At 60.9% G+C, this 111,743-nt stretch carries 87 protein-coding genes, 3 tRNA genes, 1 other RNA gene and 5 pseudogenes; 64 read left to right on the top strand and 32 right to left on the bottom strand.

What is annotated here, in order from left to right; translation table 11 throughout:
* The first annotated feature begins 228 nt into the window (after window positions 1-228).
* Genes recC through recD form a run of 3 tightly spaced genes read left to right on the top strand, consistent with a single transcriptional unit; the run spans window position 229 to window position 9,466 of the window.
* The gene (recC, locus tag UB23_RS14990; protein WP_045060094.1) at window positions 229-3,681 is read left to right on the top strand and encodes an exodeoxyribonuclease V subunit gamma; all 3,453 of its coding nucleotides are present in this window, start codon (window positions 229-231) and stop codon (window positions 3,679-3,681) included.
* A complete protein-coding gene (gene recB, locus UB23_RS14985; RefSeq protein WP_045060093.1) occupies window positions 3,678-7,367 on the top strand; it encodes an exodeoxyribonuclease V subunit beta in 3,690 nt (1,229 codons plus the stop codon). The genes recC and recB overlap by 4 nt, the downstream gene beginning before the upstream one ends.
* Entirely contained in the window at window positions 7,364-9,466 is a 2,103-nt protein-coding gene (recD, locus tag UB23_RS14980; protein ID WP_045060092.1) for an exodeoxyribonuclease V subunit alpha, read from the top strand. The genes recB and recD overlap by 4 nt, the downstream gene beginning before the upstream one ends.
* 63 nt (window positions 9,467-9,529) lie before the next feature.
* Here recD and UB23_RS14975 read toward each other — a convergent pair whose 3' ends face one another.
* Window positions 9,530-10,477 carry a LysR family transcriptional regulator gene (locus UB23_RS14975; protein WP_045060091.1) on the bottom strand — a complete coding sequence of 316 codons (948 nt, stop codon included), beginning with the start codon at window positions 10,475-10,477 and terminating at the stop codon, window positions 9,530-9,532.
* Window positions 10,478-10,626: 149 nt separating this feature from the next.
* Here UB23_RS14975 and UB23_RS14970 point away from each other — a divergent pair, with 149 nt between their 5' ends.
* Together UB23_RS14970 and mmsB are read left to right on the top strand one after the other, a co-directional pair.
* Window positions 10,627-12,153 (top strand): CoA-acylating methylmalonate-semialdehyde dehydrogenase, encoded by a 1,527-nt coding sequence (locus tag UB23_RS14970; RefSeq protein ID WP_045060090.1) that lies wholly within the window; start codon window positions 10,627-10,629, stop codon window positions 12,151-12,153.
* A gap of 10 nt (window positions 12,154-12,163) precedes the next feature.
* Window positions 12,164-13,051, top strand: coding sequence for a 3-hydroxyisobutyrate dehydrogenase (mmsB, locus tag UB23_RS14965; RefSeq protein ID WP_045060089.1), 888 nt, complete (start codon window positions 12,164-12,166; stop codon window positions 13,049-13,051).
* A gap of 85 nt (window positions 13,052-13,136) precedes the next feature.
* Here mmsB and UB23_RS14960 read toward each other — a convergent pair whose 3' ends face one another.
* From UB23_RS14960 to UB23_RS14945, 4 genes are all read right to left on the bottom strand, one after another.
* Window positions 13,137-13,481 carry a cupin domain-containing protein gene (locus tag UB23_RS14960; RefSeq protein WP_028624747.1) on the bottom strand — a complete coding sequence of 115 codons (345 nt, stop codon included), beginning with the start codon at window positions 13,479-13,481 and terminating at the stop codon, window positions 13,137-13,139.
* A 106-nt stretch (window positions 13,482-13,587) separates the two neighbouring features.
* Window positions 13,588-13,959: a MerR family transcriptional regulator gene (locus UB23_RS14955; protein WP_045060088.1), complete on the bottom strand. Its 372-nt coding sequence runs from the start codon at window positions 13,957-13,959 to the stop codon at window positions 13,588-13,590.
* A gap of 41 nt (window positions 13,960-14,000) precedes the next feature.
* Entirely contained in the window at window positions 14,001-14,576 is a 576-nt protein-coding gene (locus tag UB23_RS14950) for an NAD(P)H-dependent oxidoreductase (RefSeq protein ID WP_045060087.1), read from the bottom strand.
* 45 nt (window positions 14,577-14,621) lie between these two features.
* Window positions 14,622-15,506: a LysR family transcriptional regulator gene (locus UB23_RS14945; protein WP_045060086.1), complete on the bottom strand. Its 885-nt coding sequence runs from the start codon at window positions 15,504-15,506 to the stop codon at window positions 14,622-14,624.
* Between the two features lie 231 nt (window positions 15,507-15,737).
* Between UB23_RS14945 and UB23_RS14940 the strand changes: the two genes are divergently transcribed.
* From UB23_RS14940 to UB23_RS14920, 5 genes are all read left to right on the top strand, one after another.
* Entirely contained in the window at window positions 15,738-16,502 is a 765-nt protein-coding gene (locus UB23_RS14940) for a sulfite exporter TauE/SafE family protein (RefSeq protein WP_045060085.1), read from the top strand.
* Between the two features lie 158 nt (window positions 16,503-16,660).
* The gene (locus UB23_RS14935; RefSeq protein WP_045060084.1) at window positions 16,661-17,251 is read left to right on the top strand and encodes an NAD(P)H-dependent oxidoreductase; all 591 of its coding nucleotides are present in this window, start codon (window positions 16,661-16,663) and stop codon (window positions 17,249-17,251) included.
* Window positions 17,252-17,382: 131 nt separating this feature from the next.
* Entirely contained in the window at window positions 17,383-18,294 is a 912-nt protein-coding gene (locus UB23_RS14930; protein WP_045060083.1) for a LysR family transcriptional regulator, read from the top strand.
* A gap of 103 nt (window positions 18,295-18,397) precedes the next feature.
* Window positions 18,398-19,291, top strand: a complete 894-nt coding sequence (locus UB23_RS14925) for an NAD-dependent epimerase/dehydratase family protein (RefSeq protein ID WP_045060082.1) — start codon at window positions 18,398-18,400, stop codon at window positions 19,289-19,291.
* A 149-nt stretch (window positions 19,292-19,440) separates the two neighbouring features.
* Entirely contained in the window at window positions 19,441-20,886 is a 1,446-nt protein-coding gene (locus UB23_RS14920; protein WP_045060081.1) for a SulP family inorganic anion transporter, read from the top strand.
* 128 nt (window positions 20,887-21,014) lie between these two features.
* Here the strand turns inward: UB23_RS14920 and gliR are convergent, their stop codons facing one another.
* On the bottom strand, window positions 21,015-22,043 hold the full coding sequence (gene gliR / locus UB23_RS14915; RefSeq protein ID WP_045060080.1) for an AraC family transcriptional regulator GliR: 1,029 nt from the start codon (window positions 22,041-22,043) through the stop codon (window positions 21,015-21,017).
* Window positions 22,044-22,253: 210 nt separating this feature from the next.
* On the opposite strand from gliR, the gene UB23_RS14910 reads away from it, so the two are divergent.
* From UB23_RS14910 to UB23_RS14875, 8 genes are all read left to right on the top strand, one after another.
* Entirely contained in the window at window positions 22,254-23,849 is a 1,596-nt protein-coding gene (locus UB23_RS14910) for an FAD-binding oxidoreductase (RefSeq protein WP_045060079.1), read from the top strand.
* 5 nt (window positions 23,850-23,854) lie between these two features.
* Window positions 23,855-25,438: a glycerol-3-phosphate dehydrogenase/oxidase gene (locus UB23_RS14905; protein WP_045060078.1), complete on the top strand. Its 1,584-nt coding sequence runs from the start codon at window positions 23,855-23,857 to the stop codon at window positions 25,436-25,438.
* A 66-nt stretch (window positions 25,439-25,504) separates the two neighbouring features.
* Window positions 25,505-27,070, top strand: coding sequence for an FGGY-family carbohydrate kinase (locus UB23_RS14900; protein WP_045060098.1), 1,566 nt, complete (start codon window positions 25,505-25,507; stop codon window positions 27,068-27,070).
* A gap of 117 nt (window positions 27,071-27,187) precedes the next feature.
* Complete coding sequence (locus UB23_RS14895) at window positions 27,188-28,477, top strand: phospholipase (RefSeq protein ID WP_045060077.1); 1,290 nt, start codon at window positions 27,188-27,190, stop codon at window positions 28,475-28,477.
* Window positions 28,478-28,537: 60 nt separating this feature from the next.
* Entirely contained in the window at window positions 28,538-30,493 is a 1,956-nt protein-coding gene (locus UB23_RS14890; protein WP_045060076.1) for a DUF1302 domain-containing protein, read from the top strand.
* A 149-nt stretch (window positions 30,494-30,642) separates the two neighbouring features.
* Window positions 30,643-32,016 (top strand): DUF1329 domain-containing protein, encoded by a 1,374-nt coding sequence (locus UB23_RS14885; protein WP_045060075.1) that lies wholly within the window; start codon window positions 30,643-30,645, stop codon window positions 32,014-32,016.
* A 103-nt stretch (window positions 32,017-32,119) separates the two neighbouring features.
* A complete protein-coding gene (locus UB23_RS14880; RefSeq protein WP_045060074.1) occupies window positions 32,120-32,365 on the top strand; it encodes a FitA-like ribbon-helix-helix domain-containing protein in 246 nt (81 codons plus the stop codon).
* A complete protein-coding gene (locus tag UB23_RS14875; protein WP_045060073.1) occupies window positions 32,362-32,781 on the top strand; it encodes a type II toxin-antitoxin system VapC family toxin in 420 nt (139 codons plus the stop codon). The genes UB23_RS14880 and UB23_RS14875 overlap by 4 nt, the downstream gene beginning before the upstream one ends.
* A 156-nt stretch (window positions 32,782-32,937) precedes the next feature.
* Here UB23_RS14875 and UB23_RS30770 read toward each other — a convergent pair whose 3' ends face one another.
* Together UB23_RS30770 and UB23_RS30765 are read right to left on the bottom strand one after the other, a co-directional pair.
* Window positions 32,938-33,801: a methyl-accepting chemotaxis protein gene (locus UB23_RS30770; RefSeq protein WP_442963629.1), complete on the bottom strand. Its 864-nt coding sequence runs from the start codon at window positions 33,799-33,801 to the stop codon at window positions 32,938-32,940.
* Window positions 33,796-34,722: pseudogene (locus UB23_RS30765) on the bottom strand (methyl-accepting chemotaxis protein); the annotation flags it as partial. The gene UB23_RS30770 and the pseudogene UB23_RS30765, both read right to left, overlap by 6 nt.
* Before the next feature lie 458 nt (window positions 34,723-35,180).
* Here UB23_RS30765 and UB23_RS14865 point away from each other — a divergent pair.
* The 5 genes from UB23_RS14865 (at window position 35,181) to UB23_RS28020 (ending at window position 40,236) form a co-directional block, all read left to right on the top strand.
* Window positions 35,181-35,852 carry a histidine phosphatase family protein gene (locus UB23_RS14865; protein ID WP_045060097.1) on the top strand — a complete coding sequence of 224 codons (672 nt, stop codon included), beginning with the start codon at window positions 35,181-35,183 and terminating at the stop codon, window positions 35,850-35,852.
* Window positions 35,849-36,676, top strand: coding sequence for a phosphatase PAP2 family protein (locus UB23_RS14860; RefSeq protein WP_045060071.1), 828 nt, complete (start codon window positions 35,849-35,851; stop codon window positions 36,674-36,676). The genes UB23_RS14865 and UB23_RS14860 overlap by 4 nt, the downstream gene beginning before the upstream one ends.
* A gap of 385 nt (window positions 36,677-37,061) precedes the next feature.
* On the top strand, window positions 37,062-37,916 hold the full coding sequence (locus UB23_RS14855) for a hypothetical protein (protein ID WP_045060070.1): 855 nt from the start codon (window positions 37,062-37,064) through the stop codon (window positions 37,914-37,916).
* Window positions 37,913-39,562, top strand: coding sequence for a hypothetical protein (locus tag UB23_RS14850; protein WP_045060069.1), 1,650 nt, complete (start codon window positions 37,913-37,915; stop codon window positions 39,560-39,562). Before UB23_RS14855 ends, UB23_RS14850 begins: the two co-directional genes overlap by 4 nt.
* A gap of 32 nt (window positions 39,563-39,594) precedes the next feature.
* On the top strand, window positions 39,595-40,236 hold the full coding sequence (locus UB23_RS28020; protein WP_052672996.1) for a glycine zipper domain-containing protein: 642 nt from the start codon (window positions 39,595-39,597) through the stop codon (window positions 40,234-40,236).
* A 36-nt stretch (window positions 40,237-40,272) separates the two neighbouring features.
* Here the strand turns inward: UB23_RS28020 and UB23_RS29400 are convergent.
* Both UB23_RS29400 and UB23_RS30275 read right to left on the bottom strand, forming a co-directional pair.
* Window positions 40,273-40,509 (bottom strand): annotated as a pseudogene (locus tag UB23_RS29400) (hypothetical protein); the annotation flags it as partial.
* A 144-nt stretch (window positions 40,510-40,653) separates the two neighbouring features.
* A pseudogene (locus tag UB23_RS30275) lies at window positions 40,654-40,788 on the bottom strand (integrase); the annotation flags it as partial.
* A gap of 664 nt (window positions 40,789-41,452) precedes the next feature.
* Between UB23_RS30275 and UB23_RS14840 the strand changes: the two are divergent.
* Window positions 41,453-41,734, top strand: coding sequence for a DUF3077 domain-containing protein (locus tag UB23_RS14840; protein ID WP_045060068.1), 282 nt, complete (start codon window positions 41,453-41,455; stop codon window positions 41,732-41,734).
* A gap of 328 nt (window positions 41,735-42,062) precedes the next feature.
* Here UB23_RS14840 and ssrA read toward each other — a convergent pair.
* The 7 genes from ssrA to UB23_RS14810 all read right to left on the bottom strand — a co-directional run bounded on the left by ssrA (window position 42,063) and on the right by UB23_RS14810 (window position 50,564).
* Window positions 42,063-42,459, bottom strand: a transfer-messenger RNA (tmRNA) gene (gene ssrA / locus UB23_RS28580).
* A 98-nt stretch (window positions 42,460-42,557) separates the two neighbouring features.
* A complete protein-coding gene (locus UB23_RS14835; RefSeq protein ID WP_045060067.1) occupies window positions 42,558-42,839 on the bottom strand; it encodes a hypothetical protein in 282 nt (93 codons plus the stop codon).
* 125 nt (window positions 42,840-42,964) lie between these two features.
* Entirely contained in the window at window positions 42,965-45,775 is a 2,811-nt protein-coding gene (locus tag UB23_RS14830) for an FAD-binding and (Fe-S)-binding domain-containing protein (RefSeq protein WP_045060066.1), read from the bottom strand.
* Window positions 45,772-46,443 carry a LutC/YkgG family protein gene (locus UB23_RS14825; protein WP_045060065.1) on the bottom strand — a complete coding sequence of 224 codons (672 nt, stop codon included), beginning with the start codon at window positions 46,441-46,443 and terminating at the stop codon, window positions 45,772-45,774. Before UB23_RS14825 ends, UB23_RS14830 begins: the two co-directional genes overlap by 4 nt.
* Window positions 46,443-47,897, bottom strand: a complete 1,455-nt coding sequence (locus UB23_RS14820; protein ID WP_045060064.1) for a LutB/LldF family L-lactate oxidation iron-sulfur protein — start codon at window positions 47,895-47,897, stop codon at window positions 46,443-46,445. Before UB23_RS14820 ends, UB23_RS14825 begins: the two co-directional genes overlap by 1 nt.
* The gene (locus UB23_RS14815; protein WP_045060063.1) at window positions 47,894-48,718 is read right to left on the bottom strand and encodes a (Fe-S)-binding protein; all 825 of its coding nucleotides are present in this window, start codon (window positions 48,716-48,718) and stop codon (window positions 47,894-47,896) included. The genes UB23_RS14820 and UB23_RS14815 overlap by 4 nt, the downstream gene beginning before the upstream one ends.
* A 151-nt stretch (window positions 48,719-48,869) precedes the next feature.
* Complete coding sequence (locus UB23_RS14810; RefSeq protein WP_045060062.1) at window positions 48,870-50,564, bottom strand: lactate permease LctP family transporter; 1,695 nt, start codon at window positions 50,562-50,564, stop codon at window positions 48,870-48,872.
* 260 nt (window positions 50,565-50,824) lie between these two features.
* Here UB23_RS14810 and UB23_RS14805 point away from each other — a divergent pair, with 260 nt between their 5' ends.
* The gene (locus tag UB23_RS14805; protein ID WP_045060061.1) at window positions 50,825-51,592 is read left to right on the top strand and encodes a GntR family transcriptional regulator; all 768 of its coding nucleotides are present in this window, start codon (window positions 50,825-50,827) and stop codon (window positions 51,590-51,592) included.
* A gap of 143 nt (window positions 51,593-51,735) precedes the next feature.
* Here the strand turns inward: UB23_RS14805 and smpB are convergent, their stop codons facing one another.
* Window positions 51,736-52,218 carry an SsrA-binding protein SmpB gene (smpB, locus tag UB23_RS14800; protein WP_028623113.1) on the bottom strand — a complete coding sequence of 161 codons (483 nt, stop codon included), beginning with the start codon at window positions 52,216-52,218 and terminating at the stop codon, window positions 51,736-51,738.
* Between the two features lie 118 nt (window positions 52,219-52,336).
* Between smpB and UB23_RS14795 the strand changes: the two genes are divergently transcribed.
* The 3 genes from UB23_RS14795 to UB23_RS14785 are packed head-to-tail and all read left to right on the top strand — an operon-like array spanning window position 52,337 to window position 54,489.
* Window positions 52,337-53,740, top strand: coding sequence for a sodium-dependent transporter (locus tag UB23_RS14795; protein WP_045060060.1), 1,404 nt, complete (start codon window positions 52,337-52,339; stop codon window positions 53,738-53,740).
* A 7-nt stretch (window positions 53,741-53,747) separates the two neighbouring features.
* Entirely contained in the window at window positions 53,748-54,182 is a 435-nt protein-coding gene (locus UB23_RS14790; protein ID WP_045060059.1) for a type II toxin-antitoxin system RatA family toxin, read from the top strand.
* A complete protein-coding gene (locus tag UB23_RS14785) occupies window positions 54,175-54,489 on the top strand; it encodes an RnfH family protein (protein WP_045060058.1) in 315 nt (104 codons plus the stop codon). The genes UB23_RS14790 and UB23_RS14785 overlap by 8 nt, the downstream gene beginning before the upstream one ends.
* 58 nt (window positions 54,490-54,547) lie before the next feature.
* Here UB23_RS14785 and UB23_RS14780 read toward each other — a convergent pair whose 3' ends face one another.
* Window positions 54,548-55,075 carry an outer membrane protein assembly factor BamE gene (locus UB23_RS14780; RefSeq protein WP_045060057.1) on the bottom strand — a complete coding sequence of 176 codons (528 nt, stop codon included), beginning with the start codon at window positions 55,073-55,075 and terminating at the stop codon, window positions 54,548-54,550.
* 97 nt (window positions 55,076-55,172) lie between these two features.
* Between UB23_RS14780 and fur the strand changes: the two genes are divergently transcribed.
* Window positions 55,173-55,577 (top strand): ferric iron uptake transcriptional regulator, encoded by a 405-nt coding sequence (gene fur / locus UB23_RS14775; protein ID WP_045060056.1) that lies wholly within the window; start codon window positions 55,173-55,175, stop codon window positions 55,575-55,577.
* 215 nt (window positions 55,578-55,792) lie between these two features.
* Here the strand turns inward: fur and recN are convergent, their stop codons facing one another.
* Window positions 55,793-57,466, bottom strand: a complete 1,674-nt coding sequence (recN, locus tag UB23_RS14770; protein ID WP_045060055.1) for a DNA repair protein RecN — start codon at window positions 57,464-57,466, stop codon at window positions 55,793-55,795.
* A 240-nt stretch (window positions 57,467-57,706) separates the two neighbouring features.
* Between recN and grpE the strand changes: the two genes are divergently transcribed.
* The 8 genes from grpE to UB23_RS14730 all read left to right on the top strand — a co-directional run bounded on the left by grpE (window position 57,707) and on the right by UB23_RS14730 (window position 68,171).
* Window positions 57,707-58,273, top strand: a complete 567-nt coding sequence (gene grpE / locus UB23_RS14765; protein ID WP_045060054.1) for a nucleotide exchange factor GrpE — start codon at window positions 57,707-57,709, stop codon at window positions 58,271-58,273.
* Window positions 58,274-58,375: 102 nt separating this feature from the next.
* On the top strand, window positions 58,376-60,292 hold the full coding sequence (dnaK, locus tag UB23_RS14760) for a molecular chaperone DnaK (protein ID WP_045060053.1): 1,917 nt from the start codon (window positions 58,376-58,378) through the stop codon (window positions 60,290-60,292).
* Between the two features lie 298 nt (window positions 60,293-60,590).
* Window positions 60,591-61,715 carry a molecular chaperone DnaJ gene (dnaJ, locus tag UB23_RS14755; protein WP_045060052.1) on the top strand — a complete coding sequence of 375 codons (1,125 nt, stop codon included), beginning with the start codon at window positions 60,591-60,593 and terminating at the stop codon, window positions 61,713-61,715.
* A 10-nt stretch (window positions 61,716-61,725) separates the two neighbouring features.
* Window positions 61,726-62,529 carry a 4-hydroxy-tetrahydrodipicolinate reductase gene (dapB, locus tag UB23_RS14750; RefSeq protein WP_045060051.1) on the top strand — a complete coding sequence of 268 codons (804 nt, stop codon included), beginning with the start codon at window positions 61,726-61,728 and terminating at the stop codon, window positions 62,527-62,529.
* A gap of 258 nt (window positions 62,530-62,787) precedes the next feature.
* Entirely contained in the window at window positions 62,788-63,924 is a 1,137-nt protein-coding gene (gene carA, locus UB23_RS14745; RefSeq protein ID WP_045060050.1) for a glutamine-hydrolyzing carbamoyl-phosphate synthase small subunit, read from the top strand.
* Window positions 63,925-64,040: 116 nt separating this feature from the next.
* On the top strand, window positions 64,041-67,262 hold the full coding sequence (gene carB, locus UB23_RS14740; protein WP_045060049.1) for a carbamoyl-phosphate synthase large subunit: 3,222 nt from the start codon (window positions 64,041-64,043) through the stop codon (window positions 67,260-67,262).
* Window positions 67,259-67,735, top strand: a complete 477-nt coding sequence (greA, locus tag UB23_RS14735; protein ID WP_008029775.1) for a transcription elongation factor GreA — start codon at window positions 67,259-67,261, stop codon at window positions 67,733-67,735. Before carB ends, greA begins: the two co-directional genes overlap by 4 nt.
* 31 nt (window positions 67,736-67,766) lie before the next feature.
* The gene (locus tag UB23_RS14730; protein WP_045060048.1) at window positions 67,767-68,171 is read left to right on the top strand and encodes a hypothetical protein; all 405 of its coding nucleotides are present in this window, start codon (window positions 67,767-67,769) and stop codon (window positions 68,169-68,171) included.
* Window positions 68,172-68,180: 9 nt separating this feature from the next.
* Here UB23_RS14730 and UB23_RS14725 read toward each other — a convergent pair whose 3' ends face one another.
* Window positions 68,181-68,489 carry a YhbY family RNA-binding protein gene (locus UB23_RS14725; RefSeq protein ID WP_045060047.1) on the bottom strand — a complete coding sequence of 103 codons (309 nt, stop codon included), beginning with the start codon at window positions 68,487-68,489 and terminating at the stop codon, window positions 68,181-68,183.
* Window positions 68,490-68,590: 101 nt separating this feature from the next.
* Between UB23_RS14725 and rlmE the strand changes: the two genes are divergently transcribed.
* The 17 genes from rlmE (at window position 68,591) to UB23_RS14645 (ending at window position 84,615) form a co-directional block, all read left to right on the top strand.
* Window positions 68,591-69,220 carry a 23S rRNA (uridine(2552)-2'-O)-methyltransferase RlmE gene (gene rlmE / locus UB23_RS14720; RefSeq protein ID WP_045060046.1) on the top strand — a complete coding sequence of 210 codons (630 nt, stop codon included), beginning with the start codon at window positions 68,591-68,593 and terminating at the stop codon, window positions 69,218-69,220.
* Window positions 69,221-69,417: 197 nt separating this feature from the next.
* Window positions 69,418-71,328, top strand: a complete 1,911-nt coding sequence (gene ftsH, locus UB23_RS14715) for an ATP-dependent zinc metalloprotease FtsH (protein WP_045060045.1) — start codon at window positions 69,418-69,420, stop codon at window positions 71,326-71,328.
* Between the two features lie 8 nt (window positions 71,329-71,336).
* Window positions 71,337-72,188 carry a dihydropteroate synthase gene (gene folP, locus UB23_RS14710; protein WP_045060044.1) on the top strand — a complete coding sequence of 284 codons (852 nt, stop codon included), beginning with the start codon at window positions 71,337-71,339 and terminating at the stop codon, window positions 72,186-72,188.
* Window positions 72,189-72,205: 17 nt separating this feature from the next.
* Window positions 72,206-73,543, top strand: coding sequence for a phosphoglucosamine mutase (glmM, locus tag UB23_RS14705; RefSeq protein ID WP_045060043.1), 1,338 nt, complete (start codon window positions 72,206-72,208; stop codon window positions 73,541-73,543).
* Window positions 73,544-73,609: 66 nt separating this feature from the next.
* Window positions 73,610-74,365 (top strand): triose-phosphate isomerase, encoded by a 756-nt coding sequence (tpiA, locus tag UB23_RS14700; RefSeq protein ID WP_045060042.1) that lies wholly within the window; start codon window positions 73,610-73,612, stop codon window positions 74,363-74,365.
* A gap of 4 nt (window positions 74,366-74,369) precedes the next feature.
* Window positions 74,370-74,753: a preprotein translocase subunit SecG gene (secG, locus tag UB23_RS28575; RefSeq protein WP_082069189.1), complete on the top strand. Its 384-nt coding sequence runs from the start codon at window positions 74,370-74,372 to the stop codon at window positions 74,751-74,753.
* Window positions 74,754-74,775: 22 nt separating this feature from the next.
* Window positions 74,776-74,861 (top strand) — tRNA-Leu (locus UB23_RS14695).
* Between the two features lie 96 nt (window positions 74,862-74,957).
* Window positions 74,958-75,034, top strand: a tRNA-Met gene (locus tag UB23_RS14690).
* A 138-nt stretch (window positions 75,035-75,172) separates the two neighbouring features.
* Window positions 75,173-75,631, top strand: coding sequence for a ribosome maturation factor RimP (gene rimP, locus UB23_RS14685; protein WP_010463487.1), 459 nt, complete (start codon window positions 75,173-75,175; stop codon window positions 75,629-75,631).
* Window positions 75,632-75,678: 47 nt separating this feature from the next.
* Window positions 75,679-77,160 carry a transcription termination factor NusA gene (nusA, locus tag UB23_RS14680; RefSeq protein ID WP_045060041.1) on the top strand — a complete coding sequence of 494 codons (1,482 nt, stop codon included), beginning with the start codon at window positions 75,679-75,681 and terminating at the stop codon, window positions 77,158-77,160.
* Window positions 77,161-77,187: 27 nt separating this feature from the next.
* Window positions 77,188-79,713, top strand: coding sequence for a translation initiation factor IF-2 (gene infB, locus UB23_RS14675; RefSeq protein WP_045060040.1), 2,526 nt, complete (start codon window positions 77,188-77,190; stop codon window positions 79,711-79,713).
* A 159-nt stretch (window positions 79,714-79,872) separates the two neighbouring features.
* On the top strand, window positions 79,873-80,274 hold the full coding sequence (gene rbfA, locus UB23_RS14670) for a 30S ribosome-binding factor RbfA (protein WP_045060039.1): 402 nt from the start codon (window positions 79,873-79,875) through the stop codon (window positions 80,272-80,274).
* Between the two features lie 3 nt (window positions 80,275-80,277).
* On the top strand, window positions 80,278-81,195 hold the full coding sequence (gene truB, locus UB23_RS14665) for a tRNA pseudouridine(55) synthase TruB (RefSeq protein ID WP_045060038.1): 918 nt from the start codon (window positions 80,278-80,280) through the stop codon (window positions 81,193-81,195).
* Between the two features lie 117 nt (window positions 81,196-81,312).
* Complete coding sequence (rpsO, locus tag UB23_RS14660) at window positions 81,313-81,582, top strand: 30S ribosomal protein S15 (protein ID WP_028623136.1); 270 nt, start codon at window positions 81,313-81,315, stop codon at window positions 81,580-81,582.
* Window positions 81,583-81,777: 195 nt separating this feature from the next.
* Entirely contained in the window at window positions 81,778-83,883 is a 2,106-nt protein-coding gene (pnp, locus tag UB23_RS14655) for a polyribonucleotide nucleotidyltransferase (protein ID WP_045060037.1), read from the top strand.
* Between the two features lie 215 nt (window positions 83,884-84,098).
* A tRNA-Thr gene (locus UB23_RS14650) sits at window positions 84,099-84,174 on the top strand.
* A 135-nt stretch (window positions 84,175-84,309) separates the two neighbouring features.
* Window positions 84,310-84,615: a DUF6388 family protein gene (locus UB23_RS14645; RefSeq protein ID WP_045060036.1), complete on the top strand. Its 306-nt coding sequence runs from the start codon at window positions 84,310-84,312 to the stop codon at window positions 84,613-84,615.
* 113 nt (window positions 84,616-84,728) lie between these two features.
* Here UB23_RS14645 and nadC read toward each other — a convergent pair whose 3' ends face one another.
* Complete coding sequence (gene nadC, locus UB23_RS14640; RefSeq protein ID WP_045060035.1) at window positions 84,729-85,577, bottom strand: carboxylating nicotinate-nucleotide diphosphorylase; 849 nt, start codon at window positions 85,575-85,577, stop codon at window positions 84,729-84,731.
* Between the two features lie 195 nt (window positions 85,578-85,772).
* Between nadC and ampD the strand changes: the two genes are divergently transcribed.
* From ampD to UB23_RS30755, 4 genes and pseudogenes are all read left to right on the top strand, one after another.
* Entirely contained in the window at window positions 85,773-86,333 is a 561-nt protein-coding gene (gene ampD, locus UB23_RS14635) for a 1,6-anhydro-N-acetylmuramyl-L-alanine amidase AmpD (protein WP_045060034.1), read from the top strand.
* Window positions 86,330-87,166 (top strand): regulatory signaling modulator protein AmpE, encoded by an 837-nt coding sequence (gene ampE, locus UB23_RS14630; RefSeq protein WP_045060033.1) that lies wholly within the window; start codon window positions 86,330-86,332, stop codon window positions 87,164-87,166. Before ampD ends, ampE begins: the two co-directional genes overlap by 4 nt.
* A gap of 200 nt (window positions 87,167-87,366) precedes the next feature.
* Window positions 87,367-88,458: pseudogene (locus UB23_RS30760) on the top strand (methyl-accepting chemotaxis protein); the annotation flags it as partial.
* Window positions 88,435-89,364 carry a methyl-accepting chemotaxis protein gene (locus tag UB23_RS30755; RefSeq protein ID WP_442963628.1) on the top strand — a complete coding sequence of 310 codons (930 nt, stop codon included), beginning with the start codon at window positions 88,435-88,437 and terminating at the stop codon, window positions 89,362-89,364. The pseudogene UB23_RS30760 and the gene UB23_RS30755, both read left to right, overlap by 24 nt.
* A gap of 165 nt (window positions 89,365-89,529) precedes the next feature.
* Here the strand turns inward: UB23_RS30755 and UB23_RS14620 are convergent, their stop codons facing one another.
* Both UB23_RS14620 and cra read right to left on the bottom strand, forming a co-directional pair.
* On the bottom strand, window positions 89,530-90,330 hold the full coding sequence (locus UB23_RS14620; protein WP_045060031.1) for a TatD family hydrolase: 801 nt from the start codon (window positions 90,328-90,330) through the stop codon (window positions 89,530-89,532).
* Between the two features lie 3 nt (window positions 90,331-90,333).
* On the bottom strand, window positions 90,334-91,329 hold the full coding sequence (gene cra, locus UB23_RS14615; RefSeq protein ID WP_045060030.1) for a catabolite repressor/activator: 996 nt from the start codon (window positions 91,327-91,329) through the stop codon (window positions 90,334-90,336).
* Between the two features lie 289 nt (window positions 91,330-91,618).
* Between cra and ptsP the strand changes: the two genes are divergently transcribed.
* From ptsP to UB23_RS14600, 3 genes are read left to right on the top strand one after another with little or no spacing between them, the layout of a single operon-like run.
* A complete protein-coding gene (gene ptsP, locus UB23_RS14610) occupies window positions 91,619-94,480 on the top strand; it encodes a phosphoenolpyruvate--protein phosphotransferase (RefSeq protein WP_045060029.1) in 2,862 nt (953 codons plus the stop codon).
* A complete protein-coding gene (pfkB, locus tag UB23_RS14605; RefSeq protein WP_045060028.1) occupies window positions 94,480-95,421 on the top strand; it encodes a 1-phosphofructokinase in 942 nt (313 codons plus the stop codon). The genes ptsP and pfkB overlap by 1 nt, the downstream gene beginning before the upstream one ends.
* Window positions 95,422-95,432: 11 nt before the next feature.
* On the top strand, window positions 95,433-97,172 hold the full coding sequence (locus UB23_RS14600) for a PTS fructose-like transporter subunit IIB (protein ID WP_045060027.1): 1,740 nt from the start codon (window positions 95,433-95,435) through the stop codon (window positions 97,170-97,172).
* 253 nt (window positions 97,173-97,425) lie between these two features.
* Here UB23_RS14600 and UB23_RS14595 read toward each other — a convergent pair whose 3' ends face one another.
* Both UB23_RS14595 and UB23_RS14585 read right to left on the bottom strand, forming a co-directional pair.
* The gene (locus UB23_RS14595; RefSeq protein WP_045060026.1) at window positions 97,426-99,954 is read right to left on the bottom strand and encodes a sulfite reductase flavoprotein subunit alpha; all 2,529 of its coding nucleotides are present in this window, start codon (window positions 99,952-99,954) and stop codon (window positions 97,426-97,428) included.
* 258 nt (window positions 99,955-100,212) lie between these two features.
* Window positions 100,213-102,549: a TonB-dependent receptor gene (locus UB23_RS14585; RefSeq protein ID WP_045060024.1), complete on the bottom strand. Its 2,337-nt coding sequence runs from the start codon at window positions 102,547-102,549 to the stop codon at window positions 100,213-100,215.
* A 207-nt stretch (window positions 102,550-102,756) separates the two neighbouring features.
* Here UB23_RS14585 and UB23_RS14580 point away from each other — a divergent pair, with 207 nt between their 5' ends.
* Complete coding sequence (locus UB23_RS14580; protein WP_045060023.1) at window positions 102,757-103,437, top strand: Fe2+-dependent dioxygenase; 681 nt, start codon at window positions 102,757-102,759, stop codon at window positions 103,435-103,437.
* Window positions 103,434-104,195: a tetratricopeptide repeat protein gene (locus UB23_RS14575; RefSeq protein ID WP_045060022.1), complete on the top strand. Its 762-nt coding sequence runs from the start codon at window positions 103,434-103,436 to the stop codon at window positions 104,193-104,195. Before UB23_RS14580 ends, UB23_RS14575 begins: the two co-directional genes overlap by 4 nt.
* A gap of 194 nt (window positions 104,196-104,389) precedes the next feature.
* On the opposite strand, the gene UB23_RS14570 is transcribed toward UB23_RS14575, so the two are convergent.
* From UB23_RS14570 to UB23_RS14550, 5 genes are all read right to left on the bottom strand, one after another.
* Complete coding sequence (locus UB23_RS14570; protein WP_045060021.1) at window positions 104,390-105,553, bottom strand: type III PLP-dependent enzyme; 1,164 nt, start codon at window positions 105,551-105,553, stop codon at window positions 104,390-104,392.
* A 452-nt stretch (window positions 105,554-106,005) separates the two neighbouring features.
* Complete coding sequence (locus tag UB23_RS14565; protein WP_045060020.1) at window positions 106,006-107,163, bottom strand: osmoprotectant ABC transporter ATP-binding protein OsmV; 1,158 nt, start codon at window positions 107,161-107,163, stop codon at window positions 106,006-106,008.
* The gene (locus tag UB23_RS14560) at window positions 107,160-107,813 is read right to left on the bottom strand and encodes an ABC transporter permease (RefSeq protein ID WP_045060019.1); all 654 of its coding nucleotides are present in this window, start codon (window positions 107,811-107,813) and stop codon (window positions 107,160-107,162) included. Before UB23_RS14560 ends, UB23_RS14565 begins: the two co-directional genes overlap by 4 nt.
* Window positions 107,814-107,825: 12 nt before the next feature.
* Entirely contained in the window at window positions 107,826-108,734 is a 909-nt protein-coding gene (locus UB23_RS14555) for a glycine betaine ABC transporter substrate-binding protein (protein WP_414704656.1), read from the bottom strand.
* A gap of 20 nt (window positions 108,735-108,754) precedes the next feature.
* Window positions 108,755-109,471 (bottom strand): ABC transporter permease, encoded by a 717-nt coding sequence (locus UB23_RS14550; protein WP_045060018.1) that lies wholly within the window; start codon window positions 109,469-109,471, stop codon window positions 108,755-108,757.
* 467 nt (window positions 109,472-109,938) lie between these two features.
* Here UB23_RS14550 and UB23_RS14545 point away from each other — a divergent pair, with 467 nt between their 5' ends.
* Window positions 109,939-111,522, top strand: coding sequence for a peptide chain release factor 3 (locus tag UB23_RS14545; RefSeq protein ID WP_045060017.1), 1,584 nt, complete (start codon window positions 109,939-109,941; stop codon window positions 111,520-111,522).
* Window positions 111,523-111,635: 113 nt separating this feature from the next.
* Here the strand turns inward: UB23_RS14545 and UB23_RS30270 are convergent.
* Window positions 111,636-111,743, bottom strand: a pseudogene (locus UB23_RS30270) (IS110 family transposase); the annotation flags it as partial.

The following is a 111,743-nucleotide window of genomic DNA, read 5'->3' as shown; positions in this document are numbered from 1 at the left end:
CTCAGCAGTGAAACGATGCATCGCCGATGGTAGTGTGGGGTTTCCCCATGTGAGAGTAGGTCATCGTCAAGATTAAATTCCGAAACCCCTATCTGCGTATGCAGGTAGGGGTTTTGTTTTTGTCCGCGAGAAAATTCCCGCATCAACACCGGGCCGCTCCCGGCTGCCACAGTCTGCCGACAATGCTAAGGTTCGCCCTGGCGTTTGTATTTTTCCAAGGAAGCCTTTATGCCGGACGCGACGTCCCTCAGTGCTGGTTTTATGGTGGTTCACGGCAACCGCCTGGACGAGTTGCGCAGCCTGGTAGTGAGCTGGATGCGGCGGTACCCGCTGGCCCCCCTGGAAAACGAAATCGCCCTGGTCCAGAGCAACGGCATTGCCCAATGGCTCAAGCTGGCACTGGCAGAAGACCCTGAAGACGACGATACGGGCGGCTGCGGAATTGCCGCTGCCATAGACGTGCAGCTGCCCGGCAGTTTCATGTGGCAGCTGTATCGCATGGTCCTTGGTCGCGAGGAAATTCCGGTCAAATCCTTGCTCGATAAAGCGCCCTTGACCTGGCGCCTGATGCGCCTGCTGCCGCAGGTGATCGATCAGCCTCACTTCGAGCCCCTGCAACGCTTCCTCACCAACGACACCGACTTGCGCAAGCGTTATCAGCTGTCCGAACGCCTGGCCGACCTGTTTGACCAATACCAGGTCTACCGCGCCGACTGGCTTGAAGACTGGGCGGAAGGTCGACACCAGTTACGCAATGGACGCGGCGAAGCCACGCCGCTGACGCCGGCCAACGCCTGGCAAGCGGAGTTGTGGCGCGCACTGTTGCTGGATGTGGGTGAGCAGGGCATGGCGCAAAGCCGTGCGGGCGTGCACCAACGGTTTATCGAGCGCATCAATAGCCTGGACGAAGCGCCTGCGGGGCTGCCTTCGCGGGTGATCGTATTCGGGATTTCCTCGCTGCCTGCCCAGGCCCTGGAAGCGCTGGCCGGGTTGGCCCGTTTCAGCCAGGTCCTGCTGTGCGTGCACAACCCATGTCGTCACCATTGGGCAGACATCGTCGCCGATAAAGACCTGTTACGGCACCAATACAAGCGTCAGGCGCGCAAGAACGGAATGCCCGTTGTACTCGACCCGCAAACGCTCCATCAGCATGCGCATCCATTGCTGGCGGCATGGGGTAAGCAAGGTCGTGACTACATCAACCTGCTCGACAGCTACGACGATCCCAACAGCTATCGCTCGGCGTTTCGCGACGGTCGCATCGACCTGTTCAGCGACAGCACGCCGCTGAACATGCTCAATCAACTGCAGGACGACATCCTCGAACTGCGCCCCCTGGGTGAAACCCGCGAGCTCTGGCCGGCTGTTGATCTTGAGCATGATCAGTCGATCCGTTTTCACATCGCCCACAGCGCCCAGCGGGAAGTGGAAATTCTCCACGACCAGTTGCTCGCGCGCTTCAGTGCTAATCCTGATCTGAGACCCCGTGACGTCATCGTCATGGTGCCGGACATCGACAGCTATGCCCCGCATATTCGCGCAGTATTCGGCCAGCTGGAGCACAGGGACCAGCGCTTCATACCGTTCACACTCGCCGATCAGGGCCAACGCGGTCGCGATCCATTGCTGATCGCCGTCGAGCATTTGCTGAAACTGCCTGACAGTCGTTTCCCCGTCAGCGAGATCCTCGATCTGCTGGACGTTCCTGCATTGCGGTCGCGATTCGGAGTTGAGGAGCGGGACCTGCCGACCCTGCATCGCTGGATCGAAGGTGCGGGCATCCGCTGGGGCATGGATGCCGAGCAGCGCGCCAGTCTCGGCTTGCCCGCCGAGCTTGAGCAAAACAGCTGGCGTTTCGGCCTGCGCAGGATGTTGCTCGGTTACGCGGTAGGCAGCTCTGGTGCCTACGGCGGCATCGAGCCCTATGACGAGATCGGCGGCCTGGATGCCGCGCTGATCGGGCCGCTGGTAGCGCTGCTCGATGCGCTGGACATTGCTCACCATGAACTGGCCTCTCCTGCAGCTCCCGGGCAATGGGGCATGCGCCTGCAAGCGTTGATCCAGTTGTTTTTCCAGGCCAGCAACGAACACGACGACTACTTGCTCGCCCAGCTGGAAGAGTTGCGCGAAACCTGGCTGGAGACCTGTGAGTCGGTTGGGCTGCATGACCAGTTGCCCCTGACCGTGGTTCGCGAAGCCTGGCTCGCGGGCCTCGATCAGGGGCGTTTATCCCAGCGGTTCCTGGCCGGGGCAGTCAACTTCTGCACCTTGATGCCCATGCGGGCCATCCCGTTCAAACTGGTGTGCCTGCTGGGCATGAACGACGGCGACTACCCTCGCGCGCAACCGCCGCTGGACTTCGACCTGATGGGCAGCGACTACCGCCCCGGCGATCGATCCCGGCGCGAAGACGACCGTTATCTCCTGCTCGAAGCCCTGCTCTCTGCCCGTGATCAGCTTTATATCAGCTGGGTAGGCCGTAGCATTCGCGACAACAGCGAACGTCCGGCCTCGGTACTGATCGGCCAGCTTCGCGATCACCTGGCCAGCGGTTGGCACTCGGCCGATGAGTCCCAGGACCTGCTTGAAGCCATGACCCAGGAACACCCGCTACAGCCTTTCAGCGCCCGCTATTTCCATGAGGGCGATGGGCTGTTCAGCTATGCCAGCGAATGGCAGACCCTCCATCAAGCCAGTGCCGTGGATGCCGCGTTCGAGACCCTTGAACCCTACGTCCAGGAAGAGCCATTGAGCCTGGGGCAACTTCAGGATTTCCTGCGCAATCCGGTGCGCCACTTCTTCAGCCAACGCTTGAAGATATTCTTTGAAGCGGCCGAAGCCCCCCTGGCCAATGAAGAGCCTTTTGTCCTCGATGCCCTGCAACGCTACAGCCTCAGCGACAGTTTGCTGGAGGCGGCACTGGGGCAACCCGATTTCGTGGATCAGACACTGGCTGCACACGCCATCCGCCTGCAGAACAGTGGCCTGCTGCCCATGGCCGGCTTTGGCGAATACCTGCAACGGGAACTGATCGAACCGCTGCCGGACCTGCTGCAGCGTTATCAACAACTGCTGACGTTGTGGCCGACCCCGCTCGCCAGCGCGTTGCCGTTGAACCTGGAGTCCCAAGGCCTGCGCCTGGAGGGCTGGCTAAGCGGCCTGCATCAGCGTGCCGATGGCGGCTTGTTGTCGGTGACAACTATCCCCAACAGCATTGGTGCGATCAAGGCGCGTAAATGGCATCGGCTCACGCGCCCCTGGGTCAACCATCTGGTGGCTTGCGCCAGCGGTTGGCCAATGACCACCGCGCTGGTGGCCAGTGACGACAGTCTGCTGCTGGCCCCAATGGAGCAGGCACAGGCTTTGGGCATTCTGGGCGATCTGCTGCTGGCCTGGAAAACCGGCATGTGCCAGCCGCTGCCGATTGCCGTGAAAACGGCCTTTGCCTGGCTGGGTCAGACCGACCCGCTGAAGGCCGAAGCCGCCGCTCGCAAAGCCTATGAAGGCGATGGCCTGACCACTGACGGCGAACGGCGTGAAAGTGCTGCGCTGGCCCGGCAGTTCAAGGACTACGACGCGCTCACGGCGGATGAATCATTCCCCGGGTGGTGCGATGCATTGTATCGACCGCTGCTGCAAGCTCCCTGGCGTTCGTTGAACAGCGAGGACTCGCGCGCATGACCGACAAGACGCCACTGGCCCTGGCTTTTCCGCTTCGCGGCAGCCAGCTGATCGAAGCCAGCGCCGGCACCGGCAAGACTTTTACCATCTCCGCATTGTATGTGCGCCTGGTCCTGGGCCACGGTGGCGAGTCCACCGGTTTCGGCCGTGAACTGCTGCCGCCGCAGATCCTCGTCGTGACCTTCACCGACGCGGCGACCAAGGAGCTGCGCGAACGCATCCGCACGCGCCTGGCTGAAGCGGCGCGCTTTTTCCGCGATGAAATAACTGCACCAGACGCCCTGATCGCCGACCTGCGTGATCAATACCCGGGGGAACAGTGGGCCGGATGTGCCAACCGCCTGGACATCGCGGCGCAGTGGATGGACGAAGCCGCTGTCTCGACCATCCACAGCTGGTGCCAGCGCATGTTGCGCGAGCACGCGTTCGACAGTGGCAGCCTGTTTACCCAGAGCCTGGAAACTGACCACAGCGACTTGCTGGGTGAAGTCCTGCGCGATTACTGGCGGTTGTTCTGCTACCCCATGCAAGGCGATGCACTGAGCTGGGTGCGTGGAAACTGGGGGGGGCCGGCGGCGTTGTTGCCGCGTGTGCGTGGGCTGTTCGCCAGTGAGCGTGGCACCACTGCCGGCAAAGATCCTGCGCAACTGATTACCGAATGCCTGCAGGAACGCCGGGCGGCATTGCTTGAGCTGAAGATGCCCTGGACTCAATGGGCACAGGAGCTGCTCGCCATCTGCCACCAGGGCGTCGCAAGCAAGAGCGTCGACGGGCGCAAGATGCAGGCGCGTTATTTCGAACCCTGGTTTGAAAAGATCCAGGCCTGGGCCGCGGACGAATCGCTGGAGCAACTGGACATCGGCACCGGCTTCACCCGCCTGACCCCGGACGGCATGGCCGAAGCCTGGAAGGGCGAAGTGCCAAGTCACCCGGGGCTGGATGCGATGCCGGGGCTGAAGGCCAGTCTGGATAACCTGCCGACTCCCGATGCGGCCGTGCTGCAACACGCGGCCCAATGGGTGGGTACCCGGTTCGAAGAAGAGAAGCGGCGCCGTGCCGAGATGGGCTTCGATGACATGCTGCTGCGCCTCGATGCCGCCCTGCAAGCCGAAGGTGGCGAGCGCCTCGCCACGCTGATTCGCGAACAGTTTCCGGTGGCCTTGATCGACGAGTTCCAGGACACCGACCCGGTGCAGTACCGGATTTTCGAAACCATCTATCGCATCGAAGACAACAACCCCGACTGCGGCCTGTTCCTGATCGGCGACCCCAAGCAGGCGATCTACGCCTTCCGTGGCGCCGATATTCATACTTATCTGCGGGCGCGCCAGGCCACCACTGGCCGGCTGCATACCCTGGGGACCAACTTCCGCTCCAGCCATGGCATGGTCGAGGCGGTCAATCATGTGTTCGAACGTGCCGAGAGGCGTGAACTGGGGCGCGGCGCGTTCCTGTTCCGTGAACGCAACGGCGAAAATCCCGTGCCATTTCTGCCGGTCCAATCCCAGGGCCGCAAGGAAGTGCTGCAGATACAGGGCAGCCCGGTGCCGGCCCTGAACATCTGGCACCTGCCTGGCGAGCAACCGCTGTCGGGCGCGGTCTACCGCAAACAATTGGCCGCCGCCTGCGCCAGTGAAATCACCGCGCTGCTCAACAGCGGGCAACAGCGCCAGTCAGGATTCCATCAGGACGGCAAGGATTTCAGAGGCCTGCTGCCGGCGGATATCGCCATCCTGGTGCGCGACGGCAAGGAAGCCCAGGCCGTACGCGCCGAGCTGTCGGCCCGTGGCGTTCGCAGTGTCTACCTGTCAGACAAGGACTCAGTGTTCGCCGCGCAGGAGGCCCATGACCTGCTGTCCTGGCTCAAGGCCTGCGCCGAGCCGGATGTCGAGCGGCCGTTGCGCGCTGCATTGGCCTGCATCACGTTGAACCTGTCTCTGGTCGAACTTGAACGGCTCAATCAGGATGAGCTGGCATGGGAAGCGCGGGTCATGCAGTTCCGCAGCTACCGTGAGCTCTGGCGCAAGCAGGGCGTCTTGCCGATGCTGCGACGCCTGCTGCACGACTTCAAGTTGCCGCAGACATTGATCGCCCGCAGCGATGGCGAACGAATTCTCACCAATCTTTTGCACCTGTCCGAACTGCTGCAGCAGGCTGCCGCTGAACTCGATGGCGAGCAGGCGCTGATTCGGCACCTGTCCGAGCACCTGGCGCTATCCGGCCAGGCGGGGGAAGAGCAGATACTGCGTCTGGAGAGCGACGAGCAACTGGTCAAGGTCGTGACCATTCACAAGTCCAAGGGCCTGGAATATCCCCTGGTGTTCCTGCCGTTCATTTGCTCGGCCAAGCCGGTGGACGGCAGTCGGCTGCCGTTGCACTACCACGATGCCAACGGCAAGGCGCAGATGAGCCTGAAGCCGACGGCCGAATTGATCGCACTGGCTGATCACGAGCGCCTGGCCGAGGACTTGCGCTTGCTGTATGTCGCCCTGACCCGGGCGCAGCACGCCTGCTGGCTTGGTGTCACGGATCTCAAGCGAGGCAATCACAACAGCTCGGTGCTGCATCTGTCGGCACTGGGTTATCTATTGGGTGGCGGTGCCATGCTGGCGGAATCTGCCGGTTTAAAACGCTGGCTGGAAGACCTTCAGCAAGATTGCCCGGCCCTGCGTTATTGCGAAGTCCCGCTTGCTAACGCCGAGCACTACCAGCCACCGCAGAACGACGCGCGCCTGCTCGCGCCGCTGATGCCCAAACGCCGTGCCAGTGAAAACTGGTGGATCGCCTCCTACAGCGCCTTGCGTATCGGCGACAGCTTGAGTATCGGCAGCGACGAAGCACCGGAAAACCCTCAGGCACAGAAACTGTTCGACGACGAACGCCTCGACCCCAATGCTCCGCGTGAAGTGGCGGCCGGCGGCGCGGACATCCATCGATTCCCTCGCGGCCCAGGCCCCGGCACCTTTCTCCATGGGCTGCTGGAATGGGCCGGTGGTGAAGGCTTTTGCGCCAACCCACAAGCGGTTGAAGACGCCATTGCGCGTCGCTGTAATCGGCGCGGCTGGGAAGGCTGGATTACCACCTTGAGCGACTGGCTGCAGCACTTGCTCAAATCGCCCCTGCACCTGGGGGCAGGGCAGGCCCCGGTCGTGTTCGAGCACCTGACCCAGTACCGGGTCGAGATGGAATTCTGGTTCGCCAGCCACAAGGTGGACGTGCTGAAACTCGATGAGCTGGTGCGCCAATACACCCACAACGGTGTCGCGCGGGTTGCGGCAGAACCGGTATTGCTTAACGGCATGTTCAAGGGTTTCATCGACCTGACGTTCGAACACGAAGGTCGGTATTACGTGGCTGATTACAAATCCAACTGGCTGGGTGTCGATGACTCGGCGTATACCGGGCAAGCGATGGAGCAATCGATCCTCGACAACCGCTATGACCTGCAGTACGTGCTGTACCTGCTGGCCCTGCATCGCCAGCTAAAAGCGCGTTTGGCCGATTACGACTATGACCGTCACGTGGGCGGTGCGTTGTACCTGTTCCTGCGCGGCACCCGTGCAGCCAGCCAGGGGGTTTATTTCGCCCGTCCGCCAAGGGAGTTGATCGAACACCTTGATCGCCTGTTCCAGGGCAAGCCGCAGCCCAAGGCCGAACCCGCCTGGGAACAGGGAGAACTGCTATGAGTCGCACCTTCGCCGATTTGCTGCCCACCTCACTGGCGGCTGAAAGCCTGGCCGACCTCGCACCCTTGAGCCGCGCCGAAGACTTGCTGCTGTTGCTCACGCGCTGGGTCGAGCGCGGCTGGTTGCGTGCATTGGACAAGGCGTTCGTGGCCTTCCTGCATGAGCTGGCGCCCGATGACGATCCCCTGGTATTGCTGGCGGCCGCGCTGACCAGCCACCAGCTGGGTCACGGGCATGTGTGCCTGGATCTGTACGAGACTCTCAAGGAACCGGATTTTGCCCTGTCCCTGCCACCCGAAGGCGATGTGCAAGGCGGCTCGATGGTGTTGCCTTCGCAATTGCTCGAGGCGCTGGATGGCGCTCACTGGTGCAAGGCGCTCGCGGTCAGCCCCTTGGTCGCATTGGCGGCCGACGGACGCGAGAATGCTCAGCAAAGGCCTTTGGTGCTGTCGGGTAAACGCCTGTATCTGCGGCGCTACTGGGCGTACGAACGACGCATCGACCTGTCATTGCGCCAGCGCCTGGCTGAGCACGAAGTGACCCCTGCGGATTTGAGCCAGCGCCTCACCGGCCTGTTCGGTCCCGCCAGGCCGGGTGAAGTGATCGACTGGCAAAAACTCGCCTGCGCCCTGGCGACCCGCAGTGCATTCAGTATCGTCACCGGAGGTCCCGGGACCGGTAAGACCACCACCGTCGTGCGTTTGCTGGCGTTGCTCCAGGCGCCCGCAGTGGAGGCTGGCCAGCCGCTGCGCATCCGTCTTGCGGCACCCACGGGCAAGGCGGCGGCGCGCTTGACCGAGTCCATCAGCCAGCAGGTCAGGACGCTGGAAGTCAGCGAAGCGGTCCGGGCGAAAATTCCTTCGGACGTCACCACGGTTCACCGCCTGCTCGGCAGCCGGCCCGGGACGCGGCACTTCCGGCATCACGCGGGCAATCGCCTGCCACTTGATGTGCTGGTGGTGGATGAAGCGTCGATGATCGACCTGGAGATGATGGCCAATCTGCTCGATGCCCTGCCAGCCCATGCGCGACTGGTGCTGCTGGGTGACAAGGATCAGCTGGCGTCGGTTGAAGCGGGCGCCGTGCTGGGCGATCTGTGCCGTGACGCGGAAGCCGGCTGGTACAGCCCGCAGACTCGCCAGTGGCTGGAGCAGGTCAGTGGCGAAAGCCTGGCAAACAGCGACCTGCACGAGGATACCCAAGGCGTTCACCCGCTGGCGCAACAAGTGGTGATGCTGCGCCATTCTCGCCGCTTCGGGGAGGGCAGCGGCATTGGTCAGCTGGCTCGCCGGGTCAATCAGCAGCAGCCTGAAGAGGCGCGCAAACTGCTGGCCACCCGCAGCCACGACGACGTGTTCAGCCTGTCGCTCAAGGGCGAACAGGACCGGGCGCTGGAGCGTTTGCTGCTTGAAGGTCACGGCGATGGGCCGCAGGGTTATCGGCATTACCTCGGCCTGCTGCGCCAGCAGCGCCCGGCGCCTGGCCGAGCCCTTGAAGATCCTTGCTGGGCCGACTGGGCTCGCCAGGTGCTGCAGGCGTTCGACGCCTTCCAGTTGCTCTGCGCCGTACGCAAGGGCCCCTGGGGCGTGGAAGGCCTGAATCAGCGAGTGACCGCCGCGCTGCTCAAGGCCCGATTGATCGATAACGATCAGCAGTGGTACGAAGGACGCCCGGTATTGATGACGCGTAACGACTACGGTCTGGGGCTGATGAACGGTGACATCGGCATCGCGCTCAAGCTACCGGAACGCGAGGGGCCTGAAGCCGGAAAGCAGGTGTTGCGCGTGGCATTCCCGCGCAACGATGGTCAAGGTGGTGTGCGTTTTGTACTGCCGAGCCGGCTCAATGACGTCGAAACCGTGTACGCGATGACGGTGCACAAATCCCAGGGCTCAGAGTTTGCCCACACCGCACTGATCCTCCCGGACGCCCTCAACCCGGTCCTCACCAAGGAGCTGATCTACACCGGAATCACCCGGGCAAAAAACTGGTTCACCCTGATAGAACCCCGGGCCGGCGTCTTCGAAGAGGCCGTGCGGCGCAAGGTCAAGCGCCTGAGTGGGCTGATGCTTGAACTGGATGAGGCCCCCGGCCAGTAACGCAAACTGGCCGACTTGCCGGCCGCACCGAGAACCGCCGTGTGTCGATGTGGTATCCGCCGGCTAATCGGCGAACAGCATCTCGCGGCTTTCACCCATCAACAGGCCCTGATTCTGCTCGGTCACCCCGCGGATGTAGTCCCATAGCAGGGTGATCCGCTTGAGCTTGCGCAGGTCCTCGCGGCAGTACATCCAGAACTGTCGCGTGATGTTGATCTCTGCCGGCAACACCGGCAGCAGCCTTGGATCCTGCGCCGCCAGGAAGCATGGCAAAATCGCTAGCGAGCGCCCTTGCTGCGCCGCCACGAACTGCGCGATGACGCTGGTGCTGCGCAGGTTGGCGCTGGCGCTGGGCAGTACGTTGGCCAGGTACAGCAGCTCCGAGCTGAACGCCAGGTCATCCACATAACTGATGAACGCATGCTTGGCCAGGTCGCTGGGACGGCGGATGGGCGGGTGCTGGTCGAGGTAGTCCTGGGTCGCGTACAGCTGCAAGCGGTAGTCGCACAATTTGCAGCACACGTACGGGCCATGCTCCGGGCGCTCCAGGGCGATGACGATGTCGGCCTCGCGCTTGGACAGGCTGATGAAGTGCGGCAGCGGCAGGATATCCACCGAGATCGCCGGGTAGGCGTCGACGAAATGGCTCAGCTGCGGGGTGATGAAAAAGCTGCCGAACCCTTCGGTGCAGCCCATGCGCACATGCCCGGATAACGCCACCCCGGAGCCAGACACCTGCTCGCAGGCCATGTGCAGGGTGCTCTCGATCGATTCGGCATAACCCAGCAGTCGTTGGCCTTCGGCCGTCAGCACAAAACCGCTGGTGCGGGATTTTTCGAACAACAGTGTGCCCAGCGCCGTTTCCAGCGAACTGATGCGCCGCGACACCGTGGTGTAGTCCACTGCCAGGCGCTTGGCGGCGGTGCTGGCCTTGCGGGTGCGGGCGACTTCGAGGAAAAACTTGAGGTCATCCCAATTCAGCGAGCCTAGAGACGTGATGTTTTTTTGCATGATGGACCGGCTTTTATGTGCGTTCTTATTAGAAGTTTGCACATCTATACTCCAAAAACCGTCCGACAACCAATTCGCGACACACGCCTCATCTCAAGGCGACTTTCTCGCCTTGGCTCCCTGATAACAACAAGTCCAGGAGACCCAACATGAACGCATCGCTCACGCCCAACGAAACCACCGTGCAGAAGGTCAAGCTGTTGATCGACGGCGAGTGGGTCGAGTCGCAATCCACCGAGTGGCACGACATCGTCAACCCGGCGACTCAGCAAGTGCTCGCCAAGGTTCCGTTTGCCACCGCCTCGGAAGTCGACGCAGCCATTGCCGCTGCCCATCGCGCCTTCCAGACCTGGAAGCTGACGCCGATCGGCGCGCGCATGCGCATCATGCTCAAGCTCCAGGCATTGATTCGCGAGCACTCCAAGCGCATTGCCGTGGTGCTGAGCAACGAGCAGGGCAAAACCATTGCCGATGCTGAAGGCGATATTTTCCGTGGCCTGGAAGTGGTCGAGCATGCCTGTTCCATCGGCACCCTGCAGATGGGCGAGTTTGCCGAGAACGTCGCCAGCGGCGTCGACACCTACACCCTGCGCCAGCCGATCGGCGTGTGCGCCGGTATCACTCCGTTCAACTTCCCGGCGATGATTCCGCTGTGGATGTTCCCGATGGCCATTGCCTGCGGCAATACCTTCGTGTTGAAACCTTCCGAACAGGATCCGCTGTCGACCCTGCTGCTGGTGGAGCTGGCGATCGAAGCGGGCGTTCCGGCGGGCGTGCTCAACGTGGTGCACGGCGGCAAGGATGTGGTGGATGCGCTCTGCACCCACAAGGACATCAAGGCGGTGTCCTTCGTCGGGTCGACTGCGGTCGGCACTCACGTGTACGACCTGGCGGGCAAACATGGCAAGCGCGTGCAGTCGATGATGGGCGCGAAGAACCATGCCGTGGTGCTGCCGGACGCCAACCGCGAACAGGCGTTGAATGCGCTGGTCGGTGCCGGTTTCGGCGCAGCGGGTCAACGCTGCATGGCCACGTCTGTGGTGGTGCTGGTGGGCGCGGCCAAGCAATGGCTGCCTGATTTGAAAGCACTGGCGCAGAAACTCAAGGTCAATGCCGGCAGTGAGCCGGGTACCGACGTTGGGCCGGTGATTTCGAAACGCGCCAAGGCGCGCATCCTCGACCTGATCGAAAGCGGCATCAAGGAAGGTGCGAAGCTGGAGCTGGACGGGCGCGACATCAGTGTGGCCGGCTACGAGCAGGGCAACTTCGTCGGCCCAACCCTGTTTTCCGGGGTGACCACCGACATGCAGATCTACACCCAGGAAATCTTCGGCCCGGTGCTGGTGGTGCTGGAGGTCAATACGCTGGACGAGGCCATCGCCCTGGTCAACGCCAACCCCTTTGGCAACGGCACTGGCCTGTTCACCCAGAGCGGTGCGGCGGCACGTAAATTCCAGAATGAAATCGACGTCGGCCAGGTTGGCATCAACATCCCGATCCCGGTGCCGGTCCCGTTCTTCAGCTTTACCGGCTCGCGCGGTTCCAAGCTTGGCGATCTCGGCCCGTATGGCAAGCAAGTGGTGCAGTTCTACACTCAGACCAAGACGGTCACCAGTCGCTGGTTTGATGACAACAGCGTCAACGACGGTGTGAACACCACCATCAACTTGCGCTAAGGAGTGGTCCATGAAAATCGCATTTATCGGTCTGGGCAACATGGGCGCGCCGATGGCACGCAACCTGATCAAGGCCGGTCATGACCTCAAGCTGGTCGACCTGAACACCATCGTGCTGGCGGAGCTGGAGCAACTGGGCGGCAGCATCAGCGCCTCCGCCCGTGAGGCGGCCCAAGGTGCGGAGCTGGTGATTACCATGCTGCCGGCCGCCGTGCATGTGCGCAGTGTGTGGCTGGGTGAAAACGGCGTGCTCGCGGGGATTGGCGAAGGCGTTCCGGCAGTGGATTGCAGCACCATTGACCCACAGACGGCGCGTGAAGTAGCAAGCGCTGCTGCCAAACAAGGCGTGGCCATGGCCGATGCGCCGGTGTCTGGCGGTACGGGCGGCGCAGCTGCCGGCACCCTGACATTCATGGTCGGTGCCACGCCCGAGCTGTTTGCCACGCTGCAACCGGTACTGGCGCAGATGGGCCGCAATATCGTGCATTGCGGCGAAGTCGGCACCGGGCAGATCGCCAAGATCTGCAACAACCTGCTGCTGGGAATTTCCATGGTCGGCGTCAGCGAAGCCATGGCCCTGGGTGATGCCCTGGGCATCGACACCGGCGTGCTGGCCGGGATCATCAACAGCTCCACCGGGCGCTGCTGGAGTTCGGAGATGTACAACCCGTGGCCGGGCATCGTCGAGACCGCTCCGGCGTCGCGCGGCTATACCGGCGGCTTCGGTGCCGAACTGATGCTCAAGGACTTGGGGCTGGCGACTGAGGCGGCCCGTCAGGCGCACCAGCCTGTGGTGCTGGGCGCCGTGGCGCAGCAGTTGTATCAGGCAATGAGCCTGCGCGGGGAGGGTGGCCAAGACTTCTCGGCGATCATCAACAGCTATCGCAAACCCCAGTAAAAGCGGGTAATTCGCAAAAGCAAAAGATCGCAGCCTGCGGCAGCTCCTACACGGGAATGCCGCAGGCTGCGATCTTTTCTATGCATCAGGCAAACACAAAGTACTTGCGCACAGTCTCGACCACTTCCCACGTGCCTTTCATCCCTGGCTCAACGACAAAGATATCCCCTGCCCGCAGATGGATCGGCGCCATGCCTTCCGGCGTGATCACGCAGTAGCCTTCCTGGAAATGGCAGTACTCCCACTTCACGTATTCCACATACCATTTGCCCGGCGTGCAGATCCAGGTGCCCATGATCTTGCTGCCGTCTTCGCTGGTGTAGGCGTTGAGATTGACGGTGTGCGGATCGCCTTCGAGTTTTTCCCATTTGCAGGCGTCGAGTACCGGCAGGGGATGGGTGTCGCGAAGAACGGTAATAGGTGCGGTCATGTGGACTCCGGGCAGTGGATGCAAGAACGAAGTCGCACCCTATAGCGCCCGCCCGCTGGCGAGTTGTCTGTGCTCGACATCGGGGTGTCCAGAAACGCGCAGGCGCCTAAAGCGTCTCCAGCGGACAAGCGGCCCGGGCCTGTTCGAGACCCAGTTCAAACTCCACCAGTTGGGCGTGTTGCCGCGCCAGGGCAGCCATCCGCTCGCTGATCTCCTGCTTCTTCGCCGCGATGGCCTGATGGGCCAATGCCCAGGGCACCTGGGTTCCCTGATGGCCGGCGAAAATCGCCTGCAGCTCTTTGAGGCGGAACCCCAGTTGCTGAGCACATTTGATGAAGCCCAGCAGTTCGACGCTCTGCTGGTCGTACACGCGATATTTACCCTGACGCTGGGCCACCGGCAGCAGCCCGATCGCCTCGTAATGGCGGATGCTTTTGATCGTGGTTCCGGAGCGCTGCGCAGCCTGGCCGATGTACATCAATAATTCCCTTTAATGAGTCCCGGGCATTATCGGCGCACTCAGCGACTGGCGATAGCTTCGGCTTGCTGCAACCACCGCTCGCGCTGCGCGTGACTGGAGTCGAGAATCGGGCCGAAGGTCAGCGTCCGGGTGGGCTTGATGCCGCAAAACTCCAGCGTGGTCCTGCGCATTTGATGCAAGCCGGGCATGCGGTAGAACCAGCGGTAGTACCAGGGCGGCGTATCCATGGTCACCAGCAGGTGTGCGCTGCGACCGTGCAGGAGTTTGTCGGGGAAGGCTTTGCCTTTGCGGTATTTGAAGGCGAAACCGGGGAGGAACACCCGGTCGAAAAAGCCCTTGAGCAAGGCTGGGATGCCGCCCCACCAGATCGGAAACACCAGCGTCAGTTGCTCGGCCCACAAGACATCCGCCTGGGCTTGCAGCAGGTCGGCCTCCAGGGGTTGTACCTGCTGGTAGCCTTCACGCAATACGGGGTCGAACGCCAGCTGGCCGAGAAACAATTGGCGCACTTCATGCCCGGCACGCAGGGCTGACTGGGTGTAGCGCTCGGCCACGGCGGCGCAAAAACTGCTGCTCGAAGGGTGACCGAGAATCACCAGAATCCGTTTGCCCATTGTGGCTGTCCTTGAAGAGGAAAACCCAAGGGTAAAGTCTGCCCCTCAGGGGAGAGTCAAGGCATGCAGCAAGGCCTTGGCGTAACCGGGCAGTTGCGCGAAGTCGCGGGCACACAACAGCAGTTGGCGCTGCGCCCAGGCTTCGGCCAGCGCGATGCTGTGCAACGCTGGCGCGCCGGGCCAGCGTGCCACTGCCTCCTGCGGCACGATGGCCAGCCCGGCCCCCCGGGCGACCATGCGCATGGCGCCATCGAAGCCGTCGGCCCTGATGCGAATCTGCAGGCGGGAACCGATATGCAGCGCCTGTTCTTCCAGGTAAATCGCCAGGGCGCTGTTGCTGTTCAGGCCAACGTAGTCGTGCGCCAGGGTGTCGCTGAAGCTCAGGGCGCCGAGCCTGGCCAGGGGGTGGTCGGGCGGCATGATCAATACCAGCGGGTCGTCGCGAAACGGGCGGGTTTGCAGGTCGCTGCTGTCCACGGCATCCGAGACAATGCCCAGATCCGCCGCGCCCTGGCGTAGCGCATGGGTGATGCGCGCACTGGGCAATTCCTGCAGGTCGATGTCCAGGTTGGGATGGCTGAGCAGAAAGTCGGCGAGCAGTTCGGGCAGGTATTCACTCATCGCCGTGGTGTTGCACAGCAACCGGACTTGTCCTTTGACGCCCTGGGCATATTCGGCCAGGTCCTGTTGCAGGCGGTCGGCCTGTTGCAGCAGCAACCGGGCGTGTTGCGCCAAGGCTTTGCCGGCAGCGGTGGGGGTGACTCCGCGTCTGCCGCGCACCAGGAAATCCACTCCCAGGGACGATTCCATCGCCCGGATGCGTGCGCTCGCTGCCGCCAGGGATAAATGACTGCGGATTGCGCCGGCGGTGATGTTGCCGCTGTCGAGGATGTTCAGGTAGAGGCGCAGGTCGGTGAGGTCGAAGTGCATGGTGAGTCCGTAGAGGTTTGTCGTTTGGGCTGCCGCCTTCGCGGGCAAGCCCGCTCCCACAGTGATTGAGGCGCTGCGCAATCTTGAGCACGATACCCGCACCCTGTGGGAGCGGGCTTGCCCGCGAAAGCGCCGGCTGCCACAACCAGGAACCTAGCCTCAGCCACAGCAAGAGGCACCCTCAGTATAAGCCAGCTTTTCAAACCCGCTGCCCAGCACCACGATAGACCCATGGATACTCTGACTGCGTTCTATCAAAACCTCGGCCTCGGCCTGTCAATCCTGGTGGTCGCCACCTTCCTGCTGGCCGGCATGATCAAGGGCGTGATCGGCCTCGGCCTGCCGACTATCGCCATGGGTCTGCTTGGCCTGGCTATGGCGCCAGCGCAGGCTGCCGCGCTGTTGATCATTCCCGCGACCTTGACCAACCTCTGGCAGCTGGCATTCGGCGGGCATTTGCGGCAGTTGGTCAGACGTTTGTGGCCGATGCTCCTGGCCATTTTCCTCGGCACAGGAGCGGGCACGCTGTGGATTGGCATGGCCGGCGGCCACTGGATCGTGCGGGGGTTGGGCGCGGCATTGCTGCTTTACGCCTTGAGCGGGTTGTTCCTGCCCACCCTGCGGGTCGGCAGCCGTGCTGAACGCTGGCTCGCCCCATTGTGCGGCATGCTGACCGGCGTCATCACCTCGGCCACGGGCGTGTTCGTGATTCCGGCAGTGCCCTATCTGCAGGCGCTGGGCTTGAACAGGGACCAGCTGGTGCAGGCACTGGGCCTGTCATTCACCGTCTCGACCCTGGCCCTGGCCGCCGGCCTGTTCTGGCGTGGCGCTCTGGGCGGGGGCGAGCTGGGCGCATCGTTGCTGGCGCTGATCCCGGCGGTGGCGGGCATGTTGCTGGGGCAATGGCTGCGCCAGCGCATCAGCGCCACCTTGTTCAAACGGGTATTTTTCATTGGCCTTGGCGTGCTGGGCGGCCACTTGCTGATCAGCGGCTAGCGGAGGAGGGCCTGAGCATATCGGATCGCAGTCTAAGGCAACAATAGGTGCTGGATTCGTGCTTGTGGGTCAAATGAGTTTTGTCACATCAGGGCTTATTCCGCGCGAGGCGGGCCGATACCCTGCCGCCATCGAATTCAGACCTTCCGAGACCTTTCATGAAAAAAGTCCTGTTGCTCAATGGCGGTAAAAAGTTTGCCCACTCCGAGGGTCGCTACAACACCACTCTGCACGAAACTGCACTGAGCGTTCTCGACCGAGGCGGCATGGACGTGAAAACCACGTTCATCGACGAGGGTTATGACGTCGCTGAAGAAGTGGCCAAATTTCTCTGGGCCGATGTGATCATTTACCAAATGCCCGGCTGGTGGATGGGCGCCCCCTGGACCGTCAAGAAGTACATCGACGAAGTGTTCACTGAAGGCCACGGCAGCCTCTACGCCAGCGACGGCCGCACCCGCTCCGATGCCTCGCAGAAGTACGGCAGCGGCGGCCTGGTGCAGGGCAAGGAATACATGTTGTCGCTGACCTGGAATGCTCCGCAGCAGGCATTCGATGATCCGACGGACTTCTTTGAAGCCAAGGGCGTAGACGCGGTGTACTTCCCGTTCCACAAGGCCAACGAGTTCCTCGGCATGACCAGCCTGCCCACCTTCCTGTGCGTTGACGTCATGAAGCGCCCGAACATTGAAGCCGACATTGCCCGTTATGAGCAGCATCTGAGCGAGGTGTTTGGCCTGTCTGCATAAGGTTTCAGGCTACTATCGGATGCGACGGCCTGAAAGATCGCAGCCTGCGCCAGCTCCTACAGTGGACTGCGAGCGTCGCAGGCTGTGTTCCTGGCGACAGATGCCACGGCGATTGTGAAAAGAGGACACCCTTGAAAGCCAGATCCGATGAACTGCAGATTTTCGTCTGCGTGATTGAATGCGGATCGATCTCCGCTGCGGCCGAGCAGGTGGGGCAAACGCCTTCGGCGGTCAGTCGCACGTTGTCGCGGCTGGAGGCCAAGCTCGAGACCACGTTGATCAACCGCACCACCCGGCGCATGGACCTGACAGAAGAGGGCAAGTATTTCTTCGAGCAGGCCAAGCTGATCCTCGACCAGATGGATCAACTCGAAGAGCGCCTGAGCTCCCGCCAGCAGACGCCGTCCGGGCGCCTGCGGATCAACGCGGCAGCGCCTTTCATGCTGCACGCCATCGTGCCGTATATCGACGAGTTCCGCCGGCTCTACCCGGACATCCAGCTGGAGCTCAACAGCAACGACCTGCTCATCGACCTGCTCGAACAAAGCACTGACATCGCCATCCGCATTGGTACCCTCGCCGACTCGACCCTGCACGCGCGTTCCCTGGGGTGCAGCCCGTTGCACATCGTCGCCAGCCCGGCGTATCTGGAGCGGCACGGGACGCCCACGGCCGTGGCGGACCTGAGCGCCCACAGCTTGCTCGGTTTCACCCAGAACGAGGGCCTCAACCAGTGGCCTTTGCGCTATGAACACGGCGACCGCTGGCCGATCCAGGCCAGCATCAGCGCCTCCAGTGGCGAGACGATTCGCCATCTGGCGCTGGAGGGGCAGGGCATCGCCTGCCTGTCGCACTTCATGACCATCGAGGACATCCGCGCCGGTCGCCTGCAGGTGCTGCTGGAGGATTCAAACAGCGGTTATCGCCAGCCGATCAATGCGGTGTACTACCGCAACTCGCAGCTTGCCCTGCGCATTCAATGCTTCCTCGACTTCATCCAGGGCAAACTGGCAGCGTATGCCAACGCGCAGTTCAACGGCTGATTCGTGACTCCAGCGCAAAAGTGATTTGGGCGCTGCGGCCTGTTTCCCGAGGGCGGGGTGCTCAATACTGGACCCATCACTTATTCACGCAGGGAGTTTCTCCATGAACGTATTCGTCACCGGCGCTGCAGGTTTCATCGGCGGTTCGATCGCCACGGGTCTGGTCCGGGCTGGCCACCAGGTCACCGGCCTGGTTCGCAGCGCAGAGCAGGCCAACGAGCTGAGCGCCCTGGGCATCTCCCCGGTCATCGGTACGCTGGACGACAGCGCCATGCTTGCCGCCCAGGCCCGGGCTGCCGACGCCGTGATCAACGCCGCCAGCAGCGACCACCGCGGCGCGGTGGAGGCCTTGCTTGACGCACTGCGCGGTTCCAACAAGGTGTTTTTGCACACCAGCGGGTCGAGCATCGTCGGCGATGCGTCCGGCGGCAAGGCCAGCGACGTGATCTACTTCGAAGACAACCTGCCGGAGCCGACGGTGGACAAGGCCGCCCGGGTTGCCATCGATGACCTGATCCTGGCAGCGGCGCAGGACGGCGTGAACTCGGCCGTGATCTGCAACACACTGATTTACGGCCACAGCCTGGGCGTCAAGCGCGACAGCGTGCAATTGCCACGCTTGCTCAAACAGGCCCGCAAGAGCGGGGTGGTGCGCCATGTTGGCAGCGGCCGGAACATCTGGTCCAACGTGCATATCGAGGATGTGGTTGCCCTGTACCTGCTGGCGCTGACCCGCAACGTGCCCGGTACTTTCTACTTCGTCGAAAGTGGCGAGGCCTCGTTCATCGACATGACCACGGCCATGGCGGCAGCCTTGAAGCTGGGTGAGCCGCAGGACTGGCCGCTGAAGGATGCCGAAGCCGAGTGGGGCTATGAGATGGCCAACTATGGCCTGGGCTCCAACAGCCGGGTGCGCGGCCAGCATGCGCGGCAACTGCTGGGCTGGGCACCGCAGCGGACTTCGGTGGTTGACTGGATTCGTGACGAGATGGTGTGAGTTTGCGCTAGACCGAGTCATCGTTCATCGCGGGCTTGCCCGCGATGGCGTTTCCGAGTTCCCCAAAGTAGCCTGATCTCCCCCGATTCCGTAACATCCTCACCCTCTTTCCCGGCCACGCCCCAGCGGCCCGTAATTTTGGGTACCCCATGAAAACACAACGTCTGCGCGCCGATGTCCTGGCCGGACTCACCACCTCGTTCGCCCTGCTCCCTGAATGCATCGCCTTTGCCCTGGTCGCCCATCTCAACCCGCTGATGGGGCTCTACGGTGCGTTCATCATCTGCACCCTCACCGCGCTGTTTGGCGGTCGCCCAGGCATGGTCTCGGGAGCTGCGGGCTCGATGGCGGTGGTGATCGTCGCACTGGTGGTGCAGCACGGCGTGCAGTACCTGCTGGCCACCGTGCTATTGGGCGGGCTGATCATGCTGGCGTTCGGGCTGCTCAAGCTGGGCAAGCTTGTACGCATGGTGCCGCACCCGGTGATGCTCGGTTTCGTCAACGGCCTGGCGATCATCATCGCCCTGGCACAACTCGAACACTTCAAGACCGGTGACGCCTGGCTCAGTGGTGCGCCGCTGTACATCATGCTCGGTCTGGTGGCCGTCACCATGGCCATCGTCTACCTGCTGCCACGCCTGACCCGTACCGTGCCGCCAGCGCTGGTCGCGATTCTCGGCGTGGGCCTGGCGGTGTTCCTGCTGGGCCTGCCGACCCGCACCCTCGGCGACATGGCGCACATCGCCGGTGGCCTGCCGACTTTTGCCCTGCCCGACATCCCGTGGAACCTGGAGACCCTGCGCATCGTCGCCCCCTACGCGATCCTGATGGCGCTGGTCGGCCTGCTGGAAACCCTGCTGACCCTCAACCTCACCGACGAAATCACCGAGAGCCGTGGCTATCCGGATCGCGAGTGTGTGGCACTGGGTGCGGCCAACATGGTCTCCGGGGCGTTCGGCGGCATGGGTGGCTGCGCGATGATCGGTCAGACCTTGATCAACCTCAGCTCCGGCGGCCATGGTCGACTGTCCGGCGTGGTGGCCGGGGTGCTGATCCTGCTGTTCGTGCTGTTCCTGTCGCCGCTGATCGAGCGCATCCCGCTGGCGGCGCTGGTTGGGGTGATGTTCGTGGTGTCACAGCAGACCTTCGCCTGGGCGTCGCTGCGAGTGCTCAACAAGGTGCCGCTTAACGACGTGCTGGTCATTGTCGCGGTCACCGTGATCACGGTGTTCACCGACCTGGCAACGGCCGTGCTCTGCGGGATCGTCATTGCGGCGCTCAACTTCGCCTGGCAACAGGCGCGCGAGCTGTATGCCGATACGCATATCGAGCCCGATGGCAGCAAGCTGTATCACCTGCACGGCACGCTGTTCTTCGCCTCGTCCACGCCGTTTCTCAACCAGTTCGATCCCGCCAGCGACCCCGACCTGGTGACCATCGACTGCCGCCACCTGAGCTTCGTCGACTACTCGGCCATTGCCGCGCTCATGACCCTGCGCGAGCGCTACGCCAAGGCCGGTAAACACCTGCGGGTGCTGCACCTGTCCGAACGCTGCAAAAAACTGCTCAAGCGCGCCCGGGTGACTCACGACTGACTGGGTCACTTGCGCCAGTCGCCAATCCCGCAGACACCCGATCCCCTGTGGGAGCCTGGCTTGCCAGCGATGACGGCCTGACATTCACCAGCGCCATCGCCGGCAAGCCGGGCTCCCACAGGTTCGCGTCAGCTTGGCTCCGCACTTCGATGAACCTGGCGAAACTCCCCTGGCGGCATTCCCCGCCGGCTCTTGAACGAGCGATGAAACGACCGGGACTCGGTAAACCCCAGGTACTGCGCGATATCCTGAATCGGCAGGGTGCTGTTGAGCAGGTAATGCTCCGCCAGCTCCTGGCGCAGGTCATCGAGGATCTGTTGATACGAAGTACCCGCCTGATGCAGCTGGCGTTGCAGGGTGCGCACCGACATGGCGAACTGTTCGGCTACTTGTTCCTTGCGCGGCAACCCCTCCTTGAGCAGCTGGCGCAGAATGCCCTTGACCCGCTCCTGCAGCGACGCATCCTCCAGGGTCGCCATCAACCCCAGCGCATGCTCTTCCAGGGTGCGCAGCAGTTGCGCATCGGCCTGGCGCAAGGGCAGCTGCAGGTAGGGCAGCGGCACGATCAGCGCCGAGTAGGACTGCTCAAACAGCACCGGGCAGTCGAAAAACGCCTCGTAGTGCGCCAGCGTGGTTTCGTCCGGCTGCACGTGCTCAAACCACACTGCGGCCGGCGCCAGCTTGGTGTCGGCAATCCAGCGCGCGTACTGCAGCCAGGAGCCGAGGACATTTTCCACCAGGTGCCGGCGAATGCGCGGGCGTTGGTGACGGCAGGTCCAGATCAGGTGCACCTGCGCGTCCTGCACCTCGGCGCGGCTGACGCCCATATCACCGACCAGTTTTTCGAACGGCATGATGCGGCTCATGGCATCGCCCAGGGTCGCGCAGTTCATGGTGATGTAACCCAACACACTCCAGGAATTGGGCAGCACGAAACGCGCCGAGTTGAGGCCGAACAGCGGGTCTGCCGAGTGGTCGCAGAAGTAGTCGAGCAACCGCTCATGGACCTCGCCCGGCAACCGCAGGCTGTTGTCGCTCAACTGTTGCGCCTGTAATCCGGCCGCCGCCAGCGCCGGCTCGGTGGCGATACCCAGTTGTTCGGCATAACGCAGGTATTTGAGCAGTGGCGGAACAGAAGTGAAGCCCAGCGATTGCATGATCGTGTTCCTTTGATCAAGGCCCGCATGTGCGGATGAATACCCTGAAAGGTAGTGTGAAACTACCGCTAAAGTAAATGGCCAGTCCTGGCGCGGTGTTTGACTCAATTGGCTACTCGAAGTGGCCGGATGCGACCGTGACACTTTCGGTGGGCTGGCTAGTATGGGTGTCTGAAACATCACTTATAAGAACCGCAAAAGGACACACGCATGCGACGCTGGAACGGCTGGGGAGAGGCAACCACGGTGGTCGAATTACCGGCCCAGGGCGCGGGATTTCTCGCCGAGCGGCTGGGTGTCGGTCGTGTATTGCCCGATGCAACGCTCGAAGAGGCGCTGGCCAGGGTACCGGCTTCGCGGCTGGCGGCGCATGGTCTGTACAGTATCGAGCCGCATGATCGCCTGCTGCATGCCCGGGGCCAGAGCCTGCCAGACTGGCTGGCGCTGCGCGAAGGGGCACCCGGCCTCTACCCCGACGCCGTGGCCTTTCCCGACAGCGCCGGGCAGATCCGCCAGTTGCTGGCGCTTGCCCAGACCCAGGACCTTTGCCTGATTCCCTACGGCGGCGGCACTTCGGTGGCCGGGCACATCAACCCACCAGACTCGGTGCGGCCAGTGGTGACGGTGTCCCTGGCCCGCATGAATCGCTTGCTGGACCTGGACGAGCAAAGCCTGCTGGCCACCTTCGGCCCCGGTGCCAGCGGCCCGCAGGTGGAGAGTCAGCTACGCGCCCGTGGTTACACCCTGGGGCATTTTCCGCAGTCGTGGGAGTTGTCGACCCTGGGCGGTTGGGTCGCCAGCCGCTCCAGCGGCCAGCAGTCGCTGCGCTACGGGCGAATCGAGCAGTTGTTCGCCGGCGGCACGCTGGAAACCTTTGCCGGCCCCTTGGAAATCGCCACCTTTCCGGCCTCGGCCGCCGGTCCCGATTTGCGCGAAGTGGTGCTCGGCTGTGAGGGGCGCTTCGGCATCATTTCCCAGGTCAAGGTGCGGGTCAGTGCGCTGCCGGCCGATGAGCGTTTCTACGGTGTATTCCTGCCCGACTGGTCACAGGCGCTGCAGGCGATCCGGCAGTTGGCCCAGGCGCGGGTGCCGTTGTCGATGCTGCGCCTGTCCAATGCCCTGGAAACCGAAACCCAGCTCGCCTTGGCCGGTCACCCGCAGCAGATTGCCTGGCTGGAAAAATACCTCGCCCTGCGCGGAGCCGGCGTCGGCAAATGCATGTTGACGTTCGGCGTCACCGGCAACCGCCGGCAGAACGCGCTGTCGCTCAGCCAGGCTCGCCAGCATTTGAAGGCCTTCGGTGGAGTCTTCACCGGTACCTTGCTCGGCAAGAAATGGGCGCAGAACCGCTTCCGTTTTCCCTACCTGCGGGAAAACCTGTGGAATGCCGGTTATGTGGTCGACACCCTGGAAACCGCTACCGACTGGAGCAATGTCGACAACCTGCTCGAGCGCATCGAGCAAAGCCTGCGTGCTGCACTTGCGGCCCAGGGTGAGCAGGTGCACGTGTTCACCCACCTGTCCCATGTGTATGGCGAAGGTTCGAGCATCTACACCACCTACGTCTTTCGTCCGGCGGCGGATTACCCGGCGACCCTGGCACGCTGGCAGGCGCTCAAGCACGCCGCCAGTCAAACCATCGTCGACAACGGCGGCACCATCAGTCACCAGCATGGCGTGGGCAAGGACCACGCGGCGTATCTGCTGCGGGAGAAGGGGGCGCTGGCGATGGACACCTTGCAGGCGTTGAGTCGGCATTTCGATCCGGCCGGGCGGCTTAACCCTGGCACGTTGCTGCAGGAGTGACGCCGATGAACCCGGACTGGAATGGCGCGTGGCGAGAGGCCGCGCTGCCGACCCTGGCGGATGAGGCCTGGGACCTGATCGTCATCGGTGGCGGTATCAGCGGTGCCGGTATCGTGCGTGAGGCCGCGCGCCGTGGCTGGCGCTGCCTGTTGTTGGAACAGCGCGACTTCGCCTGGGGCACCTCCAGTCGTTCTTCGAAAATGGTCCATGGCGGCTTGCGTTACATCGCCAAGGGCCAGTGGCGCCTGACTCGCGACTCAGTGCGCGAGCGCCAGCGCCTGCTGGATGAAGCTCCAGGGTTGGTGGAGCCCATGAGTTTCATGATGCCGCATTACCGCGGCGGCTTTCCTGGCCCCCGCGTCATGGGTGGTTTGTTGGCCGTGTATGACGCGTTGGCCGGGAGGCGCAATCACCGTTTTCATGACGCGCAGCAGCTGCGGTACATGGCACCGGGAGTGAAGGAAGACGATTTGCTGGGCGGCTCCGGTTTTGTCGATGCGCTGACCGACGACGCCCGCCTGGTGATGCGTGTATTGGCCGAGGCACGTGCTGACGGCGCGGTCGTGCTCAATGGCCTGCGAGTCGTCCGATTGCTGCGCGAAGGCGGGCGGGTGTGCGGGGTGCAGGTCGAGGACTGCGAAGGCGGGGCAGGGCTGCAACTGCGCTGTGGCGTGTTGGCGGTGGCGACCGGTGCCTGGGCTGAACGTCTGCGACCGCCTGAACATCCCCGTCAATTGCGACCGTTGCGTGGCAGTCATCTGTTGCTGCCAGGGTGGCGTTTGCCGGTGGCCCAGGCCTTCACTTTTCTGCATCACGGCGACCGCCGCCCGGTGTTTGTTTTTCCGTGGGAAGGCGCCACCGTCGTGGGCACCACGGACCTGGATCATCACGACGACCTGGACCTGAGCGCCAGCATCAGCACCGAGGAGCTCGACTACCTGCTGGCAGCCTGCGCCCAGCAGTTCCCCCAGGCCGCGGTGGTGGCTGGCGATGTGCTGTCGACCTGGTCCGGCGTGCGCCCGGTGGTGGGCAGCGCTGCTGGCCAGCAGCAGGGTAAACCGTCAAACGAAACCCGCGAGCATGTGCTGTGGCAAGAGCCCGGTTGTGTGACGCTGGCGGGGGGCAAGCTGACCACATTCCGCCCGCAGGCCATTGAAGTGCTCAAGGCCTGTGCGCCGATGCTCGGGCGTACGTTGAACGATGACGGCGCGCCAGTGTTTGCCGCCGTGCCACCTCTGGTGATCCCGGGGCTCAGCAGCTACCAGTGGCGGCGGTTGGCCGGGCGTCACGGTCGAGCCCTGCCGCGACTGGCGCAATTGCTCGAAGAGTTGGGCCATGACACCGTCGGCGCCACTGATACCTTGTGGGCGGAACTGGCGCTGGCCTGCGACACTGAAATGGTCCTGCACCTGGATGACCTGCTGTTGCGCCGCACCCGCCTGGGGCTGTTGCTGCGCGCCGGCGGCGAGGCGTTTTTGCCCGCCATTCGCCAACTGTGCCAGCCCCGGCTGGGCTGGGATGATGCCCGTTGGCAGCAGGAGGAGCAGCTGTACCGGGCGTTGTGGCAGCGGCAGCACGGCTTGCCATGAAGCGGCCGCCACGAACCGTAAAAAACCGCAGATATGCAGGCCCTCATGCCCATTGAAGAGAGCTCCATGGACAACCCGAACAAGCGTTACCTGCTGGCCATCGACAATGGAACCCAAAGCGTGCGGGCGTTGCTGTTCGATCTTCAGGGCAATCTGCTGGGCAAAGGCAAGGTCGAGCTGCAAGCCTACTACTCCACCCAGCCTGGCTGGGCCGAGCAGGACCCGGATTATTACTGGGCCAAACTGGGTGAAGCCTGCCAGTTGCTGTGGGCGCAGACCGGGATTGATCGAGCACAGATTGCCGGCGTTTCCCTGACCACCCAGCGCGGCACCCTGATCAACGTCGACGCCCAGGGCAACCCGCTGCGCCCGGCGATCCTCTGGCTCGACCAGCGCCAGACCGAGGTCGAAGGCGGCATCAAGGGGCCTTGGGGCTGGCTGTTCAAACTGGTGGGTGCGCAGGCCACCGTGGACTATTTTCGCGCCCAGGCCGAAGCCAACTGGGTCGCTCGTCATCAGCCTGAAGTGTGGGCGGCGACCGACAAGTTTTTGCTGCTCTCAGGATTTCTCACCCATCGCCTGTGCGGGCGCTTTGTCGATTCGGTTGGCGGCTGCGTCGGTTATCTGCCCTTCGACTTCAAGCGCCTGCGCTGGGCGGCGCCCTCCGACTGGAAATGGCAGGCCCTGGCGGTGCGTCCCGAGCAACTGCCCAGCCTGCTCAAGCCCGGCGAAACCCTGGGCTACATCAGCGCCACTGCCAGCCGCCACACCGGCATTCCCGAAGGGCTGCCGCTGATTGCCGCCGGTGCCGACAAGGCTTGCGAGGTGGTGGGCGCCGGGGTGGTCGATTCCAGCACGGTGTGCCTGTCCTATGGCACCACGGCGACCATCACCAGCACCCGTTCGCGCTACCTGGAAATTGTCCCGCTGATCCCGCCTTATCCGGCGGCCGTTCCGGACCACTACAACTGCGAGGTGATGATCTACCGCGGTTACTGGATGGTCAGCTGGTTCAAGAACGAGTTCGGCCTGCGGGAAATGCAACAGGCCAGGGAGCAGGGGGTGGAGCCGGAGCAACTGTTCGACGCCCTGGTCAATGCCGTGCCTGCGGGGTCCATGGGGTTGATGCTGCAACCCTACTGGTCACCCGGCATTCGCGAGCCGGGAGTCGAAGCCAAAGGCGCGATGATCGGCTTCGGCGACGTGCACACCCGCGCGCACATCTATCGGGCGATCCTCGAAGGCCTGGCTTACGCCTTGCGCCAGGGCATGGAGAGTATCGAGAAGCGCTCGAAGGTCTCCATCAAGCGCTTGCGCATCGCCGGAGGAGGTTCCCAGAGCGATGCGGCGATGCAGCTGACGGCGGACATTTTCGGCCTGCCTGCCGAGCGGCCGCATGTGTACGAGGCCTCTGGTCTGGGCGCGGCCATTTGCTGCGCCGTCGGGCTGGGACTGCACGCGGACTTTGCCACGGCAACGGCGGCGATGACCCGGGTCGGCGCGGTATTCATGCCCCAGGCCGAGGCGCATCAGACCTACGAGCGCCTGTACAAGGAGGTGTACCTGCGCATGTATCGTCAGTTGAAACCGTTGTACCAAAGCATTCGCGAGATCACGGGTTACCCGGCTTGATGCGTTGAGCAACCCATGGCGCTATCGGAGAACTTTTTCGGCCGGATCGGACAGTGTCACGGCCAGGTGTGGTTGTTAGGCTCATCCCTACTGCACATCCAATAAGAAATCCGAGCAATGAAGCTGCCATTTATCCTGCTGGTGTTGTGTGTCACGGCCCCGTCAGCCTGGGGCTGGTCCAATCACACAGTGGGCAGCTACCTGGCATTGCAAGCGTTGCCCGCCCTGCGCGAAGCGCCCCAGGTGGAAGTCGAGCCCCTGGAGCAGTTCCTCGCCCAGCAGTACCCGGCAGTGGCCCAATTGCTCGATGAGCAGGAGCAGTTTGCCCGCCAGCATTTCGCCCAATACCCGCCACGTCCCGACGACCTGAAACTACCCGCCGAACCCGGGGACAATCTGCAACACGCCTTCCTTACCGCGTTGCGCATCAACCCGCAGATTCATCTGGCGATGGTCATCCAGCCACTGCCGGGACGCGACCTGCCCGAACGCGAATACTTGAAGGCCAACCAGGTGATGGTTGAGCAGACCCTCTCGCCCTGGAATCGCCAGCGCTTTATCCACGTGCTGACCGGCGAAAAACTGCCGCCCCTGGCGGTGCTGGCCAGCGCCGCCGACGAGCCGGATTATGGCCACGACATCAATCTGTTCAGCGACAACCCTGGCGAGGTCGGCGGGCGCTACGGCTTCGGCCCGCAGCCTTTTGGCGACTCACGTTTTCAATACAGCTCCCAGGCTCCCTTCCACATGGGCTTCTTCCATGAGAGCCCAGTGGTGTACGCCGCTGCCGGTTTTCTGCAGCGCAGTTGGCCGCACTGGCGCGCTTACCAATACATGGGGCTGGCGCGCCTGGCCTTCGCGACGGGGCATTCGTATTGGGGTTACCGCTTCCTTGGCTGGGGCCTGCACCACATACAGGACCTGACCCAGCCCTATCACGCCAAGCCACTGCCCGGCGCCGGGCTGGCGAGTCTTCTGCTCATGGAAGGCAAGGCCCTGGCGGGTTTCGACAGCGACAAACACGCCGCCATCCAGCGCGTCGCGACCCGGCACATGGAGGTCGAGAAGTATCAAGCCGCCTGGCTGCGGCGGCTACTGAAAGCCGGAGAACCGCACCCGATGATCGCGGCATACGCCAGGCTCGCTGAAGACGCCGATTACCCGCCGTACTCGGTGGACTACCTGCGTGAAGTGGTCAGTGCCCAGGCCGTCGCCGAGTCCGCAGCCTTTGATGAGGCCATCGAACAATGGCTGGCGACTGCCCCGGCCACCACGGACTTCAGCGCCAGCAATCAGGTCTCGCGCGAAGACTACGACCACCCGCAACTCAACCGGCAGCTGTTGCAGTTGCTGGGGCATTTCGGCGCGCACAGCCGGATTTATGTCAGGGCGGGGTTGGCGCCCTGACCATCGCGGCAAAGTTGCCCGCACACCCCAACAATAAAATCAGGGAAGGAGAAACTGACCATGAGGATGCGCTTACAACTGTCTGGCGCCGGCATCACCGGAGCAGGCCTGGCAGGGCTGCTGCAACTGTGCGCGGTGGACGCGGTACAGGCCGTGGAATTCAGTGTGCTCGACCAGCAGGTCACCGGCTCGTTTGACAGCACCTTGTCTTATGGCCGCATGTGGCGGGTGCAGGGACGGGACAAAACCAACGATGACGTCAATACCAACGACGGCAACCGCAACTTCGATACCGGGCTGGTTTCCGAGGTGTACAAGATCACTTCCGAGCTTGAGGCCAACTACCAGAACTACGGGTTGTTCGTGCGCGGCACCGCGTTCTATGACACCCAGCTGATGGACAAGCGCAACGATTACTACCGCAACAACAGTCCCTCGCAGCCGAGCCAGAGTTATCCCCAGGACGACCACTTCACCGACCAGACCCGCGATATTGCCGGCAACCGGGTGGAGATGCTCGACGCCTACGTGTATGGCAACTGGGACGTGGCATCGATGCCGGTGACGGGCCGCCTTGGGCGCCAGGTGTTCAACTGGGGCGAGGGCATTTTCTATCGGGGCGGGATCAACACCACCAACCCGGTGGACGCTGCCAAGTACCGTTTGCCCGGTGCCGAGGTCAAGGAAGTGCTGATTCCGGTCGAGGCGCTCAGCTTCAACATCGGCCTGACCGACACCCTGACCATGGAGAGTTTCTACCAGACCAACTGGAAGGAAACCCGCATCGATCCGGTCGGCACCTTCTACGCCCAGACCGACCTGTTCGCCGATGGCGGCAACACCGCCTACAACAATTTTACCGGCACTGCGCTGGATACACCGGTGCCAGGTTTCGGCAATGTAATCGACCTGTACAGCGCGCTGGGCAATAACCCGTTGCTCAACCAGGCGCTGGGTAGCACCGGCCTGTACGCCAACGGCGTGACCCCGGCGTTCGGCAATACGCTGAAGGTGGCGTCGGTGGGCAAGGACTACAACGCCCGCAACGACGGGCAGTTTGGCTTCGCCTTGCGCTACATTGCCGAGCAGCTCAACAGCACCGAGTTCGGGCTGTACATGGTCAACTATCACGCCAAGGAGCCGACCATTTCCGCCAACCTTGGTGGTTACCAGGGCATCGACATGGACGCCTTGACCAATCTGCTCGCCGGGGTTGCCGGCAGCCAGGCCGGGCAACTGGCCAACGGCCTGGCGACCGCCGACGTCCTGGGTAATATCCAGGCACATCGGCGCTATGCCGAAGACATTCGCATGTATGGCTTCAGCTTCAACACCACCCTGGGCCAGGCGTCGGTATTCGGTGAAGTGGCTTATCGGCCGAACCTGCCGATCGGCGTCGCCGCAACCAACGACCTGATCGGCGACCTGGCCAACGGCGCTGCTGCGGCGGCTGCCGGGCAGACGATCAATATCGGCGGGCAGATGGTCCAGCTCGACAGCCAGATCAACAACGGCGAGCGGGTCGAAGCGTTCAACACCTCCCTGGGGACGATCTACAACTTCGGCCCGAGCCTGTCGTTCGACTCGATGTTCGGCGTATTCGAACTGGCGTCCGAGCACTTGCGTGGCAGCAACCTGCAATACACCGCCTACGACGGCAGCACCCGTTATTACGCCGGCACCGGCAACTATTCCTACGTGTCCGGCGGCGATCGCGGCGACCAGGTCAACCGCAACTCCTACAGCTACACCGCCATGGTCAACGGCACCTGGAACGATGTGTATGCCGGGGTCAACGTCTCGCCCTATGTCGTCTACAAGGATGATTTCAAGGGCAACAGCTACCAGGCGGGCAACACCATCGAAGGGCGCAAGGCCTACACCCTGGGCATCAAGGCCAACTACCAGAACAGGTTCGAGGCCGAGTTGCAGTACACCGAGTTCTACGGCGGAGGCCAGAACAACGGTATCCGCGACCGCGACAACGTTGGGTTCAACCTCAAGTACTTCCTGTGATGGCCCGGTTCAGGTAAGCGCACTCAATGGTGGGAGCGCGCCTCTGTAGGAGCAAAGCTTGCTCGCGATGCAGGCGACCGGGTCAACGGCGTCATCGTTGATCGCGGGCAAGCCTTGCTCCCACAGGATTTCTATTTTGGAGAATGTCCATGTTGCATACGTCACGACTGATCAACACTACGCTGGCCGTGTTTCTGAGCCTGGCTGCCGGCAGCGCGCTGGCAGCCATCACGCCCCAGCAAGCGCAGCAACTCAAGACCACACTGACCCCTCTGGGCGCCGAGCGTGCCGGCAACGCTGCCGGCACCATTCCGGCCTGGGACGGCGGCATCACCCAGCCGCCCGCGGGCTACAAACCGGGCCAGCATCACCCCGACCCGTACGCAACAGACAAGCCACTGTTCACCATCACCAAGGCCAACCTTGACCAGTACAAGGCGCACCTCAGTGCAGGTCAGATCGCACTGTTCAACAGCTACCCCGACACCTTCCAGATGCCGGTGTACACCAGTCGTCGCTCGGGCTCGGCGCCGCAGTGGCTGTACGACAACACGTTCAAGAACGCCACCAGCGCGAAGCTGCTCGATGGCGGTACCGGCTTTGCCGATGCCTATGGCGGCGTACCCTTCCCGGTGCCCAAGGATGGCGTAGAAGCGTTGTGGAACCACATCACCCGCTATCGCGGGATCTACGTAGTCCGACGCGCCTCCGAAGCGCCGGTGCAGCGTAATGGCAGCTTCGCCCTGGTGACCTCGCAACAGGAAGGGCTGTTCAACTACTACCGCCCGGGCGGCCAGTTCGCCGACCTGAAAAACATCCTGTTCTACTACCTGGCCTTCGTCAAAAGCCCGGCCCGGCTGGCCGGTGGTGCGGCGCTGATCCACGAGACCCTGGACCAGCTCAAGGACCCACGCCAGGCCTGGATCTACGACGCCGGCCAGCGCCGCGTGCGGCGGGCACCGAACCTGGCTTACGACACGCCGATCGCCTCGTCGGACGGCCTGCGCACAGCCGACGACACCGACCTGTTCAATGGCTCCCCGGACCGCTACGACTGGAAGCTCAAGGGCAAGCAGGAGGTCTACATTCCCTACAACAGCTACAAGGTAGGCAGCCCCCAGGTGAAGTACTCAGACCTGCTCACCCCCGGCCACCTCAACCCGCAATACACCCGCTACGAACTGCACCGGGTGTGGGTCGTGGAAGGCACGCTCAAACCCGGCTCGCGGCACATCTATTCCAAACGAGTGCTGTTCCTCGATGAAGACAGCTGGGGCGCCGCGCTGGTGGATCAGTACGACGGGCGAGGGGAGTTGTGGCGGGTGTCGATGGGCTACCTGAAGAACTTCTACGACCTGCCCACCACCTGGAGCGCCCTGGACGTGTTCCACGACCTGCAGGCGCGCCGTTACTACGTGCAGAACCTGGATAACGAAGAACCGCAGACCGTGGACTTCTCCCAGCCGATCCCCGAAGACGCCTATTTCATGCCATCGGCGTTGCGCCAGCGTGGGACGCGGTGAGGTAGGCGCCAAGCCTGCACGGGTTACCGGGCTGACTGGCACGCCCTGCAAATAAAACGTGCTACGCTGCAATCAATGATTTCATTGATTGCAGGAGTGCGTCATGGCGAGCATCACAATTCGAAACCTTGACGATCAGATAAAGGAGCAACTGCGCATTGCTGCAGCTCATCATGGTCATTCCATGGAAGAGGAGGCTCGTCTGATCCTGGGGCGGGCGTTGTCACCCGTGCAGCGTGCTGGTGGCTTGGGGAGTCGTATTCACCAGCGATTTTCCGGTGACGCTGGAGTAGAGCTAAACCTTCCATCACGGCATGAAAAAGCGACTGCGGTGGACTTTTCTGAATGATCTTGCTCGACACAAATGTTCTTTCAGAGTTTATGCGCGTCGAACCTGATTCAAAGGTTCTGGATTGGGTCGATTCGCAGCCGGCGATGGAGCTCGCTATCAGCGCGATCACTGTCGCGGAAATTCTGCACGGCATCGCTCGACTTCCGGTCGGTAAGCGCAAACAGAAACTGGAATCCCATGCGATGGCGATGTTCGAAGAGGATTTCGCCGGACGCATTCTGCCGTTTGATGCTCACGCTGCGGTGGCGTATGCGGCGCTGGTAGCAGGCGCAGAGGCAAGTGGTCGAACGGTTTCGATGGCTGATGCGCAAATCGCCGCCATTTGCCGAAGCCATGGGGCGGCGATTGCCACGCGAAACGTGCGGGACTTCGAGTTTTCCGCAGTTGAAGTGATCAACCCGTGGGATGCTTGAACTTCACAGGCCGTCAGACCATTTCTTCGCAACGCCGCCTGGCACAACTCCGTTCCCACAGGGATATGTGTCGTTCGATGAACTCGTGAACGACGTAAACCTTGTGGGAGCGGCGGTGCTTGGCGAAACGATCTTCCATTTACCGCAATCGCGTGATCAAACGCGGAAGTGGCTCACCATCATCTGCAACTGACCCCCCAGCCGCGCCAGTTCGACACTGGACTTGGCCGTCTCGTCGCTCGCTGCCGCGGTCTGTTCAGACACGTCGCGCACGTTGATGATGCTGCGGCTGATCTCTTCGGCCACGGCGCTTTGCTGTTCGGCCGCGGCGGCGATCTGCTGGTTCATCGACTGGATGTTCGACACCGTGCGGGTGATGGTCTCCAGGGACAGGCCAGCCTTGCGGGTCAGGGCGACACTGCTGTCGGTCAGGGTGCGGCTGTTGTTCATCACCGTCGATACCTGCTGGGTGCCGTTCTGCAAACCGGCCACCAGGCCTTCGATCTCCTCGGTGGATTTCTGCGTGCGCTGGGCCAGCCCGCGAACCTCATCGGCAACCACGGCAAAGCCACGGCCGGCTTCACCGGCGCGAGCCGCTTCGATGGCAGCGTTGAGGGCAAGCAGATTGGTCTGCTCGGCGACGGCTTTGATCACGTCCATGACGCTGCCGATCTTGTCGCTTTCCTGTTGCAGCACACTCATGGCTTCGGTGGAACGCGCCACTTCGCTGGCCAGGCGTTCGATCTGCGCAATGGCTTCGTTGACCACCTTGTCGCCTGCACGCGCTTCGCCATCAGCGGCGGCGGCCGCTTGCGAGGCCTGTTCGGCATTGCGCGCCACCTCCTGCACAGTCGCGGTCATCTCGTGCATGGCGGTGGCCACCTGATCGGTCTCGACCTTCTGGCTGTTGACGCCGGCGCTGGTTTGCTCGGTGACGGCGGACAGCTCTTCAGCGGCACTGGCAATCTGTGCGACGCCGTCGCGGATGCCGCTGATCAGTTCACGCAGGGTCACGCCCATGCGCGCGATGCCTTGTTGCAACACGCCCAGTTCATCGCGGCGAGTGACCTTGATGTCCTGCGAAAGGTCGCCTCCGGCAATACGCTCGACCACCGCCAGGGTTTCCCGCAGCGGGCCGGTGATCTGCCGGGTGATGAGCACAGCGGCAATGATGCCCACCAGCAGCGCCAGCAGGGTGCTGATCAATTGCAGGGTGCGCGCCTGTGCGCTTTCGACGTCGCGGCGGTCGAGCTGGATTTGATACAGCTGATCGCTCAGGGACACGATGGCCGCGCCTTCGTCGGTCATTTCCTTGCGCGCCTGAACCGCCTCACTGCTGGCATTCTTGTAAGCCTGCAATGCACTGCGGTAGTTGCCCAGCGCGGTTTCCAGCTGACGCAGTGCGTCGAGCTGAGTATCAGCGAAATGCACGTTGAGCGGTGTCAGGCTGGCAATCGCGGCGTCCAGTTGGCCGAGCGCTTTTTGCTCGGTCTCGCCGTTGGTGGTGGCGGTGTAGCCGCGCACTTCGTAGCGAGCCAGCAGGAAGGCTTCCTTGGCCGCAGTGATGGCCTGGAACTGTTCAAAGCGCTGGTCGCCGGGCGGCATTTGCTGCACGCGAGTGTTGATGGCATTGATCAGCGAATTGGCGATTTCGGCGTTGGCGCCCATGGCGTCGCGCGCGCTGTTGCCGGAGCGGTAGGCACTGCGCATCTTGTTCAGGGACGTTTTGTAGGCGTCGATCTGAGCGCCTTGCTCGCGCAGCAGCTTGAGGTTTTCCGGGCTCTTGAATTTCACCAGCAACGCTTGTTGCTGGGCGGAAAACGCGTCGAGGGTGGTCTGTACATTCTGCGCGGCGGTTTCGTCGCCGTTGGTCAGCATGTATTGCAGGCGTACCACTCGCAACTTGGTCAGGCCAGCGTTGAGCTGGGTGATGTCGCTCATCCAGTTGCTGCGGTCAATCAACCCGCCCAGGCTCGTCCAGCCGGTCAGGGCGAGGACGCAGGTCAGTGCCAGGACCAGGCCAAATCCCAGGCCCAGTTTCAGGTTTACGCTGATGTTGCCGAACCAGCTATTCATCACAATTCCTCCAGGAACGTTGTGTTTCTTGATCGTCGTTAGGCTGGAAGATTGTTGTTTTTGAGAGCCAGCAAAAAATGGGTAGCAGGGGGGGTATCGGCAGCTGGCCTGGTAACTGAAGGTCAAAAGATCGCAGCCTCGTTTCACTTGGCAGCTCCTACGAGGGAGCCCGCCGCGGGCCTGCTGTAGGAGCTGCCGAGCGAAACGAGGCTGCGATCTTTTCTTAAGCTTTTTTTCACATTCGTTTCACCCCCTGCCAACGCCCCACTCTCTAACTTCGCGGCATCAAATGAAGATGATGCATGCCGGCGAGGCGGCCAGATGTGGAATTAAGACTGAGTCTGTTGGGCATAAAGCGCTCTATTGATCTGAGCTGGCTGACCCGTTATCGAAATACGGTCGTGGTCCTGGCGTCTGCCCTGCTGGTGATTCCGTTGACCCTCTGGCTGTTGGCACCCGCCGCCGTACCCGACCTGGCCCATGGCAATACTGCTGGCGCCCGGGCATTGTTCGATGGCTGGGCCAAGGGCGACATGATCGTCCTGGTGCGCCACGTTGAGCGTTGCGATCACTCCAGCGCCGCGTGCCTGAGTGGCGAGGACGGCATCACCTCGCGCTCGCGCAGTGTCGCGGTGGGCGTCGGCGCGCAGTTCGAGCAGTTGGGGCTCGACAAGGCGGACGTCTACAACAGCCCGATACTGCGTACTGCGCAGACGGCCGGGTACATGTTCAACAAAGTGGGCGCCGGTGAAGAGTGGTTGATCAATTGCCGGGGCACCATGCTGAAGGATGCACTGATGCATAAAGTACCGGGCCGCAACCTGATTCTGGTCACGCACAGCGAGTGCATGGCGCAACTGGAAAAAGACCTCAAGCTGCCCGTCTCGACCCTCGGTTACGGGGCGTCGCTGTTCATCTCTGCCCAAGCCTTTACCGTGCCGCGCATGCTGGGCTTCGTAGAAGCTTCCGACTGGCGCTCGGTGACCACCCAATGAGCCGATCCATGCGCTTCTATGCCTTCAATTTCGGTATCCCGCTGGCCCTCGCCGTCGCGGTGTTCCTGCTGTTCGACCTGACCCGAATCGACATCGCCTTCAATGATCTTTTTTATGACCCGGTCAGCCAGACTTTCCCGCTGGACCACGTGCACCTGTTCGAAAAAATCACGCATAAATGGGCGCGCATCATCCCCAACTGGACCGGTGAAATCGCAATCGTCGGCGCCTTGCTGTCCTTTTTATGGCCGCGTCTGAAGGCTGAAAAGCATGCGAAGCTCATCCGCTTCCTGGAGCGAATCAAGCTGGCCCCGGTGCTGCGATTTGCCACCAGGCACCGTCGGGATTTCCTGTACGTGGTGTTCGCGTTTTCCATCAGCACCGGCGTGATCCACTACCTCAAGGGCCACACCAGCGTGTACTGCCCGATTGAAACCACCCAGTACGGCGGCAAGATCGAGCACAAGGAGTGGTACCAGAACTTCGACCTGCTCAAAGTCGCGGGTGAAGGGCGCTGCTGGCCAGGCGGGCATGCCTCGGGTGGTTTCACCATGCTGGCGCTGTACTTCGTGGCGCGTCGTTATCGCTGGCGCTATTCCAAGGCGCTGATGTACGGCTCGCTGGCGCTGGGTTTCGTGTACGGCACCACCCGAGTCCTGCAAGGGTGGCACTACATGTCCCACACCTTCTGGGCCGGGATCTTCGTGTGGCTGGCCTGCCTGCTGACGGCGCTGGCGTTCTACGGTCGCGCGCGGCTGGAAGTGCCCGTGACGCAGGCGCGATCACCCGAGGCGGTGCTCTCGCCAGCAAGTTCGCTCCCATAACCCCCCGTAGGAGCTGCCAAGTGAAACGAGGCTGCGATCTTTTTTCCCGCAGACAAAAAAAAGCCCGCGGGAGGGCGGGCAAACCGTAGTTTCTTGAATGAGCGGGGCCAATGTACCGGTTGCCGCCGTGCAGTGGGGTGAAGAAAAATTCATCCGCACTGCGCACTGCTCATCAAGTTTAGAAGTTGTCCTCTGGGCCTGGGCTGGATCAATTAGCAGTGACTCCACGCTTTCGCAGGCGTAGCGCCCATCGCAGATGCGCTCCCGCAAGGGGCTCTGGGTCGTCCAACCGGCAAGCAGGGTTATCGCGAATTTGTGGCTTTATGCTAGCATCCTGGCGCGTAGCGGAATGTCGGCGCGCCCAGGTACCCGGTTAAGGAAGACCATGTTGAGACCCATCAGAGCCCTGCGAACGCTGGGCCGCCTAATTACTCGCGGTGTGTTGCTTGTACTGCTGTGCAGCGCGTTCGGGGTGCAGGCCGACCAGGTGATCGGTCGCTTCAATTCGGTGGCCGGGCCTTTCAGTCACATGGAAACCCCCGCTGGCCAAGCGTACTTGAGCCTGCATGAGCGCAAGATGCAGGTGCAACTGCCGGACGACTGGCGTGAAAGCACCGTCGAAACCACGATGGAGCTGGACGGCGACACGGCGGTGGTCATGAGCTATCGCACCGCGCAGTGCGACTCCCAAACCGCCTTGATAGTGATCTCCGGGAAGACAGTCTGGGGCCCTTATCGACTGGGGAGCTGTGGCGACATGCTGGCCTTCCAGCGCAGTGAGGACGGCAAGAGTTTCGTCGCCATGCAGATGAATGACCGACGCTCCGAGGCCTGGACCTATTCCTCGAAGGACAAGAATTTCCGCGGGCCGATGAAGGTCGACCTGCCGGGGCTGCTGCAGGGCCTGTCCAAGGCCCGGCCGGCGGTTGCCGCTGCACCCGCACCCGCACCCGCACCCAGGCCACCAGTGGCCGCCAAGCCCGCGCCGGTGCCCACTACCGCAGCGACCCCCGTGGCCACTGCGCGCACCAAGCCTTCCGCGCCGCCTGCGCCCAACCCCAAGGTGACCGTGCCTGCCCCAGTACCCAAGCCTGCGCCCAAACCGCCAGCCAAAGTGCCGATTCCTTCCCAGCTACCGCAACCGGTGGCTGATGCGGTCGTCAAACATGCCCAGGCGACTACGCCACCGAGGCGCCGGGTAGAGATCAACCTGATCTCCAGGATGGAGACCGAATCGTGACCAGCCTGACACTGCTCCAGCGATTGGGTCACCGTGCGCGGCGCCGCTCGCTGGCCAGTGCGTTGATGCACTGGCTACGCAAAGACAAGAACCCCCTGCCACGGCGCCAGGAACGTGTGCTGGTCCTGGTGATGCTAACCCTGACGCTGCTGTACCTGATGGTCGAAATGGGCTTCAACGCTCGTTTGCTGGACGTAGTCGGCGGCCTGGCCAGTCAACATCAAGTGGAGTCCATCGAGGTCTACGGACGCTTGATCGCCGGCACGGCGGTGGCCCTGCTGGGGTTGGGCTCGGTGCTGAAGAAGAGTTTGCGCATGGGCTGGAGCCGTCTTCGCACGACGATCTGGGCGGCCCTGGTGATCGTCGGCTGCGTGGGTACTACGTACTTTGCGCAGTTGGCGCTGGTCAATCACCTGGTGGATCGCTCGACGCCCGATGAGCGAGCGCGCGCGGCCTTGGGCGTGCCGATGACGTACTTGATGGTGCATCGCGATTTCGGCCTGACGGGTCTGGATCTCACGACTGAGGATTTGCAGCGCCCCGAGGGCAAGACCCTGCTGGCGACGCTGCCCATCATGCTGCTGTCGAAGGATCACCTGACGGAGAGCATCAAGCCACAGGCGCAGCCGTTCTTCGAGTTGTTCGCCGAAACCGTGCGCGGCGATGCCGAGGTTAATTATCGCCGCTACCAGGACTCCCTCGCCGAGCTGGATGAAAGCTATCGCCAGTACCAGCAGGGCAGCCGGCGCTACCTGGAGGCGATCAGCGCGGCGTCCATCGCCAGGCACCAGCAGCAGGCCTGGAACGATTACGTGCAGAGCCTCAAGCAACGCAACCGCCGCCTGACCCCCAACAATGTGCCGAACCGCCATGCCAACACGGTCCGTCAGTCGCTGCGCGAGAAGGGCATTGCGGTGGCCGACGATTGGCGCCCCAACGACCGTGCGGGCTTCAACCGCGCCGTGGCCCGGCGCGTGCAACTGGATGCCCGTAGCGCCTATGCCGCCGGGTTGGAGTCGGTCGGCCGCTGGATCGAGCCGGGCTTGCCGCGCGGGCAGTTTTTTGCGCAGCTGCCGATCCAGAACAAGTGGCGCGACGCGTTGCACTTGCCGTACTTGATCACCTTGCAACCCGACCTGTCGCCCAGCGACTTCGAGCAAACCGTGTACCGGCCGACCATCAGCTTCGATGCCAGGCAGCTGATCGAAGATCGCTTGGTCGACCCGCAAAACTACCGCGACAGAGGCGAAAAGGCGCAGATCGGCCGTGACAGCTACCGAGCGCTGATTGTGCCGATGATCGCCCTGTTGTTTTCCTTGCTCGGCGCCTTCACCCACATCTTCAAGTGCCTGGGCTTTTTCACCAGGGCGCTGTGTTATGTCCCGCCAAGGCTCTACGCGGCCGCCTTTGTCGGCTACGCGCTGGTGGTGCTGACGGTGCCGATGCTCTGGACCAACAAGGTGACCGAGCAGCGGCTGTTTCTCGACCTCAAGCAGCAGAACGGCTCCACACTTGGGCCCATGGGCTGGATCATCGCCCACAGTGTGCAGTGGACGGCGCAGGTCCAGCCGGTGTTTTACCCGCTTAACGAACGGGTGCGCCTGCACCTGCTCGGGGGCTTGACCTACGGTTATCAGCCTCAATGAATGCTCATATCCAGTCTCGAAAGGAGTCGCCCTTGTCGCGCGCGCTTGCTGTATCGACCCTGTTGCTCGCCTGTACCGGTTTGTTGTTAAGTGGTTGCCAGAACTCGCCCATTGGCAGCACGGCGGTCGGCGGTGTGCTCGGTTGCATTGGCGGTGCCGCGATTGCCGCCGGGACGGGTGGCAACCCTGGCGCCGGTTGCGCCATCGGCGCGGCCCTGGGCGCGCCAACAGGCTATTACGTGGGTCGTCAGAAGGACCTGGAAAACGCCCGTCAGGCCAAGGCGGCCATCGAGCGCCAGTCGGGTGATGTCGCGGTCGTGCAACTGACAACCCGCCAGGAAGCGGTACCCGCGGACAAGCGCAATGACGTCGGGGCCGCCAGTGTCGAAAGCATGGACTCGATGCAGGTCAACGTGCCGCAGGCTCTGGTGAAAAAGCGCGACAACCGCCTCAAGCAGCCGCTGTCGCAAGTGGGTAACTACGTGTCCAGCGCCAGCAGCAAGGCCAACATTGTGGTCACCACCCGCAGCAAGAGCGACTTCAACTACATCGTCGCCAACATCAAGAAGGGTTACACCGGCAAGGTCGCGCCTGACAAGGTGACCTACGAGTACCGCGAGCTGACACGTGGCACCCAATCGGCGATCCAGGTGATGCCGAGCGCCCAGGTGTAAACCTGATTCAAGGCCGTGTAGTGCGGGAATGACCTCATGCGTCAACCACTGCCGAAGATTTTGGTTTTCAGGGATGTGGTGATAGATCATGAGCGCATACACGCCGGATTCGCTCACCATCAACGTATCCTGAATTTCACCGTGGTAGTTCAGCCGAAGAAAACGATACTGGTCAGTGTCGAGCTTGCGAATGAGGCGCTCAACCTCCGGACGCCAATCAGGGTGGGCGGAACCGTATGGGTTGGCGTACCGGCTAGTTGGACCCCGGCGCATCCGAGGATGCCCACATACGGCCCGCCCATAACAGGCAGGTGCGACACAGACGCTGTTGCGGGTTGCCAGTCAGCACACGGAAGCGGTGCGAGACCTCCAGGTCCTCTGACGCCCAGTTGCATCACCACCAGGGACAGTTAACGATCAGTGTGTCGGTACGACTATCGCGCTTCTGTCTGCGAGGATAGTCGTCACCGACAAATTGCCTGTCGGCGCTTTTTGGATGTACTCGCTCCACCAAACCACCATCGGACGCCGGCGTTCGATGGTGTCCGCTCGAAGTACGCGCTTTTCTCTGAATTTCAGGAATGCATTTCTACCAGAAAAAAGACGGTCTGAACGTAATCCCTAACTAAGCCAGACCCAGGGGGGCGGTAGCGATTGGGATTAATGCCTGCGTGGTTTAACTGCTAAATCAATGTCTGCCCTTCCTGAGCGCGCCAGGGACTGATGCATACTTGCAAAGATCTGTTACGAAACAAACCGACTGTTAGCCCGCACGCCGCGAAGCGCTTCAGGCGTCATCTCGTGGGTTGCGGGATTCAGTCCAAGGCTGTCAGTGGTTGCAGGGGAGGAACGCTCGCGATACCCTTTCGCCGTCGCTGCAAACTCAGCGACCGGGTGTGGAAACCCGAGTAATTCAAGGCGCAACAGCGCTCCCATCATGTCTGCAGGTCTTTTTATGCCTGCGGCGTGAGTTATGGCGGCTGTGCGTGGGACGTCTTCGGGCGTGCCGGTTTCCTTGATTACCGGTTTTCCACCCTGCGCACAGCTGTCACCCATTCGTGTGGAAACGAACGTGGCAGCTCCTCATATCAAGGAGTTGGATAATGCGCAGAATTAAACCGTACGAAGTTTGGCTTCCCCCTCTTCGCAGTTCCCAGTGGCGTAACGCCCCACCTTCCACCCTCGGCCACTGCATCTCCCTCTCTGGAGGTGGCAAATGACCGACAATCCCGAACTCAAAACCATCGGCTTCACCCCCGCGATCTACCTCGGTAATCAAGCAATGTTTCACGTCATTGGTGGCGTGCCCATTGGTGATGCGTTGTCGATGGCTTCCGATTTTCTTTGCCTTGCCAAATCGCTGACTGAGGATGCGGCTTATGCGAAGGACAATGGGCGCCATGCTTGGGCTGCGCATTATCTGGCGGCTATGGGTAAGGCGCTGGTTGATGATTCGTTGAAGGTTTTGATGCGGGAGCGGGAGGATTCTGGAGATTAGTCTGAAGGTGGGCTTGCGATGGTGCTGGGTCATTTGGATTTGTTTTGGATGATCTGGCGCTTTCGCGGGCAAGCCCGCTCCCACAGGAGGTGGTGTTTGGGGGTGGGCTTTTGTTCGCTGATAGCAATTGATGTGGGGTGAGGCTGGGGGCCTTGAAGGTCTTGGGGATTGGTGTGGCTGCTCGAATCTTCAGGCTCGGGATACCAACGGGACACCAAAGCGCCTGGAATTCAAAAAGCATCTGCGGAAGCCAATCGCCTGAAACCCATACTTGCACTGAATTCCACGCACAAAAAAAGACGTCCTAAGACGTCTTTTTTCGTTGATTTGGTGGAGCCGGGGGGATTTGAACCCCCGTCCGCCAGTACTCCGCTGTCGGTACTACATGCGTAGCCGTTTCTATTAAGTTAACCCGCAGCGACCCGAAGGGCAGGGTGCTTTGGGCGAGTTGTGTAAGTTTTAGCCGCTTCGTCCACAACGTACTGCACGGCGATTCTGTTCTATATGACAATCACTTCGGGTTTACAGACATCCCCTAGTGATTGCTGGGCCCGAAGGCACCAGGAGCTCAGGGCTAAGGCTGCTTACGCAGCGAGAGCGTAATCCTGGCTGTATTTTTCGTCATTGGCAACTATAAGAAGTTGCAACAGTGGATTTACGAGTTCTGTTACCAACTCGGCATGCACCTAAAGTTTCGCGACCGGCGTCGAATCCTAAACGGCCCCGAACTCATTGCTCGTGAATCTGGTGAGCAACAAGCCTGTACAGTGTACGGCAAACCAACCCGGAAGGCCAACCCGAAGGTACGCCTTCCGGGAATGGGTCATTTATTGCTGCCGCTGCTGGCGTTCTGGATGTCCTGGATAGTCTGGGTGGTCTCAGCGATGCACTTCTCGGTGCCTTCCTTGGTGTTCATGGCCTGGTGCGCCTTGGCTTGCTGGACGCTGGCCTCGACACGGGTCTGGATTTCCGGCGCCTGGATCTGCGACTTGGCATTGGCGATGGTCTGCAGATTCACTTCGCACAGGTCTTCAGTCGCGGCGAAGGAGGTGGAGGCCATCATGGAAGCAGTAACGAACAGACCTAACAGTACAGAACGTTTCATGTGTATCTCCTTGAACTGAGGCGCCGGGCTTGGCCGGCGTCAGGACGGGCTGCCGAGTTTGGGTGAGCCCGGCAGGGCCGGGTTACTTGGTTGACTACAACCAGGCGCAAGGGTTCTATTTTTCTTCAGGTCGCTCGCGTTCGGGTGACGCGGTCCACGAGGTAGACCAGCCCGTGGTAGTCGATTCCACCGTGTTGGCTGAGGCCGATTTCACAGGTGCGGCTGGTGGATATGCCTTCGCTGCAGTGCTGCACGGCGTCCTTGAGCGAGCGCAGCGAGTGCGCGTTAAGTTCCGGGGTGGTGAAGCCCTTGTCGCCGGCAAAACCGCAGCAGTGAATGCCTTCCGGAATGACCACGTTGGTGCTGCATTTGCGCGCCAGGTCGATCAGCGCCTGGCTCTCGCCCAGGTGCTGGGTGCTGCAGGTGACGTGGACGGCGATGGGCGCTTGCTGCGGGGTGAAGTCGAGACGATCCATCAGGTGGGTGCGGATGAATCGAACCGGGTCGTACAGGTCCAGGCGCACTTCGCCCAGGTCCTGGACCAGGCGCAAGGTGCAGGGGCTGGTGTCGCAGTAGATCGGGTCGAGCCCGCCGCGGCTGGCGTGCAACAGTGCGCCGATGAGTTCCTGGCGCTTGTGTTCGGCCTGCTCGGCGTAACCCTTGGAAGCGAAAGGCTGTCCGCAGCAGAGGCTGTCCAGGTTGTCTGGGAACACGACCTGGTAGCCGGCCTTTTCCAGCAGGCCGCGGGTTTTGTCGTAGAGCGACATTTGCTCGTTATCACCGGCTGCCGGGCCCATCACACGCGAGACGCAGGCGGCCAGATAGACCACCCGGGGGCGGTCGTCCGAGAGGGTCGGGCTGAAGCGAATGGCTTTTTCCGGCTGGGGCATGGCGTTGGACCACTGCGGGACCTGGCCTCTGGATAATTTGCTGAGTGCCGCTGACACCTTCGCCAGTCGCGGCGCACCCAGGAGCATCCGGGCGCCGTTGGCCACGTGCAGGGTGAAGCGCGCGCCTTGCAGGGCGGTGGCGAAATTGCCTTCCAGCCAGTCGGCGGTTTTCTTACTGGTTGCTTTGCGGCTACGCAGCTTCTTCACCAGTTCGCCGGTATTGATGCCTACCGGGCAGCGCTGTGCGCACAACCCGGTGGCGGCGCAGGTGTCGATGCCCTGGTATTCGTAAGCGGCTTCCAGCTCTGTGGTGTCGACACCGGCGCGTTTTTTCGCCTGGATATCGCGCCAGATCACGATGCGCTGGCGCGGGCTCAGGGTCAGGCCCTTGGACGGGCACACGGGTTCGCAAAAGCCGCACTCGATGCACTTGTCCACAATCTCGTCGGCGGCGGGCAAGGGCTTGAGGTGCTTGAGATGGATCTGCGGGTCTTCGCTGAGTACCACGTCCGGGTTGAGGACGCCGGCGGGATCCAGCAGGCGCTTGAGCTGCCACATCAACTGGTAGGCATCGCTGCCCCATTCCAGTTCAACGAAGGGGGCCATGTTGCGGCCGGTGCCGTGTTCGGCCTTGAGCGAACCGCCAAATTCCACGGCGACCAGTTGCGCCACGTCGTCCATGAACGCCTGGTAGCGCGCGACTTCTTGCGGGTTGTTGAAGCCTTGGGTGAAGACGAAGTGCAGGTTGCCTTCCAGGGCGTGGCCGAAGAGGATCGCTTCGTCGTAATGATGTTTGTCGAACAGCTCGATCAGGCGGTTTACGCCGCTGGCCAGCTGTTCCACGGGGAAGGTGACGTCTTCGATGATGACCGTGGTGCCGGTTTTACGCACGGCGCCGACGGCGGGGAAGGTGTCCTTGCGGATCGCCCAGAGGCGGGCGTTCTCGACCGGGTCTTCAGTGAAATCGACTTGTTTTTCCACGGGGAAGGAAGTCAACGACGCCATGATCAGCGCCAGTTGTTCCTGCAGCAAACTCGATGACGCGGCGCGGGATTCGATCAGCAGGGCGCAGGCATTGTTCGACAGCTGCTGTACGAAAGCCGGCATGCCGGGTTTGTCCTGCACCGAACGCAGGCTGCGGCGGTCGAGCAGTTCCACGGCGGACACCGGCTGGCTTTTCAGCACGCTGACCGCGTTGCAGCAGGTTTCAACGTCCGGGAAGACGATCAGTGCCGAGGCCTTGTTGGGGTGGTCGATCACGGTGTCGTAGGTCACGGCGCTGATAAAGCCCAGCGTGCCTTCGGAGCCCACCAGCAGGTGGCTCAAGATATCCACAGGCTCGTCGAAATCCACCAGGGCGTTGAGTGACAGGCCGGTGGTATTTTTCAGACGGTATTTGTGGCGAATTCTTGCCGCCAGTTCGGTATTGGCGCGGGTTTCACGGCCCAGCGTGGCCAGGCGCTCCAACAGGGCTGCGTGGCTCTGGCGGAATGCCGCGACACTGGCCGCGTCTTCGGTGTCGAGGCGGCTGCCGTCAGCCAGCACCAGGCGAATGCCGGCCAGGGTGTGATAGGTGTTTTGCGCAGTGCCGCAACACATGCCGCTGGCGTTGTTGGCGACGATGCCGCCGATTTTGCAGGCGTTGATCGACGCCGGGTCCGGGCCGATCTTGCGTCCGAACGGCGCCAGCCATGCGTTGGCCTGTGCGCCGATTACGCCCGGTTGCAGGCGGATTTGTGTGCCCTGGCCGCGAATCTCGCGGCCGTTCCAGTTATCCCCAAGTACGATCAGCACCGAGTCGCTGATTGCCTGGCCGGACAGGCTGGTGCCCGCCGCGCGGAAGGTCACCGAAACCTGGTCCCGTTGCGCCAGCTTCAGCAGTGCGACCACTTCGTCTTCGGACTCGACCCGAATCACCAGCTGGGGAATCAGCCGGTAGAAGCTGGCGTCGGTACCGAAGGCCAGCGTCGACAGCGGGTCGTCGAAGCGCCGCTTCTGGGGGATCAGTTGTTGCGCGTCTCGCAGGAAAGCCGCCGGTAAAGTCATTGGTCCTCCAGAATCAAAACCACCAGGTCTTTCGGACCGTGGGCGCCGTAGGCCAGCACTTGTTCGATGTCAGCAGTCTTCGACGGGCCGGACACCAGCAAGGCGTTGGTCGGCATGCCTTGGGCCCACTCGAATTCCTGTTGCACCTGGTAGAAGTTGTCGCGGATTTCGCTCGCCTTCAGCAGGGCGAAATGCACCGGCGGCACCAGGCTCATCAATCGCGGCTCTTCCCGGGTTGGCCAGAGGATCAGGCTGCCGGTGGCGGCGATGGCACCCAGGGTCGTGGTCAGGCTGGCCGGCGTGTCGTGGAACAGCTCGGCTTTCCATTCCTCGATCGGACGATTGTAGGATTTGAGTGTTGGCAGCTGCGGATTGTTCGCCCAATGCTGAGTGACGCGTTGGCCGTGTGCAGTGGTCGGTGCGATCAGCAAGCTGGGTAGCTGGCGATCCTTGACCAGTTGCGCGAGCAGTGCCGGCCACTGTTCATCGCACGTCAGGTGGATCTCGGTGTGCACCGCTTCCATCAGCTTGCGCAGTTGCGGGATGCGTTGTTCGGGCGCGTAGGTGTAGGGCGCTGTCAGCAGTTCGACGTCGAAGTCGTCAGGCACCGGCGTGGTTCCCGTCAGACTGTTGCGTAACTTGCCGAGGATATTGTGCTTGGCACTCATCAGCGATCTCCCTGTCTGGCCAGATGTTCGCGGGCCATGTCGTGCAATGAACGGGCTGCCGGCTTTGGCGCGCTGTGGTTTTGTGTCCACGGGCCCAGGCGGGTCGGTGTGAGGGCGCGCAGGCGGGTGGCGAAGAAGCCGAACAGGCGATAGAGCGCCGGTGAACTGTTGAGCCTGGCCCAGGCATTCCAGATGAAGCGTTCCTTGCGCGAATACTTGCTGCCCTGGCCGCGCATGACCGGGTTCGGGCTGTCGGGGGCCTTGACGTTCTCTTCGCGCAGGCGACGCAGCAACGCGGGGATAGGAATTTTGACCGGGCAGACTTCACCGCACGCCCCGCACAGCGACGATGCGCTGGGGTGGTCCGGAACCTTCGCCAGGCCCACCAGGTGCGGGGTGATGATTTTGCCGATGGGCCCTGGGTACACCTCGCCGTAGGCGTGGCCGCCGATTCGGGTGTAGACCGGGCAATGATTCATGCAGGCGCCGCAGCGGATGCAGTTGAGGGTCTGGCGCAGCTCGCTGTCGGCGAAAGCCTGGCTGCGGCCGTTGTCCAGCAGCACCAGGTGCACTTCCTGCGGGCCGTCGAGTTCATGTTCCTGGCGCGGGCCGGAGATCATGTTGACGTAGGTGGTGATCGGCTGGCCGAGGGCGGAACGGGTCAGCAGCGACAGCAGCGGCACCACGTCGCGCAGGTTCTCGACCACTTTTTCGATGCCGGTGACGGCAATGTGCACCGGCGGCACCGTGGTGGTCATGCGCCCGTTGCCTTCGTTTTCCACCAGCAGCAGGGTGCCGGTTTCGGCCACGGCGAAGTTGACACCGGAGACGCCGATGTCTGCCTCGAAGAATTTCTGCCGCAGGACTTTGCGACCGATCTGAATGAGTTGGTCAACGTCCTTGGTGTACTCCACGCCAAGTTTGTCGTGGAACAAGGACGCGACCTGACCGGCATTCTTGTGGATTGCCGGCATAATGATGTGTGAAGGCTTCTCGTGGTCGAGCTGGACGATGTACTCGCCCATGTCCGATTCCAGGCATTCAATGCCCCGATCAGCAAGGAAATGATTCATCTCCATTTCTTCGCTGACCATCGATTTGCCCTTGATCACTTGCCGCCCCTCGTGAGCGCGGATGATCGAGAGGACGATGCCATTGGCCTCGTCCACCGTTTCCGCCCAGTGCACTGTCACACCGTTGCGGGTCAGGTTCTGTTCAAGCTGCTCGAGCAGGTCGGGCAGCTTGGATAAAGCACGGGCGCGGACGGCATTGCCGAGCGCTCGCAGGTGTTCTCTTTCGTGGGCATCGCTGAAAGACGCTGCCCTTTTTGTCATCAGTGAATCCATCGCCGTGCGAAAGTTGTTTCGCAACTGCGGGTCACCCAGTGCCGTGTGGGCTCGGGTGCGAAAATCTTCTTCTACGGCAACCGTAGGAATAATCGCGGAAGCGTTCATAGAACACCTCCGGTTCGCTGCCAGAGGAAACTGGCCAGGTGTTGGCCGCGCAACGCTTCCTTCTGTTTCTCCAGCGAGCCGTTGATGTTCATCAGGCAACCGCAATCGGCACTGAGTACCTGGTGCGCGCCCGACTCTTTCAGCGACCGGGTCTTGTCAGCCACCATCGCGCCGGAAATGTCTGGCATACGGACGCTGAAAGTCCCACCGAAGCCACAGCATTCACTTTCGTGGCTGTGGTCGACTCGCTCCACGTTGCTCAGTTGCGACAACAACTCGCGACCGTGCAGGTGGGTGTTCATCTCACGACGCGCCGAACACGAGGTGTGCAACGCCACTTTTACCGGCTCGCCGCTGTCCTTGAGCTGCACCTTGCAGACAAACAGCAGGAACTCGGCCAGTTCATACGTCCGGGCCGCCAGGGCCTGAACCTGTTTCAGCGTTTGCGGCTCGTCCTTGAACAAGTCGGCATAGTGTTCGCGCAACATCCCGGCACAGGATCCCGACGGCACTACCACCGGGTAATCTGCGGCGAACAGCGCCAGTTGCGAGCGCGCGACGGTCCTTGCCTGCTCGGTGTAACCCGAGGTGTAGGCCGGTTGTCCGCAGCAGCTCTGCCCCTGCGGGTACTCGACCCGAATGCCTTCGCGTTCCAGCAAGCGGATCGCATCCATCCCTGCTTCGGGATAGAACAGATCCACCACGCAGGTCCCGAACAGGTAGACCCGTGACGGTTTCTCGCTGGGGTATTGCCGAGGCTCAGGCAGTGGCGGGGCCACGCGGGGGGCGTTCGGCACGGCGTTGTAAAAAAGCTCGCTCATCAGGCGTGTCTCCGGGTGGGCCCGGTTATCCGTCCGCTGAGGCTGCTGAATATAGAGAGGGAAGCTTTCAGCAGCCTTACAGACCGGGTTGTGAATAGCTGACGCCGGAGTCGTGGTCCGGCGTCGGTTTTTTCGATGCTGCTTCTAGGTCTTAGTGCACCAGCATGCCGGTGAGCCAGTAGGCCTGGATGTAGGTGATCAGGCCGACGATCGTTGCAAAGAACAGGCTGTGCTTGAGGGTGAAGCGGAACAGATCCGACTCCTTGCCCACCAGGCCGGTCGCGGCGCAGGCCACGGCGATCGATTGCGGCGAGATCATCTTGCCGGTCACGCCGCCACTGGTGTTTGCCGCTACCAGCAGCACATCACTGACGCCGATCTGGTGCGCGGTGGTCGCTTGCAACGAGCTGAACAGCGCGTTGGACGACGTGTCGGAACCGGTCAGGAACACGCCCAGCCAGCCGAGGAACGGCGAGAAGAACGGGAAGGCCGCGCCGGTGCCTGCCAATACCAGCGCCATGGTCGAAGACATGCCCGAGTAGTTGGTGACGAAGGCAAAGGCCAGGACCATACCGATGGACAGAATCGGCCAGCGCAGTTCGTAGAAGGTCTCTCTCAAAGTGGTAAGACCAGTTTTTAAATTGATCTTCAGTACCAGCATCGAGATCAGAGCGGAGAAGAAAATCGCCGTGCCGGTGGCGGAAATCGGGTCGAGCTTGAATACCGCTGGAATGGCGGTCGGCGCAGTCACGATCGGTGCGACTTTAATCACCATCTGATCCAGGTGCGGAATCGCGAAGTTGAACACCCAGCTGTACATCGAGCCGCCGGCAGCAAACATTGCCTTGAACGGTTTGAGGGTCCAGATGGTGACCAGCACGGTGAGAATCAGGAACGGCGACCAGGCTTTGATGATTTCGAACAGGCTGTAAGGGGATGCCACGCTGGTGCGCGGTTGGCCGAAACCACCGGCGCTGGCGGTCACCACCGAAGCCGAGACGGCACCGGCGATGTGTTGGCCGGCGGCGCGTTTTGGCTGCCAGACTTTCAGGAACAGCGTCAGGGAAATCAGGCTGACCAGGGCCGAGGTGATGTCCGGCAGCTCAGGGCCGATAAAGTTCGACGTGAAGTATTGAGTGATGGCAAAGCTCAAACCGGCGACCAGCGCAGCAGGCCAGGTCTCACGAACGCCGCGCAGGCCATCCATCATGAACACCAGCCAGAACGGCACGAACAGCGACAGCAGCGGCAGTTGGCGACCGGTCATGGCGCCGATCTTGAACGCGTCGATGCCGGTCACTTGCCCGGCCACGATGATCGGAATCCCCAAGGCGCCGAAGGCCACTGGCGCGGTGTTGGCGATCAGGCACAGGCCCGCGGCGTACAGTGGGTTGAAGCCGAGTCCTACCAGCAATGCGGCGGTAATCGCTACCGGCGCACCGAAACCGGCAGCACCTTCCAGGAACGCACCGAAGCAGAAACCGATCAGCAGAACCTGCAAACGCTGGTCGTCGGTGATCGACAACACCGAGCTGCGGATGACCTCGAACTGACCACTCTTGACCGTCAGTTTGTAGAGGAACACAGCGGCGACAATGATCCACGCAATCGGCCACAGACCGTAGGCGAAGCCATAGCCTGCGGCGGCGAACGCCATGTCCACGGGCATCTGGAAAGCGAAGATTGCGACGGCGATGGACAACGCCAGCGTGATACTGCCGGCCACGTGCCCTTTGAGGCGGAACACCGCCAACGCCAGGAAGAAAAACACGATGGGGATAACGGCGGCGAGCGCGGAGAAGCCTAGGCTGCCGAGCGGGGTATAGAGCTGTTGCCAGGTTTGCATATGGGGTGGCCCCTAATTGTTGTTGGTCAGGCACTGGTCAGCGTGCTTGGATAATTGGTAATACCAATTTACAATCGCTGTTGGCTAGAGTAAAAGCCTTCTAGGGGTGTGTCAATTTGCCGCCCGCAAACTTTCGTCTTAGGTGCGCCTGGCGGGTCGATTTTTCGTTCGACTAAACAGTGTCCGGCAGGTGCCTGCGCAGCGCCGATAGGCCAGAATAGAGAGCCCGGCGAGTGGTCGGGATCGTGGAGAAATGAGTCATGGGGTTTGATCAGATTCGGCAGCGCCGTTTGTCTGACGATATTGTCGAGCAGCTCGAGGGGATGATTCTCGAGGGCACGCTGAAGGCCGGTGAGCGCTTGCCTGCCGAGCGTGCGCTGGCCGAGCAATTCGGCGTTTCGCGGCCGTCTTTACGCGAAGCGATCCAGAAACTGGCGGCCAAGGGCTTGCTGGTCAGTCGTCAGGGCGGTGGCAACTATGTGGTGGAATCCCTGGGCACGACGTTCAGCGATCCGTTGCTGCATCTGCTGGAAAGCAATCCCGAGGCACAGCGCGATTTGCTGGAGTTTCGCCACACCCTGGAAGCTTCATGCGCCTATTACGCAGCGCTGCGCGCTACCGATGTTGATCGCGAGCGCCTGACTGCGGCATTCACTCAATTGCAGGACTGCTACACGCGACACGATGAAATCAGTCGCGCGGAAGAAGGCGCCGCTGATGCGAAATTTCACCTGGCGATTGCCGAAGCCAGCCACAACGCCGTGTTGTTGCACACGATTCGCGGGCTGTTCGATCTGCTCAAGCGTAATGTCGTGACCAATATCGGCGGGATGTACAAACAGCGCACGGAAACCCGCGACATGCTGATCACTCAGCATCGGGAGCTGTACCTGGCGATTATCGAGGGGCGTGCCGAGCAGGCGCGAGAGGTGTCCAGCAGGCATATCCTGTATGTGCAGGAGGTGCTGGAGGAAGTGCGTCAGGAAGTGCAGCGCATGGCTCGGGCGGAGCGGCGCAAGGGGATGTGAACGATTTTGAGTGCAAAAGATCGCAGCCTTCGGCAGCTCCTACATGGATTTTGTTTCAACCCGATTCATCGGGCTCGCACAAAACTGTAGGAGCTGCCGCAGGCTGCGATCTTTTCGCAGGCGCCGCATTTCAGGCAGAAGAATTAATCTTCCTTGCCCTTGTTCCGCACCGCACGCTGCAGCTCACGACCGGCGTCGCGTTCGCGTTCGGTGTCGCGCTTGTCGTATTCCTTCTTGCCCTTGCCCAGAGCGATCTCGCACTTGACCATGTGCTTGCTCCAGTACCAGGACAGGCATACGCAGGCATAACCCTTCTGCTGCACGGCGGCGGCCAGCTTTTCCAGCTCGCGCCGATTCAGCAGCAGCTTGCGCGTGCGGGTCGGGTCAGCAATGACGTGGGTGCTTGCGGTCATCAGTGGCGTGATATGGCTGCCAAGCAGCCAGGCTTCGCCATCCTTGAGCAGTACATAACTGTCAACCAGTTGTAGCTTGCTCGCCCGCAAACTCTTTACTTCCCAGCCGGCCAGGACCAGACCAGCCTCGAACCGATGTTCGATGAAGTAATCGTGTCGCGCCTTTTTATTTTGCGCGATGGTCCCTGTGGGGTGTTTCTTCTGTTTAGCCATAGGGGCGGCATTATAGGGAGTTGCAAGCAAGTCGGCTACGGTATCGCTACGTGCTTGAGCAGGTTGATTGAATCCCGGACAATGCGCGCTCTTTTTTGAACGCTTGGGCGTGATAACGATGTCGACAGACAAGGTTTCTGTCCACGGCAGTTGGGCTAGCCGCTGGGTCTTCATACTCGCCGCGACCGGTTCGGCCGTGGGCCTGGGTAGTATCTGGAAATTCCCCTACATGGTCGGCGTCTATGGCGGCGGCGCCTTTGTGCTGATGTTCCTGGCCTGCATCGCGCTGATCGGGGTGCCGGTCATGCTGGCCGAAACCCTGATCGGCCGCCGTGCCCGGCAAAGCCCGGCGAATGCCTTGAAGGTGCTGGCCATCGAGGCCGGGCATTCGGGCAAGTGGTCCTGGGGGGCCTTCGCCGGCATGATCACGGCGTTGCTCATCCTGTCTTTCTACAGTGTGGTGGGCGGCTGGTCGCTGGATTACATCATCGACATGGGGCGTGGCGATTTCCAGGGCGTGACACCTGATCAGGTCGGCGCGTATTTCGGTAATGTCATCGCCGACCCCTGGCGCCTGACACTTTGGCACACAATATTCATGCTGCTGTCGGCCGTGGTGATCGCCAAGGGCGTCGTTGCCGGGCTCGAGCGCAGCCTGCGGATCATGATGCCACTGCTGTTCGTGATGATCCTGGTGTTGCTGGGTTACAGCATGACCACGGGCCACTTCATGGAAGGCGTGCATTTCATGTTCGACTTCCATCCGGAAAAAGTCCTTGATGGCTTGCTGCCCGCGATGGGCCATGCGTTCTTCTCCCTCAGTGTCGGCGTTGGTTCGATCATGATCTACGGCGCCTACATGCCCAAGGATTCATCGATTTCCGGTACGGTTGTCGGCGTGGCGCTGCTGGATACCTTCGTGTCCCTGGTCGCCGGATTGGCCCTGTTCCCGATCGTGTTCGCGGCCGGCCTGAACCCGAGCGAAGGTCCAGGGCTGATGTTTGTCAGCCTGCCTTTCGCCTTCGGCAACGTAGCCTTCGGCCAACTGATGGGCGTAGTGTTCTTCGTGCTGGTAGCCGTTGCGGCCTGGAGTTCGGCGATTTCCCTGCTCGAACCGATGGTGGCCTACCTGGTTGAACGGACCAAGGTCAGCCGCGCCTGGGTGACGTTCTGGCTGGCTTTCACCTGCTGGTTCGTGGGGCTGGGCACGGTGTTTTCCTTCAATATCTGGAAGCAAGCCAAGTTTTTCGTGAACGAAGGCGGGATGTTTCACCTCTATCAATGGGGTGCGGCCGGGGGATTGGACTTCTTCGGCGTGATCGATTTCTTCACCTCGCGAATCATGTTGCCCCTTGGCGGGTTATGTTTCGTGGTGTTTGCAGGCTGGGTAATGGGCCGTGAGGCGGTGCGCGACGAATTGTCGATCCGCCGTCCGGCACTGTTCGCCCTGTCCCTGTTTTTGATGCGCTATGTGGCGCCCATCGGCATTCTTGTAGTGTTTGCCGCCCAGCTGTGGAAGTGACGCTGACATGACGACACATATTCAACGTTCGGCCCTGCTGCCGTATCCGGCGCAAGCGCTGTATGACCTGGTCAACGACGTGGCGCGCTATCCGGAATTCCTGCCCTGGTGTTCGTCTGCCGAGGTCCTGGAGAGTTCTGCCGAGCATATGCGCGCCAGTGTCGGCGTGGCGAAGGGTGGCCTCAGCCAGCATTTCGTGACGCGCAATACGCTGGTGCCCGGTCAGTCCATCGAGATGAACCTGGAAGAAGGTCCGTTCAATCAGCTGCATGGCGTCTGGGTGTTCAAGGCGTTGGGCGAGAAGGCCTGCAAGATCAGCCTCGATCTGTCGTTTGATTATGCCGGCCCGATCGTTCGCGCCACCTTGGGGCCGCTGTTCAACCAGGCCGCCAACACCCTGGTGGATGCGTTCTGCCAGCGTGCCAAGCAAATGCATGGTTGAGGTCATGATCGACGTTGAGGTGATGTACGCCGCCGTTGATCGCCAGCTGTTGTTGGCGGTGAGCGTGCCGCCGGGGCTGACCGTGCGCGAGGTTGTGCGGCGCTCCGGGGTTGGCGAAGCGTTTCCCGAGCTTAATCTTGACGAGTGCCCGCTTGGGATCTTCGGCAAGGTGGTGGCCGATCCGCAAAGCCGGCTGGCCCAGGCCGGCGACCGGATCGAGATTTACCGGCCATTGCTGGCGGACCCCAAGGAAGTTCGGCGGCTGCGCGCAGCAAAAGCGGCTGAAGCCAGGGCGCGTAATCAGTAATCGCTGAACCGCAGATAATAAAAAACCCGGCATGCCGGGTTTTTTAATGCGTCGCAAATTATTGCGGCGAAGTGTCCAGAGGCTCTGGAGTCGGGACCGGAACGGTCTCTACGCCGTCCACGTCCTTCTGGATCTGGTCCAGCAACGAGCCTGGCTTGACCGGTTTTTCCGGTTTCGGCTTCTCGACGTTCTCTGCAGGTGCGGTCACATTAGTGCCGCCATCCTGGCCGAGAATGGCTTCGTCACGGCTGACTCCCGGCATGAAATCACCGGAAAGGCTGACAAGCTGGTCATTTGGGTTGAAGATAACGCTAATGCGTTCCTGTTGGCGTTCACCGCCACCGGGTTGCAGGCTGTACAGGTAATCCCAGCGATCGGCATGGAACGTGTCAGTCAGCAGGGGGTTGCCCATGATAAACCGTACTTGCCGACGGGTCATTCCCGGGCGTAACTGGTCTATCATGTCCTGCGTGACGACATTGCCCTGCTGGATGTCGATTTTGTAAACCCCGGGGAATGAACAACCGGCGAGTGCGAGCAGTCCCACAAAGGTGAAACTGGTTAGCAAGAGCTTGGTGTTTTGCATCGGTGGGCGACTTCCACTATCTTGGCTGGGACAACGTAAACGCCGATCATACCCGCATTAAGAGAAGCTGCGAAGCAGCATCGCGAGAAAGCTGACCATGGTTGAAAATAGCGAACTACGCAAAGCCGGCCTCAAAGTGACCCTTCCGCGGGTCAAAATTCTGCAAATGCTCGATTCCGCCGAGCAACGCCACATGAGTGCCGAGGACGTTTACAAGGCGCTGATGGAGGCTGGTGAGGACGTCGGTCTGGCCACGGTTTACCGTGTACTGACCCAGTTCGAGGCAGCTGGCCTTGTGGTGCGGCACAACTTCGACGGAGGCCATGCGGTCTTCGAGCTGGACGACGGCAAGCATCACGACCATATGGTCGACGTCGAAACCAGCGAAGTGATCGAATTCTTCGACGAAGAAATCGAGCGTCTGCAGAAAGCCATCGTCGACAAGTATGGCTTTGAGATGGTTGATCACAATCTTGTGCTGTATGTACGCAAGAAAAAGTAAGCATGTCGCGTGAACCTTCGGTTCGCGAAACGAGCGAAGGCGACCCCAGGGTCGCCTTCGTGCTTTCTGCCGCCTGGCTTGCAAGCGGTTTCGGTAGGAGCTGCTGCAGGCTCGGGCCGCGTGCGGACGATCTTTTGACTTTGCCCCTGTAATGAAAAGATCAAAAGATCGTCCGAACGCGGCCCGAGCCTGCGGCAGCTCCTACAGGGTTCGCTTTAGTTTTTTGCGGTAACCACCATTTTTTTCGCGTGAGCGAGAGATTCCTTGGTGAGGTCGATGCCGCCCAGCATGCGCGCCACTTCTTCCACCCGTTCATTCTTGCTGAGCTTGGACACGGCGGTACGCGTCGCGTCCTCCCCGCGCACTTTATGCACAAATAGATGTTGATGACCTTGGGCGGCCACCTGCGGCAAGTGGGTCACCGTCAGCACCTGGCCGCGTTCGCCTAGGCGGCGCAGCAGCTGGCCGACAATTTCTGCGGTGGGGCCACCGATACCCACGTCCACTTCGTCGAATACCAGGGTTGGCACCCGAGAGGTCTGGGCCGTGATCACCTGAATGGCCAGGCTGATCCGCGACAACTCGCCGCCCGACGCCACTTTCGCCAGGGCTTTGAGCGGCTGGCCGGGGTTGGCGCTGACCAGCAATTCGACCTGCTCCAGCCCGTTAGGCAGCAGTTCATCACTGGTGTTGGGGCGCAATTCAATACTGAAGCGCCCACCGGGCATGCCCAGGCGCTGGATTTCCTGTTCAACCGCGCTGGCCAGGCTGCCTGCGGCCTGGTGGCGCAGGTCGCTGAGGTCACGGGCCTTCTCGTGATAATGACGGGCGTAAGACGCCAGCTCATCACTCAAGCGCTCGATGGATTCGTCGTTGGCATTGAGTGTCTCGATTTCATCCAGCAGTTTCTGCTGCATTTCCGCGACTTCGGTCGGCTGGATGCGGTGCTTGCGTGCCATGGTGTAGATCGCATCCAGGCGCTCCTCCAGGTATTGCAGGCGTGCGGGGTCGGCATCGAAGTTGTCGAGGAAACGATTTAGCTCGCCAACGGCTTCTTCGACCTGGATCTGTGCGCTGGTCAGCAGGCTGCTGGCTTCGCCCAGGGCGCCGATGGAGTTGTTCACGCTCGACAGGCGATTGAGGCTGGCCGTCAGGGCGTTCAAGACATTTCCCGAATCACTTTCGCTGCATTGCTCGACCACTTGGCGGCAAATGCCCAGGAGTGTCTCGGCATTGGTCAGGTTCTTGTGCTCCTGCTCCAGCTGTTCCAGCTCGTTTTCGCCAAGGCCGAGGTTTTCCAGTTCTTCGAGCTGGTAGCTGAGCAGTTGATGGCGGGCACGCTGTTCGTCGCCGGAGTTGGAGAGGCGGTCCAGCTCGTGGCGGGTCTGGCGCCAGCGCTGGGCGGCCAATTGAACATGGCGGGCCAGGTCGGTTGCGCCGGCATACTCGTCCAGCAGGCGACGGTGAGTGTCGGTCTTCAGCAGGGACTGGTGTTCGTGCTGGCTATGGATGTCGATCAGCAGTTCGCCCAGGGACTTGAGGTCGCCAAGGGGGCAAGGGGTGCCATTGATGTAGCCGCGGGAACGGCCCTCGGCGGTGATCACCCGGCGCAGGATGCACGGCCCGTCGCTGTCGAGGTCGCGCTCGGCCAGCCAGGCACTGGCTTCAGGGATGTCGACCAGGTCGAAGGTGGCCAGGATGTCGGCCTTGTCTGCGCCTGGTCGCACCACGCCGCTGTCGGCGCGATCGCCCAGGGTCAGGCCCAGGGCGTCGAGCATGATCGACTTGCCGGCGCCGGTTTCCCCTGTGATCACGCTCATCCCGCGATCAAGTTCCAGATCGAGATGTTCAACGATGGCGTAGTTGTGTACAGACAGGTGCACCAGCATAAGGGCCGCTCCCAGGTGTTAGGTCTGGTTATTTATACAGTGTTTTCATTCTGGCTGACAATGGCCTCGCTTAGCTCGATTTGCTTGATCCGACGAAACCCTTAGTCCCGTGTTGAATCACAATGCAGCTCTTTTTTGTAGGGTTAATCCGCTCAACCCCTTGAAGCTGGTTTTTGCGGCCCCATATAGCTGGGCAGAAGCGCGAGTTGAGCTCGCGGACGTCATTGAAAGGAGAAATCTATGGCTGACGAACAGACAGTAGATACGCAAAATCCAGACGCCAATCAGGCGCCCGAGACTTCGGGTGATGACCTGGCGACCCGTGTAAAAGTGCTCGAAGAGCAACTGGCAGGCGCTCAGGATCAGGCTTTGCGTGTAGCCGCCGATCTGCAGAACGTCCGCCGTCGCGCCGAGCAGGATGTAGAAAAGGCTCACAAATTTGCGCTGGAAAAATTCGCCAGCGACCTGCTGCCGATCATCGACAGCCTGGAGCGGGGCCTGGAGTTGTCCAACCCGGATGACGAAAGCATCCGCCCAATGCGTGAAGGCATCGAGCTGACCCTGAAAATGTTCCAGGACACCCTGAAGCGTTATCAGCTGGAAGCGATCGACCCGCATGGCGAACCGTTCAACGCCGTTCATCATCAGGCGATGGCCATGCAGGAAAGCGCCGATGTCGAGCCAAACAGCGTGCTCAAGGTGTTCCAGAAGGGCTACCAGCTCAATGGTCGCCTGCTGCGCCCGGCCATGGTCGTGGTCAGCAAGGCCCCTGCGCCAGTTTCGCCTTCTATTGACGAGCAGGCTTGAAATTAGCCGCAAGGCCCCCATTTAGAAGTCAAGCGTTTAAGTGCTACCGCAGTTAGCCACCACTGCTGCGGCAACCAAATCCAAAGTTTCGGGAGAGTTAACATGGGCAAAATTATCGGTATCGACCTGGGGACTACCAACTCCTGCGTCTCCGTGATGGAAAACGGCAAAGCCAAAGTTATTGAAAACGCTGAAGGCGCGCGTACCACGCCGTCGATCATCGCTTACGCCAACGATGGTGAAATCCTGGTTGGCCAGTCGGCCAAGCGTCAGGCAGTGACCAATCCGCACAACACCCTGTACGCGGTGAAGCGTCTGATCGGTCGCAAGTTCGACGAAGAAGTCGTACAAAAAGACATCAAGATGGTCCCTTACAAAATCGCCAAGGCTGACAACGGCGACGCATGGGTAGAAGTGAACGGCCAGAAAATGTCGCCGCCACAAATCTCGGCTGAAATTCTGAAGAAAATGAAGAAGACCGCCGAAGACTACCTCGGCGAGCCAGTGACCGAAGCGGTGATCACCGTTCCGGCCTACTTCAACGACAGCCAGCGTCAAGCGACTAAAGACGCCGGCCGCATCGCGGGCCTGGACGTTAAACGTATCATCAACGAACCAACCGCAGCTGCTCTGGCTTACGGTATGGACAAGGCCAAGGGCGATCACACCGTGATCGTTTACGACCTGGGCGGTGGTACTTTTGACGTTTCCGTGATCGAAATCGCTGAAGTTGATGGCGAGCACCAGTTCGAAGTACTGGCCACCAACGGTGACACGTTCCTGGGCGGTGAAGACTTTGACATTCGTCTGATCGACTACCTCGTTGACGAATTCAAGAAAGAAAGCGGCATGAACCTCAAGGGTGACCCGCTGGCGATGCAGCGCCTGAAAGAAGCCGCTGAAAAAGCCAAGATCGAACTGTCTTCGAGCAATTCGACCGACGTGAACCTGCCGTACATCACTGCAGACGCTACCGGTCCTAAGCACTTGAACGTGAAAATCTCCCGCGCCAAGCTCGAAGCGCTGGTTGAAGACCTGGTTCAACGCACCATCGAACCATGCCGCATCGCTCTGAAAGACTCCGGTATCGACGTTGGCGCTATCAACGACGTGATCCTGGTTGGCGGTCAGACCCGTATGCCACTGGTTCAGAAGCTGGTAACCGAGTTCTTCGGTAAAGAAGCTCGTAAAGACGTGAACCCGGACGAAGCCGTTGCCATGGGTGCTGCTATCCAGGGCGCCGTATTGGCCGGTGACGTGAAAGACGTCCTGCTGCTCGACGTCAGCCCGCTGACCCTGGGTATCGAAACCATGGGTGGCGTGATGACTGCGCTGATCGAGAAAAACACCACGATTCCTACCAAGAAATCGCAAGTGTTCTCGACTGCCGACGACAACCAGGGCGCTGTGACCATTCACGTGCTGCAAGGTGAGCGTAAGCAAGCCGCTCAGAACAAGTCTTTGGGCAAGTTCGACCTGGCCGAGATTCCACCAGCACCACGTGGCGTGCCACAAATTGAAGTGACCTTCGACATCGACGCCAACGGCATCCTGCACGTAGGCGCCAAGGACAAGGCCACTGGCAAGACTCAGTCGATCGTGATCAAGGCCAACTCGGGTCTGTCCGAGGAAGAAATTCAGCAGATGATTCGCGATGCTGAAACCAACGCCGACGAAGATCGCAAGTTCGAAGAGCTGGCCGCTGCCCGTAACCAGGGTGATGCGCTGGTGCACTCGACTCGCAAAATGATCGCTGATGCTGGCGACAAGGTGAGCGCTGAAGAGAAGACTGCAATCGAAGCTGCTGTGGTAGCCCTTGAAGCCGCTGTCAAAGGCGACGACAAGGCTGCGATCGAAGCCAAGGTTGAAGAGCTGTCGAAAGTCTCCGCTCCAGTGGCACAGAAGATGTACGCCGAACAGGCCCAGCCTGCTGAAGGCGCTGCACCGCAGGACGAAAAGGCAGAGAAGGCCGATGACGTCGTCGACGCTGAGTTCGAAGAAGTCAAAGACAACAAGTAAGTTGTTGGTCGCCCGGTTGACTGCCTTCAGGCGGTGACTGGTAGGATGTCGCCGCGCGGGAGCCTGCTCCCGCGTTGGCGTGTCTGGAGTACGAGAATTTTTTACAGCATGCGGCAGCGTTCGTATGTTGCTGGTATGGCCGGGAATGCTCCTGCTTTTCGCGCCGCAAGTACCGCAATGAATCAAAGACCAGGATCGTTGAATTGACGTGAGTTGGGTCCGGGCCTGTATTGGGGCTCAACGAGTTTGGCAAGGCTCAGGAGAGGTTTGCCGGACGTCCTCAAGAGTGCAAAGACTTATGGCAAAGCGTGACTATTACGAAGTGTTGGGTGTTGAGCGTGGCTCAAGCGAAGCAGACCTGAAGAAGGCCTACCGCCGCCTGGCAATGAAGCATCACCCGGACCGTAATCCCGATGACAAAGCGTCGGAAGAGATGTTCAAGGAGGCCAACGAGGCCTACGAAGTGCTGTCCGATTCGAGCAAGCGCGCCGCTTACGACCAGTACGGTCATGCTGGCGTCGACCCGAGCATGGGCGGCGGTGGGCCAGGTTTCGGTGGTCAGAATTTCTCCGACATCTTTGGCGATGTGTTCAGCGATTTCTTCGGTGGCGGTCGCGGCGGTGCTCGTGGCGGCGCCCAGCGCGGCAGCGACCTGCGCTACACGCTGGAGCTGAACCTGGAAGAGGCGGTGCGCGGTACTACCGTGAATATCCGCGTTCCGACATTGGTCAACTGCAAGCCGTGCGATGGCTCGGGTGCCAAGAAGGGCTCGGCGCCTGTTACCTGCCCGACCTGTGGCGGCATCGGCCAGGTTCGCATGCAGCAAGGCTTCTTCTCGGTACAGCAAACCTGCCCGCGCTGCCATGGCCAGGGCAAGATCATTTCCGACCCGTGCGATTCCTGCAACGGTGACGGTCGTATCGAAGAGTACAAGACCCTGTCGGTGAAAGTGCCGGCCGGTGTCGATACCGGTGATCGCATCCGCCTGTCCGGCGAAGGCGAGGCGGGCGCCCAGGGCGGCCCGACTGGCGACCTCTATGTGGTGATCAACGTGCGCGAGCACGCGATCTTCCAGCGCGACGGCAAGCATCTGTTCTGTGAAGTGCCGATCAGCTTTGTCGATGCGGCGCTGGGCGGCGAGCTGGAGATTCCGACCCTGGATGGTCGAGTCAAGCTGAAGATCCCCGAGGGCACCCAGACCGGCAAGCAGTTCCGGGTCCGTGGCAAAGGCGTTGCGCCGGTGCGCGGTGGCGGTGCTGGCGACCTGATGTGCCGGGTGGCGGTCGAAACCCCGGTAAACCTGGGTCGTCGTCAGCGCGAATTGCTGGAAGAGTTCCGCAGCTCGCTGGCGGACGATAACAGCCATTCGCCGAAAACCACTGGCTGGTTCGAAGGCGTGAAGCGCTTCTTCGGCGATTTGTAAGGAGAAGGGCATGCGACGTATTGCAGTGATGGGCGCCGCCGGGCGCATGGGTAAAACCCTGATTGAAGCCGTGCAGCAAACCCCGGGCGCCGGCCTGACGGCGGCTGTGGATCGTCCCGACAGCACGCTGGTCGGTGCGGATGCCGGTGAGCTGGCGGCGCTGGGTCGCATTGGCGTTCCGCTGTCTGGTGACCTGGCTCGGGTGGCCGACGAGTTCGACGTGCTGATCGACTTCACTCACCCGACAGTGACCCTGAAGAACCTCGCCTTCTGCCGCAAGCACGGCAAGGCGATGATCATCGGCACAACGGGTTTCAGTGTCGAAGAGAAGCAGCTGCTGGCCGAGGCGGGCAAGGACATTCCAATTGTCTTCGCTGCCAACTTCAGCGTCGGCGTCAACCTGTGCCTGAAACTGCTCGATACGGCGGCGCGGGTGCTGGGTGATGATGTCGATATCGAAATCACCGAGGCTCACCATCGGCATAAAGTCGATGCGCCGTCAGGCACTGCCGTGCGCATGGGTGAGGTGATTGCCGATGCCCTCGGTCGTGATCTGAAGAAGGTTGCGGTGTACGGTCGTGAGGGTCAGACCGGCGCTCGCGAGCGCGAGACCATCGGTTTTGCCACCGTGCGTGCCGGCGACATCGTTGGCGATCACACGGTGCTGTTCGCCGCCGACGGTGAGCGCGTAGAGATCACCCACAAGGCGTCCAGTCGCATGACCTTCGCCAAGGGTGCGGTGCGTGCGGCATTGTGGCTGGACGGGCGTGAGCCTGGTCTGTACGACATGCAAGACGTGCTCGACCTGCGTTAAGATGCACCCGAGATCGGGCTCGCGCGCAGCGTTTGAGCCCGGTTTTACTCCGCCAAGCGACGACCTGTCGCATTCTCCGGCCTTTAAGGCTCATTGGCGGTAGACCAAAAAGGCCTTTTTCTGTAAGCTACAGCTTTAGTGTGTTCACTAAAAGCGCGCAGAATAATTCAGTGAATGAGCGGGGTGACGTGTCCATACGTCACTCCGCTTTTTTACACCTGCGATCGCCCTTTCAGGCTTTATTTACGGGAGGTCTTCTTGACTAAGCCAGCCATACTCGCCCTTGCTGATGGCAGCATTTTTCGCGGCGAAGCAATTGGAGCCGACGGTCAAACCGTTGGTGAGGTGGTGTTCAATACCGCCATGACCGGCTATCAGGAAATCCTTACCGATCCTTCCTACGCCCAACAGATCGTTACCCTGACCTATCCGCATATCGGCAACACCGGCACCACGCCGGAAGACGCCGAGTCTGACCGCGTCTGGTCTGCTGGCCTGGTCATCCGTGACTTGCCACTGGTTGCGAGCAACTGGCGCAACACGATGTCCCTGTCCGATTACCTGAAAGCCAACAATGTCGTGGCCATCGCCGGTATCGATACCCGTCGCCTGACCCGCATCCTGCGTGAGAAAGGTGCACAGAACGGCTGCATCATGGCCGGCGACAACATCTCAGAAGAAGCCGCCATTGCCGCCGCCCAGGGTTTTCCTGGCCTCAAGGGCATGGACCTGGCGAAAGTCGTCAGCACCAAAGAGCAGTACGAGTGGCGCTCGACGGTCTGGGACCTGAAAACCGACAGCCACGCGACCATCGACGCCTCTGAGCTGCCGTACCATGTGGTCGCCTACGACTACGGCGTGAAGCTGAACATCCTGCGCATGCTGGTCGAGCGCGGTTGCCGCGTCACTGTGGTTCCGGCCCAGACGCCAGCGGCCGACGTGCTGGCGATGAAGCCCGATGGCGTGTTCCTGTCCAACGGCCCGGGTGATCCGGAGCCATGCGACTACGCGATCCAGGCGATCAAGGACGTACTGGAAACCGAGATCCCGGTATTCGGTATCTGCCTCGGTCACCAGCTGCTGGCCCTGGCCTCCGGCGCCAAGACCCTGAAAATGGGCCACGGCCACCACGGTGCCAACCACCCGGTGCAGGACCTGGACAGCGGTGTAGTCATGATCACCAGCCAGAACCACGGTTTTGCGGTGGACGAAGCGACCCTGCCGGCCAACGTGCGCGCGATCCACAAATCGCTGTTCGACGGCACCCTGCAAGGCATCGAGCGTACCGACAAGAGCGCCTTCAGCTTCCAGGGTCACCCGGAAGCCAGCCCTGGCCCGAACGACGTAGCGCCATTGTTCGATCGCTTCATCAACGAGATGGCCAAGCGACGCTGATCGCTCGCCCTGATGCAGCAAAGCTTGAGGGCGGCCCCCATCGGCGGCCCCCTCAAGGCTTCACAGATTGAACAAGACGGCTTGCCGACTGACCTGCGGATTTGAGTGACAAACCCATGCCAAAACGTACAGACATAAAAAGCATCCTGATTCTCGGCGCTGGCCCGATCGTGATCGGCCAGGCCTGCGAATTCGACTACTCCGGCGCCCAGGCCTGCAAAGCCCTGCGCGAGGAGGGCTACCGCGTCATCCTGGTGAACTCCAACCCGGCGACCATCATGACCGACCCGGACATGGCCGACGCCACCTACATCGAGCCGATCAAGTGGCAGACCGTTGCCAAGATCATCGAGAAAGAGCGTCCGGACGCGCTGCTGCCAACCATGGGTGGCCAGACCGCCCTGAACTGCGCCCTGGACCTGGAGCGCGAAGGCGTCCTGGAAAAATTCGGCGTAGAGATGATCGGCGCCAATGCCGACACCATCGACAAGGCTGAAGACCGCTCGCGCTTTGACAAGGCGATGAAATCCATCGGCCTGGACTGCCCGCGCTCGGGTATCGCCCACAGCATGGAAGAAGCCAACGCAGTGCTCGAGAAGCTTGGCTTCCCGTGCATCATCCGTCCGTCCTTCACCATGGGCGGCACCGGTGGCGGTATCGCGTACAACCGTGAAGAGTTCGAAGAAATCTGCGCCCGTGGTCTGGACCTGTCGCCAACCAAAGAGCTGCTGATCGACGAATCCCTGATCGGCTGGAAAGAATACGAGATGGAGGTTGTCCGCGATAAGAAGGACAACTGCATCATCGTCTGCTCCATTGAAAACTTTGACCCGATGGGCGTGCACACCGGTGACTCGATCACCGTTGCGCCGGCACAGACCCTGACGGACAAGGAATACCAGATCATGCGTAACGCCTCCCTGGCGGTACTGCGCGAGATCGGCGTGGAAACCGGCGGCTCCAACGTCCAGTTCGGCATTTGCCCGGACACCGGTCGCATGGTGGTCATCGAGATGAACCCGCGGGTATCCCGTTCGTCGGCACTGGCCTCCAAAGCCACCGGTTTCCCGATTGCGCGCATCGCTGCCAAGCTGGCGATCGGCTACACCCTGGATGAACTGCAGAACGAAATCACCGGCGGTGCTACGCCTGCGTCCTTCGAGCCGTCCATCGACTACGTCGTGACCAAGCTGCCTCGCTTCGCCTTCGAGAAATTCCCGAAAGCCGACGCGCGCCTGACCACGCAAATGAAGTCGGTAGGTGAGGTCATGGCCATCGGCCGGACTTTCCAGGAATCCCTGCAGAAAGCTTTGCGCGGCCTGGAAGTGGGCGTTTGCGGCCTGGACGAGAAGCTCGACCTGAGCAATCCGGAAAGCATGAGCATCCTCAAGCGCGAACTGACCGTGCCGGGTGCCGAGCGTATCTGGTACGTGGCTGACGCCTTCCGCGCCGGCCTGTCGGTCGAAGACATCTTCGGCATGAACATGATCGACCCGTGGTTCCTGGTACAGATCGAAGATCTGATCAAGGAAGAAGAGAAGGTCAAGACCCTGGGTCTGGCCAGCATCGACCGCGACCTGATGTTCAAGCTCAAGCGCAAAGGCTTCTCCGACATGCGTCTGGCCAAGCTGCTGGGTGTGACCGAGAAGGCGCTGCGTCGTCACCGCCACAAGCTGGAGATCTTCCCGGTCTACAAGCGCGTTGACACCTGCGCGGCCGAGTTCGCCACCGACACCGCGTACATGTACTCGACTTACGAGGAAGAGTGCGAAGCTGCACCTTCGGGCCGCGACAAGATCATGATCCTCGGCGGCGGTCCTAACCGTATCGGCCAGGGCATCGAGTTCGACTACTGCTGCGTGCACGCGGCATTGGCCCTGCGCGAAGACGGTTACGAGACCATCATGGTCAACTGCAACCCGGAAACCGTTTCCACCGACTACGACACCTCCGATCGCCTGTACTTCGAGCCAGTGACCCTGGAAGACGTGCTGGAAATCTGCCGCGTCGAGAAGCCAAAAGGCGTGATCGTCCAGTACGGCGGTCAGACCCCGCTGAAACTGGCACGAGCCCTGGAAGAAGCCGGCGTGCCGATCATCGGCACCAGCCCTGACGCCATTGACCGCGCCGAAGACCGTGAGCGCTTCCAGCAGATGGTCGAGCGCCTGAACCTGCGCCAGCCGCCAAACGCCACCGTGCGCAGCGAAGACGAAGCGATTCGCGCTGCCAGCAAGATCGGCTACCCGCTGGTGGTTCGTCCGTCCTACGTGTTGGGCGGTCGTGCGATGGAAATCGTCTACGAAGAAGAAGAGCTCAAGCGCTACCTGCGTGACGCGGTGAAAGTGTCCAACGACAGCCCGGTGCTGCTCGACCACTTCCTCAACTGCGCCATCGAGATGGACGTGGATGCGGTCTGCGACGGCACCGACGTGGTGATCGGCGCGATCATGCAACACATCGAGCAGGCCGGCGTTCACTCCGGTGACTCCGCATGCTCCCTGCCGCCTTACTCGCTGCCTGCGCACATCCAGGACGAGATGCGCGAACAGGTCAAGAAAATGGCCCTGGAGCTGGGCGTTGTCGGCCTGATGAACGTGCAGTTGGCGCTGCAAGGCGAAGACATCTACGTCATCGAAGTCAACCCGCGCGCTTCCCGTACCGTACCTTTCGTGTCCAAGTGCATCGGTGTTTCCCTGGCAATGATCGCGGCTCGCGTCATGGCCGGCAAAACCCTGAAGGAAATCGGCTTCACCAAGGAAATCATTCCTAACTTCTACAGCGTGAAAGAGGCGGTGTTCCCATTCGCCAAATTCCCTGGTGTGGACCCGATCCTGGGCCCTGAGATGAAGTCCACCGGTGAAGTGATGGGCGTGGGCGACACCTTCGGCGAAGCATTCGCCAAGGCCCAGATGGGCGCCAGCGAAGTGCTGCCGACCGGCGGTACCGCGTTCATCAGCGTGCGCGACGATGACAAACCACTGGTTGCAGGCGTGGCCCGTGATCTGATCAACTTGGGCTTCGAAGTGGTTGCCACTGCCGGTACTGCCAAGCTGATCGAGGCCGCAGGCCTGAAAGTGCGCCGTGTGAACAAGGTGACCGAAGGTCGTCCGCACGTGGTCGACATGATCAAAAATGACGAAGTCACCCTGATCATCAACACCACCGAAGGTCGTCAGTCGATCGCCGACTCGTACTCCATTCGTCGTAATGCGCTGCAGCACAAGATTTACTGCACCACCACCATTGCTGCTGGCGAAGCCATCTGCGAAGCGTTGAAGTTCGGTCCCGAGAAGACTGTGCGCCGCTTGCAGGATCTACACGCAGGATTAAAGGCATGATCAAGTACCCAATGACCGTCCAGGGCGCCAAAGCCCTGGAAGAAGAACACGCTCACCTGACCAAGGTCGTCCGTCCGAAGCTCAGCCAGGACATCGGGACGGCCCGCGAGTTGGGTGACCTGAAGGAAAACGCCGAGTACCACGCTGCCCGCGAGCAGCAAGGGATGGTCGAGGCGCGGATTCGTGACATCGAAGGCCGGATTCAGAACCAGGTCATCATCGACGTCACTTCCATTCCTCATACCGGTAAAGTGATTTTCGGCACCACCGTTGAGATCGCCAACGTCGAGACGGATGAGCGCGTCACTTACCACATCGTGGGTGAGGACGAAGCTGACTTCAAACTCGGCAAGATTTCGGTGGGTTCACCACTGGCCCGCGCCTTGATCGCCAAGGAGGAGGGTGACGTGGTTGCCGTGAAGACGCCGGGTGGCGTTATCGAGTATGAGATTGTCGAAGTTCGCCACATCTGATAAGCCATGGCGCCCGCTTCGTGCGGGCGCGATGCTTTGGCAGCTGACCCAGATGTTATGGGTAGGCGGCCTGTGGCTGTTGCATATCGGTCTGCTGCCGGTGCTGGGCTGGATTGGCCTGGCACCGCTGCTGATCGACGAAATTGCAGGCATGCTGAATGCGCTGATGGTGGGGTTTGCCGCAGCGTGTGTGATTTTTCAGGCTTTGGTGCTGATTCAGGCCGAGGGCCTTGCCAGTCTATGGCGCGATATTCGCGGGCAACTGCTGTTGATGGCGCTGTATGCGTGCGGGATGTTTGTCGCTGTGCGCCTGGGATGGCCGGATGCCGTGAGCTGGCAGGTTTTCAGCTATCTCGTCCTGGGGTTTTCCGGGCTGGTGCTGGTGTTGCAGCCGGTACCTGGATGGAGTGGCAGGGTGCGCGAAGCACACCCTTGACCCTTGTCATCACTTGAAGCGATGGACGTTCGACAGTTGCTTGTTGACGCTGAAGTTCTTGCGGTGAATCAGTGCCATCTTGCCAATGACCTGGACCAGGTCCGCTTTACCGACCTTGCACAGCTCTGCAATGGACGCCAGGCGCGATTCGCGATCGAGGATGTTGAGCTTGATCTTGATCAGCTCGTGATCCGCCAAAGCGCGTTCAAGTTCGGCTAACACACCCTCAGTCAAACCGTTGTCCGCCACGATCAAAACCGGTTTCAGATGGTGGCCAATGGATTTGTACTGTTTCTTCTGCTCTTGAGTGAGCGGCATAATCTGACCCTTTCGTCTGGATTCTGTAAAATGGCGGCCATTTTACCCGAGGGCTCGTGGATCCGCCCAATTAATCACGACCCTTATCATCGAGGTGCCCAATGGCGCGTTCCAAGACAAGCCTTGGCTGGCTGAAAAGACATGTCAATGATCCCTATGTGAAGCAGGCGCAGAAGGATGGTTACCGCTCGCGTGCGAGCTACAAGCTTCTGGAAGTCCAGGAGAAATACAAGCTGATCCGTCCGGGTATGAGCGTTGTCGACCTGGGTGCTGCGCCCGGCGGCTGGTCGCAGGTCACCAGTCGGCTGATCGGCGGTCAGGGGCGTCTGATCGCTTCGGACATCCTGGAAATGGACAGTATTCCGGACGTGACTTTCATCCAGGGTGACTTCACCCAGGACGAAGTGCTCGCCCAGATCCTTGAAGCCGTGGGTAATTCGCAGGTGGACCTTGTGATTTCCGATATGGCCCCCAATATGAGTGGTACGCCTGAAGTAGACATGCCAAAAGCCATGTTTCTATGTGAGCTGGCGCTTGATCTGGCGGCCCGGATACTCAAGCCGGGTGGTAATTTCGTGATCAAGGTGTTTCAGGGCGAAGGGTTTGATGCTTACGTGAAGGACGCTCGTCAGAAATTCGACAAGGTCCAGATGATCAAGCCGGACTCTTCCCGTGGCAGTTCCCGCGAGCAATACATGCTGGCTTGGGGCTATCGCCGTCCTGCCGAATAAGGTTTTTTAGCGGGTCGATAGGATTTTCGTATTTCGCCCCGCGGGCAATAGCGAATATTGTGTAGAAAGTGTTTCACAAAGGGTTACAGACGGCGCCTGCCACCGCCGTTCGTAATGTAGTAAGTTAGGCCGGTGAATATCATGCGAAGCGCGCGCCATTAGCGGAGCTTGCTTCAGAGGGTAGTTAATTGAACGATATGGCAAAGAATCTGATCCTGTGGTTGATCATCGCGGCAGTCCTGGTGACGGTGATGAACAACTTCTCCAGCCCTAACGAGCCGCAGACCCTCAACTATTCCGACTTCATCCAGCAGGTCAAGGATGGCAAGGTCGAGCGCGTAGCCGTTGATGGTTATGTCATCACCGGCAAGCGCAGCGATGGCGACAGCTTCAAGACCATCCGTCCGGCAATCCAGGACAATGGTCTGATCGGTGACCTCGTGGATAACCACGTCGTTGTCGAGGGCAAGCAGCCTGAGCAGCAAAGCATCTGGACTCAACTCCTGGTGGCCAGCTTCCCGATCCTGGTGATCATCGCCGTGTTCATGTTCTTCATGCGCCAGATGCAGGGCGGTGCAGGGGGCAAGGGTGGGCCGATGAGCTTTGGCAAGAGCAAGGCACGCCTGCTCTCCGAAGATCAGGTCAAGACCACATTGGCTGACGTTGCCGGTTGCGACGAAGCCAAGGAAGAAGTTGGCGAGCTCGTCGAGTTCCTCCGCGATCCGGGCAAGTTCCAGCGCCTGGGCGGTCGCATCCCTCGCGGCGTGCTGATGGTCGGCCCTCCGGGTACCGGTAAAACCTTGCTGGCCAAGGCGATTGCCGGCGAAGCCAAGGTGCCGTTCTTCACTATTTCCGGTTCCGACTTCGTCGAGATGTTCGTCGGCGTGGGTGCGAGCCGTGTTCGTGACATGTTCGAGCAGGCCAAGAAGCACGCGCCTTGCATCATCTTCATCGATGAAATCGACGCCGTCGGTCGCCACCGTGGCGCCGGCATGGGTGGCGGTCACGACGAGCGCGAACAGACTCTCAACCAGTTGCTGGTAGAGATGGACGGCTTCGAAATGAATGACGGCATCATCGTCATCGCCGCGACCAACCGTCCGGACGTACTGGACCCTGCGTTGCTGCGTCCGGGCCGTTTCGACCGTCAGGTTGTGGTCGGTCTGCCGGATATCCGTGGTCGCGAGCAGATTCTCAAGGTGCACATGCGCAAAGTGCCAATGGGTGACGATGTCGCTCCTGCGGTGATTGCCCGTGGTACCCCGGGTTTCTCCGGTGCCGACTTGGCCAACCTGGTGAACGAAGCGTCGCTGTTCGCTGCCCGTACCGGCAAGCGCGTCGTCGAAATGAAAGAATTCGAGCTGGCCAAGGACAAGATCATGATGGGCGCCGAGCGCAAATCCATGGTCATGTCGGAAAAAGAGAAGCAGAACACCGCTTATCACGAAGCCGGCCACGCCATTGTGGGTCGCGTAGTGCCTGAGCATGATCCGGTCTACAAGGTCTCCATCATTCCGCGCGGTCGTGCGCTGGGTGTGACCATGTTCCTGCCGGAAGAAGATCGCTACAGCCTGTCCAAGCGTGCGCTGATCAGCCAGATCTGCTCGCTCTACGGTGGCCGTATCGCTGAAGAGATGACCCTGGGCTTCGACGGTGTCACCACCGGCGCTTCCAACGACATCATGCGTGCCAGCCAGATTGCGCGGAACATGGTGACCAAGTGGGGCCTGTCGGAAAAGCTCGGTCCGTTGATGTACGCCGAAGACGAGGGCGAAGTATTCCTTGGTCGTGGCGGCGGTGGTCAGAGTGCAAGCTTCTCCGGTGAGACAGCCAAGCTGATCGACTCCGAAGTGCGCAGCATCATTGATCAGTGCTACGGCACCGCCAAGCAGATCCTCACGGACAACCGCGACAAGCTTGATGCGATGGCCGATGCGCTGATGAAGTACGAGACGATCGATGCTGAGCAGATCGACGACATCATGGCGGGTCGTACTCCTCGCGAACCTCGCGACTGGTCGGGTGGTACAGGGACTTCCGGTACTCCTCCGGCAGTACAGGATCCGCGTCCGGAAACACCGATCGGCGGTCCTGCTGCTGACGTTTAAGGTTTGAAATGACTTCTGTTCAGTCCTCAACCCGGTTGCCTTGCGGCAACCGGGTTCTTGATTTGGCCCATACGCATGTCATGGGCATTCTCAATGTAACTCCCGACTCTTTCTCCGATGGTGGCCGATACAGCCAGCTCGATGCGGCCTTGCGCCATGCCGAAGCGATGGTGGCCGCCGGCGCGACCCTGATCGATGTCGGCGGTGAGTCGACCCGGCCGGGTGCCAGGGCGGTTTCTCCGCTGGAGGAGATCGAGCGCGTAGCGCCTATCGTCGAGCGCATCAGCCGCGAACTCGATGTGATCATCTCGGTGGATACCTCCACCCCGGCAGTCATGCGCGAAGCCGCGCGGCTGGGGGCCGGGTTGATCAATGATGTGCGCTCCCTGCGTCGTGAGGGTGCCCTGGATGCCGCGGCAGCCACCGGCTTGCCCGTGTGCCTCATGCATATGCTGGGCGAGCCTGGCGACATGCAGGATGATCCGCATTATCAGGACGTGACCAAAGAAGTTGGTGAGTTTCTCGCCGAGCGCATGGCCCAGTGTGCGCTGGCTGGAATTCCAGCCGAGCGGATCATCCTGGATCCGGGCTTCGGCTTCGCCAAAACCCTGCAGCACAATCTAAGCTTGTTCAGGCACATGGAAGCTTTGCATGCCCTGGGGCGCCCCCTGCTGGTCGGGGTTTCGCGCAAGAGCATGATTGGTCATGCGTTGAATCGCCCGGTCGGGGAGCGCCTGTATGGCGGCCTGGCACTGGCGGCACTGGCGTGCGCCAAGGGAGCGCGTATATTGCGCGTCCATGATGTAGCCGAAACAGTTGATGTAGTGCGGATGATTACCGCAGTTGAAACAGCCGAATAAGAGTGATGGAGCAACTTATGACTAAGAAATATTTTGGTACCGACGGCATTCGCGGTCGTGTCGGCGAATACCCTATTACCCCTGACTTCATGCTCAAGCTCGGCTGGGCGGCAGGCATGGCCTTTCGCAAGATGGGTGCATGCAAGGTGCTGGTGGGCAAGGACACGCGCATTTCCGGATACATGTTTGAGTCGGCGCTGGAAGCTGGCCTGACGTCGGCCGGTGCCGATGTGATGCTGCTGGGGCCGATGCCGACGCCTGCCATTGCCTATCTGACCCGTACGTTCCATGCGCAAGCCGGGATCGTGATCAGTGCCTCGCACAATCCCCACGACGACAACGGCATCAAGTTCTTCTCCGGCAAGGGCACCAAGCTGCCGGATGAAGTCGAACTGATGATTGAAGAGCTGCTCGACACCCCGATGACCGTGGTTGAATCGAGCAAGATCGGCAAGGTTTCGCGCATCAACGATGCCTCGGGTCGTTACATTGAGTTCTGCAAGAGCAGCGTCCCGACCGGCACCAGCTTTACTGGCTTGAAGATCGTGCTCGACTGCGCCCACGGTGCCACCTACAAGGTGGCGCCGAGCGTATTCCGTGAGTTGGGGGCTGAAGTCGTAGTGCTCTCCGCCCAGCCCAACGGCCTGAACATCAATGACAATTGCGGTTCGACCCACATGGGCCAGTTGCAGGCTGCCGTACTGGCCGAGCATGCGGACCTGGGTATCGCCTTTGATGGCGATGGCGATCGGGTGTTGATGGTCGATCACACCGGGGCCATCGTTGATGGCGACGAGTTGCTCTACATCATTGCCCGCGACCTGCATGAGCGCGACAAGCTGCAGGGCGGCGTGGTCGGTACCCTGATGAGTAACCTGGGGCTGGAACTGGCACTGGCTGAGCTGTCGATTCCTTTTGTGCGCGCCAATGTCGGCGACCGGTATGTGATTGCTGACCTGCTCGAGCGCAACTGGCTGGTGGGTGGCGAAAACTCCGGGCATATCGTGTGCTTCAGCCACACCACTACGGGCGATGCGATCATTGCGGCGCTGCAAGTGCTGATGGCGCTCAAGACTCGCGCCGAAGGCCTAGCCCAGGCACGCCAGGCGCTGCGCAAGTGCCCTCAGGTGCTGATCAATGTGCGTTTTGGCGGCGGCGCCAACCCGCTTGAACATCCGGCAGTCAAGGAGGCCAGCCAGCGCGTTACTGACGCCATGGCGGGTCGTGGACGCGTGCTGTTGCGCAAGTCCGGTACCGAGCCGCTGGTGCGTGTCATGGTCGAAGGCGAGGACGAAACACAGGTTCGCGGCTACGCCGAAGAGCTGGCAAAGCTGGTTACTGAAGTTTCTGCCTGAATTCGGCTTGCCAGCCTTGATTGTGTTGGGTAACATCTGCGCCCACTTTGACCGACGAGGTACAGCATGCGTCGCCCTATGGTAGCTGGTAACTGGAAGATGCACGGTACCCGCGCCAGCGTCGCTGAGCTGATCAACGGCCTGGGTCAACTGGCCTTGCCAAGCGGTGTTGATGTAGCGGTATTCCCGCCTTGCCTGCATATCAATCAAGTGATTGATGGCTTGAAAGGCCTGCCGATCCAGGTCGGTGCGCAGAATGCTGCGGTGCAAGCCCAGCAAGGTGCGTTGACCGGTGAGATTGCGCCGAGTCAGTTGGTGGATGCAGGTTGTACACTGGTTCTTGTTGGACACTCCGAGCGCCGCCAGATCATGGGTGAGCAGGACGGAACACTGATCCGCAAGTTCGCAGCGGCACAGGCATGTGGCTTGATTCCGGTGTTGTGTGTAGGGGAAACCCTCGAGCAGCGCGAAGCCGGAAAAACTCTTGAAGTGGTCGGGCGTCAGCTGGGCTGCATCATCGAGGAGCTGGGTGTTGGTGTCTTTGCCCAGGCAGTCATTGCTTACGAGCCGGTCTGGGCCATTGGCACAGGGCTAACGGCTTCGCCGCAACAGGCGCAGGATGTGCATGCAGCCATCCGCGCTCAGTTGGCGGCAGAAAATTCTGAGGTCGCACAAGGTGTGCGGCTTCTATACGGCGGCAGCGTGAAGGCGGCCAATGCGGTCGAACTGTTCGGCATGCCGGATATCGATGGGGGGCTCATTGGTGGAGCTTCCCTGAATGCAGATGAGTTCGGTGCGATCATTCGCGCCGCGGGAAACTGAAAAAATGCTGGAAACAGTCGTAGTCGTTTTTCATCTGCTGGGTGCATTGGGCGTAGTTGCTCTGGTTTTGCTTCAGCAGGGTAAAGGTGCGGATGCTGGTGCGTCTTTCGGAGCAGGTGCTTCAAATACTGTGTTCGGAAGCCAAGGTTCCTCTACCTTTCTTAGTAAGTTTACTGCTATACTTGCCGCAGGTTTCTTCATAACCAGCTTAGGGTTAGGTTACTTTGCTAAAGAGAAAGCTCACCAGCTGACTCAAGTAGGTTTGCCAAATCCAGCAGTGTTGGAAGTGCCAAAGCAACAACCGGCTTCTGATGATGTTCCGGTGCTTCAAGAGCAAAAGTCGGCTACTTCAGCGACTGACGTGCCTCCAGCTCAAGAGCAGAAGTAAGAAGGGTTTCAAACGTAGTATTGCCGAGGTGGTGGAATTGGTAGACACGCAACCTTGAGGTGGTTGTGCCCATAGGGTGTAGGGGTTCGAGTCCCCTTCTCGGTACCAATTATCAGGAGAGCCCGCTGTTGCGGGCTTTCTTGTAGGTGGAAGGTTACATTGACCCTGGAAGGGATCGGTCGTATACTTCCGCCCCAGCTTTGTCGCGGGGTGGAGCAGTCTGGTAGCTCGTCGGGCTCATAACCCGAAGGTCGTCGGTTCAAATCCGGCCCCCGCAACCAGTTTAAAGAGCCCCTTTTAAGGGGCTTTTTGTTAGCTGGACACTTTCAACGCCGCTGTTCGACGGCGTTTCAAGGATGGGCGTTTCGCCCATTTTTTTATTTTGCACAGCATGCACATACATGCACGAGGGGGTTCAGGTGTCGAGCAAGCTAGAAGAGTTGCAGGCCTTGCTGGCCCCGGTGGTCGTGGCCCTAGGCTATGAATGCTGGGGTATTGAGTTTTCGGCTCAAGGTCGCCACTCAATGTTGCGCGTTTATATTGATAAAGAGGGCGGTGTGCTGGTGGACGACTGCGCCATTGTCAGCCGTCAGATCAGTGGTGTCCTGGACGTTGAAGATCCAATCGCCGTTGAATACACCCTCGAAGTTTCCTCGCCTGGCATGGAACGCCCGCTGTTCACTATTGAGCAGTTTGCAAAATTTGCCGGTGAACAAGTGAAGATCAAGCTGCGCTCGCCTTTTGAAGGACGACGCAACTTTCAGGGCCTTCTGCGCGGTGTAGAAGAGCAGGACGTCGTGGTGCAGGTAGAAGACCATGAGTTCCTGTTGCCGATCGATATGATCGACAAGGCCAACATTATTCCCAGTTTTGACTGAGACGCGGATCCCGCGGATCCAATGGCTTGCGAAAGGCGAGGCGTACGATGAGCAAAGAAGTACTGCTGGTTGTTGAGTCGGTATCCAATGAAAAGGGCGTACCGGCAAACGTAATTTTTGAAGCGCTGGAGCTGGCTCTGGCCACTGCTACCAAGAAGCGTTTCGAGGACGAAGTCGATCTACGTGTGGAAATCAATCGCCACACCGGTGCCTATGAGACTTTCCGTCGCTGGACGGTAGTCGAAGAAGCGGACCTGGACGATCCGGCTATCGAAACCTGGCCAAGCAAGGTTGCTGAAACGCATCCTGGTGCTCAGGTCGGTGACGTAGTCGAAGAAAAGATCGAGTCCATCGAGTTCGGCCGTATCGCTGCACAGACCGCCAAGCAGGTCATTGTGCAAAAAGTTCGCGAAGCCGAGCGCGCTCAAGTCGTTGATGCTTATCGCGAGCGCCTGGGAGAAATCATCTCCGGCACCGTGAAGAAAGTGACCCGCGACAACGTGATCGTCGACCTGGGCAACAACGCAGAAGCGTTGCTGGCTCGTGAAGACATCATCTCCCGCGAAACTTTCCGGGTTGGCGTGCGCTTGCGTGCGCTGCTCAAGGAAATCCGCACCGAGAACCGCGGCCCGCAGTTGATCCTGTCGCGTACCGCGCCGGAAATGCTGATCGAGTTGTTCCGCATCGAAGTGCCGGAAATCGCTGAAGGCCTGATCGAAGTAATGGCTGCATCCCGTGACCCGGGTTCGCGTGCCAAGATCGCGGTCCGTTCCAAGGACAAACGCATCGACCCGCAGGGCGCTTGCATTGGTATGCGCGGTTCGCGCGTCCAGGCAGTGTCGGGCGAGTTGGGCGGCGAGCGTGTGGATATCGTCCTGTGGGACGACAACCCGGCTCAGTTCGTGATCAACGCCATGTCCCCGGCTGAGGTTGCGGCAATTATCGTTGACGAAGATGCCCATGCAATGGACATCGCCGTTGGCGCAGACAATCTGGCTCAGGCCATCGGTCGCGGAGGTCAGAACGTGCGTCTGGCCAGCCAGTTGACTGGCTGGACCCTGAACGTGATGACCGAATCGGACATCCAGGCTAAGCAGCAAGCAGAAACCGGCGACATCCTGCGCAACTTCATCGACGAGCTGGAAGTCGACGAAGACCTGGCACAGGTGCTGGTAGATGAAGGCTTCACCAGCCTGGAAGAGATTGCCTACGTACCGGTGGAGGAAATGCTCAACATCGATGGCTTTGACGAAGAAACCGTCAACGAGCTTCGCGCTCGTGCCAAGGATCGTTTGTTGACCAAAGCCATCGCTACTGAGGAAAAGCTGGCAGACGCCCATCCGGCCGAAGACCTGCTCTCGCTTGAGGGTATGGACAAGGATTTGGCGATGGAACTGGCGGTGCGCGGCGTAATTACCCGCGAAGACCTGGCCGAGCAGTCTATTGACGATCTGCTCGACATCGACGGCATTGACGATGATCGTGCCGGCAAGTTGATCATGGCCGCCCGAGCCCATTGGTTCGAGTAATTAGGCGCGGCCTGAGGAGAGAAGTGCATGACGCAAGTCACGGTGAAACAACTGGCCGATGAGGTCAAAACACCGGTAGAGCGCCTGTTGCAGCAGATGCGTGAGGCAGGTCTGCCGCACACCGCCGCCGAAGAACATGTGACTGACAGTGAGAAGCAATCTTTGCTGACTCACTTGAAAAGCAGCCACAAGGCGAAAGTGGAAGAACCACGTAAGATCACGCTGCAGCGTAAAACCACCAGCACCCTGCGTGTTGCTGGCAGCAAAAGCATCAGCGTTGAAGTACGCAAGAAGAAAGTTTTCGTACAACGCAGCCCGGAAGAAATCGAAGCCGAGCGCAAACGCGAACTGGATGAACGTCGCGCAGTAGATAATGCTGCTCGTCAGAAGGCTGAAGAAGAAACCAAGCGTCGCGCCGAAGAAGAAGCGCGTCGCCAGCCTGTGCAAACCGGTACCAACGACGCAGTCGCGGCTCCTGCTGCGGCCGCCGAACCTGTGCGTGAAAGCGCTCCGGTTGTGGCTGCTGCTCCAGCACCGTCTGCAGACGTTCGTAACAAGCAGAACGAACAGCGCCGTCCGGACAAACCACGTGCAGACGATAACAATCGTCGCAGCGGTGGTGGCGATGGCGAGCGCAAAAACGCTCCGCATCGTGCCTCGGTCAAAGAGAAAGCGCCTGCTCCACGGGTTGCTCCACGTACTACCGACGAAGAAAGCGATAGCTTCCGTCGTGGTGGTCGCGGCAAGGCCAAGCTGAAAAAACGCAACGCCCACGGTTTCCAGAGCCCAACCGGCCCTGTCGTGCGTGATGTGCAGATCGGCGAGACCATCACTGTTGGCGATCTCGCCAATCAGATGTCGGTCAAGGCTGCTGAAATCATCAAGTTCATGTTCAAACTGGGTACTCCAGCGACCATCAACCAGGTGCTTGATCAGGAAACTGCTCAGCTGGTAGCCGAAGAACTGGGCCACAAAGTGACCCTGGTCAGCGACACCGCCCTGGAAGATTCCCTGGCCGAGTCCCTGAAGTTTGAAGGTGAGACGTTCTCCCGTGCGCCAGTTGTGACCGTAATGGGCCACGTTGACCATGGTAAGACTTCGCTGCTCGACTACATCCGTCGTGCCAAGGTAGCTGCTGGCGAAGCCGGCGGTATCACCCAGCACATCGGTGCGTACCACGTTGAAACCGAACGCGGCATGGTCACCTTCCTCGACACCCCGGGTCACGCCGCGTTTACCGCCATGCGTGCTCGTGGTGCCAAGGCGACTGACATCGTGATCCTGGTAGTTGCAGCGGACGACGGCGTGATGCCGCAGACCATTGAAGCTGTCCAGCACGCCAAGGCTGCCGGTGTTCCACTGGTGGTTGCAGTGAACAAGATCGACAAGCCGGGCGCTGATCTCGATCGCATCCGTAGCGAACTGTCGGTTCACGGCGTGACTTCGGAAGAGTGGGGCGGCGACACCCCGTTCGTATCGGTTTCGGCGAAAGTCGGTACCGGCGTGGACGAGTTGCTCGAAGCTGTCCTGCTGCAAGCTGAAGTTCTTGAATTGAAAGCGACTCCGTCGGCTCCTGGCCGTGGCGTCGTGGTTGAATCGCGTCTCGACAAAGGTCGTGGCCCGGTTGCAACCGTTCTGGTTCAAGACGGTACCCTGCGCCAAGGCGACATGGTGCTGGTCGGTTCGAACTATGGCCGTGTACGTGCCATGCTCGACGAGAACGGCAAGCCAATCAAGGAAGCCGGTCCTTCCATCCCTGTCGAGATCCTCGGCCTGGACGGTACCCCGGACGCTGGCGACGAGATGAGCGTGCTGTCGGACGAGAAGAAAGCCCGTGAAGTGGCTCTGTTCCGTCAAGGCAAGTTCCGCGAAGTCAAACTGGCTCGTGCTCACGCCGGCAAGCTGGAAAACATCTTCGAAAACATGGGCCAGGCAGAGAAGAAGACGCTTAACATCGTCCTCAAATCCGACGTCCGTGGTTCGCTGGAAGCGTTGAACGGTGCCTTGAACGGCCTGGGTAACGACGAAGTGCAAGTGCGTGTTGTCGGTGGCGGTGTCGGTGGTATCACCGAGTCCGACGCCAACCTGGCACTGGCCTCCAACGCTGTACTGTTCGGCTTCAACGTGCGTGCCGATGCTGGCGCTCGCAAGATCGTTGAGCAGGAAGGTCTGGATATGCGTTACTACAACGTGATCTACGACATCATCGAAGACGTCAAGAAAGCCCTCACCGGTATGCTGGGCAGCGATGTTCGCGAGAACATCCTGGGTATCGCTGAAGTGCGTGACGTTTTCCGCTCGCCGAAGTTTGGCGCGATCGCCGGTTGCATGGTGCTCGAAGGTGTCGTTCACCGTAACCGTCCAATCCGTGTACTGCGTGAAGACATCGTTATCTTCGAAGGCGAGCTGGAATCCCTGCGCCGCTTCAAGGATGACGCTGCCGAAGTACGTGCCGGCATGGAATGCGGTATCGGCGTGAAGAGCTACAACGACGTCAAGGTCGGTGACAAGATCGAAGTCTTCGAGAAGGTTCAGGTTGCTCGCAGCCTCTAACTCGCGCACTTCAAGGGCCACGCCAGGCCGCCGCATGCAGATGCGCGGCCAGGTGTCAGGACTCTAAACGCAACGCCCGGTCTGGCTTCTGTCAGGCCGGGCGTTTGCCGCTTTCAGACCACACGGGTTTCACCGTGGGGCAGTAACAGGTAACAAGACATGGCAAAAGAATACAGCCGTACCCAACGTATCGGCGATCAGATGCAGCGTGAGCTGGCACAGCTGATCCGTCGTGAAGTCAAAGACCCGCGCGTCGGCCTGGTCACCATTACTGCTGTTGAAGTCAGCCGTGACGTCGGTCACGCCAAGATCTTCATCACCGTGATGGGTCAGGACAACGCCGAAGACATCGCGCAAAGCATCAAGGTGCTCAACTCCGCCGCAGGTTTCCTGCGCATGCAGCTGGCCCGTGAAATGAAATTGCGCAGCGTTCCGCAGCTGCACTTCCACTACGACGAAAGTGTCGTGCGTGGCGCGCACCTGTCGGCCCTGATCGAACGTGCGGTGGCTGAAGACAGTCAGCGCCCGGTAGCGGCTGAACCCGAAGACGCCAAGGAGTAATCGGTGGCTCAGGTCAAACGTATCCGTCGTAACGTCAGCGGCATCATCCTGCTCGACAAGCCGCTGGGGTTCACCTCCAACGCGGCGTTGCAGAAGGTTCGCTGGTTGCTGAACGCCGAGAAGGCCGGTCACACCGGCAGTCTCGATCCGCTGGCCACCGGTGTATTGCCGTTGTGCTTCGGGGAGGCGACCAAGTTTTCGCAATACCTGCTCGATTCCGACAAGGCCTATGAAACCCTGGCGCAGCTGGGCAAGACCACCACCACGGCGGATGCCGAAGGTGAGGTTTTGCAGGAGCGCCCGGTGACCGTTGGTCGCGTCGATATCGAAGCGGCTTTGCCAAAATTCCGTGGGCAAATCAGTCAGATACCGCCTATGTACTCGGCGCTCAAGCGTGACGGGCAGCCGCTGTACAAGCTGGCTCGTGCAGGCGAAGTAGTGGAGCGCGAACCGCGTTCTGTTACTATTGCGCGCTTGGAATTGCTGGCCTTCGAAGGCGATACTGCGCGGCTGGCGGTGGATTGCAGCAAAGGCACCTATATTCGTACCCTCGTGGAGGATATCGGTGAGCAACTCGGTTGTGGCGCTTACGTTGCAGAATTGCGACGTACCCAGGCCGGGCCTTTCACGCTGGCGCAGACTGTCACGCTTGAAGAGCTGGAAGCGGTACATGCCGAGGGCGGTAACGAAGCGGTCGATCGCTTCCTGATGCCATCGGACAGCGGCCTGCTGGATTGGCCACTGCTGCAGTTTTCGGAGCACAGCTCGTTCTACTGGCTTAACGGCCAGCCGGTACGAGCCCCGGACGCGCCGAAGTTCGGCATGGTACGGGTACAGGATCACAATGGTCGCTTCATCGGAATCGGTGAAGTGAGCGAAGACGGGCGCATCGCGCCGCGTCGACTGATTCGGTCAGAATGACCGGACGAGGGTGGCTGTTAATAGGCACGGTCACTACTCATTTTTAGATACAGGGATTTGTCCCTGGCCTATTGAGACTGTTTTTCTGAAACAGTTTCCTGATAAAAGGATTGCCTCATGGCTCTCGACGTTCAAGAAAAAGCTCAAATTGTTGCCGACTACCAGCAAGCTGTTGGTGATACTGGTTCTCCAGAAGTGCAAGTTGCACTGCTGACCCACAACATCAACAAACTGCAAGGTCACTTCAAGGCCAACGGTAAAGATCACCACTCCCGTCGTGGTCTGATCCGCATGGTAAACCAGCGTCGTAAGCTGCTGGACTACCTGAAAGGCAAAGACGTGAGCCGTTACAGCGCTCTGATCGGTCGCCTGGGTCTGCGTCGCTAATAAGCGATTGCGCTATGAGGTTGGTTGTTTGCTGTGCGTCAGCGGGTTTCCCGCTGGCGCATGGCAGGCTCCCAGCCTCAAGTTTTATCTGGATACACGTTTTACCCTGGACAGGCGTTGGGCCGATTCCCGACATTGCCCAAGAATTTCGCAAGAAGACAAGTTCCCCAAGAGCCACAAAGAAGGTAGGACACCGTGAACCCGGTTATCAAAAAATTCCAGTTCGGTCAGTCGACCGTTACCCTCGAGACAGGCCGTATCGCCCGTCAAGCCTCCGGCGCAGTGCTGGTTACCGTTGACGACGACGTTACCGTATTGGTGACCGTTGTTGGCGCCAAGACCGCTGACCCGAGCAAAGGCTTCTTCCCTCTTTCCGTTCACTACCAGGAAAAGACTTACGCTGCCGGTAAGATCCCTGGCGGTTTCTTCAAGCGCGAAGGCCGTCCTTCCGAGAAAGAAACCCTGACTTCCCGACTGATCGACCGTCCGATCCGTCCGCTGTTCCCAGAAGGCTTCATGAACGAAGTGCAGGTTGTCTGCACCGTCGTCTCCACCAGCAAGAAGACCGATCCGGACATCGCTGCGATGATCGGTACCTCGGCCGCCCTGGCCATCTCCGGCATTCCTTTCGATGGCCCAATCGGCGCTGCCCGTGTTGCGTTCCACGAAAGCACCGGCTACCTGCTGAACCCGACTTACGAGCAACAGAAAGCTTCGAGCCTCGACATGGTCGTTGCCGGTACCTCGGAAGCCGTACTGATGGTTGAATCGGAAGCCAAAGAGCTGACCGAAGATCAGATGCTGGGCGCTGTACTGTTTGCTCACGACGAGTTCCAGGTTGTGATCAACGCCGTTAAAGAACTGGCTGCCGAAGCGGCCAAGCCAACTTGGGCCTGGGCTCCACAGCCTGAAGCTACCGCTCTGCTGGGCGCTATCCGTGCCGAGTTCGGCGACGCGATCTCCCAGGCCTACACCATCACCATCAAGGCCGACCGTTACGCTCGCCTGGGTGAGTTGAAAGACCAGGTGGTTGCCAAGCTGTCCGGTGAAGAAGGCCAGCCTTCTTCCAGCGAAGTGAAAGCTGCCTTCGGTGAAATCGAATACCGCACCGTTCGCGAAAACATCGTAAACGGCAAGCCACGTATCGATGGTCGCGACACCAAGACCGTACGTCCTCTGAACATCGAAGTCGGTGTTCTGCCAAAGACCCACGGTTCGGCCCTGTTCACCCGTGGCGAAACCCAGGCCCTGGTTGTTGCAACTCTGGGCACCGCCCGTGACGCGCAGCTGCTGGACACCCTGGAAGGCGAGAAAAAAGACCCGTTCATGCTGCACTACAACTTCCCGCCGTTCTCGGTAGGTGAGTGTGGTCGCATGGGTGGCGCTGGTCGTCGCGAAATCGGTCACGGCCGTCTGGCCCGCCGTTCGGTTCAGGCGATGCTGCCAGCCGCCGACGTGTTCCCGTACACCATCCGCGTTGTATCGGAAATCACCGAATCCAACGGTTCGAGCTCGATGGCTTCGGTCTGCGGCGCTTCCCTGGCCCTGATGGACGCTGGCGTGCCAATGAAGGCACCGGTTGCCGGTATCGCCATGGGTCTGGTTAAAGAAGGCGAGAAGTTCGCCATCCTGACCGACATCCTGGGTGACGAAGACCACCTGGGCGACATGGACTTCAAGGTAGCCGGTACCGCCAAAGGTGTTACCGCGCTGCAGATGGACATCAAGATCAAGGGCATCACCGAAGAGATCATGGAAATCGCCCTGGGCCAAGCCCTGGAAGCGCGCCTGAACATCCTCGGCCAGATGAACCAGATCATTGGCCAGTCGCGTACCGAACTGTCGGAAAACGCTCCGACCATGATCGCGATGAAAATCGACACCGACAAAATCCGTGATGTCATCGGTAAAGGCGGCGCGACCATTCGTGCGATCTGTGAAGAGACCAAGGCTTCGATCGACATCGAAGACGACGGCTCGATCAAGATCTTCGGCGAAACCAAGGAAGCGGCTGAGGCAGCACGCCAACGCGTTCTGGGCATCACCGCTGAAGCTGAAATCGGCAAGATCTACGTGGGTAAGGTTGAGCGCATCGTCGACTTCGGCGCATTCGTCAACATCTTGCCTGGCAAGGACGGTCTGGTTCACATCTCGATGCTGAGCGACGCTCGCGTTGAGAAAGTGACCGACATTCTGAAAGAAGGCCAGGAAGTGGAAGTGCTGGTACTGGACGTGGACAACCGCGGCCGTATCAAGCTCTCCATCAAAGACGTGGCAGCTGCCAAGGCTTCGGGCGTTTAATTACCCCCTTCGCTTGAAAGCTTTGACGTTGTAAAAAATGCCCCGCAGTGAACGCTGCGGGGCATTTTTTTGCTCTGTACAGAAAGATCAAAAGATCGCAGCCTGCGGCAGCTCCTACTCGGTTTCAATGTAGGAGCTGCCGCAGGCTGCGATCTTTTGTTTTTAGGGCGTATGAAGTTGCCTGACTCTATAGTCAGTGCTAGGTTTAGCCCACTGCCCGTGTAGCTCAGCCGGTAGAGCAGCGCACTCGTAACGCGAAGGTCGCAGGTTCGATTCCTGTCTCGGGCACCAGCGACACGTTGTTTTCAGATGATCCACGAATGGTTCTGAAGGCCAGACAAATCGGGCTTCAATCGGTTTATTTGCGTCAGAGAGATCCTTGATGATCCAGATCCATCTTCCATTCCCCCGATCAAAGAGAACGCCATGACCGTTAAAGAAGTGTCCCAGGAAGCTCGTCACGAAGAAGCGCTGAAGAAGTATTTGCTTGAGTCCCCCCAGCTGGCTGACGAGATCAAGGACCTGCCCGCTGACGATCAGAAAGACCAGATCCAGTGGGCGTTCGAGGACGAAGCAGAATCCCAGGGCCTGCAACCCTGGGAGCTGACGCTCAAGTACACCTCGACACCGGAAGAGTTCGAAGCTGCGCGCCTGGTTTTGCACAAGGAAGCAGCCGAAGTCCTGGGCGTGGAGTGGGACGAGTACTGCGAGATGAATAATCTCGTCGTCTGACCCTTGCAGGAGCAATCCTGCTCGCGATGGGCGCTTACGATAACCCGTGTTTACCGGGTAAACACGGTGTTTTCAGGCTCATCGCGAGCAGGCTCGCTCCCACAGTATTGAAATCAGATACTCAAGCGCATCGACAGATCAACCGCCTTCACATCCTTGGTCATCGCACCGATCGAAATATAATCCACACCGGTTTCAGCAATCGGCAGCAGCGTGCTTTCGTTGACCCCGCCGCTGGCCTCCAGCTTCGCCTTGCCACCGTTCAGGCGCACTGCTTCGCGCATGTCATCCAGGCTCAGCTCGTCGAGCATGATGATGTCGGCACCCGCTGCCAGCGCTTCCTTCAGCTCACCCAGGCTTTCCACCTCGATCTCCACCGGCTTGCCCGGGGCAATCTTGTGCGCGGCGTTGATGGCTTCTGGAATGCCGCCGCAGGCCGCGATGTGGTTTTCCTTGATCAGGAACGCGTCATACAGGCCAATGCGGTGGTTGTGGCAACCGCCGCAGGTGACCGCGTACTTTTGTGCCAGGCGCAGGCCGGGGAGGGTTTTACGGGTGTCGAGCAGCTTGACCTCGGTGTGTGCAACGAAATCCGCCAGGTACCGGGCGCGAGTGGCAACGCCCGACAGCAGTTGCAGGAAATTCAGTGCGCAGCGCTCGCCCGTCAGCAGCGAGCGCGCCGGGCCTTCGAGGTGAAACAGCGCCTGATTGGGTTGCACCCGGTCGCCGTCACTCACCTGCCAGTGCACGGCGACTCGCGGGTCCAGCTGCCGGAACACGGCATCGACCCAGGCGGTACCGGCGATGACGGCGGCGTCACGGGTAATGATGGTGGCTTTGGCCAGGCGTTCTGCCGGGATCAACAGTGCAGTGATGTCGCCGCTGCCGATATCTTCAAGCAACGCACGGCGCACGTTGGCTTCGATTTCGGCAGTCAAATCGGCGAGACGTAGATTCGGCATAAAGGGCTCCACAAACAAAGTGCTCCGATTATAGGGCCATGGCACGCGGCAACCCAAGGCATCAGAAGCCCTGCTCGGTGGTGAAACCTGCATTTGGTCGCCTGGCCCGGGAGATCAATCGTGGCAAGTGATCGCGCACGGAGGGTCTATCGCGGCATACTGGGGGCCAATACAGTCGACCCTGAAGGAGCCGGTATGCAGTTGGACCCCGCGAGTGGTTGGTGTGAAGGCGCCCAGGTCTGTCCTTCGCCGAACTTCAATGCGCGCCCTACGGATGAAATTTCCCTGCTGGTGATCCACAACATCAGCCTGCCGCCAGCGCAATTCGCCACCGGCAAGGTGCAGGCGTTTTTCCAGAATCGCCTGGATGTCACGGAGCATCCGTATTTTGCGGGGATTGCCGATCTGCGAGTGTCCGCCCACTTTCTGATTGAACGAGATGGCACCCTGACTCAATTTGTCTCTTGCCTTGAGCGTGCCTGGCACGCGGGGGTCTCGGTTTTCGAAGGGCGGGAAACTTGTAACGATTTTTCCGTGGGCATTGAGCTTGAAGGCACCGATGATCAGCCTTTCACTGACGCTCAATACGAGGCGCTGACGGGGCTGACCCGACAATTGCAGAGGGCTTTCCCGGCCATCACGCCACAGCGTATTTGCGGTCATAGTGACATCGCACCCGGTCGCAAGACCGATCCGGGGCCAGCGTTCGACTGGGCACGCTATCGCGCAGCCCTGGCAAAAGAGGAACAACAATGAGTTTTCTGGTGTTGCTGTTGGCGGTCTGGATCGAGAAGTTCTCGGCCCTGCGTCATCGGGTCCAGCGCGACGGCGGATGGTTGCGCGAACTGCACAAGCTTGAAGCCAGCCCCCGCCTGGCGAGCCACCCATGGCTGGTGCTGGTGATTCTGGTGTTGCTGCCTGTTGCGCTGCTGGGCCTGCTGTTGGTCGTCCTCGATCCAGTGGCCTACGGCTTGTTGGCCTTGCCTGTGCATTTGCTGGTGGTGATCTACAGCCTGGGCCGCGGCGATCTGCTCGCCGGCCTCGGCCCCTTCCGCGACGCCTGGCGCCGGGAGGACTTGCAAGCGGCCGGGCATGTGGCGAACCGTGATCTGGCTATCTGCGCAGACAGTGGCGAACAGTTGCTCGAACGCGTCCAGGCGCACTTGCTGTGGGAGGCCTACCAGAGTTTCTTCGCGGTGATCTTCTGGTACTTCCTGCTGGGCCCGGTCGCTGCACTGAGCTATCGCCTGCTGGCACTGGCCGAAGTCCACTCCCAGAACCCCGCAGTCGCCGAGCGTGCCGCGCAATTGCGCCATGCCTTCGACTGGATACCGGTACGCCTGTTGGCGGCGAGCTTTGCATTGGTCGGCAACTTTGTTGCGGTCAGCCGGGTCATGCTCCACGAACTGCTGAACTGGGACATCAGCGCGGCCCAGCTGATCGAAAAAGTCGGCCTGGTGGCCGGCGAGATCCCCGCACCGGTGGTCGGCCCGGACGGCATCAACAGCCTCGACCGGATCTGGGAGCTGCTGCTGCGCGCAGCCGTGCTCTGGTACGCCGGTTTCGCCCTGTGGACAGTCCTTCCCTGAATCCTGCCCCCTGACGACGAAGATCGATGCACACGATCTTCGTCGTTAACCTTAAGTTACAAAAACTCCCGCCGATTTAAGCTATACAGAGACAGCGCTCAATAGTGGCTATCTGCTTTCTCTGTGCGCCTGCCAATAACAATAAGAAATCCAAGGGAGACTTCACAGTGAAGAGCTTGCTCTATCCCGCCGTCGCGCTAATGAATCGCCTGAGCTTTGGCATGAAGTTCAGCCTGATCAGCGTGCTGTTCCTCATACCGATGCTGGTGACCAACTTTTATCTGGTGCGCGATTCCTATCGCGAATTCCAGGGCACGCGGGTCGAACTGCAAAGCATCGACCTGCTGGGCAGCAGTCTGGCGCTGCGCCGAGATCTGGAAACGCTCAACAACCTGGTGCAGATCAACGTCACCTTGGGGCAGTCGGGCAAGGCCGGCAACGTCGAGTCGACAATCAGCGCTTTGGAACAAAGCCTGTTGGCACGCCTGCAGGGGTTGAGCGCCATGTCGTCGGACCCGGAACAGATTGCGGTGTTCGAGGCCAAGCGCGATGAAATGATCGCTGCCTTCAAGGCCCAGCAGGCCGAGAGCTCCGTGCAGAGTAAAAGTGGCATGATCGGCAAGCTGCTTGGCAGCGCGCAGATTTTCAGCCAGATCATTGCCAGTCAGGCCGGCCTGAGCCGCGATACGCAAAGCGACATGCGCCAACTGACCGAACTCATTACCACCGTTACCCCTGCGGTCACCCAGTTGCTGGGTGAAGGGCGGGCCATGGGTGCGTTTTCCCTGGGGCAGGGCTTTCTCAATTCGGCGTCGAGCACCCGCTTCGACGAGCTGTTGGCGCAAATCGAAAAGCTCCAGGGCGAGTATGGGCTGAAGCTGCAGGACGCACTCGGTTCAAGCAAGGCGGCCAGGGAAAGCCTGGCGGCTCAAGCCGATGTCAGCCAGTCGACCTTGAAAAAAGCCAGCGAGCTGTTTGAAGAGCAGGTGGTCATGGCTGATACGCTGGACGCGCCGTGGCAGGGTTTCTACGACCAGGTCACGGGCCTGATGGGCCAGACCTACCAGCTCAATGAAGCCACCCTGAAATTCCTCGAGACCCAGCTGCAGCAACGCCTTGAGCAGAACCGCACGCACATGGTGCTGCAGGCTGTGGCGTTATCGGTTGTGTTCATCCTGATTTTCTATCTGTATGGCGGTTTCTACGCGTCCACCCGCACCACCTTGAAGAACCTGGGCGCGATGATGGACAAGGTCGCGGCCGGCGACATGACAGTAACCTTCAACGCCAATAGCCGCGATGAACTGGGTGAGTTGGGCGAGGTGTTCAACGCAACCGTGAAGAAAATCCACGACTTGATCGAGCGCGTGGGGCACACCGTAGGTGAAGTCGAGCGCCAGGCCGGCCAGGTCGAAAACGTCTCCGCGCGCAGCAACCAGGCCGTGGCGGGGCAGCGCCTGCAGATCGAGCAGGTGGCGACCGCCATGAACCAGATGTCGGCGACTTCCCTGGAAGTGGCGCGCAGTGCCGCCGCAGCGGTCAGTAGCGCCCACAGCGTCAATGACGAGACGCTTAGCGGGCGCGGGCTCGTGCAATCGCAACAGGGCAGCATTGCCGCTCTGGCCGGGGAAATCGACCAGTCGGTGCTGGTGATCAATCAACTGGCCACCGACAGCCAGGCCATCAGCCGCGTGCTTGAAGTGATCAAGAGCATTGCCGAGCAAACCAACCTGCTGGCGCTCAACGCGGCCATCGAGGCCGCGCGGGCGGGTGAGCAGGGGCGTGGATTTGCGGTAGTGGCCGATGAGGTCAGGACCCTGGCCAAGCGCACCCAGCAATCGACTGAAGAAATCGAGCAAATGATCAGCAAGCTGCACAGTGGCGTAGGCGCCGCGGTGAAGGCCATGGGCAGCAGTCATCAGATGGCCAGCGGTACCGTGGGGCAGTCGGAGAAAGTCCAGCAGGCGCTGGAAAACATCCTCGACGCAGTCGGCATGATCGTCGACCAGAACCAGCAGATCGCGGCTGCCGTCGAGCAGCAGACGGCCGTGGCGCATGACATCGACCAGAACATCGTCGAGATCAACCGTGCGGGCGAAAGGACGGCCGAAGGGGCGCACCAGACCGAAGACGCGAGCAGGGCACTGTCGCTCCAGGTGGTGGAGTTGAAGCAGCTGATCAGCGCATTCCGGGTGTGACACCCCGGCTGGCCCTGCAGATGCAAACTCAGCGCAAGCAAGGCTTTGTGAAAGCAAACTTTTGTATGAGCCAACCTCTGTAGGAGCAAAGCTTGCTCGCGATGACGGCCTGACATTCAGCACCTATGTCGACTGTCATGCCGCAGTCGCGAGCAAGCTTTGCTCCTACAGGCCGCTCTGAGCTGGAATAGTCCAATCGAACACTGCGCACGCATTGGCACTGCTGGCAGCCGCCAACTGCTCTGCACTGACGCCCATGATCGCCGCCAACGCCACACAGATAGCCGGCAAATGCGCCGGGCTGTTGCGCTCGCCGGGGTACATCGCCGGTGCCATGTCCGGCGAGTCGGTTTCCAGCACCACGGCGTCCAGGGGCAACTCGGCCAGCACCCGGTGCATGCGCAGGGCCTGGGGCCAGGTCGCGGCGCCGCCCAGGCCGAGCTTGAACCCCAGCTTGATGTACTCGCGAGCCTCTTCCTTGCTGCCGGCAAACGCGTGGATGATGCCCGCGCGTTTCAGGCGCAGGCGTTTGAGCGTGGCGATCACGGCCGCATGGCTGCGACGCACATGGATCAGCGCCGGCAAGTTGAAGTCCGCTGCCAGTTGCAATTGCGCTTCGAACAACGCCTGCTGGCGCTCGCGGTCCAGGGTTTCTATGAAGTAATCCAGGCCGATCTCGCCCACCGCGCACACCTGTCGAAGGCCGGCCAAGCGCTCAAGCCAGGCACCCAGCTCAGATAGATCCTCAGGCTGGTGCTGGTCCAGATAAACCGGGTGCAAGCCGAACGCCGCGTACAAGTCAGAATCGCTTTGCACCAGGTCCCACACCCGCTGCCAGTTATCCTGGTAAACCCCCAGCACCACCATCCGCCGCACACCCAGTGCGCGGCTTTCAGCCAGCAGCGCCGTGCGATCAGCGTCGAAATCGGCAAAGTCCAGGTGGGTGTGGGTATCGATCAGCTCCACGATTCAGTCCTGGCGAATACGCTGCTTGAAGGTCCGGGCGATGGCTTGCACGCCAGGTTGATAGTCCGACTGCTCGATGGCCGCCAATGCCAATTGCAGGGCCTTGTCGGCGATCAGCTGATGTTGCTGGGCCATGGCATTCACCGGCAGTGGCAGGAAATCCAGCAACTGGGTGTCGCCAAATGTGCCAAGGCGCAACGGCCGGGATTTCAGTGGGAAATCGTGCAAGGCATCGAACACGCCCTGCAACAACACATAGGAGGTGGTAACCAGTGCATCGGGCAGGTGACCCAGGCGTTGCAGCATTTGCTCCATCAACTGCTTGCCACATTCGCGGCTGAAGGACTCGCCGTGCTCTATCAGCACCTCGCCATCAAACCCGGCCAACGCCTGCTTGAAGCCTGCAGCACGCTCCTGGCTGATGCTCAGTTCAGGGCGCGCGCCGATCAGGGCAATCTGCGTAGGCAAGGGCTGCAACAGACTGCGGGTCAATTGCAGACTGGCTTCGCGGTCGTCACTGATCACCGAACAGAAATGCTCGGGTTCCATGACCCGGTCGATCGCGATGATGGGAATTCCCTTGGCTTGCAGCTGGCGATAACTGTCGTCGCCACTGGGCAGGCAACTGGCGACGATCAGCGCATCGCAGCGCCGGGCGCGAAACAGCTGCAACAGTTGCCGCTCGCTCTCGGGTGCGTCGTCCGAACTGGCGATCAGCAGCTGATAGCCACGGGCCCGCGCGCCTTGTTCGAGCAATTTGGCGATTCGCGCGTAACTGGGGTTTTCCAGATCCGGCAGAATGAACCCCAGGGTGCGGGTGTGCCGACTGCGCAAACCTGCCGCTTGTGGATTGGGGGTGAAGCCATGCTGTTCGACTACCGCGCGCACGCGCTCGACCGTGGCGCTGCTGATGCGCTGCTGTGCAGCCTTGCCATTGATGACGTAACTGGCGGTAGTCACGGAGACCCCAGCCAACTGGGCGATATCACTGAGTTTCAACTCGGGTTTTCCTTGTTTTTTCGAGCTTGCCCGACATTTTCGCCAATCCTACCCGATTCAGGCAGGCGACCATTGTGGCAGCGCATCCGACAATCTGGACTTCAAGGATGGGACATTATCGAGTAACGTGCCAATCTTTCTAGATTAAACGTTTCAGCAGGCGTATTTTCTACGTTTAAGGCGCCTTGGCCAGTTCTGCCGTGAAACTGCCAAATTTGCTGAACAAGCGCCTAAGCTGAACTATCCAAAACAATACCTGGCACCTTGTCGGCGCCAAAAAGGAGAAAGCATGCTCGAGCTCACTATTGAGCAGATATCCATGGGCCAATCGGCCGTGGATAAGTCCGCAGCGTTGCATTTACTGGCCCAGCACCTGGTTGCCGATGGACTGGTCGCCGAGGGGTATCTCGCCGGCTTGCAAGCCCGGGAAGCCCAGGGCTCGACTTTTCTCGGTCAAGGTATTGCCATCCCCCACGGTACCCCGGATACCCGCGACCAGGTGTTTTCCACCGGCGTGCGCCTGATGCAGTTCCCCGAAGGGGTGGACTGGGGCGACGGGCAGATTGTCTACCTGGCGATCGGCATCGCGGCCAAATCCGATGAACACCTGCGCCTGCTGCAACTGCTGACCCGCGCCTTGGGCGAGACCGACCTGGGCCAGGCCCTGCGTCGTGCCAGCAGCGCCGAAGCCTTGCTCAAACTCCTGCAGGGCGCACCGCAGGAACTGGCGCTGGATGCCCAGATGATTGGCCTGGGTGTGTCCGCCGACGACTTCGAAGAGCTGGTGTGGCGCGGTGCCCGTCTACTGCGCCAAGCGGATTGTGTGAGTAATGGTTTCGCTGCGGTACTGCAGCAGGTTGAAGCGCTGCCGCTGGGCGATGGTTTGTGGTGGCTGCACAGCGAACAGACAGTCAAGCGTCCTGGCCTGGCCTTCGTCACGCCGGACAAGCCGATGCGCTACCTCGGCCAGCCGCTGAGTGGCCTGTTCTGTCTGGCCAGCCTCGGCGAGGCGCATCAGGCCCTGCTAGAGCGTCTGTGCGCGTTGTTGATCGAAGGGCGTGGCCATGAGCTGGGCCGTGCAACGAGCAGCCGCAAAGTCCTCGAAGTGCTGGGGGGGGAATTGCCTGCCGACTGGCCAAGCGCACGGATCGCCCTGGCCAACGCCCATGGCCTGCACGCACGCCCGGCGAAGATCCTCGCTCAACTGGCCAAGGGTTTTGACGGCGAGATCCGAGTCCGCATCGTCGATGGCCAGGACAGCGCGGTGTCGGTGAAGAGTTTGAGCAAGCTGCTGAGCCTTGGCGCGCGCCGTGGTCAGGTGCTGGAATTTGTCGCCGAGCCGGGAATTGCCGCTGACGCGTTGCCCGCTCTGCTGGCTGCCATCGAAGAGGGCCTTGGTGAGGAAGTCGAGCCATTGCCCGCCGTGAGCCAGCAGCGAGAAGTGCTCACCGACATCGCCGAGGTGCTTCTGGCACCGGCATCCGGCAGCCTGGTTCAGGCGATCGCCGCCGCTCCCGGGATCGCCATCGGCCCGGCGCATATCCAGGTGCTGCAAGCCATCGAATACCCGCTGCGGGGAGAGTCGGCCGCCATCGAGCGCGAGCGTCTCAAACTGGCGTTGGCCCAGGTGCGGCAAGACATTCAAGGGTTGATCGAACGGAGCAAGGCCAAGGCCATCCGCGAGATTTTCATCACCCACCAGGAGATGCTCGACGACCCGGAACTCACCGACGAAGTCGACACCCGACTCAAGCAGGGGGAAAGCGCGGAAGCTGCGTGGATGGCGGTGATCGAAGCGGCGGCCCGGCAACAGGAAGCCTTGCAGGATGCATTGCTCGCCGAACGCGCAGCCGACCTGCGGGACATCGGGCGCCGGGTGCTGGCGCAACTCTGTGGCATCGAGACGCCGAGCGAGCCGGATCAACCCTACATCCTGGTGATGGACGAAGTCGGTCCTTCCGATGTGGCACGTCTCGACCCGGCGCGCGTTGCCGGCATTCTCACTGCACGCGGCGGCGCTACGGCACACAGTGCAATCGTCGCCCGGGCCCTGGGCATTCCGGCCCTGGTCGGTGCGGGCGCGGCCGTGTTGCTGCTGGCCCCAGGTACGCCATTGCTTCTGGATGGCCAGCGCGGTCGCCTGCACGTGGACGCCGACGCCGCCACCTTGCAGCGCGCTACCGAAGAACGTGATACCCGCGAACAACGGCTCAAGGCCGCCGCCGAGCAACGGCATCAACCGGCCCTGACCAGCGACGGCCACGCCGTCGAAGTGTTTGCCAACATTGGCGAAAGTGCGGGTGTCACCAGTGCCGTGGAGCAGGGCGCCGAAGGTATTGGCCTGCTGCGTACCGAACTGATCTTCATGGCTCATCCGCAACTGCCGGACGAGGCCACGCAAGAGCTGGAATATCGCCGCGTGCTCGATGGCCTCGCCGGTCGCCCGCTGGTGGTACGCACCCTCGATGTCGGCGGTGACAAACCCTTGCCGTACTGGCCGATCGCCAAGGAAGAAAACCCTTTCCTTGGAGTGCGGGGCATTCGCCTGACCCTGCAACGTCCCAAGGTCATGGAAGCGCAATTGCGGGCCTTGTTGCGGGCCGCGGACAACCGGCCATTGCGCATCATGTTTCCCATGGTCGGTAGCGTCGACGAGTGGCGCCAGGCCCGGGACATGACCGAGCGCCTGCGCCTGGAAATCCCTGTGGCGGACCTGCAACTGGGGATCATGATCGAAGTGCCGTCGGCGGCCTTGCTGGCGCCGGTGCTGGCAAAGGAAGTCGACTTCTTCAGCGTTGGCACCAATGACCTGACCCAGTACACCCTGGCCATCGACCGCGGTCATCCGACCCTGTCGGCGCAGGCGGACGGCTTGCACCCGGCGGTGCTGCAACTGATCGACATCACCGTGCGAGCCGCCCACGCGCATGGCAAATGGGTCGGTGTGTGCGGCGAGCTGGCTGCCGATCCACTGGCGGTGCCAGTGCTGGTCGGCCTCGGCGTGGATGAGTTGAGCGTCTCGGGTCGCAGCATCGCCGAGGTCAAGGCGCGCATCCGCGAGCTCAGCCTCACCCAGGCCCAAACCGTTGCCCGCCAGGCCCTGGCCGTCGGCAGCGCGAATGAAGTACGCGCACTAGTGGAGGCCCTGTAATGGCCAAGATCCTGACCCTGACCCTCAACCCGGCACTGGACCTCACTGTCCAGCTGCCCCGCCTTGAACCCGGCCAGGTCAATCGCAGTGACGAGATGCACACCCACGCGGCCGGCAAGGGCGTGAACGTGGCGCAAGTACTGGCAGACCTCGGGCATCAATTGACGGTCAGCGGGTTTCTCGGTGCAGACAATCCCCAGGCATTCGAGACGCTGTTCGCCAGGCGCGGCTTTGTCGATGCGTTCATTCGTGTTCCGGGTGAAACCCGCAGCAACCTCAAGCTCGCCGAGAGCGATGGGCGCATCACCGACGTCAACGGTCCGGGACCGCTGGTCAGCGCCGCGGCGCAGCAGGCGTTGCTTGACCGCCTGGATGAAATCGCACCCGATCATGACGCGGTCGTCGTCGCCGGCAGTTTGCCCCAGGGTGTCAGCCCGGCATGGTTGCAGGCACTGATTGAGCGTCTGAAGAATCTCGGCCTGAAGGTGGCCCTCGACACCAGCGGCGAAGCCCTGCGCGCAGCGCTCAAGGCCGGACCCTGGCTGATCAAGCCCAACGCCGAAGAACTGGCCGAGGTATTCGATAGCGAAGTGGTGTCGGTGGCTGCGCAGGCCGAAGTCGCGAGTCGCTTGCACGCGCAAGGTATCGAGCACGTAGTGATTTCCCATGGCGCGCAAGGTGTGAACTGGTTCAGCGTTGGCTCGGCGATGCACGCCACGCCGCCCAAGGTCAGCGTCGCCAGCACGGTGGGCGCAGGTGATTCGTTGCTTGCCGGCATGCTCCACGGTTTGCTCAGCGCCGACACGCCTGAACAGACCCTGCGCACCGCCACGGCGATTGCCGCGATGGCGGTGACCCAGATTGGCTTCGGCATTGGCGACACCGCGCAATTGGCGCAGCTCGAACAGGGTGTGCGCGTACGCCCCCTGACAGAACAATAAGAGGGATTGTCATGAAGTTAGCCATTGTTACGGCCTGCCCGAACGGCATGGTCACCAGTGTGCTGTGCGCCCGTTTGCTGGATGCTGCAGCGCAGCGTCAGGGCTGGGGCACCAGTGTCGAAGTTGCCGATGCGGCGCACCCTGAGCGGCAATTGTCGGCGGCCACGCTGGAGGCGGCCGAGTGGGTATTGCTGGTGACCAGTGCGCCTGTGGACATGTCGAGATTCGTCGGCAAGCGCGTGTTCCAGAGCACTCCGGCCCAGGCCCTGCAGGACGTGGAGGCGGTGCTGCGCAAGGGCGCTGATGAGGCGCAGATTTACGAGGCCCCCGAAGCCGTTGCCCAGGCACTGCCCACCGGCCAGACCACGCCGAGATTGGTGGCGATTACCGCCTGCCCGACCGGTGTCGCCCATACGTTCATGGCCGCCGAAGCCCTGCAGCAAGCGGCCAAGCGCCTGGGCTACGACCTGCAAGTCGAAACCCAGGGGTCGGTCGGCGCGCGCAATCCGCTGAGTGCCGAGGCCATTGCCCAGGCCGATGTGGTGCTGTTGGCCTGTGACATCGAGGTGGCGACCGAGCGTTTTGCCGGGAAAAAAATCTACCGCTGCGGCACGGGTATCGCCCTCAAGCAAGCCGAGGCCACCCTCAACAAAGCGCTGGCCGAGGGCTCGCAGGAAACTGCAGCGAGTGGAACCAAAGGCCCCGCCAAGCAGGAGAAGACGGGCGTCTATAAGCACTTGCTGACCGGCGTGTCGTTCATGCTGCCGATGGTCGTGGCAGGCGGCTTGATGATCGCCTTGTCGTTTGTGTTCGGCATCACCGCGTTCAAGGAGGAGGGCACCCTGGCTGCCGCGCTGATGCAGATCGGTGGCGATACCGCATTCAAACTGATGGTGCCGTTGCTGGCGGGTTACATCGCCTACTCGATCGCCGACCGCCCGGGCCTCGCGCCGGGGATGATCGGCGGTATGCTGGCGAGCACGCTTGGCGCGGGCTTCATCGGCGGGATCATTGCCGGTTTCATCGCCGGTTATGCCGCCAAGGCGATCAATCGTTATGCGCGATTGCCGCAGAGCCTCGAAGCGCTGAAACCGATCCTGATCATCCCGTTGCTCGCCAGTTTGTTCACCGGCCTGGTGATGATCTATGTGGTTGGCAAACCCGTTGCCGGGATGCTGGAAGGGCTCACTCAATTCCTCGACAGCATGGGCACCACCAACGCGATCTTGCTGGGCGTGTTGCTCGGCGGCATGATGTGCGTCGACCTTGGCGGGCCGATCAACAAGGCCGCCTACGCGTTCTCGGTAGGGCTGCTGGCATCGCAGAGTTACGCACCGATGGCCGCGACCATGGCCGCCGGGATGGTGCCGCCGATCGGGTTGGGCATCGCCACCTTCATCGCCCGGCGCAAGTTCGCCCAGTCAGAGCGGGAGGCGGGTAAAGCTGCTTTTGTGTTGGGGCTGTGCTTCATTTCCGAAGGCGCGATTCCCTTCGCTGCCAAGGATCCGTTGCGGGTGATCCCGGCGAGCATCGCTGGTGGGGCGCTGACGGGTGCATTGTCGATGTACTTCGGCTGCAAGCTCATGGCACCGCACGGCGGGTTGTTCGTGCTGGCCATTCCGAATGCGATCAACCATGCCTTGCTCTATCTGCTGGCGATCGTTGCAGGGAGCCTGGTGACGGCGGTGGCCTATGCGCTGCTCAAGCGCCCGGAAGCCGTCGAACTGGCACTCGAGCCCGCCAAGGCCTGATAGCAGTCCCCTGTAGGAGCGAGCTTGCTCGCGAAAAGACCGAGGGCAGCGCGGGGCATCAGCTTCCCCGCGTCTTCGTTAACGACCATCGCGAGCAAGCTCGCTCCTACAGGGTATCGGCGGCGCACGCAGAGCCGACCGTGGGAGCAAAGCTCGCTCGCGATAGCGGTCCAGCTGTCACATCAATGCTGGATTGGAGACGCCATCGCGAGCAAGCTTTGCTCCCACAGGGGATATCCCGGGATTTTGGGTTTCAGTAAACGTCGCGTCTGTAGCGGCCTTGCTCGATCAGCTTGTCGACGTGTTCAATTCCCAGCACTTCGTTGAGTACGTGATCCACCCCTGAGGCCATGCCCTGCAGGCTGCCGCAGATGTAGATCACGGCGCCTTCGGCCAGCCATTGCTTGAGTAGATCGGCCGACTCGCGCAGCCGGTCCTGCACATAAATCTTCTGCGCCTGGTCTCGCGAGAACGCCAGGTCCAGACGCTCCAGATCCCCCGAAACCAGCCATTCCTGCAGCTCATCGCGACAAAGAAAGTCGTGCTCGCGATTACGCTCGCCGAACAGCAGCCAATGCCGCTGCTGGCCATCGGCGATGCGCGCCTTGAGCAAGCTGCGCAGCCCGGCCAGGCCGGTGCCGTTGCCCAGCAAAATCATCGGTACCGGTTCGGTTGGCAGGTGGAAACTGCTGTTGCGCCGAACCCGTAGGCTGATGCTGCCACCTACCGGTGCGTGCTCGGTCAACCAGCCGGAGCCGACGCCCAGGCTGCCGTCCGGGTGCACTTCCTGACGCACGATCAGTTCCAGGATGCCGTCGGCGGCGATCGAGGCGATGGAGTATTCGCGCATGGCCAGCGGCACCAGTGCATCCACCAGCGACTGGGCATGCAGGCCGACCAGATGCGCGCGGTTCTGCGGCAGTTGGCGACTGGCCAGGGCCTGCTCCAGGGTTTGTGCCAGGCCATCGAGGGTCACGGTGGCTCGACCGTCTATCCCCAGGCCATCGAGGAAGTGCTCGATCGCCCATGAGCAGTTACGCGGCAGTACCTCCACCAGGTCACCGGCGAGCCAGCCGCTGGCAGTGGGGGCGGTCAGGCCCAACAGGTAGACCGGCGAACCGCTGCTGTCCGGGTTCATCAGTTCGCGGCGGGTCAGCGTCCAGTTGTCGTAGCTGGGTGCTTGCCAGGTGTCCAGGGGCGCCTGTCCGGTCAGCTGGCCGAGTTGCTGCTGCCAGTGACGCAAGGCGTAGGGGTCGCCGCTGTCGACTTCCACCGGGGCGAACAGCGTCTTGCCGCCATGCTCGCCCAGCCAGGTGTGCAAGCGTCGGGCGAATCCGCAGAAGTGTTGATACTGGCGATCACCCAGGCCGAGCACCGCGTAGTTCAGGCTGTCCAGGCTCATGGCGCGACCCAGGACCTTGCGCTCGAAACCTCGGGCGGTGTCCGGCGCTTCGCCGTCGCCAAAGGTACTGACTACGAACAGCGCGTTGCTGGAATCCTGCAAATCCTGCTCGCTGACACTGGCCAGCGGCTGCACGTTCACCGGCAAGCCGGCGGCTTGCAACTGGCCCGCAGTCTGCCAGGCCAGTTGTTCGGCAAAGCCGCTCTGGCTGGCGAAACCGATCAGCCACGCCGGACCATCGACCAGCGGCGGTGCAAGGCCGTTGCGGGCTTCTTTGATCTGCTTTTTCTTGCGTCGACGATCCAGATACAGCAACCAGCCGGTGACGAAAAACAACGGCATGGTCAGGGCGCTGATGGTCAGGATCACCCGACCGACAATCCCGAAGTAACTGCCAACGTGCAGGGCATAAATACTGGTCAGCAACTGCGCCTTGAGGCTCTTGTCGCTGTAGCGGTCATGCCGCTTGACGATGCCGGTGGCCGGGTCGAGGGTGATCTGGTTCAGCGCACGGTCGTGGGGTGACGTGTTCAGCAGGTAAAACACGGTCGCCGGTTGGCCGGCCACAGGCGGCATGCGAATGTTGTAGGCGCTCAGTGCCGGGCCCGCAGCGCTGTAGATGCTGCTCCACATGGCCGCGTAGTCGCCCGTTGGCGCCGGACCGCTCGGTGCAGGACCGCGTCCGCCGCGCACCCGCTCGTTTTGCGGCGAGTCGGATAGCAAGCGGGTCAGGCCCTTGTTGTACCACTCGTAAGACCATGACAGGCCGGTGAGTGCCGCCAGGAGGTAGAACAGCAGGCACCAGGTGCCGGCGACCGAATGCAGGTCCCAGTTGAAGCTGCGGCCTTTTTTCTTCCAGTCCAGGGTCAGCCAGGCGCGCCAGCTTTTCCACTGGCGGGGCCAGCGCAGGTACAGGCCGGACAGGCAGAAGAACACCAGGATCAGCGTGCATGCCCCGGTGATCTGCCGGCCGGTATCGCCCATGGCGAGGAAGCGGTGCAGTTGCAGCATCAGGCCGAAAAAGCCCTGGCCGGCGGCATCGCCCATGAACTCGGCGGTGTAGGGATCGAAGTAGCGCATCTCGCCGCGGCGTTCGCCGGGCTTGGGGGTGAAGAACACCTTGGCCGCTGCGCCGCTGTCGGTTTCGACGCTGAGCATCGAGACTTTCTTGCCGGAGGCCGCTTCGATGCGTTCCACCAGTTCGGCAGGCGGCAGGACGCCGGCGACCTGCTTCTGGACCTGCAACACCGATGGGTTCAGCGCACTGAGGATTTCATCCTGGAACGACACGGTCGCCCCGGTGATGCCCATCAGGGCCAGGACCAGCCCGGCGCTGATGCCGAAAAACCAGTGCAGCTGGAACAGGGTTTTCTTCAACACGTCGCTCGCCTTGTCCGTTCGAAAATAATCATCACGGCGCGCATTATGCCGTGGGTTGACGGGATGCCTTGTCTATTACGCACAAAAGCCCCGTTCATCTGGATGAACGGGGCCAGGCGGTAACGCGCGGCGCTACCCGTAGGAGCGAGCTTGCTCGCGAAAAACTCGAGAACAGCACGGGGTATCAGGCTGCCCGCGTCATCGTTGACGTCCATCGCGAGCGAGCTCGCTCCTGCTATGGGTGGAGTTCACCCTTTATCAGAAGTGGAAGTTGGTGCTCAACAATGCCGTACGGCCCGCCGCCTGGTTGGCGAAGTGGGTCGAGAAGGCTTTGTCGTAGTAGGTTTCGTCGGTCAGGTTCTGCACGTTCAGCTGCAGGTCGACGTTTTTGGTCAGCTTGTAGGCAACCATCGCGTCGTAGCGAACATAGTCATCAACCATGGTGGTGTTGGCCACGCTGCCGAACACGTCATCGACGTAGAACGCGCCGCCACCGACGGTCAGCTTCGGCGTGACCTGGTAGGTCGTCCAGAGGCTGGCGCTGTTTTTCGGCGTGTTAGGCAGTTCGTTGCCATCGTTGGCTGCGCCCAGTGGGCCGCCGTCGACTTGCTCGCTGTCCATGTAGGCGTAACCGGCGAAGACCTGCCATTTGTCAGTGATCTTGCCGCTGGCCGACAGTTCGATACCTTGTACGCGGGTCTTGCCGGCGTTTTCATAGGACGTGGTGTCCACTTGAACACGAGCATTGTCCTTTTCGGTGCGGAAGATATCGGCGGTCAGGGACAGGCGATCATTGAGCAGATCCCACTTGGTACCGATTTCGTAGTTCTTGGTGGTTTCCGGCTCCATGTCGCTGCTCAGCAGGTTGCCGGTGCGATCCGGAGTGCCACCCAGCGGGTTGCCTTCCTGACCTTCGCCCAGGGTATTGCCCGGCGGCGTCGCTGACGTAGCGTAGGAGGCGTAGATGCTGCCGTTCTCAGCCGGCTTGTAGACCACGCCGAACTGACCGGTGATGAACTCGCTGGTGTCCTTGCCTTTGGAGGCGTTGCCATTGGTCACCACGGTCGCGCCGGCAGCGTTGTAGGTCTTGTACTTGGTGTCGAAGTGGTCGTAGCGCAGGCCCATGTTGACCAGCCACTGCTGGGACAATTCCAGGGTGTCGAACACGTACAGTGCGCGGGTGGTGCTGGAGGTGTCGGTGCCGGCGTAGTTACGCGAGATTGCGCCGTTCCACGGATCGCTCGGGTTCGGGTTCGACAGCGAGGTGCAGTTGTAGCCGCTTGGCGCGCCAATCAGTGCAGGGCTGCAGTTGGTGGTGACTGGGTTGCCGCCTGGAGTGGTATCGGTGTCGACGCTGTACGAGGACTTCTGACTCTTCTCGTGGCTCAACTCGATACCGGTGGCGAAGCTGTTCTTGAACCCGGCGATGTACACGTCACCAAACAGATCGGTCTGGTTGGTGGTGGTGTCGGTGTTGCTGACACGGGTGTTGGCACGACGCCAGACGCTGCCATTGTTGACGTTGCCCTTGGAGTCGTCTGGCTGGGTCAGGATGTAATCCTGCATGCTGCTGCCGTGGCGCAGGGTGTTCTTCACGGTCAGGGCATCGTTCAGGTCATGCTCGATGGCGATGGTCGCGGTGTCGGTGCGGCCCTTGCGGAAGTCGCGTCCGTCCAGGCCGTAGAAGTTGCTGCTGTCGCCACCGTCATCCGGCGTGTCCGGGTTGGACTTGGTGCGCGCGGCAGAACCGGCAACCGGAATGCTGTACGGAATGCCCGAGTCTGGCGTGTCGTTGCTTTCCAGATGGTAGTAATCGAGATTGACGCGGGTGTCGGTACCCAGGCCGAAAGCCACGGACGGCGCGATGCCCCAGCGGTCGTAATCGACGCTATCACGGCCGGCGATGTTGCTTTCGTGGCTCATCAGGTTCAGACGGCCAGCGGCGGTGTCGGTGAACTGGTAGTTGCCGTCGAAGGTGTAGCGTTGCGTCTGGTCCGAACCCCAGGTGAATCCACCGTCGAGGGAATCGCCCAGATGGGCCCTCTTGCTCACCATGTTGATGCTGCCACCGGCAGCGCCACGGCCGCCAATGGCCGAGTTCGGGCCTTTGCTGACTTCGATCGACTCTACCGCGAAGATCTCGCGGCTTTGCGAGCCGGTGTCGCGCACGCCGTCCAGGTACGTATCGCCCTGGGCATCGAAACCACGGATGAATGGGCGGTCACCCTGGGGGTTGCCACCTTCACCGGCACCGAACGTGATGCCCGGAACAGTCCGCAACGCATCCTGCATGTTCAGGGCGCCAGTGTCCTTGAGTACCTGTTGCGGAATCACGGTGACAGAGCGCGGCGTGTCTACCAGTGGCGCGGTGTACTTGGGCGAGGAGGCTTTTTCGACGTTGTAGCTGGTCGCTTCCTGAGCTTCAGCGTTGATCGAGGTGGCGTCCAGGGAGATCGTGTTGCCCTGCGCCTTGGCGTCGGTCTTCTCTGCGGCGAAAACCATTTGGCCTGCGGAGCCGGCAGTGATTGCCACGCCAATTGCAGACGCGAGCAAACGCGGTGAACTGACAGGTGATTGTAGTTGTTGGCGTGACATTGAAATTCCCCTCCCCAAGGATTTGAGGTCGCGGAATATAGGGTAAACAGGTATTCGTATCAATTGCGAAACATTACTATTCGCACTGAATTTACATTCTTTACAATTTAACCTTACGGTTTTTGCTGATTCGTTCGTCGCGAGGGTTTTACACAGTCAATAAGAATCAATACCATTGACATCCCTTTGCCTGCAGGTATTGCCTCCATGTTGCTGCACATTCCCGGCGTGTTCGCGAAAGAAGAAGTGCAGCGTATCCGGGAGGCCCTGGAGCAGGCGGATTGGGCGGATGGCAAAATCACGGCGGGCTACCAATCGGCCAAGGCCAAGCATAATTTGCAGCTGCCGGAAGGCCATCCACTGGCCAAGGAAATCGGCGCAGCGATGCTGGAACGGCTGTGGAAAAATCCGCTGTTCATGTCCGCTGCCCTGCCGCACAAGGTCTTCCCGCCGTTGCTGAACTGTTACACGGCGGGCGGCAGTTTCGACTTTCATATCGACAACGCAGTGCGCCAGCCGCAGAACAGTATCGAGCGTGTGCGCACCGACTTGTCGGCCACCCTGTTCTTCAGCGAGCCCGAGGACTATGACGGCGGCGAACTGGAGATCCAGGACACCTTCGGCACCCAGCGGGTGAAATTGCCTGCCGGTGATATGGTCCTGTATCCCGGCACCAGCCTGCACAAGGTCAACGCGGTTACCCGCGGGACACGTTTTGCCTCGTTCTTCTGGACCCAGAGCCTGGTGCGCGAGGACAGCCAGCGCGCGCTGCTGTTCGAGATGGACGGGGCGATCCGTCAGTTGACTCAGGACATGCCCGATCATCCTTCATTGATCCGCCTGACCGGCACCTATCACAACCTGCTGCGCCGCTGGGTCGAGGTATGACTTTTCAATTGCGCCGCGAGGAAGTTCTGGACGGTGAACGGCTCAAGGCCATGCTCGACGAAAGCCCGGCGCGTGCTGCCCAGGCCATCCTGATCGCCGCCCGGGAGAACCTCCTGGATGCCCAGGCATTGCTCGGGCAGATCCTGCTGGACGGGCAAGGTATCGAGCAGGATTTGCCACTGGCCCTGCGCTGGTTCGAGATCGCGGCGAAACGCGGCCACCTGATGGCGCGCAACATGCTGGGTCGCTGCCATGAACACGGGTGGGGGTGCGCTGCGGACGCCACAGTGGCGGCCGGGCATTATCGGATCGCCGCAGACGCAGGCCTGGATTGGGCGATGTACAACTACGCCAACCTGCTGGCAACCGGGCGTGGGGTGGCGGTAGATCAACGCCAGGCGCTTGATTTGTATCGCCGTGCCGCCGGGCTTGGCCACGCGAAATCGATGAACCTGCTGGGGCGTTATCTCGAAGAAGGCCAGTACTGCCCGGTTGATCCGAAGGCGGCGCGTGACTGGTATCGACGCTCGGCGGTTGGCGGCGATTTTCGCGGGCAGTTCAGTTATGCCGCGGTGCTGGCGGATGAAGGCAATGTCGCAGAAGCGCTGGGCTGGTTGCGCAAGGCGCTGGCGGGCGGGAACCTGAATTTCCTGCGGGTGGCGAGCCAGGCGTTGGCGAGCGCCGCCGATCCGCAAATCCACGCATTGGCAACCGACTACGCCCAGCGCCAAACCGAATTGGAACGCGGTCCCCTGTAACGGCTGGCAATGACGAAACCGTAGCTGCAATGCAATTCTGCGTAGGAGCTGCCGCAGGCTGCGATCTTTTGATCTGGCCTTTGAAAAACAAGATCAAAAGATCGCAGCCTGCGGCAGCTCCTACAGGGATTGCATTTCAAGGCACAAAAAAGCCCATGACGTGTCATGGGCTTTTTGTCTTGCGCGGCTACCGCTTACACGTAATACGATTTCAGCGGCGGGAAGCCATTGAACTCTACGGCGCTGTAACTGGTGGTGTAGGCACCGGTCGACAGCCAGTACATACGGTCACCGATTGCCAGGTTCAGTGGCAGGCCGTATTTGTAGTTTTCGTACATGATGTCGGCGCTGTCGCAGGTGGGGCCGGCGATGACTACTTCTTCCATCTCGCCTTTCTTCTCGGTCCAGATCGGGAACTTGATGGCTTCGTCCATGGTTTCGATCAGGCCGGAGAACTTGCCCACATCCGTGTACACCCAACGCTCGACGGCGGTGCGGGATTTGCGCGCAACCAGCACCACTTCGCTGACCAGGATGCCAGCGTTGGCGATCAGCGAACGGCCCGGCTCCAGGATGATTTCCGGCAGGTCGTCACCGAAGTCTTCCTTGAGGAAGCGGATGATTTCCTCGGCGTAGGTTTCCAGGCTGTTGGTGCGGGTGATGTAGTTGGCCGGGAAGCCACCGCCCATGTTGATCAGCTTGAGCACAATGCCGTCTTCTTCTTTCAGGCGCTCGAAGATCACTTTGACCTTGGCGATCGCCGCGTCCCATACGCTGATGTCGCGCTGTTGCGACCCGACGTGGAAGGAGATGCCGTAAGGCACCAGGCCGAGGTCGCGGGCCAGGATCAGCAGGTCCATGGCCATGTCGGTCTGGCAGCCGAATTTGCGCGACAAAGGCCAGTCAGCCGTGGTCGAGCCTTCGGTGAGAATACGCACGTAGACTTTCGAGCCCGGTGCAGCCTTGGCAATGTTGCGCAAGTCGGCTTCGGAGTCGGTGGAGAACAGGCGCACGCCCTTGTCGTAGAAATAACGGATGTCTTTGGATTTCTTGATGGTGTTGCCGTAGCTGATACGGTCGGCGCTGACGCCGCGGTCCATGACCTTGTCCAGCTCGTAGATCGATGCGATGTCGAAGCTCGACCCCTTGTCTTTCAACAGGTCGATGATCTCGACCGCCGGGTTGGCTTTTACCGCGTAATAGACTTTGGCGAACTCGAAACCGGCGCGCAGGTCATCGTAGGCCTGGCTGATCATCGCGGTGTCGATCACCACGAACGGGGTTTCTTGCTTGTCGGCGAACGCCTTCATTTTGTCAAAGGTGGCGCGCTCGAAATAATCTTCGACGTTGATCGACATGCTGGAGACTCCTAAGGGCAAACTGATTTGGTCAATGGGTGTAAATGAACGTCCTCCGTATCCCCACTTTGGTTCGCCTACTTCCCAAGGCATGTCGCCGAAAGCAAAAAAGGCCACGGGAGGCGGTGCTTCCCTTGGCCTTGCTGTCTCGTCGTCAGTACTTGAGCCGGATGGATCGTTTCCAGCATGGACGTTCGGCGCGAACTTTAGGGCGTGAGGGGCTCGAGATCAACAAAAAATGTCGCGTTTTTGCACGCTTCCGTCGTGCGGTCCTGGACAGTTACTGATGTAACCGACCTGCATGACAGTGTGATGTTCCCCAAGAAGGGAGATTTGAATACGTGTAGGAGCGAGCTTGCTCGCGATGGACGTCAACGATAACGCAGGGAACCTGATACCCGCGGGGCCATTGAGTGCATCGCGAGCAAGCTCGCTCCTACAGTTATTTTTTGTCAGGCGACCGCAGTCTCGGCTGGCGAAACAATGCTGGTCTTGCCGCCACGGGACTTGCCGGAGCTCAGGTACTCGGCAATCGACTCCTGGGTCACTTCACCCAGGAACACCCGATCCGCGTCCATCACTGGCAACCACGAGCGGTTGAACTCGTACATGCGCGACAGCAGGATGCGCAAATGCTCGTCGTAGGCCGCCGTGGCGTTGAACTCGCGCAGGTATTGCGCGCACGTGCCGGCCTGGCGATGCAGGTCACGACGTCGGACATAGCCCAGCGCCTTGTTCTCACCATCCGTCACCACCACATAACGGCGGTCATGCTCGTCCATCAGCTCCAGGGCGTCGGCCACCGGGGTTTCCGGGCTGACCGATGGCGCGTTGTCCGCCGCGTCTTCAGCCTTCACCAGCAATAGGCGCTTGAGGGTGCTGTCCTGGCCGACGAAGTTGCTGACAAAGTCATCCGCAGGGTGCGCCAGCAAGGTGTCCGGATGATCGATCTGCAACAATTTGCCTGCGCGGAAGATCGCAATCTTGTCGCCCAGCTTGATCGCTTCGTCGATGTCGTGGCTGACCATGATCACGGTCTTGTTCAGCGCGCGTTGCATCTCGAAGAATTCGTTCTGGATCATCTCGCGGTTGATCGGGTCGACCGCGCCGAACGGTTCGTCCATCAACAGCAATGGCGCATCTGCCGCCAGCGCGCGGATCACACCGATCCGCTGCTGCTGGCCGCCCGACAGTTCACGCGGGTAGCGATTGAGATACTGCTTGGGTTCAAGCTTGATCATGCTCATCAACTCGCGGGCGCGGTCGTGGCATTTCTGTTTGTCCCAGCCCAACAGGCGCGGGACGATGGTGATGTTTTCCTCGATGGTCATGTTCGGGAACAGACCGATCTGCTGGATCACATAGCCGATGTTACGGCGCAGGGTCACGGCGTCGAGGTCGGTGGTGTCCTCGCCGTTGATCAGGATCTTGCCCGAGGTGGGCTTGATCAGGCGGTTGATCATTTTCAGCGTGGTGCTTTTGCCGCAGCCCGATGGTCCGAGGAACACACAGATTTCGCCTTCATTGACGGTCAGGCTGACGGAGTCCACGGCTTTCACATCTTTGCCGTTGCTTTGGAAGGTCTTGCTGAGGTTTTGAAGTTCGATCATTTGAGCAGTCCTTTTGGAGTCAGCGTGCGTTGCAGCCATTGCAGAAGCAGGTCGGCGAAGATGGCCAGGAGACTGACCAGCACGGCGCCGACGATCAGCATCGACATATCGCTGCGGCTGATTGAAGCGAGAATGAGTACACCCAGGCCACCGGCACCGATGGTGGCGGCGATGGTCATGACACCGATGTTCATGACCACGGCGGTGCGTACACCGGCGAGGATCACCGGCACTGCAATCGGCAGCTCGACCATACGCAGGCGCTGGCCAAAGGTCATGCCGATACCGCGGGCGGCTTCGCGAATGCCAGGTTCCACGCCCGTCAGGGCGAGGTAGGTGTTACGCATGATCGGCAGCAGCGAGTACAGGAAGACGGCGGTGATCGCCGGCATCGGCCCCAGGCCCTGGCCGAATTTCGAGTAGAACGGCAGCAGCAGGCCGAACAGTGCGATCGACGGCACCGTCAGCAGCACCGTGGCGCTGGCCTGCAGCGGCCCGGCCAGTGTCGGGAAACGGGTCATCAGGATGCCCAGCGGCACGCCGGCTACGATCGCCAGGGTCACGGCAATGCCGACCAGGGTGATGTGCTGCCAGGTCAGATGCGCCACCTGGGCCCAGTCGAGATGGGAAAAGGCGTTCAAAAATTCCATGTCTTTTCCTCCTTAGTTGATTGGGTGCTGGCGCAGAAAATCGGCGGCAACGGATGATGGGCTTTCGTGACCGACGTCGACCCGCGCATTCAGAGCACGCATGGTCTCGTCATCGAACAGCTCGGCCAGCGGTTTGATTTCTTCCGCGAGTTTGGGATGAGCGTCGAGGTAAGCCTGGCGTACCACCGGCGCTGCGGTGTAGTCCGGGAAGTAGTGCTTGTCGTCTTCCAGCAACTTGAGTTTGAAGGCGTTCAAGCGACCGTCGGTGGTGTAGACCAGGCCGGCGAACACCTGGCCATTACGCAGGGCGGTATAGACCAGCCCGGCATCCATCTGGCGCGTGTTTTTCCGGGTCAGGTTCATGCCATAGAGCTCGACCATGCCGGCCATGCCGTCGGAACGGTTGGCAAACTCGGTGTCCAGGGCGACGAGGTGGTTAGTCTTCGCCTCAGCCTGCATCACCGTGTTCAGCTCGCTGATGGTGTTGATCTGCGGATAAGCCTTGGCGGTGGTTTCCGGCAGTGCCAGGGCGTAGGTGTTGCTGAACTTCGACGGGGTGAGCCAGACCAGGCCTTTTTTTGCGTCCAGTTCTTTCACCCGGGCGTAGGACTGGGCGCTGTCGAGCTTTTCAGTGATGTGGTTGTAAGCCACCAGCGACACGCCGGTGTATTCCCAAATCAGGTCCAGTTGACCGCTTTCCTGAGCGCTGCGAGCGAGGTTGCTGCCCAGACCGCCCGTCACCTGGGTGTCGTAACCCTTGGTGCGCAGGTACTGGGAAGTAATTTCCGCGAGCAGGGTCTGTTCGGTGAACACCCGGGCGCCGATGCGAATCACCGGTTTTTCAGCGGCTTGAGCCAATCCTGCGAACAGCAGGACACAGCCCATTATCAAGGTCATGCCTTTCAGGTGGAGAGCTTTCATAAATATTCCTTTGCCGAGGCTTAAGACGGGCGCAAGCCGCGTTCGAGCCAGAGGCGGCTGGCCAGTGTCACCAGACCATCGAGCAGCAAGGCCAGCAAGGCGGTACACGCCGCGCCGAGCAGCAGTTGCGGCTGATTGTTCAGGGCGATGCCAGGGAAAATCAGGCTGCCCAGGCTGTTGGCGCCGATCAGGAAGGCCAGCGGTGCCGTACCGACGTTGATCGCCAGGGCCACACGCACACCACCGATGATGATCGGTACGGCGTTTGGCAGTTCGACCCGCCACAGCACTTGAGTCGGCGTCATGCCGATGCCGACGGCTGCTTCCTTGAGCGAACCCTGGACGTTTTTCAGGCCTTCATAGGTGTTGCGCACGATCGGCAACAGCGAGGCAAGGAACAGGGCGAAGATCGCGGGACCACTGCCGATGCCAAGGATGCCCAGGGCGATGGCCAGTACGGCCAGGGGCGGCACGGTGTTGCCGATGTTGAAGATTTGCATGAAGCGTTCAGCACGGCCAACCATGGTTGGGCGACTGAGGAAGATACCGGCGGGTATGCCCACAACAAGGGCGGCCAGCATGGAAGCGAGGACGAGCATCAAATGGGCTTGCAGGTAAAACAACAAATCGTCGCGGTAATGTTCGATCGTATTGATGCCGATCCAGTGGACCAGCAGGGCCAGGAGTGCGACGACAACCGCACCTCCTATCAGCCCTTTGCCATAGCGAATAGCCACAGGCGGACTCCTTTTTTTCTTTGTCGGCGAGCGCAGTCCCGAGTGGCAGTGCCATTCCTGGCTGCCGGGCAATGCAACGTTCGCGAGAAGCAGCTCATGCCGCACGCCTTCCTGTAGGAGCGAGCTCGCTCGCGAAAAATGTCCCGACACCGCGGTTAACCAAATAGCCCGCGTTATCGTTGACGTCCATCGCGAGCAAGCTCGCTCCTACAGGGGAAATGCGTGCGGCTTATCGAGCCATAAGCGCAGCCTCGTCAGGCCAACTTGCTGATTTATCAGCCCCTGACACGAGTGCCGTAACAGGGGAGTGGACGTCTGCACCTTTTAAAAGGTTCCATAAATAACAGCAAATAGCCACCGTCGGAGCTGCCGAAGGTGTTTGGGGGAGGGTACGAGCGGTGGTCCGTGGGGCGCGTTTTAAGCTATACTCGCCGCCCTTTTTTGAATCACCTGCCAGGCGATTTCCCATGACCAAACAGGCCGCCGAAGTCGCGAAACGCCGCACTTTCGCCATTATTTCCCACCCCGATGCCGGTAAGACCACCATCACCGAGAAGCTCCTGCTGATGGGCAAGGCGATCGCGGTTGCCGGCACGGTGAAGTCTCGCAAGTCCGACCGCCATGCCACCTCCGACTGGATGGAAATGGAAAAACAACGGGGTATTTCCATTACCACGTCGGTCATGCAGTTCCCGTATCGCGACCACATGGTCAACCTGCTCGACACCCCGGGCCACGAAGACTTCTCCGAAGATACCTACCGTACCCTGACGGCGGTCGACTCGGCATTGATGGTCCTCGACGGCGGTAAGGGTGTGGAGCCACGGACCATCGCGCTGATGGACGTCTGCCGTCTGCGGGACACGCCGATTGTCAGCTTCATCAACAAACTCGACCGCGACATCCGTGACCCGATCGAACTGCTCGACGAAATCGAAGCGGTCCTGAAGATCAAGGCTGCGCCGATCACCTGGCCGATCGGTTGCTACCGCGACTTCAAGGGTGTGTATCACCTGGCCGACGACTACATCATCGTCTACACCGCCGGTCACGGCCACGAACGTACCGATGTGAAGATCATCGAGAAGCTCGACTCGGACGAAGCCCGCGCGCATCTGGGCGACGAGTACGACCGCTTCGTCGACCAGCTGGAGCTGGTGCAGGGCGCCTGCCACGAATTCAACCAACAGGAATTCCTCGACGGCCAGCTGACTCCGGTGTTCTTCGGTACTGCCCTGGGCAATTTCGGTGTCGATCATGTGCTCGACGCCGTGATCAATTGGGCGCCGAAACCCCTGGCGCGGGTCGCCAACGAGCGCACCGTGGAACCGATCGAAGAGAAATTCACCGGCTTCGTGTTCAAGATCCAGGCGAACATGGACCCCAAACACCGCGACCGTATCGCCTTCATGCGTATCTGCTCCGGCAAATACGAAAAGGGCATGAAGATGCGCCACGTGCGCACCGGCAAGGATGTACGGATCGGCGACGCGCTGACGTTCTTCTCCTCCGAGCGTGAGCAACTGGAAGAAGCCTTCGCCGGCGACATCATCGGCCTGCACAACCACGGCACCATCCAGATCGGCGACACCTTCACCGAAGGCGAAGTCCTGGGCTTCACCGGTATCCCGCACTTCGCCCCGGAGCTGTTCCGCCGCGTACGCCTGCGCGATCCGCTGAAATCCAAACAGCTGCGCCAAGGCTTGCAGCAACTGGCCGAAGAGGGCGCGACCCAGGTGTTCTTCCCCGAGCGCAGCAACGACATCATCCTCGGCGCCGTGGGTGTGCTGCAGTTCGACGTGGTCGCCAGCCGCTTGAAAGAGGAATACAAGGTCGAGTGCTCCTACGAGCCGATCACCGTGTACTCGGCGCGCTGGATCGATTGCGACGATAAGAAGAAGATGGAGGAATTCCGCGTCAAGGCTGTGGAAAACCTCGCGGTCGACGGCGGCGGTCACCTGACCTACCTCGCCCCGACCCGGGTCAACCTGGCGCTGATGGAAGAGCGCTGGCCGGACGTGAAATTCCGTGCGACGCGTGAGCATCACTAAGCGTTGAGCTGTCACACAAAAGCCCCGTTGCGAAAGCCTCGGGGTTTTTGGTTTCTGGCGAAGATCAAAAGATCGCAGCCTTCGGCGTATACCCGTAGATACCGTCTTGAACCTCACTGAGCAAGCGCAAGTTTCGGGTCATATGGTTGGCCCGACTTGAGCACGCCGTAAACGAAATGCAGCAGCTTGCGCATCGCGGCACAGATGATCTGCTTGGGGGC

It is taken from the genome of Pseudomonas sp. ES3-33, from assembly GCF_000952175.1.
In the GTDB taxonomy this organism is placed as follows: Bacteria; Pseudomonadota; Gammaproteobacteria; order Pseudomonadales; family Pseudomonadaceae; genus Aquipseudomonas; species Aquipseudomonas gregormendelii.
Note: the sequence above shows the minus strand (reverse complement) of the source record. Positions and strands in the feature narration are given on the sequence as shown.

Excerpts from the sequence above, each read along its gene's own strand:
- recC (WP_045060094.1), top strand. The coding sequence starts at position 229 with ATGCCGGACGCGACGTCCCTCAGTGCTGGTTTTATGGTGGTTCACGGC.
- recB (WP_045060093.1), top strand. The coding sequence starts at position 3,678 with ATGACCGACAAGACGCCACTGGCCCTGGCTTTTCCGCTTCGCGGCAGC.
- recD (WP_045060092.1), top strand. The coding sequence starts at position 7,364 with ATGAGTCGCACCTTCGCCGATTTGCTGCCCACCTCACTGGCGGCTGAA.
- UB23_RS14975 (WP_045060091.1), bottom strand. The coding sequence starts at position 10,477 with ATGCAAAAAAACATCACGTCTCTAGGCTCGCTGAATTGGGATGACCTC.
- UB23_RS14970 (WP_045060090.1), top strand. The coding sequence starts at position 10,627 with ATGAACGCATCGCTCACGCCCAACGAAACCACCGTGCAGAAGGTCAAG.
- mmsB (WP_045060089.1), top strand. The coding sequence starts at position 12,164 with ATGAAAATCGCATTTATCGGTCTGGGCAACATGGGCGCGCCGATGGCA.
- UB23_RS14960 (WP_028624747.1), bottom strand. The coding sequence starts at position 13,481 with ATGACCGCACCTATTACCGTTCTTCGCGACACCCATCCCCTGCCGGTA.
- UB23_RS14955 (WP_045060088.1), bottom strand. The coding sequence starts at position 13,959 with ATGTACATCGGCCAGGCTGCGCAGCGCTCCGGAACCACGATCAAAAGC.
- UB23_RS14950 (WP_045060087.1), bottom strand. The coding sequence starts at position 14,576 with ATGGGCAAACGGATTCTGGTGATTCTCGGTCACCCTTCGAGCAGCAGT.
- UB23_RS14945 (WP_045060086.1), bottom strand. The coding sequence starts at position 15,506 with ATGCACTTCGACCTCACCGACCTGCGCCTCTACCTGAACATCCTCGAC.
- UB23_RS14940 (WP_045060085.1), top strand. The coding sequence starts at position 15,738 with ATGGATACTCTGACTGCGTTCTATCAAAACCTCGGCCTCGGCCTGTCA.
- UB23_RS14935 (WP_045060084.1), top strand. The coding sequence starts at position 16,661 with ATGAAAAAAGTCCTGTTGCTCAATGGCGGTAAAAAGTTTGCCCACTCC.
- UB23_RS14925 (WP_045060082.1), top strand. The coding sequence starts at position 18,398 with ATGAACGTATTCGTCACCGGCGCTGCAGGTTTCATCGGCGGTTCGATC.
- UB23_RS14920 (WP_045060081.1), top strand. The coding sequence starts at position 19,441 with ATGAAAACACAACGTCTGCGCGCCGATGTCCTGGCCGGACTCACCACC.
- gliR (WP_045060080.1), bottom strand. The coding sequence starts at position 22,043 with ATGCAATCGCTGGGCTTCACTTCTGTTCCGCCACTGCTCAAATACCTG.
- UB23_RS14910 (WP_045060079.1), top strand. The coding sequence starts at position 22,254 with ATGCGACGCTGGAACGGCTGGGGAGAGGCAACCACGGTGGTCGAATTA.
- UB23_RS14905 (WP_045060078.1), top strand. The coding sequence starts at position 23,855 with ATGAACCCGGACTGGAATGGCGCGTGGCGAGAGGCCGCGCTGCCGACC.
- UB23_RS14900 (WP_045060098.1), top strand. The coding sequence starts at position 25,505 with ATGGACAACCCGAACAAGCGTTACCTGCTGGCCATCGACAATGGAACC.
- UB23_RS14895 (WP_045060077.1), top strand. The coding sequence starts at position 27,188 with ATGAAGCTGCCATTTATCCTGCTGGTGTTGTGTGTCACGGCCCCGTCA.
- UB23_RS14890 (WP_045060076.1), top strand. The coding sequence starts at position 28,538 with ATGAGGATGCGCTTACAACTGTCTGGCGCCGGCATCACCGGAGCAGGC.
- UB23_RS14885 (WP_045060075.1), top strand. The coding sequence starts at position 30,643 with ATGTTGCATACGTCACGACTGATCAACACTACGCTGGCCGTGTTTCTG.
- UB23_RS14880 (WP_045060074.1), top strand. The coding sequence starts at position 32,120 with ATGGCGAGCATCACAATTCGAAACCTTGACGATCAGATAAAGGAGCAA.
- UB23_RS14875 (WP_045060073.1), top strand. The coding sequence starts at position 32,362 with ATGATCTTGCTCGACACAAATGTTCTTTCAGAGTTTATGCGCGTCGAA.
- UB23_RS30770 (WP_442963629.1), bottom strand. The coding sequence starts at position 33,801 with ATGGGCGTGACCCTGCGTGAACTGATCAGCGGCATCCGCGACGGCGTC.
- UB23_RS14860 (WP_045060071.1), top strand. The coding sequence starts at position 35,849 with ATGAGCCGATCCATGCGCTTCTATGCCTTCAATTTCGGTATCCCGCTG.
- UB23_RS14855 (WP_045060070.1), top strand. The coding sequence starts at position 37,062 with ATGTTGAGACCCATCAGAGCCCTGCGAACGCTGGGCCGCCTAATTACT.
- UB23_RS14840 (WP_045060068.1), top strand. The coding sequence starts at position 41,453 with ATGACCGACAATCCCGAACTCAAAACCATCGGCTTCACCCCCGCGATC.
- UB23_RS14835 (WP_045060067.1), bottom strand. The coding sequence starts at position 42,839 with ATGAAACGTTCTGTACTGTTAGGTCTGTTCGTTACTGCTTCCATGATG.
- UB23_RS14830 (WP_045060066.1), bottom strand. The coding sequence starts at position 45,775 with ATGACTTTACCGGCGGCTTTCCTGCGAGACGCGCAACAACTGATCCCC.
- UB23_RS14825 (WP_045060065.1), bottom strand. The coding sequence starts at position 46,443 with ATGAGTGCCAAGCACAATATCCTCGGCAAGTTACGCAACAGTCTGACG.
- UB23_RS14820 (WP_045060064.1), bottom strand. The coding sequence starts at position 47,897 with ATGAACGCTTCCGCGATTATTCCTACGGTTGCCGTAGAAGAAGATTTT.
- UB23_RS14815 (WP_045060063.1), bottom strand. The coding sequence starts at position 48,718 with ATGAGCGAGCTTTTTTACAACGCCGTGCCGAACGCCCCCCGCGTGGCC.
- UB23_RS14810 (WP_045060062.1), bottom strand. The coding sequence starts at position 50,564 with ATGCAAACCTGGCAACAGCTCTATACCCCGCTCGGCAGCCTAGGCTTC.
- UB23_RS14805 (WP_045060061.1), top strand. The coding sequence starts at position 50,825 with ATGGGGTTTGATCAGATTCGGCAGCGCCGTTTGTCTGACGATATTGTC.
- smpB (WP_028623113.1), bottom strand. The coding sequence starts at position 52,218 with ATGGCTAAACAGAAGAAACACCCCACAGGGACCATCGCGCAAAATAAA.
- UB23_RS14795 (WP_045060060.1), top strand. The coding sequence starts at position 52,337 with ATGTCGACAGACAAGGTTTCTGTCCACGGCAGTTGGGCTAGCCGCTGG.
- UB23_RS14790 (WP_045060059.1), top strand. The coding sequence starts at position 53,748 with ATGACGACACATATTCAACGTTCGGCCCTGCTGCCGTATCCGGCGCAA.
- UB23_RS14785 (WP_045060058.1), top strand. The coding sequence starts at position 54,175 with ATGGTTGAGGTCATGATCGACGTTGAGGTGATGTACGCCGCCGTTGAT.
- UB23_RS14780 (WP_045060057.1), bottom strand. The coding sequence starts at position 55,075 with ATGCAAAACACCAAGCTCTTGCTAACCAGTTTCACCTTTGTGGGACTG.
- fur (WP_045060056.1), top strand. The coding sequence starts at position 55,173 with ATGGTTGAAAATAGCGAACTACGCAAAGCCGGCCTCAAAGTGACCCTT.
- recN (WP_045060055.1), bottom strand. The coding sequence starts at position 57,466 with ATGCTGGTGCACCTGTCTGTACACAACTACGCCATCGTTGAACATCTC.
- grpE (WP_045060054.1), top strand. The coding sequence starts at position 57,707 with ATGGCTGACGAACAGACAGTAGATACGCAAAATCCAGACGCCAATCAG.
- dnaK (WP_045060053.1), top strand. The coding sequence starts at position 58,376 with ATGGGCAAAATTATCGGTATCGACCTGGGGACTACCAACTCCTGCGTC.
- dnaJ (WP_045060052.1), top strand. The coding sequence starts at position 60,591 with ATGGCAAAGCGTGACTATTACGAAGTGTTGGGTGTTGAGCGTGGCTCA.
- dapB (WP_045060051.1), top strand. The coding sequence starts at position 61,726 with ATGCGACGTATTGCAGTGATGGGCGCCGCCGGGCGCATGGGTAAAACC.
- carB (WP_045060049.1), top strand. The coding sequence starts at position 64,041 with ATGCCAAAACGTACAGACATAAAAAGCATCCTGATTCTCGGCGCTGGC.
- greA (WP_008029775.1), top strand. The coding sequence starts at position 67,259 with ATGATCAAGTACCCAATGACCGTCCAGGGCGCCAAAGCCCTGGAAGAA.
- UB23_RS14730 (WP_045060048.1), top strand. The coding sequence starts at position 67,767 with ATGCTTTGGCAGCTGACCCAGATGTTATGGGTAGGCGGCCTGTGGCTG.
- UB23_RS14725 (WP_045060047.1), bottom strand. The coding sequence starts at position 68,489 with ATGCCGCTCACTCAAGAGCAGAAGAAACAGTACAAATCCATTGGCCAC.
- rlmE (WP_045060046.1), top strand. The coding sequence starts at position 68,591 with ATGGCGCGTTCCAAGACAAGCCTTGGCTGGCTGAAAAGACATGTCAAT.
- ftsH (WP_045060045.1), top strand. The coding sequence starts at position 69,418 with ATGGCAAAGAATCTGATCCTGTGGTTGATCATCGCGGCAGTCCTGGTG.
- folP (WP_045060044.1), top strand. The coding sequence starts at position 71,337 with ATGACTTCTGTTCAGTCCTCAACCCGGTTGCCTTGCGGCAACCGGGTT.
- glmM (WP_045060043.1), top strand. The coding sequence starts at position 72,206 with ATGACTAAGAAATATTTTGGTACCGACGGCATTCGCGGTCGTGTCGGC.
- tpiA (WP_045060042.1), top strand. The coding sequence starts at position 73,610 with ATGCGTCGCCCTATGGTAGCTGGTAACTGGAAGATGCACGGTACCCGC.
- secG (WP_082069189.1), top strand. The coding sequence starts at position 74,370 with ATGCTGGAAACAGTCGTAGTCGTTTTTCATCTGCTGGGTGCATTGGGC.
- nusA (WP_045060041.1), top strand. The coding sequence starts at position 75,679 with ATGAGCAAAGAAGTACTGCTGGTTGTTGAGTCGGTATCCAATGAAAAG.
- infB (WP_045060040.1), top strand. The coding sequence starts at position 77,188 with ATGACGCAAGTCACGGTGAAACAACTGGCCGATGAGGTCAAAACACCG.
- rbfA (WP_045060039.1), top strand. The coding sequence starts at position 79,873 with ATGGCAAAAGAATACAGCCGTACCCAACGTATCGGCGATCAGATGCAG.
- rpsO (WP_028623136.1), top strand. The coding sequence starts at position 81,313 with ATGGCTCTCGACGTTCAAGAAAAAGCTCAAATTGTTGCCGACTACCAG.
- UB23_RS14645 (WP_045060036.1), top strand. The coding sequence starts at position 84,310 with ATGACCGTTAAAGAAGTGTCCCAGGAAGCTCGTCACGAAGAAGCGCTG.
- nadC (WP_045060035.1), bottom strand. The coding sequence starts at position 85,577 with ATGCCGAATCTACGTCTCGCCGATTTGACTGCCGAAATCGAAGCCAAC.
- ampD (WP_045060034.1), top strand. The coding sequence starts at position 85,773 with ATGCAGTTGGACCCCGCGAGTGGTTGGTGTGAAGGCGCCCAGGTCTGT.
- ampE (WP_045060033.1), top strand. The coding sequence starts at position 86,330 with ATGAGTTTTCTGGTGTTGCTGTTGGCGGTCTGGATCGAGAAGTTCTCG.
- UB23_RS30755 (WP_442963628.1), top strand. The coding sequence starts at position 88,435 with ATGACAGTAACCTTCAACGCCAATAGCCGCGATGAACTGGGTGAGTTG.
- ptsP (WP_045060029.1), top strand. The coding sequence starts at position 91,619 with ATGCTCGAGCTCACTATTGAGCAGATATCCATGGGCCAATCGGCCGTG.
- pfkB (WP_045060028.1), top strand. The coding sequence starts at position 94,480 with ATGGCCAAGATCCTGACCCTGACCCTCAACCCGGCACTGGACCTCACT.
- UB23_RS14600 (WP_045060027.1), top strand. The coding sequence starts at position 95,433 with ATGAAGTTAGCCATTGTTACGGCCTGCCCGAACGGCATGGTCACCAGT.
- UB23_RS14585 (WP_045060024.1), bottom strand. The coding sequence starts at position 102,549 with ATGTCACGCCAACAACTACAATCACCTGTCAGTTCACCGCGTTTGCTC.
- UB23_RS14580 (WP_045060023.1), top strand. The coding sequence starts at position 102,757 with ATGTTGCTGCACATTCCCGGCGTGTTCGCGAAAGAAGAAGTGCAGCGT.
- UB23_RS14575 (WP_045060022.1), top strand. The coding sequence starts at position 103,434 with ATGACTTTTCAATTGCGCCGCGAGGAAGTTCTGGACGGTGAACGGCTC.
- UB23_RS14570 (WP_045060021.1), bottom strand. The coding sequence starts at position 105,553 with ATGTCGATCAACGTCGAAGATTATTTCGAGCGCGCCACCTTTGACAAA.
- UB23_RS14565 (WP_045060020.1), bottom strand. The coding sequence starts at position 107,163 with ATGATCGAACTTCAAAACCTCAGCAAGACCTTCCAAAGCAACGGCAAA.
- UB23_RS14560 (WP_045060019.1), bottom strand. The coding sequence starts at position 107,813 with ATGGAATTTTTGAACGCCTTTTCCCATCTCGACTGGGCCCAGGTGGCG.
- UB23_RS14555 (WP_414704656.1), bottom strand. The coding sequence starts at position 108,734 with ATGAAAGCTCTCCACCTGAAAGGCATGACCTTGATAATGGGCTGTGTC.
- UB23_RS14545 (WP_045060017.1), top strand. The coding sequence starts at position 109,939 with ATGACCAAACAGGCCGCCGAAGTCGCGAAACGCCGCACTTTCGCCATT.